Here is a 111,552-nt window from a genome sequence, read left to right on the forward strand (position 1 = left end):
CAGATCGCCACATAGGGGATGGTGAAGGCCATGATGCGAATGACGTAGCGCCTATGCGCCGGGGTGGTCGATTTTCCGAAACTCATCATATCCCGCTCTCCTCTTGTAAGGCGAACCTGACATCGCCTCCATGTAATGTCAACCTGACTTTTTGTCATTATCGCCTTACATGCCCCGTCCGGTTTCGAAAGCCCCGCAGTTGCGCTAGGATCGGCCCATGCCCGCCGCCCCGCGCATCGCCCCCTCGGCCCTGTTCGCCCCTGACGACTGGCGGCCGTTCCAGACCCGGTCGGCCTGGGTCGGGCCGCTGCTGGTCGCCCATTGCTGGGGGGTCATCGCCCTGGCGGTCGGGGCGGGGGTCCTGATCCCCTGGCTGATCCCGATCTGCGTCATGATCATCGGCACGCGCCAGCTGGGCCTGGCCATATTGATGCATGAGGCGGCCCACGGCGGCCTGTCCAAGGATCTGCGTCTGAACGACCTTCTGGGCCAATGGCTGTGCGCCGTCCCGATCGGGGCGGACCTTGGCGCCTATCGCCCCTATCATCTGAACCACCACCGCTTCGCCCAGCAGCCGGAAGACCCCGACCTGATGCTGTCGGCGCCCTTTCCCGTCTCCCCCGCCTCGCTCCGCCGCAAGATGATCCGCGACCTGACCGGACAGACCTTCTTCAAACAGAGGATCGTCCTGCCCCTCGCCCTGGCGGCCCGATCAAAGAGCGCAAAGGGCGAAGCGGCCGCCGATCCCGCGCATGAGTATGACGCGGTGGTGACCGGCCGATCGGTCCTGCCCTTCCTGGTCTTCAATACGATCCTGCTGGCCGGCTTCATCGCCGCAGGCGTCTGGTGGGCCTTCTTCGCCCTGTGGCTGCTGCCGATGGCGACCTGGTTTCCGCTGGTGACGCGGCTCCGGAACATCGCCGAACACGCCTGCGTCGAAGGATCCGACGCCGACCCCTTCCGCGCGGCCCGCACCACTCGCGCCGCCTGGTGGGAGCGCGCCTTCATCGCCCCCTATTGGGTCAACTTCCACGCGGAGCATCATCTGTTCATGCACGTCCCCTGCTGGAAGCTGCCGGCGCTTCACCGGGCCGTTCGCGCCCGGCCCCAGGCGGCGGGCATGGAGGTGGCGCCGGGCTATGTCGAGGTTCTGAAGACGGCGACCCGCCGCCCGTGACCGTCATCGCCGATCCCGCCGCCTTCATCCGGACCAACACCCGGCTGCAGCCCGTCCCCCATGCGCCCGAGATCACCCTGTGGCTGGCGGACGAAGTCACCCCCATCTGGAGGCTGACGGAGGAAGAGCTGGGCGAACTGGGCCTGCCCCCGCCCTTCTGGGCCTTCGCCTGGGCGGGCGGTCAGGCGCTGGCCCGCTATCTGCTGGATCACCCGCAGGAGGTGGCCGGCAAGCAGGTGCTGGACTTCGCCGCCGGTTCGGGTCTGGTCGGTGTTGCCGCCATGCGGGCAGGCGCCGCCTGCGCCCTCTGCGCCGACATCGACCCCTTCTGCGAAGCGGCGGTCGCCGCCAACGCCCAGGCGAACGGCGTGGCCCTGGACTTCGTCGGCCACGACCTCTTGAACACCCCGCCGCCGCCCGTCGACGTCATCTGCGCGGGCGACATCTGCTATGAAAAGCCGATGACCGAGGCCGTCCTGGCCTGGCTGGGTCAGGCGCGGGCGGCGGGGACGCGGGTTCTGATCGGCGATCCGGGCCGGACCTATTTTCCGCGTTCGGGCCTGGACTTCCTGGCCGAATACCGCGTGCCCACGACCCGCGAGCTGGAGGATCAGGAGATCAAGCGCGCCGCGGTCTGGGCCCTGCCCTGAAGGGCGGCGGGAGCGATCGCCGCTCCCGCCGATCCGGTCAGTGGGCGACCGGCTGAACCCCTTGGATCTTCTCGGCCTGTTCGCGATGCCGGCCCTCGGCGAATTCCTCGATCATCTTGGCGTTGAAGGCGGGGATGTCGTCGGGATTGCGGCTGGTCACCAGACCCTGATCCACCACCACCGGCTCGTCCACCACATGGGCGCCGGCGTTTCTCAGATCGGTGCGGATGCTGTCGAAGGCCGTCATCGTTCGCCCCTCGACCACCCCCGCCTCGATCAGCAGCCAGGGCGCATGGCAGATGGCCGCCACCGGCTTTCCGGCGTCGAAGAAGGCCCGGACGAACTTGACCGCATCCTCATTCGCCCGCAGCTGGTCGGGATTGGCCACGCCGCCCGGCAGCATCAGGGCCGAATAGGCCGAGGCGTCCACCCCCGCCACCGCCTTGTCCGCCGTCACCTTGTCGCCCGGCGTCAGATGGTTGAAGCCCTGGAAGTCGCCGGCCTTCAGCGACACGATCTCGACCGCCGCCCCGGCCTCTTTCAGCGCCTCCATCGGCTCGGTCAGTTCGACCAGTTCGACGCCGTCGGTCGCCAGAATGGCGACGGTCTTGCCAGAGAGGGTCTTGCCAGAGAGGGTCTGGGCCATGGGATAACTCCTGATTTGAGGTGGGTTCGCCCTGTTCAACCCCGTGGGTCGACTGGGGTTGCGGCCGCGCTTGGCGAGACGCGATCACACCCCATCTGTCGGTCATGAGACGCGCCCTGCCCCTCCTTCTGCTCGCCGCCGCCCTCGGCCCCAGCGCGGTCCAGGCCCAGGTCGCGCCCTATCCCTATCCTCAGCCCGGCTTCCCCTATCCGGGCGGCGCCCCCGCCGCGATCGCCGATCAGCACCGCTATGAGAACGAGCGGATCCGTCTTCAGGCCCAGGCCAACGCCGCCCTGGCCCGCCGTCTGGACGCCGAGGCGGCCCAGCGACGCCTGACGCTGGAAGCGGCGCGCCAAGCGACGGCGGCGCCGGCCCCATCCGTCCACGATCTCCGCCCGGTCGCCCCGCCGGCGTCCCCATCGACGTCCCCGCCCCCCACGGCTTCGGAACCCCGACGCAGCCTCAGCGAAATCGACGCCTGGCTGGACCGCCCGCGCTGACGCATCCCTTCCCTTCCGTTCGCGTTCTGGCCTAGCTTCAGGCGGAACGGGCGGAGGGAACTCATGCGGTGGCAGGGCGGCAGGACGGGCGGCGGCGGGATCGAGGACCGTCGGGGCCTCGGAGGCGGCGCGCTCGCCGGGGGCGGTCTCGGCGTCGGCGTGCTCGCCGTCATCGGCTATCTGGTCTTCGGCATAGATCCTTCGACCACGACCCAGCTGGCCAGCCGGTTCGGCGGGGTCGGCGCGGAACAACAGGGGCAGGCCGGCACGCCTGAAGATCAGGCCGGACGCTTCGTCGATGTGGTCGGAGGCAATATCAACGACGTCTGGGCGCAGAAGCTTAACGGGTATGAACGCCCGCGCGTCGTCATCTACGAACAGGGCACTTCGACCGGCTGCGGCTACGGCCAGTCGGCCATGGGCCCCTTCTATTGTCCGACCGACCGCACCGTCTATCTGGACCTGGGCTTCTGGCAGGAGATGGAGACCCAGCTGGGCGCCTCGGGCGCCGACTTCGCCCGCGCCTATGTCATCGCCCATGAGTTCGGCCACCACGTCCAGACCCTGACCGGAACCTCCGACCAGGTGCGTCAGGCCCAGCAGCGCGCTAGGGGCGAGGCCGAGGCCAACCGCTATTCGGTGGCGCTGGAGCTTCAGGCCGATTGCTATGCCGGGGTCTGGGCCCGAAACGCCGCCGCCGTGTCGAACGGCGAGGTGGCGCTGGAGCCCGGCGACATCGAAGAGGGGATGAAGACGGCCCAGGCCATCGGCGACGATACGCTGCAACGCCGGGCGGGCGGGCGCGTCTCGCCCGAAAGCTTCACCCACGGCTCCTCGGCCCAGCGGGTCGAATGGCTGCAACGCGGCTATCAGTCCGGCGACCCCGCCGCCTGCGACACCTTCAGCGGCGCCTGAGCCGCCAGCCTTCAGACTTCAGTACGGACCTCCCATGCATCCTCGCGCCGGCCAGACCGCTCTCGCCGAAGACCTGATCGACCTGGACGCCCTGCTGGGCGCCTATGAGAGCGTCGTTCCCGACATGGGCGATCCGGGCCAGAGGGTGGTCTTCGGCACCTCGGGCCATCGCGGCTCCAGCCTGGACGGCGCCTTCAACCAGACCCACATCCTGGCGATCGCCCAGTCGATCGCCGACTATCGCGCCGCCCAGGGGATCGACGGCCCCCTGTTCATCGGCCGCGACACCCACGCCCTGTCCGAGCCCGCCTTCCGCACCACGATCCAGGTTCTGGTCGCCAACGGGGTGGAGGTGCTGATCGATTCCGGCGACGGCTTCACCCCGACCCCGGCCGTCTCCCACGCCATACTGACCCATAATCGGACCGGGCGGCGTCAGGCTGACGGCGTCCTGATCACCCCGTCGCACAATCCGCCGCGCGACGGCGGTCTGAAGTACAATCCCCCCTCGGGCGGCCCGGCCGGGAGCGAGGCGACCGCCGCCATCGCCGCCCGCGCCAATCAGCTGATCGAAGACGGCCTGTCCGGGGTCAAACGCCTGCCCTTCGACCAGGCCTTGGCGGCCGCCGGCCGGTTCGACTTCATGACCGCCTATGTCGACGACCTCGACAGTGTCCTGGATCTGGACGCGATCCGCGATGCGGGGGTGCGCATCGGCGCCGATCCCCTGGGCGGGGCGGCGGTCGCCTATTGGGGCCGGATCGCCGAACGCTGGGACCTGGACCTGACCGTGGTCAATGCGGCCGTCGATCCGCGCTGGGCCTTCATGCCGCTGGACGCCGACGGCAAGATTCGCATGGACTGCTCCTCCCCCTCGGCCATGGCGGGTCTGATCGGCATGATGCAGGGCGGCTCGGCCTATGACGTCGCCTTCGGCAATGACGCCGACGCCGACCGGCACGGGATCGTCACGCCCGACGGGGGCCTGATGAACCCCAACCACTTCCTGACCGCCGCCATCGCCTATCTGTTCGCCCATCGGCCCGGCTGGGGTCCGCAGGTGGCGGTGGGCAAGACCCTGGTCTCCTCCTCCATGATCGACCGGGTCGTGGCGGGCCTGGGTCGCCGCCTGCTGGAAACGCCCGTCGGCTTCAAACATTTCGTGCCCGGCCTGCTGGACGGGACCGTCGGCTTCGGCGGAGAGGAATCGGCCGGCGCCTCCTTCCTGCGCCGCGACGGAACGGTCTGGTCCACCGACAAGGACGGCCTCATTCTCTGCCTGCTGGCGGCCGAGATTCAGGCGCGCACCGGCGCCGGCGCCGACCGCCTCTACGCCGATCTGACCGACCGCTACGGCGCCCCCGCCTACGCCCGGATCGACGCTCCCGCCGACAGGGCGCAAAAGGCGCGGCTGGCAGCTCTCAGCCCCTCGGACGTGACCGCGACCACCCTGGCCGGTCAGCCCATCTCCGACATCCTGACCCAGGCCCCCGGCAACGGCGAGCCGATCGGGGGTCTGAAGGTCGTGACCGCCGACGCCTGGTTCGCCGCCCGTCCGTCCGGCACCGAGGACGTCTACAAGATCTACGCCGAATCCTTCCTCGGCCCCGACCATCTGGCCCAGGTCCAGACCGAGGCCAAGGCGGTGGTGGCGGCGGCGCTCTCCTGATCGGCGTCACCGCCCGACGGTGATCTCCATCGGCCGCGAGACGAACAGGCCCGGCCCGCCCAGGTCCAGCACCAGCCGGCGATCCTCAAAGGCCGCCATGCCGACCAGGGCGTCGGGGAAGCCCGGCACGGCCACATTGTCGTAAACCGCCACCTCGGCCCGGCGATACAGGGCGTCGCCGATGGTCAGGGTGCGCACGACCACCGTCTCGGCCCCCACCACCCCGCCCAGGACGATGCTCTGGCCGGCCGTGCGCGGTCGCCCGTCCAGCAGGCCGGCCGCCTGGGCCGTTTCGCGCGTCACCGCCAGCACGGCCGAGGCGCCGGTGTCCACCACCGCCCGGACCGTCGCCCCCTCGACCGTGATGGTCGTCTCCAGCGCCCGTCCGGCGCGCCGCACCGCGATCGGCGCCAGATCCCGGCCCGGCGTCCAGCCGTCTCTGGCCAGAAACCGCATCCGCCGGCGGTCGGTGTCCAGCTCCAGCACCACCTGGCTCAGCACGTCCTGGCCGATGATCAGGGGCGCGCCCAGACCCTGTTCGCCGGCCAGCGGCCCCAGGTTCAGTATGGCGGTTCTCAGCCCGTCCAGCCTGAGGCCGCCGATCCGGACGTCCAGGGTCGCGGCCCGCCCCATCTGGGCCCCGCCCCCGACCCCATAGGCGACCATCGGCAGGGGAAGGCCCTCGCCCAGCCCCAGCCGATCCACCAGGGCGCGATCAATCACCGAATACTGGGCGCCGGAATCGACCAGGGCCCGGACCGGCGTCCCGTTCAGCAGAACCTCCACCGTCGGCGTCGCCGCGCGCGGCTGAGCATAGCCCAGCCAGCCCGAAGACCCGTCCGGTCCAAACCCCGCCTGGGGCTGTCGCCACAGCACATGGTCCCTCAGCCACCAAGCCCCGGCCACGCCGCCGGCGACCAGGCCCAGCCGGATCAGGAGATCGCGTCTTCTCATGTCTGATCACATGGACCGTCCGGCGCTTGGACGCCAGCGGGGACGATGGTCGCAGGGCCGTCCGCCACTGCGGTTTCGCGCGAGCGGCCCTCGAAAATCAGCACGAAATTGTCGCAAACGAGCTCGCACGCCGCCCGCCCGACAATTTCCTCCCGCGCATCGCCAGAAACCGGGTGACGCCGCCGCCCCGTCTGGCTAGGACCAGACCACTATGAGCACCTCCAGCGCCCGTTACGTCTCCACCCGCGGCCAGGCCCCCCAGACCGATTTCGCCGACGCCCTGCTGCGCGGCATCGCCCCCGACGGCGGCCTCTATATGCCGACCGCCTGGCCGAGGTTGTCGCCCTCGGCCTGGGACGCGAGCGCCGACTACAAGTCCATCGCCCTGCAAGCCGTCGCCCCCTTCATCGGCGACGCCCTGCCGGCGGGCGCGCTCGACCGCGCCCTGGACCGGCTGACGGCCGGCTTCGCCCATCCCGCCGTCACCCCCCTGGTGGAGCTTGAGCCCGGCCTGTTCGTGCTGGAGCTGTTCCACGGCCCCACCGCCGCCTTCAAGGACCTGGCGATGCAGCTGGTCGCCGCCCTGACGGACGAGGCCCTGGCGGCGTCCGGCGAGCGTCTGACCATTCTCACCGCCACCTCCGGCGACACCGGCGCCGCCGCCGTGCGCGCCTTCGCCGGCGCCCAATCCGTCGATCTGGTGGTGCTGCACCCGCTGGACCGCGTCTCGCCGGTTCAGCGCAAACAGATGACCACGGTCCAGGCCGACAATGTGCTGAACCTGGCCGTGCGCGGCGACTTCGACGACTGCCAGCGTCTGGTGAAGGGCCTGCTCGCCGAAGACGCCTTACGCGAACGCGGCCGCCTGTCCTCGGTCAACTCCATCAACTGGGCCCGGCTGGCGGGCCAGATCCCCTATTATGTGTCGGCTGTGGCCCAGCTGGGCGGCCCGGCCACCTTCGTCGTTCCCACCGGCAATTTCGGCGACGCCTTCGCCGGCATCGCCGCCGCCCATATGGGCCTGCCGTCCAACGGCTTCGTCGCGGCGGTGAACCAGAACGACGCCCTGGCCCGCGCCGTCAACGACGGCCTCTATTCGCGCCGTCCCGCGATCGAGAGCGGCAGCGTCTCCATGGACGTCCAGGCCCCGTCCAACTTCGAACGCCTGGTCTATGAGGCGACCGGCCGCGACGGCGACCGCACCCGCGCCGTGTTCGAAACCTTCGCCCGCGACGGCGCCGTCGCCTTCGATCCGGATCTGCTGACCGCCCTGCGCGCCGCCGTCTCGGCCGTCTCCATCGACGAGACCGAGACCCGGGCCGAGATCGCCCACGCCCATGAGACCTGGGGCCGCGTCGTCTGCCCCCACACCGCCGTGGCCCTGGCCGCCGCCCGCCGGATCGACCGTTCGACCGGCCCCGTCGTCGCCCTGTCCACCGCCCATCCGTCCAAGTTCGGCGCCTTCGTCTCCGACGTCCTGGGCTTCGAACCCGAACCGGCTCCCGTCATCGCCGCCCTGGGCGATCAGGCCGAACGGATGACGATCGTGGACGCCGACCTGAAGGCCGTCCTGGCGGAAATCAAAGCTTAGGACGAGGACGAAATCGCCTGGCTCAACCGGCCCAGGCCGTAGTTCAGCCCGCACTTCACATCGTATTGGCGCGCCACCGACAGGATCGGCCGCCAGTCCCAGGTCTTGAACTCGCCGTCGTCGGCCCGCTTCATCAGGGCCTTGGACGCCTCTTCGCGTCCCTGCCACACGGCGGCGTAGATCAGGCCGAACTCGCGCCCGCCCAGGACCGTATCCTCCAGCGTCCGGCGCGACGACTGGGCCAGGGTCGATCCGGCCGAGAACCAGTTGGCGCTGGCGTTGGGCGAGGCCACGCCCCCGATGGCCGCCAGAGCCAATCCGGCGATGTCCAGGCTGCTGCGGGTCGCATTCCGGTCGATCGAGACGGCGGTCAGATAGCGGTCGCATCGCAGATCGGATTCGGCGACCAGGGCGTAGACCAGCTGCCTGCCCCGGGTCTCGGCGTTCCATTTCGCCCACTGCTCGTCCATCCGAGTCTCGGCGGCCTTGCTCGCCTCGGCCGTCACCACGTCCACGCCCAGCACATGGCCTGAACCGCCGACGCCCAGTTCGCCCTGGGGCTTCATCTTCAGCGTGGTGCAGCCCCCGGCCGCAAGGCAGGCGGCGATTACGGCGCCCCTCATGGTCATACGCATAGGCGGCCTCCCCTTTGCAGGGGAGACTGCGTCAACAATCAGACGTTGTCAAACCGTCGGTATGCGAACTAGCGGCGACGGCCGCCCGTCAGCATGCCCATCAGCAGCAGGCCGACGCCGGCCACCGACAGGGTGGTCACCAGCGGCCGCTTGCGCGCCTCGGCGGCGACGGTGCGGGCCTTGTCGCGATAGTCGGCCGGCGCCTTTTCGACCAGCCGATCGACCGCGTCCATCGCCTTGCCGAAGGTCTCCAGCGACCGGCCCTTGGCGTCCTCGAACGCGCCTTCGACCTGCAGCTTCTGGTCGCCGACCAGCTTGCCGAAACCCTTCTTGGTCTTGCCGGTCGCCTGATACGCGGCGCCCTCGATCCGTTCGTCAGTCATGGTGAAATCTCATCCTCGGGGAGCGCGGCCGTGGCCGCATCTCCACCAAAACCCCAGCCCGGCCTTCAGTTCCAGCGACAAGGCGGCGCAGGCGGCGGATTTTTCCAATCCCACAGCCGCTTCCCGCCAGCCGGAACCGCGCGCGCCCTCTAGACCCGCCGCGTTCGGCCGTGTCGCCCCGCGACCGGCCTCCAAACGCAAAGAGGAGAGCCCTCGTGTACGCTCTGAAAGACAAGGTCGCCGTCGTCACCGGCGCCAGCTCCGGCATCGGCCAGGCGGCCGCCCGACTGTTCGCCCGCCTGGGCGCCAAGGTGGTGGTTTCCGCCCGCCGAGAAGCCGAACTCGCCGCCCTGGTCGCGGCCATACAGGCCGAAGGGGGCGAGGCCTGCGCAGTCCCAGGCGACGTCTGTGACGAGGCCACGGCCGCGGCCCTGACGGCGGCGGCGGAGCAGCGGTTCGGCGGCCTGGACATCGCCTTCAACAACGCCGGCGCCATCCCCGAAACCGCCCCGACGCCGGACCTGTCGGTCGCCGGCTGGAAACAGACCCTGGACATCAACCTGACCGGCGCCTTCCTGTGCGCCAAACATCAGATCCCCGCCATGCAGAGGCGCGGCGGCGGCTCGATCGTCTTCACCTCCACCTTCGTCGGCCATACCGTCGGCTTTCCGGGCATGGCGGCCTACGCCTCGGCCAAGGCGGGTCTGATCGGCCTGACCCAGGTCATCGCGGCCGAGTTCGGCGCCCAGAACATCCGCGCCAACGCCCTGCTGTGCGGCGGGGTGGACACGCCGATGGGCCGGGCCGTCGCCGACACCCCCGAAACCCTGGCCTTCGTCTCGGGCCTGCACGCCCTCAAACGCATCGCCCAGCCCGAGGAAATCGCCCAGGCCGCCGCCTTCCTGGCCTCCGACGCCGCCGGCTTCATGACCGGCACGGCGACACGGGTGGACGGCGGCGTCTCCATCTGCCGGACCTGATCTCGGGGCGATGTCTCCTCCCCCTCTGGGGGAGGTGGCGCGGCGCCTCTTCGGCGCCGTGACGGAGGGGTTCTGGACCTAGGGTCCAGTGCGACCGGGCCGGATGCGATCAGCCGCCCCCGGGGCCATCAATGATCACCCAGGTCGCCCCATCCATTGCAACCATGACGTCCTGCCGCACCCACTGACCAGCGGCGTCCCGCTGGCGATAGCGGCATCCGAACTCGGTCGGCTCCTCAGGAATGTCGTGGCAACGCAGCCGGTCGATCTCGGACGACGAAATCGCAAGCACGCCCGCCAGATCCGCGCGGCTTGGACCGATTGGTGAGGCGCACCCGCCGATTAGCAGCAGGATGGCCGACAGGATCTTGAGCAGCTTCGTCATAAGGTCAAGTTGCCAGGCTTTGGGCGGCTAACAACCTCGCACGCACTTGGGCCCCGCCAAAGCCCTCGCCATCCCAATCCCGCAAACAAAACCGCGCCTTTTCAAATCCCTGGCGCCCGAAAACATCCCTCAACCTAACACTCCTCAAACCGTGCCATACTCCCTGCCCGGTCTTTGAAAACTGACGCCACGCCTCCAACCGCCAAAGTCGCTCCCGTCGATTTCGGACAGATCGGACAGATCGGACACATCGGACACTGTTTTTCCCTGTCCGACGTATCGTCCCCTCAGACGGTCTCCACCGCCCGCCAGTGATCCATCCGCCGCAGGAAGACCGCCGGGTCCTTGGGCGTCACCAGTTTGGACGGGTCGTGGAAGATGCGGTCGTGTAGGCGGGTGACGGTGAACCTCAGGGCCGCCGCCTCGCCCAGTCGGGGCAGGGTCGCGCGTTCGGCCTCGTTCAGCGGCCGCACCGCCTCATAGCCGCGCTGGAAGGCCGCCAAAGCGTGCGGCATGGGCCGCCCCTCGGCGTCGAAGCCCCAGGCCGACAGGGCGATGGCCAGGTCATAGACCAGCGGTCCGGTGCAGCCGAAATAGAAGTCGATCACGGCCGAAACGGTCCCGTTCTCGAACAGGATGTTGTCGGGGAAATAGTCGGCATGGATCGCCCCGGTCGGCAGATCGTCCGCAAACGGATTATCCAGCCGCACCAGCGCCGCCTCGACCTGATCCAGCAGGCTGCGGTCCTCGCCCGAGGCGCCCGCCGCGCACCGGTCCGCCAGCCGCCGCCACATGGCCGGCCCGACCGGATTCTCGCGCCGCCCGGCGAAGCTCTGGGCCGTCTGGTGCAGCCGCGCCAGCACCGCCCCCGCCGCCGCCTGATCGGCCTCGGACGGATGGCGCAGCCAGGCGCCGGTCTTCCATTCGATCACCGCCGCCGCCCGGCCGTTCAGCCGTCCCAGCCATCCGCCCGAACGGTCCTCGATCGGCGTCGGGCAGGGAAAGCCCCGCCCCGCCAGATGGGCCGTCAGCCCCAGGCAGAAGGGCAGAGACGCCTCGTCCGTCCGCGCCTCGAACAGGGTCAGGACGAACCGTCTGCGGCTCGCCCCGTCCTGGGTCTCCAGCCGGTAGTTGGTGTTCTCCACCCCCTCGGCGATGGCGGCCAGTTCGACCACCTCGCCCAGGTCGTAGCCGGCCAGGAACGCCCTGGCCTCGTCCAGCGCAACGGGGGTGAAGACGGCCATGGCCTAGTTCAGGCCCGCGTCGGCGCGGCGCGCGCGCACGATCTCGGCCAGATCGGCCATGATGCTCTCGGTCGTGGCCCAGCGGCCGGCGCCCCGGCCCCGGCAGCGCCACACCCGCCCGTCGGCGCCGTAAACCTTCAGGGCGTTGCCCTCGCCGCGCAGGCTGGAGAACAAGGGGTCGCCGTGCCCGGCCGTCAGCTTGACCGACGGCGTGATGACCCCGTCCTTCAGATGGGCGGCGCCGATCTGGCGCACCCCGCCCTCGGCCGACGTCGCCTCGGTCAGGCAGTCGCGCGGGACCTCGCCGTCGGGCGAGCGGCCGAAGGCCTCGTGGCACAGCAGCCGCACCTTGGCGGCGGCGTCCAGCCCCTCCAGGTCCGCCGACGGATCCTCTTCCGCAAAGCCCGCCGCCCGGGCGTCGGCCAGGGCCTCGGCGAAGGCCGCCCCGTCGCCCAGCCGCTCCAGCATGAAGTTGACCGTGCCGTTCAGCACCGCCTCGAACCCGACCACCTCGCCGGCGGCGCGGGCCGCCCGCACCGTCTCGATCATCGGCGAGCCCCCGCCGACCGAGGCCGACCAGAAGATCCGTCGCCCCTTGGCCTTGGCCAGATCCTGAAGCCCGCCGGGATCGCGGCTGACCGCCTGTTTGTTGGCGCTGGCCACGTCGCAGCCGGCCTCCAGGGCGGCGCGGATCACCGCATGGCCCGCCTCGCCTTCCGACAGGGCCTCCAGCACGATGTCCGGCTTCTTGGCCCAGAGGACCGCCGGGTCGGCGGTGAACAGGGACTGCGGGCAGGCCACGTCGCGGACCTTCTTCGGGTTGCGCACCAGCACCCCCACCACGTCATAGCGCGGATCGTTCAGCAACCGCGCCAGGACCCCGCCGCCCACCACGCCGCAGCCGGCGACCGCCACCTTCAGCGGCGGCAGGGCCGGCGCCGGTCCGGGGGGCGCCGACCGCTTGCCGATCACCGTGCCGTCGGCCCGGTCCAGGGCCGCGACCTCGATCTCCACGCCCCGGCTCTCGCCCAGGTCGATCGCGTCGTGCTGCACCAGGGCGCCGCCCAGCTTGCGCGCCACGTCCCAGGACGCCCGGCGATAGCGCAGGGCCGGGGCCGTCCGGTCGTTCGGATCATGGTCGTACAGGCCGTCGACGTCCTTCACCAGCCGCACCCTCTTCAGGCCCAGTTCGGCAGCCAGGAAGACCGCCGTCAGGTCCGACCCGCCCCGGCCCAGGAGGGCGATCCGCCCGTCCGGCCGCACCGCGCCGAAGCCGGGAACCACCACCACCTCGTGCCGGTCCAGCGCCTGTTTCAGATGGTCGGGCCGCAGGCCGCAGGGGCGCGAATGCTCCGGTTCGCCCTCGGCGACGATGCCCAGCTCTCGCACCGACAGGGCGCAGGCGTCCAGGCCGATCCGGTCGCAGGCGATGGCGACCAGGGCCGCCGACTTCTCCTCGCCCAGGGCCACATAGCCGGGCAGCAGTTCGTTGGAATGGGCGAGGCCCAGGGCCCGCGCCTCGCCCAGCATCTGGTCGGTCGCCCCGCCGAAGGCCGAGACCACCGCCACCACCTTCCGTCCCGCCCGCACATGGCCGTAGACGGCCGAGGCCACCAGCGGCGCCTCCGCCGGGGTTCGCAGGATTGACGACCCGAACTTCAGCACCACCACCTCGGCGGCGGGCTGTTTACTCGGTTCGAGGTTCTCGGATTTCTCTACGACGGCGAGGGAGGCTGACATTGGGTTTCTCGGGCGATGTTCGGAAGGGGTGGGGTGAAATGAAAAACCCCGCCTGGCGGACCGGGCGGGGTTCGGGTTCTGCGGTTGCCGGTGTTCGGCGCGCTAAACTCGTCCCGCCCGTGAGGGCATGGTGGTGGTGGTACCGGTGGTGCCGCCAATAATCGAGCCGCCAATGGCCATGCCGAAGGCCGTCGCGGCGAGGCCGGCGACGGTCGAAACTTCGGCGATGAGCAGGTGCTGGCGCACAGGTCTGATCCGGTTGAAATCTGAGCCTAGGGTGATCGGACCCCACCCTCGCTGTCAAGCCGCATTGGATGATTTTTTCGCAACGACGACTTTCGGGGTCGTTTCAGACCAGCCAAGGCCGCGCGAACTATCAACTTGGGTTGAATTTTTCGCTTGACCGGCTCCGCCTGTTTGATCAACGTAAGATCACTCATCAAGACCGGCTGAGGGATTAGGCCCTTTGACGCCGGGGCAACCATCGGGTTCCGCCCGAAACGGTGCCAACTCCTGCGGGGTCCTTCGGGGTCGCGAGAGATGAGTGGAGCATCGACGAGGCGACGCTCCACGATCTGTCACCGCATCGAGCCTTGCTGAGCGAGAACGATGCGGACGACGATAGATGACCCTGGCTGAAACATCCCTGCTCGAAGAACCCGACTGTCGGCCCCAGCCGACGGCCAAGCCTGTGCGCGAACGCGGCGGCGCCCGCGACGTGATCGTTCCCCTTCCCGCCGACTTCCGCCTCGCTTCCGGCGAAAAACTGAAACAGCCCAACGTCATCGGCCGCCTGCACGGCCGCGCCGGGGCGCCCGTCGTCGTGGTGGCCGGCGGCATTTCGGCCGGCCGGTTCGTCCACCGCACCGAGACCAACGGCCTGGGCTGGTGGTCCGGCGCCGTCTCCGTGCGCGGCCCCATCGACCTGTCGCGGCTTCAGGTCCTGGCCGTCGACTTCGCGCCCGGCCAGGAGTTCCAAGATGCGCCCGTCACCATCACCACCCACGACCAGGCCCGCCTGCTGGCCCTGGTTCTGAACCATCTGCGGATCGAACGGGTCGCCGCCTTCGTCGGCTGTTCCTACGGGGGCATGGTCGCCCTGGCCTTCGCCGAACTCTATCCCGACTGGGCCGAACAGCTGATCGTCGTCTCGGCCGCCCACCGCGCCCATCCCCAGGCCACGGCCTGGCGCGGCATCCAGCGCCGCATTCTTCAGTTCGCCGTCGACGCCGGCCGACCGGAAGAAGGCGTCGCCCTGGCCCGCGAACTGGCCATGACCACCTATCGCACGGCGGAAGAGTTCAACGACCGCTTCGACACCACCGCCCCGGCCGCCGTCGGCGGCGCCTATCCCATCTGCGACTATCTGACGGCGCGGGGCCAGGCCTACCGCACCCACACCACCCCGACCCGCTGGCTGTCGATGTCGGATTCGCTGGATCGCCACAGCGTGACGCCCGAGGCCATAACCACCCCCGTCACCCTGATCGGCTTCACCTCCGACCGGCTGGTGCCGATCGACGACATGCGCGAACTGGCCGCGCGCCTGCCGACCCTGTGGCGCTTCGTCGAGGCGCCCTCCCTCTACGGCCACGACGCCTTTTTGAAGGAGGACGCCTTCGTCGGCGAAGTCCTCCGCGCCGCTTTCAAGGACATCAAAGCATGACTGCCCGTATCGCCAATCCGCACACCATCGCCGCCCGCACGGGCGTGGATTCGGACACGGCCCACGGCGCGGTCATGCCGCCGCTCTATCTGTCGTCCAACTATTCCTTCGCCGGCTTCGACCAGAAGCGGAAGTACGACTACAGCCGATCGGGCAATCCGACCCGCGACGTCCTGGCCGAGACCCTGGCCGAGCTGGAGGGCGGCGCCGGCTGCGTCATCACCGCCACCGGCATGGCCGCAGTCGATCTGCCCCTGGCCCTGCTGGAGCCCGGCGACCTGCTGATCGCCCCGCACGACTGTTACGGCGGCACCTGCCGCCTGCTGAACGCCCGCGCCCGCAAAGGCCATTTCGAGCTGCTGCTGGTCGATCAGGGCGATCCGGAAGCCCTCGAAGCCGCCCTGGCGCTGAAGCCCAAGCTGGTGCTGGTCGAGACCCCGTCAAACCCGCTGCTTCGTCTGGTCGATGTCGCCGACATCTGCACCCGCGCCCATGCGGCGGGCGCCAAGGTCGTCTGCGACAACACCTTCCTGTCGCCGGCCCTTCAGAACCCGATCAAGCTGGGCGCCGACTTCGTGGTCCATTCCACGACCAAGTTCATCAACGGCCATTCCGACGTGGTCGGCGGCGCGGTCGTGTCGGCCGACGCCGAGGATCACCAGACCCTGGCCTGGTGGGCCAACTGCACCGGCGTGACCGGCTCGCCCTTCGACGCCTATCTGACCCTGCGCGGCGTGCGCACCCTGTTCGCCCGGATCGAGCGGCAGCAGGCCACGGCCGGCGCGATCGCCCAAAGGCTGGCCGGCCACCCGGCGGTCAAGGCCGTCCACTATCCGGGCCTGAAGTCCCACCCGAACCACGCCCTGGTCACGGCCCAGCAAGCGGGGCCGGGCGCCATGCTCAGCTTCGAACTGGCGGGCGGGGCCGAGGCGGTGCGGACCCTGGTCGAAAGCCTGGACGTCTTCACCCTGGCCGAATCCCTGGGCGGGGTTGAAAGCCTGATCGCCCATCCCGCCACCATGACCCACGCCGCCATGACGCCGGAACAGCGCGCCACCGCCGGCATCGGCGACGGCTTGGTGCGGCTGTCGGTCGGGCTGGAACATGTCGAGGATCTGATCGCCGACCTGTTCCCGGCGCTGGACGCCCTCTCGCCGGCCGAAGCGGCCGAGGCGGCGTGATTTTTCGCTTGCAGAAGGGACCAATCCGGGGCAAATGCGCCGCCCCGGCCGCGGTCCCTTCGTCTATCGGTTAGGACGTCAGGTTTTCAACCTGAAAAGAGGGGTTCGATTCCCCTAGGGACTGCCACCGGCGCCGTTCATCGGCGGCATGACGAGGCGTATTGAGAAAGCGCTCCGCCTCCAGATTAAGATTTCAGTAAGCATTTTGTTCGGATCGAGACACCAAGTCATTCGAATCACGGACTTTTTTCGGGCGCAGTCAGGAACTATCCACAGGCGTTGTGGTTAATTCCCCGTTAGCGCGGCGCAGAAGCGCCTGTCCTTCTGAACCGAGATCCTGATGTATATCGCCATCGCCCGTCCGGCGGTGGAGCCCCAAGGCCCCGACGCCGTCGCCGTCCCCGGCTCTCCCGCCATCGTCGAACTGTCGCCCCGCGCCCTGCATGCGCGCCTTCTTGAGAACGCCGCCCTCAGGCGGATGCGCGGCCTGGAGCGCCGCCGCGAGCATCGGCTGGAAGACGCCGACTACTGGCTGCATGCCGCGCCGATGGCCGTGCGAAAGGCCAGCGCCCTGCGCGAGGACAAGAGTTTCGCCCCCCTGCCCTGATCAGTTGACGGGTCGCCTGGCCGGATCAGCGGAGCTCCGGCGTCCGACGTCTCAGCGAGGCCGCCAGCTTGTCCAGCTTTTGGCGGGCGGACTTGGGACGGACGCGTTTGCGGTGCTCGAAACCGCCACCCCACCGCTGATGCATCGCCGCGTCCAGATGGGGATGGCGGTCATGCTGGTGCACGACGGCGCTGGCCGTGCCGTCCGGGTTGACGACCCGGCCGCCTTGCACCGACAGAAGGTCGCCCGGCGTCAGGCCCAAGGTCGCCACACGGCCATAGTTGGGCTGGACCGTCGCCGCCGCCAGACCCTGATGGATCGCCATGTTGAAGGCCGCCTGATCCGCGCCGAAGGCCCCGCCGATCTCGGAACGCGGAATGGCGGCCAGCGACAGGATCAGCCGCGACAGGCGCGACACCTCGACCCGCGGCCCCACGAGGGTGCCCACGCACAGGCAGGAACGATCCGCCAGGGCCGTCGCGGTCGCCTCGCCGAACAGGGCGCGCAGATATTTCATGTTGAAGGCATGAGCGCCCAGGGGGGCGCCAGCCTCGATGAAGACTTCCAGCCCGTGCGGATGGGGCGCGAACGGCGGGGCCTGGAAGACGACGTCACGCACGTCGCAGGCCAGGGCGGCGCCCGGCCGATCGCCCAGCAGGCCGGCGAAGGCGACGAACCTCTGCATCACCGGATGGGGCGCCCAGCCGCGCCAGGTCGGCGCGTCCACGGCGGTCACGTCATTCTGGGCCAGGAACTCGCGCAACTCGGCGTCCGTATCCACCACCAGGGCGACAGGACCGTCGAACACCGCCCGCAAGGACCGCACGAAGGGCGCGACATCGGCCGCATCATAGCCGGTGGCGTAGCCGACCACCACATCGCCGTCAGGCAAGGGGGTCATCCCGCGCTCCGCCTCCAGCGCCTGCGCCAGCCAGTCCAGATAGTCCGACCGGGCCGCTGCCTGGTTCATCGGCTCAGCGCGCGGCCATCAGATCGGCGAACCGGTCGAACAGATACAGGCTGTCCGTGGGTCCGGGCGAGGCCTCGGGGTGGTGTTGAACGCTGAAGATCGGCTTGTCCTTGACGGCGATGCCGCAGTTGGTGCCGTCGAACAGGCTGACGTGGGTTTCGGTGACGGCGTCGGGCAGGCTGTCGCGATCGACCGTGAAGCCGTGGTTCATCGAGACGATCTCGACCTTGCCGGTGGTCAGATCCTTGACCGGATGGTTGGCGCCGTGGTGGCCCTGCTCCATCTTCACCGTCTTGGCGCCCAGGGCCAGGGCCAGCATCTGGTGCCCCAGGCAGATGCCCATCAGGGGCTTTCCACTGGCGACCAGCTTCTGGATCTCCGGCACCGCGTATTCGCCGGTCGCGGCCGGATCGCCCGGACCGTTCGAAAGGACGACGCCGTCGGGATTGCGGGCCAGGATCTCTTCCGCCGTCGTCGTGGCCGGGACCACGGTGATCTTGGCGCCGGTCGAGGCCAGGGCGCGCAGGATGTTGCGCTTCACCCCATAGTCGATGACCACCACCTCCTTGCGGCCCTGGGTCTTGGGATGACCTTCCGGCCATTCCCACAGCCCCTCGTCCCATTCGAAGGCCTGCAGGGTGGAGGCGGGCTTGGCCAGATCCAGCCCCACCAGACCGGTCCATTCGCGCGCCTGGGCGACCAGGGCGTCGAGATCGAAGTTTCCGTTCGGATCATGGGCGATGACGGCGTGGGGCGCGCCCTTGTCGCGGATGATCTTGGTCAGGGCGCGGGTGTCCACCCCGGCCAGCCCTACGACGCCGCGACGCTTCATCCAGGCGTCGAAACTGGCGTCCGAGCGATAGTTGGCCGGATCGGTCGGAACGTCGCGGAAGATGGCGCCCCGCGCCGAGGTGTCGGACCCGCCGCCCATCTGTTCGACGTCTTCGAAATTGGTCCCCACATTGCCGACGTGCGGGAAGGTGAAGGCCAGGATCTGGCTCATGTAGGACGGGTCGGTCAGGATTTCCTGATAGCCGGTCATGGCGGTGTTGAAGACCACCTCGCCCAGGGCCGATCCGACCGCCCCGACTCCGATTCCCTGAAGGATCGTGCCGTCTGCAAGCGCGAGAACGCCTGTGGCGCCCGGAAGAATCTTGGTCGTCATGGGCGCGCTCCTAAACACGAATCCAGCCCGAAAGGAGGCCGAAGACAAACGGCGGGCTCGTTAAGCCCTGCCGTCCGCTCCGTCAACGTCCGCAGGATCAGGCCGGGTCGATCAGACGAAACTGAGCCGCCGAGCCGCCCTGGGCGTGCGGGGCCAGCCATAGGTCGAACAGGCCCGGCTCGATCCGGTAGGCGCCGTCCTCGCCGATGAAGCCCAGCTGACGCGGGTTCAGGGTGAAACGCACCGTCTGGCTCTGACCGGGACGCAGGCTGACCCGTTTGAAATCCTTCAGCAGACGGCCCGGCTGGGTCAGGCTGGCGACCCGGTCGTGGATATAGAGCTGCACCAGTTCCTCGGCCGCGTGGGCGCCCCGGTTGGTCACGGTGACGGCGACGTCCAGCGTCCCGTTCCACGGCAGTTGATCGCTCGCCATCTCAACCGGCCCATAGACCACCTCGCCATAGGTCAGGCCGAAACCGAACGGATAGAGGGCTGTATTGGTCGTCTCGCGATAGCGGGCCTTGTATTCCTCGACCGGCAGGTCCGGGTTGGCCGGACGTCCCGTGTTCTTGTGGTCGTAGGAATAGGGCTGCTGGCCCGACTTGTGCGGGAAGCTGATCGGCAGGCGGGCCGAGGGGCCATGCTCGCCGAAGATCACGTCGGCGACGGCGTGGCCCATCTGCTCGCCCAGGAACCAGGTCACGACGACGGCTTGGGCGTTCTTGACATTGCCCTCCAGCGCCAGGGCCCGGCCGTTGCGCAGCAGGATGACCATGGGCTTGTTCAGAGCGGCCATGGCGTCCACCAGAGCCATCTGCGGCGCCGGCACGACGATCTCAGTGCGGGACTGTGCCTCGCCCGACATCTTCTGGCTTTCGCCGATGGCCAGCACGATGACATCAGCGTTGGCGGCCGCACGGACAGCCTCGTCGATGCCGCCGTCCAGCGCGCTCTCGACGCCGGAGCCGCGCGCGACGGTCAGGGCTTGCGGATCGCTCATGGCGGCGCGGAAGCCGGCCTCCAGCGAGACGCGACGCTCAGGCGCGCCCCAGATGGTCCACGGCCCCCAGACATTGTCCACGTCGTCGGCGAACGGGCCGATCAGGGCGATCTTCTGGCTCTTGTTCAGCGGCAGAAGGCCGTTGTCGTTCTTCAGCAGGACCACGGACTTGCGGCCCGCTTCGCGCGACAGGGCGATATGATCGCGCGAGCCGACCACGGCCTTCTCACGCGCCACGTCCGTGCCGCGATAGGGATCGTCGAACAGGCCCAGCGCCGCCTTGGTGTGCAGCAGACGGCGCACCGCCTCGTCCAGTCGGGCCATCGACACCTCGCCCGAGGCGACCAGGCTGGGCAGATGCTCCAGATAGAGGCCCGAGACCATCGACACATCTACGCCGGCGTTGAAGGCCAGGCGGGCGGCGTCGCGGCCGTCCTCGGCGAAGCCGTGGGCGATCAGCTCCTGTTCGGAGGTGTAGTCGGAGACGACGAAGCCCTCGAAACCCCATTCGCCGCGCAAAATGTCGGTCAGCAGTTTGCGGCTGCCGGAGGCCGGCACCCCGTTCAGATCGTTGAAGGCGCTCATGATCGACAGGCAACCCGCGTCCACCGCCGCCTTGAACGGCGGCAGGAAGACCCCGCGCAGGGTCTGTTCGCTCATGTCGGTGGTGTTGTACTCGACCCCGCCGACGGCGGCCGAATAGGCGGCCATGTGTTTGGCGGTGGCCAAGACGGCGTCGCGGTCGTCCAGCCCCTTTTCGCCCTGGAAGCCGCGCACCCGGGCGGCGGCCAGCAGATTATTCAGCAGAACGTCCTCGCCCGCGCCCTCGACGTTGCGGCCCCAGCGCTGGTCGCGGGCCACGTCCACCATGGGGGCGTAGGTCTGGTGCACGGCCGAGGCCGCCGTCTCCACCGCCGCCGCTCGGGCGGTGCGATAGGCCAGTTGGGTGTCGAAAGCCGCCGCCTCGGCCAGGGGCACGGGGAAGATGGTGGACAGGCCGTGGATCACGTCCGCCGCGAACAGCAGTGGGATCTTCAGCCGGCTCTCTTCCATCGCGACCTGCTGAATGCGGCGGCCGGCCTCGGCGCCGATGCCGTTGAACAGGCTGCCGACCTTGCCCTCGCGGATCATGGCGGTGACGCGCGCCGGGTCGCCCGTGCCGTCCAGCGGGTTCACCGCCGTCGGCATCCAGCGGAACGGATCGGCGAGCAGATTGAGCTGGCCCGCCTTCTCCTCAACCGTCATGGCCGAAATCAGATCCTCGATCCGCTGGCGGTGACGCTGAACGGCGCGGGCGGTTTCGGCGGAAGCAGGCATGGAATACACTCCGGCGCCCATCAGGGCGAGAAGCCCGAGGCCAGACAAGAAGTTTCGACGGGAAGCCGAAGGCTTTTCAGGTCGCGTCTTAATGGGGCGCTCCTTCGGGGCAGATGGATCGGCGAACTGGTGGCCTAACCTCTGGCGACCGCCCCCGTCCAGACCCGCGCCGCATGTAAATGATGTAACAGGCGCCCGAAGTCCTTCAACTCGAGAGCAGCCTAAAGGCCAAGCTCAGCCCAGGGCGATGTCCAGGAACATCATGCCGACCAGACCGATCATCAGCCCGATCATGGAGCCGTCGCCGGTCGATCGCTCACGCGTCTCGGGAATGATCTCTGCGGTGACGACATAGATCATGGCTCCGGCCGCCAGACCCAGGCCCCAGGGCAGGGCGCCGGGCAAGGCGCCGACCACGCTCGCGCCGATCAGCCCGCCGACCGGCTCGACCAGACCCGAGGCCAGGGCGGCCGCAAAGGCGGCGATGCGGCCGTATCCCAAAGAGGCCATGGCGGCCGAGACGGCCAGGCCCTCGGGCATGTTCTGAATGCCGATGCCGAACGTCGTCGCCAGCCCCTGGTGCAGGTCGCCGCCGCCGAAGCTGACGCCCACGGCCGCGCCCTCGGGGAAGTTGTGCAGGGTTATGGCGATGATGAACAGCCAGATGCGGCGCGCCAGATGTTGCGACTGGGCCGGTCCGATCGCCAGCATGTCCACGGGCGCGAACCGGTTCAACAGGCCGACCACGGTCGCGCCGATCAGCACCGCCGCCGCCATTGTCGCCGCCGCCCAGCCGCGCGACGTCCCGCCCGTTTGCAACACCTCCACCCCCGGCATGATCAGCGAGAAGAAGGAGGCCGCCAGCATGACGCCGGCGGCGAAGCCCAGGAGCACGCTCTGGGTCTGCTGACCGGGCCTTTTGACCACCAGCATCGGCGCAGCGCCGACCGCCGTCATCAGACCCGCCGCCAGACTGCCCAGGGCGCCCGCGGCGATAGGGGACAGGGATTCCATCATCGCCCTGCTGTGACGCCGCACACGACAAGAGACAAGCGGCGATGGGGCGTTTAGAGAAACCTTCATGTCCCAGGCCGCCTCCCCCGCGCCGCGCCCGGACGCCGCCTCCGCCCTGGGGGCCGCCCGCCGGGTCGTGGTCAAGATCGGATCATCCCTGTTGATCGACGCCGAGACGCGGCGGCCGACGCGCGACTGGCTGGCCGCCATGGCCCAGGATCTGGCGCGACTGAAGGCTGAGGGCCGCGAGGTGATCGTCGTCTCGTCCGGTTCGATCGCACTGGGGCGCGGCCGCCTGCCGAACCTGGGCGCGCGGCTGGAGGACAAGCAGGCGGCGGCATCGGTGGGCCAGTCCCTGCTGATGGCCGCCTGGTCCGAAGCCCTGGCGCCCCATGGTCTGGTCGCCGGGCAGGTCCTCTTGACCCGCGACGACACCGAGCGGCGCCGGCGCTGGCTGAACGGCCGCGCCACGGTCGAGGCCCTGCTGGCCCACGGGGTCGTGCCCATCGTCAATGAGAACGACACCGTCGCCACCGAAGAGATCCGCTATGGCGACAACGACCGGCTGGCGGCGCGCACGGCTCAGCTGGCGCGGGCCGATCTGCTGGTGCTGCTGTCGGACGTCGACGGCCTCTACACAGCCGACCCGCGTCGCGACCCGGCCGCCGTCCACCTGCCTCTGATCGAGAGCCTCGGCCCCGACGTCCTGGCCATGGGCGGCGGCGCCAACGCCCAGGCCGGGGTCGGCACCGGCGGCATGGCGACCAAGCTGGCCGCCGCACAGATCGCCCGCTCAGCCGGCTGCGCCACCGTTATCGCCTCGGGCCAGACCCTGTCGCCTCTGAGCGCGGTTCGCACCGGGGCGCGCGCCACCCTGATCACGGCGCCCGACACCCCGATGGCCGCCTATAAGCAGTGGATCGCCGGCAGCCTGTCGCCCGCCGGAACCCTGACGCTGGACCCCGGCGCCGTGGCCGCGCTGAAGGCCGGCAAAAGCCTGCTGCCCGCCGGGGTCACGGCCGTCTCGGGCGACTTCGAAAAGGGCGACTGCGTGCGCCTGATCGACGCCGAAAACCGGCCTGTCGGGGTGGGCTTAGCCGCCTACGCCGCCGAAGAGGCCGCCCGCATCCGGGGCCGCCGCAGCGATGAGATCGAGTCCGTTCTGGGCTATCGCGGCGCCTCGGTCCTGATCCACCGCGACGACCTGGTGCTGGACGACCGATGACCGAGACTCTGACGCTGAACGAACAGATGCTGGAGCGGGGCCGATGCGCCCGCGCCGCTGCGGCGGGTCTGCGCGACGCCCCGGCCGGCGCCCGCACCCGCGCGCTAGACAGCCTGGCCCGACGATTGACCGCCGCCGAGGCGGACATTCTGGCCGCCAACGCCCGAGACGTGGCCGCAGCCCGTGCGAACGGCATGGCCGAGGCCCAAATCGACCGATTGCTGCTGACCCCCGCCCGCGTCGCCGGCATGGCCCAGGCGGTCAAGACCATCGCCGCCGTGCCCGATCCCCTGGGCGTCGAGACCGAGCGCTGGACCCCCGCCAACGGTCTGGACATCGCGCGGGTCCGCACCCCGATCGGGGTGCTGGGCGTGATCTATGAGAGCCGGCCCAACGTCACCGCCGACGCCGCCGCCCTGTGCATCCGCTCGGGCAACGCCGCCATCCTGCGCTGTGGATCGGATTGCCTCCAGTCCTCCCTCGCCATCGCCGGCCTGATCGCGGAATCCCTGGCGGAGGCCGGCCTGCCGGCGGATGCGGTGCAACTGGTCGATACGCCCGACCGCGAAGCCGTCGGCCTGATGCTGGGCGGGCTGGACGGGGCGATCGACGTCATCATTCCGCGCGGCGGCAAGAGCCTGGTCGCCCGCGTCCAGGCGGAGGCCAAGACCGCCGTGCTCAGCCATCTGGAGGGGCTGAACCACACCTATCTGCACGAAGCCGCAGACCTGGACATGGCGCGGGCCGTCGTGCTGAACGCCAAGATGCGGCGCGTCTCCATTTGCGGCGCAACCGAGACCCTGCTGGTCGATCGCGCGGCGGCCGAGCGCCTGCTGCCGCCGGTGGCGACGGACCTGATCGCGGCAGGCTGCGAACTGCGCGGCGACGCCGAGGCGCGGACCCTGGTCCCGGAAATGGCGCCCGCCGAAGAGGCGGACTGGACCACAGAGTATCTCGCGCCGATCCTTTCGGTGCGGGTGGTGGAGGACCTGGACGCGGCGACGGCGCACATCGCCCGCTACGGCTCAGGCCACACCGAGGCGATCGTCACTACCGACGCCGAGGCGGCCGAACGGTTCGCCGCCCGTGTGGACAGCGCCATCGTCCTGATCAACGCCTCGACCCAGTTCGCGGACGGCGGCGAGTTCGGCTTCGGCGGCGAGATCGGCATCTCCACCGCCCGCCTGCACGCCCGTGGTCCGGTGGGGGCGGAACAGCTGACCACCTACAAATACGTCGTGCGCGGACGGGGCCAGACCCGACCCTGAGCGCAGACGGGTTGCGAACAGTAAGGAAATTCCTTACCGTCTCGCCATGATCAAAAGCCGCCTCACATCCAAGGCCCAGACCACCATCCCGCAGGCCGTCCGCACGGCGTTGAATCTGCAGGACGGCGACGAGATCCAGTATGATCTGGACGGCGACCGAGCCATTCTGCGCAAGGCGTGGCGCGCGCCTGCGGACGATCCGTTCAGCGCCTTCGACGAATGGGACACCGAGGCGGACCGCAAGGCCTATGCCGGACTTTGAGCGCGGAGACGTCGTCCGCGTCCCTTTCCCCTACACCGATCGGAACACACGCCAGCACCGCCCTGCTATGGTCGTGTCCAACGGTCCGCTTGGCGAGTCGGACCGGCTGTTATGGGTAGTGATGATCACCAGCGCCGAGAACCGCAGATGGGCGGAGGATGTGCCGCTGGACGAGGACTATGCCGCTGCCGGTCTGCCGGCGCCCTCGCTAATTCGTCCGGTCAAGATCGCCACCATAGATGCAGCCGTGGCTAAGAAGCTGGGGCGGATCGATCCGGACCGGCTGGCGCGAGCGATGCAGTCGGTGCGCGCCAAGCTCTGAACGCCGACGCGATGAACCTCTCCCCTCCGATCCGGAAGGGAGAGGGTCGTCCTGTCTCAGGTCGGCAGAGCATAGGCGATCACATAGTCGCCGCGGGGCGTCTCCATGAAGTGGTGGCCGCCCGCCATGATGACGAGATACTGGCGGCCGTTCTGCTCATAGATCATCGGATTGGCCTGGCCGCCGGCCGGCAGGACGTCGGACCAGACGGTCTCGCCGGTTTCGATGTCGATGGCGCGGATCAGGTCGTCGGTCGCCGCGGCGATGAAGATCAGGCCGCCGGCCGTCACCACCGAACCGCCGTTGTTCGGCGTGCCGATCTCCAGCGGCAGGTGCGAGGGGATGCCCCACGGCCCGTTCTTGCGCGCCGTGCCGAACGGCCGGTCCCACAGGGTCTTGCCGGACCGCATGTCGATGGCGGTGATGCCGCCGTACGGAGGCTCCTTGCACAGCAGGCCCGTCCACTTCACGCGCCAGCCGGCGTTGACGTCGATGGCGTAGGGGACGCCGATCTGCGGATCGCCGGCGCCTTCCCCCTTGGACAGGCTGCCGCCGCGCACGCTCGCCTCCTGCTGCTGGGCGATGTAGCGAGGGTCGTCGCGCGGGAACCAGCCCCGCTCATTGGCCTCTTCGCGCGGCACCAGCCGGTTGTAGTTGGGCATGTCGTTGTAGTTGGCGATGATCACGCCGCGCACAGGATCGACCGCCACGCCGCCCCAGTCGGAGCCGCCGTTATAGCCGGGATAGTTGATGTAGTGGTTGGTCGAGGGCGGGGTGTAGTAGCCTTGGTAGTCCGCCTTCCTGAAGTTGATGCGGCAGAACATCTGGTCGATGGGCGACATGCCCCACATGTCCCGCTCCTCCAGATTGGGCTTGCGCAGGGTGGCGAACAGCGAAAAGGGCTGGGTGGGCGACCGCTGGCCCTGTTCGGTTCCGCCCGTGGTCGGGACCGGACGTTCCTCGACCCCATGCAGCAACTGGCCGGTGGCGCGGTTGAACACATACATGTCGCCCTGTTTGGTGGGCAGCAGCAGGGCCGGAACCACGCCGCCCCCCGTCGGGAAGTCGATTAAGGTCGCCTGAGAGCCCAGGTCGAAGTCCCAGACGTCCTTATGCACCGTCTGGAAATGCCAGCGGGGCTTGCCGGTCGTCACGTCCAGCGCGACCAGGGCGGTGGAGTATTCATTCTCGGCCGGTCGCCGCGAGCTGGACCAGTAGTCGGCGGACGAATTACCCATGGGCAGATAGACTAGGCCCAGCGCCTCGTCCCCCGTGGCCGTGGTCCACATATTGGGCGTGCCCGGCGTATAGGTCTCTCCTTCCGGCGGCAGGCCGTTGCGGTCGGGGCGCATCATGTCCCAGGCGAAACGCAGTTCACCCGTCTCCACATCGAAGCCCTGGATCACGCCCGAGGCGTTCCACCGTTTCTGGCCGTCCAGCACCTGATGCCCCGTGACGATCACCCCGCGCACGATGACGGGGGGCGAGGTGATGGACACCATGCCCGGATAGGGGTCGCCCATGCCGCGCTTGATGTCGACGGCGCCGTTCTGGCCAAAGGCGGGACAGGGGCGGCCGGTGCGCGCATCCACCGCGATGATGCGGCCATCCAGAGTGCCCTCGATGATCTTGGTCGCGCACGGCTCGGCCGCGTCGGCCCCGGCCCGCGCGTGATAGGTCACGCCCCGGCAGGCGGCCGTATAGGGGATGTTCTCGTCGGCGACCTGAGGATCATAGGCCCATTTCCGTCGCCCCGTCGCCGCGTCCAGGGCGAACAGTTTGTTGCGGGCCGAGCAGAGATAGACGGTGTCGCCGATCTTCAGAGGCGTGGTCTCCGCGCCCCACCGTTCTTCCGGCAGGTCGCCGGTGCGGAAGGTCCAGGCCCGTTCCAGTCGACCGACATTGTCCTTGTTGATCTGCGTCAGAGGCGAATAGCGCTGGGCGCTGTCCGTGCCGCCCCAGGCGGGCCAATCGGCGCCGGTCTTCAGCAGGGCCGGGTCGTTGTAGGCGCCGCGCGCGCCCGGCGCCGGGCTGGCGATCTGAGCGCGGTTGGCCTGGGCCACGGCGAAGCCGAACACCACCGTCAGGACCGCCAGTCCCAGGGCGCCGCCGCCCGCCAGCCGTTTGCCGCCCCGCCCCATCAGCACGGGCAGGCTAGCCAGAACCAGGAACATCAGAACCAGCGGGCCGATCAGACGCGGGACCAGGGCCCATCCGTCCAGCCCCTTTTCCCAAAGCGCCCAGACCAGGGTGAACAGGAAGGCGCCGCCGTAGATCCAGGCGCCCCGCACGTCGCGCAAGACCAGCAGCACGCCCGAGGCGATCAGCAGCAGGCCGACGATCAGATAATACCAGGAGCCGCCCAGGGCCGCGAGCTGCGCCCCGCCGAAGGCGAGGATCGCTCCGATCAGGGCGATCAGGAGGCCGAGGAGCAGCGTCAGCCATCCTCCCAGCCCCGTCGGCGTGGTCCATCTCGGCATGGAGCCCCCGTTTTCGATTGCGGTTGAGACGAGCTCAACGAACGGACGCCGCCCAGGTTCCGAATTTGGCGCCTACAGACCCTAAAGCCGTTCCAAGTGGAGCGGCGGGCGCACACATTTATCGCCACATTGCGCGCATATCTGATCATTTGTTGCGATTTGTTCGAGCAATAGCCCGTAGCGGCAATAATATTTGCCTCACACCGCCGCTTTGCTGCATATGCGAGGGATGCATAAGACCCTGAAGCAAGGCGGGACTTTCGTGGTCGAACCCCGCCGCCTGTCCAAGGCCTCCGCCGAACTGCGCACACGCGGTTTCGGTGAGATCACGATTCCGCCCTCGACCGAGACGGCGGAGAAACAGGCGTCGCGCTGCACCGACTGCGGCGTGCCGTTCTGCCAAAACGCCTGCCCGCTTCAGAACAACATCCCCGACTGGCTGCGCCTGTCGGCCGAGAACGAGGCGCGCGAAGCCTGGCGCGTGGCGTCTCTGACCTCGACCATGCCCGAAATCTGCGGCCGCATCTGCCCGCAGGACCGGTTGTGCGAAGGCGGCTGCACCCTGAACCAGTCCGGCTGGGACGCCGTGACCATCGGCTCGGTCGAGGCCTGGCTGGGGGATCAGGCCTTCGCCAACGGCTGGGTCGAACCGATCCGGCCTGCGGCCGAGCGCGGCGAGAGCGTCGGCATCGTCGGGGCGGGACCGGCAGGTCTGGCCGCCGCCGACCGGCTGCGCAGCGAAGGCTATCAGGTCACCGTCTATGACCGTCATGACCGGGCCGGCGGCCTGCTGATGTACGGCATTCCCGGCTTCAAGCTGGAGAAACACGTGGTCCAGCGGCGCGTGGACCGTCTGATCGACGGCGGCGTTCAGTTCGTCCTGGGCTGCGAGGTCGGCAAGGACGTGACCCTGACCGAGTTGCGCGACCGCCATGACGTGGTCCTCCTGGCCATGGGCGTCTACCAGCCCCGCGTCCTGTCCGCGCCGGGGCGGGGCCCGGACTCCACCGTGGCGGCCCTCTCCTATCTGACGCACCAGAACCGGCGCGACCTGGGCGACGCCGAACAGGACGGCTGGCACGAGGCGCGCGGCAAGCGGGTGGTCGTGATCGGCGGCGGCGACACGGCGATGGACTGCGTCCGCACCGCCGTCCGCCAGGGCGCGGCCAGCGTGACCTGCCTGTATCGCCGAGACCGCGAGAACATGCCCGGCTCGGCCCGCGAGGTGGTCAACGCCGAGGAGGAAGGCGTCGTCTTCGAATGGCTGGGCGCGCCCAAGGCCCTGCTGTCCCAGGGCGATCGCGTCACGGGCGTCCGCGCCGCGCGGATGCAACTGACCGAGGCGGCCCCCGGCGAGCGGCGCGACATCGTGCCCGTGCCCGGCGCCGACTTCGATATTCCGGCCGACATCGTCATCGAGGCCCTGGGCTTTTCGCCCGAGCCCTTCGCCGCGCATGAGCCGAACCTGACACTCCGCGACGACGGCACCATCAAGGTCGGCGCCGTCAGCTTCGCCACCAGCCTGCCCGGCGTCTTCGCCGCCGGCGACGCGGTGCGCGGGGCCTCGCTGGTCGTCTGGGCTGTGCGGGAAGGCCAGGACGCCGCCGCCGAGATCGATCGTTACCTGAAGACCCGCACCGAGGAGGTCGCGGCATGACCGATTGGCTGAACAAGTACGAACAGACCCGCGACCGGCTGGAAGCCGAAAACGCCTATGACCGCAGCGCCGAGCGCGACGCCTGCGGCGTGGGCCTGGTCTGCTCCATCGACGGCACGCCGCGCCGCGACGTGGTCGAATATGCGATCCGCAGCCTGAAGGCCGTGGCCCACCGCGGCGCCGTCGATCCCGACGGCCTGTCCGGCGACGGCGCCGGCGTCATGTGCGAACTGCCGCAGGGCTTCTTCGCCGACCAGGTGGCCTCGATCGGTCAGTCCGTGCGGCCCGGTCCGATCTGCGTGGGCCAGGTCTTCCTGCCGCGCACGGACCTGGGGGCCCAGGACCGCGCCCGCGCCATCGTCGAGACCGAGGCCCTGCGCGCCGGCTTCTGGATCTACGGCTGGCGTCAGACGCCCATCGACCTGTCGGTCGTCGGGACCAAGGCCGGAGCCACCCGGCCCGAGATCGAACAGATCATGCTGGCCCCGCCGCTGGACGACGCCGGCCAGCCGCTGGACGGCGAGGCGCTGGAGCGTGAACTGTACCTGTGCCGCCGCCGCATCGAAAAGACGGTCAAGACCGAGAACCTGGCCGGCGTCTATATCTGCACCCTGTCCGCGCGCTCCATCGCCTATAAGGGCATGGTGCGGGCCGAACTGCTGGGCGACCTGTATCCCGATCTGGAAGACCCGCGCTTCGTTTCGGCCTACGCCGTCTTCCACCAGCGCTATTCGACCAACACCTTCCCGGAATGGAAGCTGGCCCAGCCCTTCCGCATGCTGGCCCACAACGGCGAGATCAACACGCTGAAGGGCAATCTGAACTGGATGAAGTCGCACGAGATCCGCATGGCCGCCCAAGCCTTCGGGGATCGCGACCGCGAGGTGAAGCCGGTGGTCCAGCCGGGCGGGTCCGACTCGGCCGCCCTGGACAATGTGATGGAGGTGCTGGTCCACGCCGGTCGCCCCGCACCGATGGCCAAGGCCCTGCTGATCCCCGAGGCCTGGGCCAAGGACGACGTCGTCATGCCGCCCGAACACCGGGCCTTCTACGCCTATTGCAACGCCGTGATGGAGCCGTGGGACGGTCCGGCCGCCATCTGCGCCGCCGACGGTCGCTGGATCGTGGCGGGCAAGGACCGGAACGGCCTGCGCCCGCTGCGCGCCGTCGAGACGGTCGATGGTCTGCTGATGGCCGGGTCGGAAGCGGGTCTGGTGCCCATTCCCGAAAGCCGGGTGAAGCGGCGCCTGCACATCGGCCCCGGCAAGCTGATCGCCGTCGATATGAAGCATGGCCGGGTCTATGACGAGCATGAGGCCGTCGACGCCCTGGCCGCCGCCCACCCCTATACGGAGTGGCTGGACAATATGGTCGATCTGGAGCCGATCATCGGCCCCGGACCGGAACCGCGTTCGGCCTCCGGCGAGGACCTGACCCGCCGCCAGATCGCCGCCGGCTACAGCCGCGAAGATCTGGATCTGCTGCTGGACGCCCTGGTGCGCGACGGCAAGGAGGCGGTCGGCTCCATGGGCGACGACGCCCCGCCGGCGGTTCTGTCGGCCCTGCCGCGCCCGCTGAGCCACTATTTCCGCCAGAACTTCAGCCAGGTGACAAATCCGCCCATCGACCCCCTGCGCGAAGCCGGGGCGATGAGCCTGAAGACCCGGTTCAAGAACCTGGGCAACATCCTGGCTCAGGAAGAGGCGCAGACCGACGTCTTTGTTCTGGACAGCCCCGTCCTGACCAACGGCATGTACGAGCGGATGGTCGCGACTGTCGGCGCGGGTTCGACCGTGGTCATCGACTGCAGCTATGACGTCCCGGCCGACGACGCGCGGCCCGGCGCGGGCCTGCGCGCGGCCCTAGACCGGATTATGGACGAGGCCGAGGCCGCCGCCCGCGACGGCGCCGCCCTGATCGTGCTGACCGACCAGCAAAGCTCGGCGACGCGACTGGCGGCCCCGATGATCTTGGCCACCGCCGGGGTTCACGGGCGGCTGACCGCGGCGGGTCTGCGGACCTATTGCTCGATCGTGGTCCGCACCGCCGAGACCCTGGACCCGCATGGGTTCGCCGTTCTGGTCGGGGTCGGGGCCACCACCGTCAACGCCTGGCTGGCCCAGGACCTGTTCCAGGAGCGTCTGGACCGGGGTCTGTACCCCGGCCTGACCCTGCGCGACGCCTGTCTGAACTACAAGAAGGGCATCGAGGCGGGCCTCTTGAAGACCCTGGCGCGCAAGGGGATCAGCGTCATCTCCGCCTATCGCGGCGGATGCGAGTTCGAGGTGTTGGGCCTGTCGCGGGCCCTGACGGCCGAGTTCTTCCCCGGCGCCCCGTCGCGCATCTCCGGCATCGGTCTGGCGGGTCTGGAGCAGGCGGCGCTGAAGCGGCACAAGGTCGCCTGGGGCGAGGCCCAGCCCTCCCCCGCCATCGGCGGCTTCTTCAAGATCCGTGCGGGCGGCGAGGCTCACGCCCACGAGGCCAAGACGATCCATCTGCTGCAGGACGCCTGCAACCGGGGCGACTATCGCCGGTTCAAGCAGTTCTCGGAAGCCGTCAGAAACCAGCCGGACCTGTCGCTGCGCGACCTGCTGGACTTCCGCGAAGGGACGCCGATTCCCATCGATCAGGTGGAGAGCGTGTCGGACATCCGCCGCCGCTTCCTGACCCAGGCCATGTCCCTGGGCGCCCTGGGGCCTGAGGCGCACGAGACGCTGAACATCGCCATGAACCGCATCGGCGCCCGCTCGGTGTCTGGCGAGGGCGGCGAGGATCCGGAACGCTATCATCCGCGCCCCAACGGCGACGACGCCAACTCGGCGGTGAAACAGGTGGCCTCGGGCCGGTTCGGCGTCACGGCCGAATATCTGAACCAGTGCCGCGAGATCGAGATCAAGGTGGCCCAGGGCGCCAAGCCCGGCGAGGGCGGCCAACTGCCCGGCTTCAAGGTGACAGAGTTCATCGCCCGGATGCGCCACGCCGTGCCCGGCACGACCCTGATCAGCCCGCCGCCGCACCACGACATCTATTCGATCGAGGATCTGGCCCAGCTGATCTATGATCTGAAGGCCATCAACCCAGACGCCAAGGTGACGGTGAAGCTGGTGTCCGCCTCGGGCATCGGGGCCATTGCGTCCGGGGTGGCCAAGGCCAATGCCGACGCCATTCTGATCGCCGGCCACAACGGCGGCACCGGCGCCTCGCCCCAGACGTCGATCAAACACGCCGGCCTGCCGTGGGAGATCGGCCTGGCCGAGGCCCATCAGGTGCTGACGCTGAACAATCTGCGCGGCTCGGTGACCCTGCGCACCGACGGCGGGGTTCGCACCGGCCGCGACGTCGTCATCGCCGCCATGCTGGGCGCCGAGGAATACGGGGTGGGCACCGCCGCCCTGATCGCCATGGGCTGTCTGATGGTGCGTCAGTGCCATTCGAACACCTGCCCCGTCGGCGTCTGCTCCCAGGACGAGCGGCTGCGCGAGAAGTTCACCGGCACGCCGGACAAGGTGGTCAACCTGTTCACCTTCATCGCCGAGGAGACACGCGAGATTCTGGCCTCGATCGGCGCCCGGACGATGGACGAAATCATCGGCCGCACCGACCTGTTGCGTCAGGTCCGGCGCGGCGGGGCGCACCTGGACGACCTCGATCTGAACCCCCTGCTGGTTCAGGTCGACGAGGGCGCCGCCGGCAAATGGGCCGACAAGGGCCGCAAGCCCATCGCCGACAGTCTGGACGCCCGGGTGCTGAAGGATGCGGTGCGGTTCCTGGATCGGGGCCAGACGCTGGAACTGTCCTATCCGCTGAACAACACCCAGCGCACGGTCGGCGCCGCCGTCTCTTCCGCCATCGTGCGGCGTTTCGGTTCCCAGGGTCCGGCCGGACGGCTGAAGCTGCGTCTGGAAGGCATCGCCGGCCAGAGCTTCGGCGCCTTCGCCGCCAAGGGGCTGGAACTGCATCTGACGGGCGAGGCCAACGACTATGTCGGCAAGGGGCTGTCGGGAGCCGAGATTTCGATCCGCACGCCCGAATGGCGCGAGGATCAGCTGATCTGCGGCAACACGACCCTGTACGGGGCGACCTCCGGCCGGCTGTTCGTCGCCGGCGCGGCGGGCGAGCGGTTCGCGGTGCGCAACTCGGGCGCGGAAGCCGTGGTCGAGGGCCTGGGCGCCCACGGCTGCGAATATATGACCGGCGGCCGGGTGGTCGTGCTGGGCTCGGTCGGCTGGAACCTGGCGGCGGGCATGAGCGGCGGCGAGCTGTTCGTGCTGGACCAGCCGGGCCACGCCGAGCGCGCCCTGAACGGCGATCTGGCCGGCGTGACCGACATCGACGCGGCCGCAGCCGAACGACTGCGCGAACTGGTCGAGGCGCACCTGGCCGCGACGGCCTCGCCCTTGGCGCGGCGCCTGTTGAGCGACTGGGACAACACGCTTGACCGTTTCGTTCGCATCGTACCGCTCACGGACATTGTCAGGGCGGAGGAACGGCTTAAGACTTCGGCCTGAAGCCTGGTTGCGCCGTTCCTTCCTCTCCTCCCCGAGACGCCTGAAATGACCCGAACCGCCGCCCTTTCCGCCTTCACCGCCGTCGGGGCGGCGTCGCTCGCCTCACCGGCCCTGGCGGCGCCCGCCCTGCTGGCCCACCAGGCGCCGCTGGTCATCGACAATGCGGCGACGGCCTGGATTCTGACCTCCACCGCCCTGGTGCTGCTGATGACCCTGCCGGGCCTGGCCCTGTTCTACGGCGGCATGGTCAGGAAGAAGAACATCATCAGCGTCATCGCCCAGTCGGCGGCGGCCTTCGCCCTCGTCTCGGTGCTGTGGTTCCTGGTCGGCTACAGCCTGTCGTTCGGCAAGGGGCCCGACGCGGTCAACGGTCTGATCGGCGGGGTCCAGGCGGCCTTCCTGAACGGGGTGACGATGCAGACGGCGCACAGCCTGCTGCCGGGCCTGCCCGAACTGTTGTTCGTCAGTTTCCAGATGACCTTCGCCATCATAACCCCGGCCCTGATCGCCGGCGCCTTCGCCGAACGAATGAAGTTTTCGGCCAGCCTGCTGTTCTTCGCCCTGTGGCACCTGATCGTCTATGCGCCGATCTGCCATCAGGTCTGGGGCGGCGGCTATCTGGGCGGACTGGGGGTGCTGGATTTCGCGGGCGGTGCGGTGGTTCACGTCAATGCGGGCGTCGCCGGCCTGGTCTGCGCCCTGGTGCTGGGGCCGCGCCACGGCTTCGGCCGCGACAACATGGCCCCCGCCAATCTGGTCTATAGCGCCATCGGCACGGGCCTGCTGCTGGTCGGCTGGATCGGCTTCAACGCCGGGTCGGCCGGGGCGGCCGACGCCCTGGCGGCCACCGCGGCCTTCAACACCATCCTGGCCGCCGCAGCCGCCGCCCTGGGCTGGATGGCGATCGAATGGTTCGACCGCAAACGCCCGACCCTGCTGGGCCTGCTGTCCGGCATCGTGGGCGGTCTGGTCGCCATCACCCCCGCCGCCGGCTTTGTCGATCCCAAGGGCGCCTTCTTCATCGGCCTGATCGCCGGCCCGGCCTGCTACGCCGGAGCGGTCTGGCTGAAGCACGCCCTGAAATACGACGACAGTCTGGACGCCTTCGGCGTGCACGGGATCGGCGGCATCGTCGGCGCCCTTTTGACCGGCGTCTTCGCCACCACCAGCGTCAACGCCCTGTCCGAGGGCGCGACCGTGTGGAAACAGGCCGTGGGCCTGGGCGGCGCCGTCGTCTGGAGCGCGGCCGGCACCTTCGTGGTCCTGATGATCTGCAAGTTCACCACCGGCCTGCGCGTCGCCAGGGACGAAGAGGTCGAGGGACTGGACTATACCCAGCATGGCGAAGCCATCCACTGAGGTCATGGACAGGGGCGGTTGATCCTGTCCCCGTTCACCCCCATCTTCATCTGTGACCGAAGGTCTTGCCGTTTGCGGGAGACCGTCGGTCGGTCGCTTTTTCGAGGACCCAGATGACGACGACCCGCACCGTTCTGTTCGACAGCCCCTTTCTGCTGGGCTTTGACCATACGCGCGCCCTGATCGACCGCGCCGCCAAGGCCGCCGCCGAGAGCTATCCGCCCTATAATGTCGAGCAGATCGCCGACACGGGGGTTCGGATCAGCCTGGCTGTCGCCGGCTTTTCGCCGGACGAGCTGGCCATCACGCTTGAGGGGCGTCAGCTGATCATCGCCGGCAAGCGCGACGAGGCCGGCAAGGGCGAACAGGCCTTCCTGCATCGCGGCATCGCCTCTCGCGGCTTCGTCAGGAGCTTCGTCCTCGCCGACGGGCTGGAGGTTCAGGGCGCGCGGCTGGAACACGGTCTGCTACACGTCGATCTGATCCGGCCCGAGGCGGAACGCCAGGTGCGGCGCATTCCCATCACCGCGAGCTGAAAAGCGCGGCCGTTCGAACCGCCCGGCGATCCGGGCGTTGTGAAATCAAAGGAGGCGGTCCTATGACGCCGATTATGACCAAGGAAGATTTTGCGGGCCTGGGCGCCCCTGACCTCGTCTATGTGCGCGAGGTGAAGGCGTCCGACCTGCTGGAAGAGGCGGTCGAGATGAAGGACGTCGCCTTCGACCCGAACCAGTCGCTCTACGCCGTCCACAGCGCCGACGGCGAACGCCTGGCAGTGATGCTGGACCGCGACACCGCCTTTGCGGCCGCCGTCGCACACGAGCTGGAGCCCGTCTCGGTTCACTGAGCGGAAAGGGAAGAGGCCGCCGCCTGCTGTCAGGCGGCGGTCGCGGGAGCGTCGTCCTTGACGAACAGGGCGCGGATCGCGTCGGCGGTGTGCGCCTGACGCAACTGTTCCCTCAGCTCGGCTGAACGCAGGGCGCGAGACGCCGCGGCCAGCGCGCGCAGATGCTCGGCCCCATCCTTGGGCGGAGCGAACAGGGCGAACAGAAGATCCACCGGGCGATCGTCGACGGCGTCATAGGCGACCGGCGAATCCAGGCGCACGAAGACGGCCGAAACCCGATCGATCTCCTTCAGCCGGGCGTGCGGCACGGCGACGCCCGACCCAAGGCCGGTGGAGCCCAGGGCTTCGCGCTCCAGCAGGGCTTCGAACACGCGGGTCTGATCCACGCCCATGGCCTGGGCGGCCGCCTCAGCGACCGCGTGCAGCGCTTGCCGCTTGGAAGAAGCGCCGCCGCGCAGCACTACGCCGTTGGGCGCCAGGAGGTCTGCGATATGCATTGTAGCCGACTCCAGACAGGCGAATGGCTGTCGCGGGCGCCCCTTTAGAGGCTCCCGCGACAAAGTCAAACGCGGCTGTTCACCTAGTGGCCGTTGGTCTTGCCGGTACGTTCGGGGTCGATCCAGCCGACATTGCCGTCAGGACGGCGATAGACGACCGACAGACCGCCGTGGGCGGCGTTGCGGAACAGGACGACCGGATAGCCCGTCATGTCCAGCTCGAGCACGGCCCGCCCCACGGTGATGGTGCGGATCTCATGCTCGGTTTCGGCGATGACCATGCCGACCGGGGGCGGACCGTCGCTGTCGCCGGCGTCGCCGAAGACGTCGTCCTCCACGCTGTCGGGATCCCGCAGCACGATGCTACGGGCGACTTCGCGCGCGGCGTCTTCGGTCTTTTCAGGCGACAGACCCTTGGGTCCGATATGGTGGTCCTTGAGCCGGCGCTTATAGCGGCGGACGCGCTTTTCGAGACGGTCCAGCGCCTCGGTGAAGGCGGAGTGGGCGTCGCCGCCCATACCCGTCGTCACCAGAGTCTGGCCCGACGCGAGGCGGACCCAACAGTCCACCTTGAAGCCGTGGCCGTCCTTGGACACCACGACCTCGGCGTCGTCACCGCCGCGGGCGAAGTATTTTCCGACCCCTTCTTCGAGTTCCTGGGAGATGCGCGAGCCTAACGCTTCGCCGACATCCACTTGCTTGCCGCTGACTTGGACTTGCATGCGGATAGAACGCTCCCGCTCGCTTTTGGTGTCAATCGGGATCACCGATTTGTGGTCACGCTTGTCAGGCGCCCCTAACCATTCTGCGACGTTCGACGGACGACGGAATTCTCAAGGCTTCCCGATACTTGGCGACTGTTCGGCGGGCGATGTCGATGCCGGTTTCCTTAAGGATTTCGACGATTCTGTCGTCGGACAAAATGTCCCCCCCCAGGCTCTCGCCGTCGATCATGGTTTTTATCTTATGACGGACGGCTTCGGCCGAATGGCTGGCGGCGCCGTCGGTCGATTGGATGGCGGCGGTGAAGAAGAATTTCAGTTCGAACACCCCGCGCGGGGTCGAGACATATTTGTTCGAGGTGACGCGGCTGACCGTCGATTCATGCATGCCGATGGCGTCGGCCACCGTCTTCAGATTCAACGGACGCAGGAACTCGACCCCGAAGGCCAGGAAGGCGTCCTGCTGACGCACGATTTCAGAGGCCACCTTCAGGATGGTCTTGGCCCTCTGGTCCAGCGACTTGACCAGCCAGCTGGCCTGGGCCGCGCATTCGGCGACGAAGGTCTTTTCCGTTTCCGACCGCGCGCCGGCCTGGACCAGTCCATGGTAGCGTTTGTCGATCAGCAGGCGCGGCAGGGTGTCGGCGTTCAGTTCGACCCGCCAGCCGCCGGCGGGATCAGGCCGCACATGGACGTCAGGAACCACCGTCTGGGCGGGTTCGCCGCCGAAGCCGGCGCCGGGCCGCGGGGTCAGCCCCTTCAGCTCGGCGATCATCTCGTTCAGATCCTCGGCATCGACGCCGCAGACCTTCTTCAGCCCCGCCATATCCCGACGCGCCAAAAGGTCCAGATTGTCCAGCAGGGCCGCCATGGCCGGATCGAAGCGATTGCGCTCGATCAGCTGCAGCTTCAGGCATTCGGGCACGGAACGGGCCATGACGCCGGTCGGTTCGAACCCGTGGCAGACGGCCAGGACCGCCTCGATCCGCGCCAGATCCACCCCCAACCGATCGGCGAACTCCGCCAGTTCGCCGCGCAGATAGCCCCCTTCGTCCGTCGCATCGATCAGGGTCAGGGCGATGCCGTGGTCGGCCGGCGACAGGCCCGCCGAAGAGGCCTGGGCCTGGAGATGCTCCCACAGGGTGGGTTCATGGGCGTCGGGGCGCTCGCCGTCGCCTTCGAACACGACGCCGCCCTTGCCGGCGCTGGACCAGTCCGACAGGCCGGGCTGAGCCTCGTCGACCAGTCGGTCGCTGGTGCGTTCCCCAGGCGCCGCGTCGCCATAGACGTCGTCGGAACCGGCGTCCATCGCGGCGACCGAATCCTGGCCCACCCCTTCGCCGAAAGACATTTCCTGATCGGCGACGGGATCGGCCGCCTTTTCGGGCGCGTCGGCCTCTGCGCCCTCGGGCTCGTCGCGTTGCAGCAGCGGATTGCGCTCCAGCTCGGCCTCGACGAACTCCTCCAGCTCGAGATTGGACAGTTGCAGCAGCTTGATCGCCTGCTGCAGCTGGGGCGTGATGACGAGCCCCTGCCCCTGTCTGATCTCTAGACGCTGCCCGATCACGTGCGGTTTTCCTGCGGGCGCGAAACTGGCCCGGAACTTGCTGTCGAGAGTGCCGCCCATTGGTTAACGCCCGACAAACGGGGGATGCGGGCGCGTCCTGACTTGCAAGTCTGAGCCTTGGCGACCGGCGGGCAGAGCGCCGCCGCCCTTCGATCAGATGTAGTTTTCGCCCAGATAGACCCGCCGCACCTCGGGGTCGTTGACCGCCTCGTCCGCCGTGCCTTCGAACAGGACCGCGCCGCCCGAGATGATCGAAACCCGATCAGTGATGTCCAGGGTCTCGCGCACATTGTGGTCGGTGATCAGGACGCCGATCCCCTGCCCCGCCAGATAGCGGATCACCGAACGGATGTCGGCGATGGCCAGGGGGTCGATGCCGGCGAAGGGCTCGTCCAGCAGGATGAAGGAGGGGCGTCCCGCAAGCGCCCGGGCGATCTCGACCCGACGCCGCTCGCCGCCCGACAGGGCGGTGGCCGGGGCGTGACGCAGATGGTCGATGTGCAGTTCCGCCAGCAGCCGCTCCGTCTCCGCCTCGACCCGGTCGCGCGGATAGTTCAATTCGGCCACGGCCTTGATGTTCTGCTCCACCGTCATGCCGCGGAAGATGGAGGCTTCCTGGGCCAGATAGCCCAGGCCCATGCGGCTGCGCTGATACATGGGCTGGCCGGTGATGTCCTCGCCGTCCAGCCAGATCGAGCCGGAATCGGGCGGGATCAGGCCGGTGATCATGTAGAAACAGGTGGTCTTGCCGGCGCCGTTGGGGCCGAGCAGGCCCGCGACCTCGCCGCGCTGGACGGTCAGGGAAACGTCGCGCACCACCTGCCGGGCGCCGAAGGCGCGGGCGATGTTGCGCACCCGCAGGCCCTTTTCCGCGCGCGCGGCCTCAGGCGCCCGCTCGGGCGCCGGCCGATCATCCCGATTCAGGGCAGAGAGTTCTTTACGCGCCAATGGTCGAGATCCGTGCGGCCTTCCCGGACGGGCGCCTAGTTGGTTCCGTTGGGATAGAAGACGCCCTGGACCCGATTGCCGGCGGCGCCGCGCGGCGCGCCTTCCATTCGAGCGGTCTGCGTATTGACGTTATAGACCAGACGCGATCCGGTCAGCACGTTCTGTCCCTGGGTCAGGATGACATTTCCCGTCACCACAATCTCGCCGGAGCTCAGATTATAGACCGCCCGATCGCCGCGCATGGTCTGGTCCGGCGTGACGAAATAGACCGATCCGGCCGCCTCGGCCCGCTCCAGATCGCCGCCCGATCCAGAGACCAGGGTCAGTTGGTCGGCGCGAAACCGATTGGCGCCCTGCACGGCCTCAGCCCGCCCCCGCAGAATGACCCGGTTCGGCGCATATTCGACCCCGTCCGCCCCATAGGCGACCGGCTGGTTCGAGCCCCGCGTCTGGGCGTCGCCCACGGCAGGCAGGGCCAGGAGGGCCATCGCCCCCGCCGCCGCGACCGCGGCCCGTGTTCCAAAGATCTTCATCATGGTCATTCGCCTGAACCCGAGGGGGTCAGAACCCCTCGCACCTTGTTGTCGCCGGAGCCTTTGAACACCACGCGCTCGCCCTGATCATAGATCGCATAGGACGAAGCGTTGATGGTTCCAATAGGGCCCGCGCCCTGAACGCCTTTTGAACCGGTGATGATTCCGGTCGAGGTGTCGACCACCGCCTCGGGCGTGGTCAGCACAAAGCCCGTGCCCCCGTCCGAAATCCGCACATTGGGGCCGATGGTCACGGTCTTGGCCTGTTCGTCATAGGTCCCGCCGTCGGCGGTCATCTCCGTGACCTTGCGTCCGCCCAGGTTCAGCTTCAGCGCCGGGCCGATCAGGCGGAAACGGCCGGTCGCCGCATCGCGCACGGCGCCCTGGGCGCCGACGGTGAAGGCCCGACCCTGGGCGTCCTGGCCGTGGAACAGCGGCTTGTCCAGACGGATCTCCTGGCCCTGATTGGCCTTGCGCTCCACCCCCGACATGACGGTGCGGAAGACCGTCCAGGTCAGGACGCCCCCCGCCAGCACCAGGATGATGATCGGCAGGACGCGGCGATACAGTTTGACCCGGCGGGAATGGGCGCGCCAACGCGCCCCGGCGAGGGCGACCCGCTGTTCGTCCGCCTCGATGCGGGTCTGTTCGCCGGGTTCGGTCAAGACGGCCTCAGCTGTGGGCGAAGATGTCGACCTCGTCCCATCCGGCGAGATCGAGCGCCGAACGGCTCGGCAGGAAGTCGAAGCAGCGGGCGGCCAGTTCGGCCCGCCCCTCGCGCGCCAGCATCTGATCCAGGCGCGCCTTGGCCGCATGCAGATAAAGAACGTCGGAGGCGGCGTAGTCCAGCTGGGCCGGGCTCAGCTCGGCCGCGCCCCAGTCGGACGACTGCTGCGCCTTGGACAGGTCCACTCCGACCAGTTCGCGCACAACGTCCTTCAGACCGTGGCGGTCCGTATAGGTCCGGGCCAGTTTGGAGGCGATCTTGGTGCAATAGACCGGCCGGGTCTCCACCCCCAGATGCAGCTGGAACATGCCGATATCGAAGCGACCGAAGTGGAAGATCTTGGTCACGGCCGGGTCGGTCAGCAGCCGCTTCAGGTTCGGACAGTCGTAGGCGGGACGGTTCAGCCGCACCACATGGGCGTTTCCGTCGCCGGACGACAGCTGGACGACGCACAGGGGGTCGCGACGGAAACGCAGGCCCATGGTCTCGGAATCGATGGCGACTTCCGTCCCCAGGTCCAGGTCGTCGGGCAGGTCGCCCTCGTGCAGAAAAACAGTCATGGGCAGGTTCTTACACGGCGAAGGCGCGCGGCGAAACGGCCTCGCGACAGGCATGATGAGGGGCCGGAAACGACGACGGCGCCGTGTCCGAAAACACGGCGCCGTCTGAAAGATGGTGCCCAGAAGAGGACTCGAACCTCCACGGCCGTTAAGCCACTGGCACCTGAAGCCAGCGCGTCTACCAATTCCGCCATCTGGGCCCCGTCGGCAGCGCCTTGCGGCGTTTCCATCGGGAAGGCGCGGACCTCTAAGGGAGGGTCCGGGCGGGGTCAACAGGGATTTTTCATCGGCGGGCGGTTTTATTTTCCAAGCGTCGCCGCAGGGCGGCGTCCAGCCTGCGTTAAGCCTGTTCGCTTACCCCGCCTTGAGGCGAGCCGGCCTAGCATCCGCCCATGGCCCAGCCGACCCTGACCCAGACGACGCCCGATCGGCGCGCGGCCGTGCGGCGTCCCTACCGCCGTCAGCGACGGCCGGAGGAGCGGGTGCGCCTCTTGGGCGAGGCGGTCGATCTGGTCCGGCCCGAAGAGGTGCTGCACCATGTTCAGGCGGCGGTGGCAGAGGGCCGCAAGACCCTGATCGCCAACCACAATCTGCACAGCCTGCATCTGATCCAGACCCAGGCGGAGATGCGGGCCTTCTATGACCGCGCCGACCTGATCCAGGTCGATTCGACGCCTCTGATCTGGTTCCTGCGCGCCCTCGGCCTGCCCGGTCGCGGCTTTCACCGATCCACCTATCTGGACTGGCGGGACCATTTCTGGAGCGTCGCCGACCGCCGGGGCTGGCGCGTCATGTCGATCGGCGGGGCGCCCGCCGTCGGCCCGGAGGCGGCCCGGCGCCTGGCCGAACGCTACCCCGGCGCAGAGATTCGCACCCGCCACGGCTTCTTCGACGCCCGCCCCGGATCTGCGGACAACGCCGACCTCCTGGCGGACATCCGCGCCTTCTCGCCCCACATCCTGTTCGTCGGCATGGGCATGCCTCGTCAGGAGTCGTGGATCGCGACCGTGTTCGACGATCTGCCCGCCTGCGTCGTCTTTTCGGTCGGGGCGGCCTTCGACTATGAGGCCGGGGTTCAGAAGTCGGCGCCGCGCTGGATGGGCCGGGTCGGGCTGGAATGGGTCTATCGCCTGCTGCACGATCCCCGGCGCCTGTTTCACCGCTATTGCGTCGAACCGTGGAGCCTGGCGCCTCTGGCCTTGCGTGAACTTGGCGCCGCCTTCGCCCTAAGGCGACGACGCCAAGCGGATTGATCTAAATCCTACTTGGCAGATAGATATTTATCGGCATGATCGACTTCCGCCTCCGCCCGTCGTGTCAGGGTGAAGGGTCGCCCCACGGGCATTACGGGAGCATCGATGTCGCAAGACCATGGACCCAGGGTGGCGATCATCGGCGCCGGCTTCAGCGGCCTGCTGACCGCGATACAGCTTTTGAGGCGGTCGCCCATCGTGCGGGTGACGCTGATCGAGCGGCGCGACGCCTTCGGTCCCGGCGTCGCCTATGACACCGGCAATCCCGGCCATCTGCTGAACGTCCGCCTGGACAATATGAGCGCCTTTCCCGACCGACCCGACCATCTGGCGAACTGGCTGGCGGAACAGCCGTCCTGGCGCGCCCAGGACGGCTTCATCACACGCGGCGTGTACGGCGACTATCTGCGGCATCTGCTGGCGGAAACGCTCGAAGGCAATGCGGACGAGGCGGGGCGAATGACCCTCGTCCACGGCGAGGCCCAGGCGATCGACCGCCGCGACGGCGGTTGGCGGATCATGGTTGGTGCGGAAGTCATCGCGGCCGATGCGGTGATCCTGGCCCTGGGCAATCTGGAGCCCGCCTCCCCGCCCGGCGTCGATGCGACGGTCCGCGCCTCGGCCGTCTATGTCGAAAACCCGTGGCGTATCGACACGGCTGCGGTCGGAACTGCGCGCAACATCCTTCTGATCGGCTCCGGCCTGACCATGGTGGATGCGGTCCTGACGCTTCGGCGACCGGGACGGCGCTTCACCGCCCTGTCCAGGCACGGCCTCCTGCCCCGCGGCCACGCCACGGTTCCACCGGCGCCCTTCGACGGCGCCTTTTCGGGCGGTCCGTCCGAAGTCCTGTCCCAAGTGCGGCGCGCCGTCCTGACCCACGATTGGCGGGCTGTGTTCGATCGCCTAAGGCACGGCGCCCGCGACCTGTGGCGCGCCTGGACGCCGCAGCAGAAGCGCCGCTTCCTGCGTCATCTTCGCCCCTTGTGGGATGTTCACCGCCACCGGACGGCGCCGGGCGTGACGCGAGAAATCGCCGCCATGCTGGCTGCGGGGGATCTGACGGTGCTGGCGGGCAAGCTGACCGGAGTGGTGCTGGACGACGGTTCGGTCGAGGCCGCCTGGCGGCCGCGCCACCGTCGCCGGCCGATCCGGGACAGGTTTGACCTGGTGATCAACTGCACCGGCCCGCTGGGCGTCATTCAGCACAGCGCCGAGCCGGTGATCCGCAATCTGCTGGCCCAGGGCTACGGTCGGCCCGATCCGATCGGCCTGGGGCTGGAGGTCGATCAGGGCGGGCAGCTGATCGGGGGCGAGGGCGCCCCAACCCCTGACCTTTACGCCATCGGCCCTTTGACCCGCGGCGCCTTTTGGGAAATGACGGCCGTGCCCGATCTGCGAGGGCAGGCGCGGGACTTGGCGGCGGTGGTGGCCGACCGACTGACGAACCGCAGCGGCTCGGTCAGATCGGCATGGCCATGATTTCCTTATAGGCCGAGATGACTTGATCCCGGACGGACATCACCGTCTCCAGCGACGCCTCGGCCGAACTCAGCGCCGTGACCACGTCGATCAGATTGCCCTGGCCCTGGATCGACTTGGTCATCTGGGTCTCGGCCGCCCGCGTCTGGTCGGCCAGGCCGGTCATGGCGGTCTTGACCAGGTCGGCGAAGCCGTTGTCGCCGGCGGCGGGCGGCTGGGCGGCGACGGGCATGGCCCCGCCCTGGACGGCGGCATAGGCCTTGGCGGCCATCATCGGGTTCATGGCCTAGTCCCTCAGCGTTTGATGATGTCGAGGGTGCGGCTGTCCATCGACCGCGCCGTCTCGATGACGTTCAGATTGGCCTCATAGGCGCGCTGGGCCTCGCGCATGTCCATGGCCTCGACCAGGGTGTCGACATTGGGCCGCATCACATAGCCCTGGGCGTTGGCCGCCGGGTGGGAGGGGTCGTAGTCCATCTTGAAATCGCTGTCGTCGGGCCGGACCTCGGCCAAGGCGACGCCGGTCGCGCCGTCCACCTCTCGCGCCTGAAAGACGGGGATCTGCCGACGATAGGGCTCGCCGCCCGGCGTGCGGGCCGTGGACTGGGCGTTGGCGATGTTCTCGGCGATCACGCGCATGCGCGACTGCTGGGCCTTCAGGGCCGAGGCCGCCACGGCCATGGCGCTGTTCGAGGGTGGGACGGGATCAGGCATGGGTCAGGCCTCCGGTTCAGGCCGCGCCGGGCTTGCGCGCGGCCATGCGGATCATCGACATGGATTTCTGGTAAAAGCCGATGGCGGCGTCATAGGCCATGCGGCTCTCGGCCATCTTCAGCATCTGCTCTTCGACCACCACCGAGTTGCCGTCCAGGGTCGTCTCAGAATCCGGGGACTTTGACGAATCGAAACGGGGCGGCGCCACGGCGGGCGCCATATGGGCCCGGTTGGTCCGCACCATCGGCAGTCCCCCGCCCGAGCGCAGGGCCGCGGCGAAGTCGCTGGGCTGTTTCAGGTCGCGGCCGACGAAGCCGGGGGTGTCGGCGTTGGCCACGTTTTCGGCGATGACCTTCTGGCGGGCGTCCAGCCAGCCCAGCCGGCCCTTGATCTGTCCCAGCAGCGGAATGTCGGCGACGCCCATGGCGGTCTCCCGTACGGCGCAAAAATGCGCGATGGGCAGAAAATGCCGCCTGCATGGTTAATAGGGCGTTATCTCAACGGCTCGTTAACCAGGCTGATTAAGACTTGGGGTCACAGCGCCGACTGCGCCGGGGCCCAAAGCGTATGAACTTCCTCGATCTCGCCCGCGCCGTCTTCGGCCTGGCCTTCACCCTGGGCCTGATCGGCCTGGCGGCCTACGCCGCGCGCCGCTACGCCCCCCAGCTGCTGGCCCGGCTGAACGCCGAACGCGGCGAACGGCGGATGCAGGTGGTCGAGACCCTGGTGCTGGACCCCGCCCGCCGTCTGGTCCTGGTTCGGATCGACGACGAGGAACGGCTGATCCTGCTGGGCGAAGGCCGCGAACTGATCGAGCCGCGCCAGCCGGGGATTTTCAAGTGAAGGACGCAAAACCGTTTTCCCCCCGCCGGAGCGGGGAGAAGGTCTTCACGGTTCCCGCCGCCTCCGAACTGAAGCGCGCGGCCCTCTTGTCGCTGATCACCACCCTGGTCTGCCTGGCCTGGCCGATCGCGGCCCTGGCCCAGGAAGCCGCTCAGTCCGGCTCGGCCATCAACATCGACCTGGGCACCGGGGCAGGCCTGACCCAGCGGGTGGTCCAACTGGTCGGACTGATGACCGTGCTGTCCCTGGCGCCTTCCATCGTCATCATGACCACCAGCTTCGTGCGGATCGTCGTGGTCCTGTCCCTGCTGCGCACCGCCCTCGGCATGCAGCAGTCGCCGCCGAACGCCGTCCTGGTGTCCCTGGCCCTGTTCCTGAGCGCCATCGTCATGGCCCCGACCTGGCAGGACGCCTATGATTCGGGCATCCGCCCGCTGCTGGATCAGCAGATGGAACTGCCCCAGGCCTTCGACGCGGCGTCCGAACCTGTGAAAACTTTCATGCTGGCCCAGGTGGACCGTTCGGACCTGGCGCTCTTCACCCGACTGAGCCGCGTCGAGCCCCCGACCAACCTCCAGGAACTGCCCCTTCGGGTCGTCACCCCGGCCTTCATGATCAGTGAGCTGAAGAAGGCTTTCGAAATCGGATTTCTTCTTTTCGTTCCGTTCCTTGTCATCGACCTGGTGGTGGCCAGCGTGCTGATGTCCATGGGTATGATGATGCTTCCGCCAGTGGTGGTTTCCTTACCCTTCAAACTGATCTTCTTCGTCCTGGTGGACGGCTGGAGACTGGTCGCGGGGAGCCTGGTGGAGAGCTTCCAGCGGGCGTCCGGAACCGGATAATCCCCGCCCTATAAGGCTTTGCGCCGTTTCCCCGCTTGCAAAGCCAAGCGAAATCCGTGTTGATCCCCCGGTCCTCGCCCTGAATCGGGCGACTAACACTGGAAATGTCTCTTATGACCACTCAAGCCGAACTGATCGCCGCCGTCGCCAAGGACGCCGGTGTCTCGCAGGCCGACGCCGGCAAGGTGCTGACCGCCATCGTCGAAAACATCCACGCCAGCCTGAAGGCCGGCGGCGACGTGCGCATCTCGAACCTGGGCGTCTTCGACACCGCCGACCGCGCCGAGCGTGAAGGCCGCAACCCGGCCACGGGCGCGACCATCAAGATCGCCGCCTCCAAGGCCGTGCGCTTCCGCGTCTCCAAGCCGCTGAAGGACGCCGTCAACGGCTAAGACCTTCGGGTCCAGACTGCGGATCTGATCTGCGGATCAACGGGCGGGGGGCGCTGGGCGTCCCCCGCCCGCTTCTTTTCTGAAGTCCTGTTTTGCGGCGTTGACCCAGCCGACGAAGGTGTCGGCATTGGCCGACAGGCCGGCGAAATCGGCCGCGCCCGCCACCCCCGACAGGTCGTCGTCCAAGGCCACGCGAATCGCATTGGCCGAACGCGCCCGGGCGATGAAGGGCGAATAGTGACCCCGAAGTCGATCCAGGGCCGCGCGGTTTCCACTCAGCGAATAGCCGACCCCGGCCCGGATCAGCCAGCTCTCCTCGGCGGGCGTCAAAGGTGCGTCCGTCTGTTTGTGGCGATCGCCCAGACGCGCCTCATACAGGGGGGCGGCGTCCGCCCACTTCTGCTGTTTCCAGAAGACGTCGCCGCGCACTTCGCGCGCGGGCGCCGACTGATCCCGATCCAGAACCTCAAGCGCGTGATCGTAACGCCCCAGGTCCATCAGGGCCCGCGCTTCCAGGGCGCGGCGTTCGCTGTTGACGGCGGTCGGCAAGAGGGTGGTGCGCGACCCCCAGATCGCCTGAAGCGCCTTCTCCGGCTGACGGTCCATCAGATAGACGGTGGCCAGATCGGTGGCGACCTGCGCCTTGGCCACGCCTTCCAGCCGCTCGTCCACCTGGTGTTTCAGCAGTTCGGCCGCCTGGTCCAGCAGATCGACGTCGATCAGGCGGCGCGACAGGCGGCGCACCATTTCATCGCCGTCTGCTCCGATCGGCGTCAGTTCGCGGAAGTCATAAAATAGGGCCAGGGCCTGAACGGGTTGCAGGCCGTCGGCGGCGCCCTCCAGGAACAGGGCGCGGAAAGCCTTGGACTGGTCCGCCTGAATCTCGGCGGCGCCCGGCACGTTCGCCATCCGCTTGCCGGCGCTGCGCAGGGCGTCCAGCGCCTCACGATAGCGGCCCTGCTGCAGATAGAGGTCCGCCAGTTTGCGGATCACCGCCAGTTCGGTCGCATCGCCGCGCCAGCGCCACTTCAGCAGCTCCAGCTGCTGGGCCGCCTGGTCGGGCGTCAGGGCGCCCTTGTCCAGCTCCAGGCTGATGGCGCCCAGTTTGGCGGGGGTGGCGATGCCGTCCAGCGGGGCGCGCGCCACCGCCTTGTAGACCGCCAGCGCCCGCGCCTTGTCGCCCGTCAGATCAAACAGACGCGCTTGAACGACCCGCGCCGCCAGCTGGTCGGCCGCCGAGGCGTTCTGGCTGAACACATAGTCCAGCAGCTGGCGCGCGGCGGGCAGATCGCCCGTTTCGATCGCCGCCAGCGCGTGGGCGGCGCCGAAGCGGGCGCGCCATTCCTTGGGGAAGTCGTCGATGACCGAGGCCCCGGCGGCGAAGGCGCGGCGCGCCCCCTCCCAGTCGCCCTGTTCGGCGGCGATATAGCCCTGCCACACCTTGGCGGACGGGTCGTTGGACAGGGCGGCGCCGGCGAAGTCGACCTGGGCCTCCTCCAACCGGCCGACGCCGACGCGGGCCGCGCCGCGCAGGCCCCGCACCTCCGGCTCGCCCTGCATATTGGGGGCCTGGGCGATCAGGGCGTTCAGCACGCCGATCGCCTCATAGTTCAGGCCCGAACCGACCAGAAACCGCGACAGGGCCAGGCGAGCGCCGATCGGGGCGCGGGGATTGTCCGTCGCGGCCAGACTCTCCTGGGCCGCGGCGTCCTGAAGTCGGCGATAGCGTTCGGAAAAGCCCTCGGTCGCCGCCCATTCCTCAAGGATCAGGCTGGGATGGGGCGCCCGTTTCGGCGCGTCGGCCTCACGCTCGTCCGCCTCCAGGGTCGCCGACGGCGGCGAAAGGGTCAGGCCGTTCGGGCGGCTAAGGGTGACCAGATCGCCAGCAGCCTCGATCTTCAGATCGTCGGTCGGCGTCTCCACCGCCAGGCCTTGAGCCGTGGGGATCAGGCTGAGGTCGATCGTGCTGCGCGAGCCCGAAAATCCCTTGCCGGGCGCAAGGGCGGTGACGGCGGCGAACCGGTCGCCGACCAGGGGGTCGGTCAGCCAGACCGTCTTGGTGGCTCCTGCCATCCGGGCCACCAGGGCGTCGGAACCGTCGTCCGCGCGGTCCACCTCCACGCCCGAGGCGCCGGTCGGCGGCCCGCCGATGGTCACGGTCCAGGTCCCGCCCTGCCCGTCGGCTGCGACCGCCAGCCCCTCCGGCGCCGCGATGCGGACGGCGGTGTAGTCGCCGCCGGCGGCCCAGCGCGCGTCCTTGGCGGGCCCCAACGCCTTGGCGCCGGCCATATCCATCTTGGCGGCGGCGTCGAAGACGATCCAGACCGCCTCGCCCCGGCGGAAGACGGCGGCGCCGACCGGCGCGCCCCACTGGAAGGTCAGAACCGTCTTCTCGTCGCTGGAGACGGCGCGAACCGGCACGACGGCGTTGATCTTGGCCCCGGTCTCTTGCGCCGGCGTCTCCGGCGCCTTGCCCGGCGCATAGAGGTTCAGCCAGACGGCGCCGTCGGCCACGCCGGACCGGGCGTCGGCGCCCTCGGCCAGGGTGATGACCAGGTCGGTCGCCCCGCCGCGCGCCATTCGGGTCTCGACCGCCTTGACCCCCTGCGGCGGATCGACGCGCAAACGCGAAATGTCAGGGGCGGCCGAGACGCCCAGGCGGACGATGACCTTGTCGGCCTCACGCCGCACCTGGCTGCGCACGCCGATGACGCCGGCGAATTCGACGCGGGTGAACTCGCTGGATTGGCCGATGCTGATCGACAGGGGATCGCTGGAGCGGCCGGCCTCCTGGGCCAGGGGCGCAAGCGGCGCAAAGGCGACCGCCCCGGCCGCGGCGGCGGCCACGGTCGTCTTCAGCAGGCGCTTGCTGTGCGGGGTCCCGGACATATCGGCCCAGCCATGCCGCAAAAGCTCTTTAATCGCGGTTAACCGACGTTCACCCGCGATTCCACGAATGGGACGGTTCGCCCACGCGACAGGCCGGGCGATCTGGCGCATCATGGGGCCATGACCGATTATCCCCGCCTCAGCACCCTGAAGACCGGCCTGGGCTGCAAATGCCCGCGCTGCGGCCAGGGTCCCCTGTTCAAAGGGTATCTGACCCTGCGCGAAGCCTGTCCGAACTGTGGGCTCAGCTACGGCTTTGCGGACCCTGCGGACGGCCCGGCCTTCTTCGTCATGTCGGCGGTCGGCCTGGTCGGCATGATCCTGTTGATGGTCATCGACTTCACGATGAAGCCGCCCATCTGGGTCCACGCAGTCGTCACCCTGCCGATCCTGATCGCGCTTTGCCTGGGCTGTCTGAGGCCGTTCAAAGCCTGGCTGGTGGCGGAGCAGTATGTGCACAAGGCCGCCCCGCCGGAATTCTCCAGCAACGGCAAGCACGGGGATTAGGGGCGGGGTGCTCGCCCCCTGCCCCTCAGTCGATGCAGAGGGTCGCGCCCGCCTTGCCGTCCTGGACCGGCGTGTTGCAGCCGAAGCGGTCGCTTGTCGCCTGACAGACGCCGGTTGCGGCGGTTCCGGGCGCGATCCCGCTGTTGCCCTCGATCCGGCAGTCGCCCTGGCACTGGTCGCCGTCGGTGCAACGCTTGCCGGCGTCGGCGTAGTTGATCACGCACTGCCAGGATTGCAGCCGGCCGACCTGTTTCATCGTCCCGCCGCGCGCGGCGCAGGCCGAGGCGTCGGCGCTCTGCATCGGGGCGTCCGAGCCCGCCGTGGTCTGCGGGGTGCAGGCGGCCGCCAGAAGGGCGGCGGCGGCGAGAAGAGGGATACGGATCATTCGACCTGTCCTTTGGCGAAGCCCGACCAGACGTCGTCGTAGTCGAGCTGCATCTGCGGCGATTCCGACGCCCATTTCGTGACCCGGATCGGCGCCCGGGTCTCGAACATGAAGGCCAGGGTGTCAGTGATCTTGTGCGGCTGAAGGTCCGCATTGATCGCGCCTTCGTAGCTGGCCTGATCCGGGCCGTGGCCGCTCATCCGGTTGTGCAGGCTGGCGCCGCCCGGCGCAAATCCGCCCGCCTTGGCGTCATAGGCGCCGGTCACCAGGCCCATGAACTCGCTCATGACGTTGCGGTGGAACCAGGGCGGGCGGAAGGTGTGCTCGGCGACCATCCAGCGCGGCGGGAAGATGACGAAGTCGATATTGGCCGTGCCCGGCGTCTCGGACGGACTGGTCAGGACGGTGAAGATCGACGGATCGGGGTGGTCGTAGCTGACCGTGTTGATGGTGTTGAACCGCGCCGTGTCATAGCGGCAGGGCGCCAGATTGCCGTGCCAGGCTGCGACGTCCAGCGGGCTGTGGTCGAAGGTCGTGGCCCACAGGCGGCCGCCGTATTTCTGGACGCACTGGGTCGGGCGATCCACGTCCTCATAGGCCGCGACCGGGGTTTCGAAGTCGCGCGGATTGGCCAGGCCGTTTGCGCCGATCGGCCCCAGGTCCGGCAGACGGAAGGGACTGCCGTAGTTTTCGCAGACATAGCCCCGAACGGGCCCGTCGATCTCGACACGGAAGCGGACGCCGCGTGGGATCAGGACCACGTGGCCGGGTTGGGCCTCGATCACACCCATCTCGGTGACGAACCGGTGCGAGCCCTGCTGGGGCACGATCAGCAGTTCGCCGTCGGCGTCGTAGAAGACGCGGTCGGTCATCGACCGGTTGGCGACATAGAGGTGAACGCCCGCCCCGGCTCCGGCGTCGGGATCGCCCGCGCCGCCGTAGGTGACCAGACCCTCGACCCAGTCGGTCGCGGTCTCGGGGATGGGCAGCGGGTCCCAGCGCATGCGGTTGGGATTGGGCGGGGTCTCGTCGAACGGGCCGGAGCGGACGCGCCCCTGATCGAAGGCCACATAGGGGCCGTGCTGGGCCGAGGGGCGCAGACGGTACAGCCAGCTGCGCCGGTTCTCGGCGCGCGGGGCGGTGAAGGCCGTGCCGGACAGCTGTTCAGCGTACAGGCCCATCGGCGTCTTCTGCGGCGAATTCTGGCCCTGCGGCAGGGCGCCGGGCGCGGCCTCGGTCGCGAAATGATTGCCGAAGCCGGTCAGATAGGCGGGCGCGTTGGATCGCGTCGTCATGTGCATGTCTCCCTTGGCGGGAGGTTTAGAAGGTTCAACGGCGGCCGTCATCCACTCGTCTGCGCCGGGACCGCACCGGCCGGATCAGAGCGTCCGCGCGATCAAGAGCTTCATGATCTCATTGGTGCCACCGTAGATCCGCTGGACCCGGGCGTCCTTGTACAGCTGGGCGATCGGATATTCGTTCATATAGCCGTAGCCGCCGTGCAGCTGCAGCATCTCGTCGATGGTCTCGCCCTGGATGTCGGTGACCCAGTATTTGGCCATGGAGGCCGTGGCGGCATCCAGCTGGCCCTTCAGGTGCAGGCCGATGCAGTGGTCGACGAAGACCTTGGCGACGGTCAGCTTGGTCTTGACCTCGGCCAGTTTGAACTGGGTGTTCTGGAAGTCGATGACGCGCTTTCCAAACGCCTTGCGCTCCTTGACGTAGGCTAGGGTCGCTTCGAGCCCGCGCTCGGCGGCGGCGACGCCCTGGACGGCGATGTTCAGACGCTCCTGCGGCAGCTGCTGCATCAGCTGGACGAAGCCCTGACCCTCGACACCGCCTATGATGTTGTCGCTGGGGACCTTCACGTCGTTGAAGAACAGTTCGGAGGTGTCGTTCCCCTCCATGCCGATCTTGTGCAGGTTCCGGCCGCGTTCGAAGCCTTCCGCCCCGTCGGTCTCGACCACGATCAGGGACGTGCCCTTGGCGCCCTCGGCCGGGTCGGTCTTGGCCACCACGATGATGAAGTTGGCCAGCTGGCCGTTGGTGATGAAGGTCTTGGAGCCGTTGACGACATAGCCGTTGCCGCTCTTGATCGCCGTGGTCTTGACCCCTTGCAGGTCCGAGCCCGCGCCCGGTTCGGTCATGGCGATGGCGCCGACCAGTTCGCCGGAGGCCAGACGCGGCAGCCAGCGCTTCTTCTGCTCCTCGGTGCCGTAGTGCCAGATGTAGGGGGCGACGATGGCGTTGTGCAGGCTGATGCCGAAATGGTCCGCGCCCTTCCAGCCCAGCTGACGCATCAGCACCACCTCATGCCGATAGTCGCCGCCCATGCCGCCGTCTTCTTCCGGCATGGACAGGCCCAGAAGGCCGTCGGCGCCGGCCTGGCTCCACAGGGCGCGCGGCACGCTGGAGTCGGCGATCCACTGCTGCACCTTCTCCGGCGGCGCGTGCTCGTCGATCCATTTGCCGACGCTGTCGGAGAAGAGGGTGATCTCTTCTTCACGCATGAAATCAGGGTCTGGGCTGCCCAGCACGTTCATCGGTTTTGTCCCTGTGGTGCGAGGGCTTCGCGCCCTTCTGGTTGGAAAGAAAGACGGGCCGGCGAAGTCAGCCGGCCCGTTCCATCGTCAGTCTAGTGTCAGAACGCCTCGACCGGCATGGCCATCAGCACGTCCGCGCCGGTCTTCATCTTCTTCAGATGGGCTTCGGCGTCGGGCAGGATGCGCTCGACGAAGTAGCGGCCGGTCTGCAGCTTGGCGGCGTAATAGGGGTCGGTCGAGCCGGCCTCGATCTGGGCCTGGGCGACCTTGGCCATCTGCGCCCACATATAGGCGAGCGCCGTCAGGCCAAAGACGTTCAGATAGTCGGTCGAGGCGGCGCCGGCGTTGTCCGGATTGGCCATGCCGTTCTGCATCAACCACATGGTGCCTTCCTGCAGCTTGGCCTTGGCGTCGGCCAGACCGTCGACGAAGGGCTTGATCGCCTCATTGCCGCTGTTCTCGGCCACGAAGGCGTCGATCTCGCCGAACCAGGTCATGATCGCGCGGCCGCCGTTGGCCGGTAGCTTGCGGCCGACCAGGTCCAGCGCCTGGATGCCGTTGGCGCCCTCATAGATCATGGTGATCCGCGCATCCCGCAGGTACTGCGAGGCCGGGAAGTGTTCGGTGTAGCCCGAACCGCCGTGCACCTGCATCGCCAGGGACGCCACGTGGAAGCCCTTGTCGGTCAGATAGGCTTTAAGCACGGGCGTCAGCAGGCCCATATAGTCCTTGGCCTTGGTCGCCACGGCCTCGTCTTCCGACTTCTCCAGATCGGCGTGAAGCGCGGTCCACAGGATGAAGGCCTGGCCGCCTTCGACGAAGGCGCGGGCCTCCAGCAGCATGCGGCGCACGTCGGGATGGACGATGATCGGGTCGGCGGGGCCTTCCGGGTTCTTCGGTCCGGTCAGGCTGCGGCCCTGCAGGCGGTCCTTGGCGAACTCGACGGCGGCCTGATAGGCGGCGGTACCGATGGCCAGGCCCTGCAGACCCGTACCCAGGCGAGCCTCGTTCATGACCACGAACATATTGTTCATGCCCCGGCCTTCCTCGCCGATCAGCCAGCCCTTGGCGCCGTCGTACTGCATGACGCAGGTGGCGTTGCCGTGGATGCCCATCTTGTGTTCCAGACCGGCGCATTCGAGCTTGTTGCGCTCGCCCAGCGAACCGTCCTCATTGACCAGATATTTGGGCACGACGAACAGCGACAGACCCTTGATGCCGGGCTGGGCGCCTTCGATCCGCGCCAGGACGGTGTGGATGATGTTGTCGGAGAAGTCGTGCTCGCCCGCCGAGATCCAGATTTTCTGGCCGGTGATGGAGAAGCTGCCGTCGTCGTTACGCACGGCCTTGGTGCGGACCATGCCCAGGTCGGTGCCGCACTGGGGCTCGGTCAGGTTCATCGTGCCGGACCATTCGCCGGACACCATCTTGGGCAGGTATTTGGCCTTGATCTCGTCCGAGGCGCTGGCGTGGATGCCGGCATAGGCCGAGGCGGTCAGGCCCGGATACATGGAGAAGGCCGCCGAGGCGCCGGCGGTCATCTGACCGAAGGCCGAGGCGACGATCGAGGGCATGCCTTGGCCGCCGTAGGCCGGATCGGCGGCCAACGCCATCCAGCCGGCTTCCGACATGGCCTTATAGGCTTCCTTCCAGCCCTTGGGACCGGTCACGACGCCGCCCTCGGACCAGTGGCAGCCTTCCTTGTCGCCGGGGTTGTTGATCGGGGCGATGACCTCGTCGGCGAATTTGGCGCCTTCCTCCAGGATCTGGTTGACCAGGTCCGACGAGACGTCCTGGAAGCCAGGTTGGTTCGTGTACCGGTCGATCTCCAGCACCTCGTTGAGGATGAAGGTGAAATCGCGGACGGGCGACTTGTAGGCCATGGATCAGGCTCTCGCTTTGAAGGGGTGGTGGTGGTCTTGGTTGAGACGCGCGCGCAGCAGCTTCTCGTAATCTTCGGCGCCGGGCAGCAGGTCGGGACGGTGCTCGCTCAGCTTGGACTCCATCCAGGCGCAGGCGTCCTCCGCCGTCTGAATGGCGCCTTCGATGTCTTCCAACTGCTGTTTCAAGGCCGCGATCTGGGCGCGGTGACGCCGCAGGGCCACGGCCATCTGGTGGACGTTGTGATCCTTGCGGTCGTACAGATCCAGCATCTCCTGGATCTCCTGCAGGGTGAAGCCGATGCGGCGTCCCCGCAGGATCAGCTTCAGACGTGCGCGGTCGCGGGCGTCATAAACGCGGGTCTGACCCTTGCGCGCAGGGGTCAGCAGACCCTTGTCCTCATAGAAACGCAGCGCCCGCGCCGTGGCGTCGAACTCGCGGCACAGCTGGCGAATGGAATAGGTGCGATGGTCGTCGGCGGTGGCCATGAAGGCACCATAACTTGACGTGCGCGTAAAGGAAAGAGTTTACGTGCGCGTAAGGGTAAGCTTTTCGTCGCCACCCCTCCCTCGCGGCGCGCCAGGCAAAGAAAAGCCCGGAGCCTGGGGAAGGCTCCGGGCGCGACACACCGGGGCGGAGGGGGAGAGGCCCCGGCGATCGATCCTGTTTCAGGCGCGCCGCCGTCCCAAGAGGACGGGAACGGTGAGCGCCAGGAGAATGAGGTTCACCACCGCCAGGCCGATGTCGCGGCTCAGGGCGTGGACCATCAGCATGGTCGCCTCCATCACGATCAGTCCGGCCGAGGCGCTCAGCAACAGAGGGCGACCCACGCGCCAGGAGATCAGCGGCGCCAGAACGCTCAGGCCCAGCGCCATCTCCACCAAGCCCAGTCCACGCACCATGTTTTCCGGCGCGACCGCAGGCCAGCCCATCAGGGCGATCAGATTGGTCATCGGCTCGGTCAGCTTGGCGTAACCGGCGGCGATGAAGAACATCGCGATCCAGCCCTGGAAGGTCCACAGTGTTACGTTCTTGTAGACGGAGCGGGTGCGCGACTGGGCGACGGGCAGAGTGGTGGAGGTCATCGGGGAGCGCCTGATTGGTAACAGTTGCGAGATCGGATCGAGCAACTCCGTTCGCAAGGGGTATGTAGCGCAGCCGATGCATTTTGTCATCGCCGGATGACATCAGTTGATGACATCGGCTGATGACTTATTGTTTCTGTGACATCCACGCTACAGGCGACCCGTCGCCCTTCCCTGAGGATCACCCCTCTTCCGACTGAGGTCCCGGCGTCTGGACGATCAGATCGCCCGGCTGGCAGTCCAGCTCTCTACAAAGGGCGTCCAGGGTGGAGAAGCGCACGGCGCGGGCCTTGCCGGTCTTCAGGATCGACAGATTGGCCATCGTCACCCCGACGCGGTCGGACAGTTCGGTCAAGGACATGCGGCGCTCCAGCAGCAGCCGGTCCAGTTGGATCATGATCATGGCGCGCCTCAGACCGTCGCCAGCTGTTCGTCGCGCATGGCCGAGCCCTGGCGAAACACCTCGGCCAGGATGAAGACGACCAGAATGCCCAGCCACGATCCTAGGCTGAAGTCATAGTCGGAAACCGACTCCCCCATGACGTGCGGCGCCACAAGAGCCAGCATCAAGGCGGTGAGCTGGATACCCATCAGGCCCAGCCCCACGCCCTGCAGCCGCTTGACGTTGGCGAACTCGAAGGCGTCGCCCTGATTGACCGAAAGCAGGATGCGGCGCAGTCGGTTGATGATCCACCAAGTGAAGCCGCAGGCCAGGAAGGCGCCGAGCAGGGTCAACCGCTCCGGCCAGTGCAGGTCGCGCGCGTCGCTGCTGTCGAGGTCCCTCATTCCGTCGACGAACCCCGCAGCAAAATCGGGCGATATGATGCTGGCGGCCAAGCAGATCGCCATGATCCCGGTGGCCAGCATGACGAAGACGTTGGCGAACCCCAGGCACCAGCGCAGGGCGCTTGAGATAGAGTATTTTCCGATCAGTCTCATGTCGAACAGCCCTTCCTTCGGCGCGCCCTCCGCAGCGCCTTAGTGACTATCGATATGGTTTCATCGATAAACAGGCAAGAAAATTATCGATAAACGAGATGACGATTTTGTAAGGTTCTGCATCAAGCGGTGAAGGCCCAGGCGAGGCGCGCCGCCTCCAGCCGGGCCAGCTTGGCCCGGAAGGGCGCCCAGTCGTCGGCGGCGTCGATGGCGGCCCAGATCGCCTCGACCTCGTCGATCAGCATTTCTTCGGGCTCGCGCGCGGCGAACATCGGATGCTCCAGCCGTTCGATCCGGTCGGGCTCGTGCTCCATCAGGGCGAAGCGGAAGGCGTCGAAGGCCTCGCCCTGATAGAGTTTCGCGCGCGGTCCCGACAAGGCGCGCCCGGCCGAGGCGAAGCCGCCGAACCAGTCGAAGAACAGCGGCTCCCAGCGAAGCCCCTCCCCGCCTTCGCGCAGCAGGGCCAGGGCCGTGTCGACCAGCCGTTGGTCCGCCGCCTCCCCCAGGCTCAGCACGCCGAACCGCATGAGAAAGGCCGCACGCAATTCGCGGATATAGGCTGGGCCGAAGCCGTTCAAGGCGTCGGTCAGGGGCTCGACCTCGGCGACCAGCTTCAGGCATCCGGCCAACTGGGTCAGGTTCCAGAACACCGCCTCCGGCTGGCGGGCGAAGGCGTAAAGGCCGGTCTGGTCGAAATAGGCGGCGGTGAAGCCCGGCTGATAGGACGGCAGGAAGCGCCAGGGGCCATAGTCGAAACTCTCGCCCGTGACGTTCAGATTGTCGGTGTTGAGCACCCCGTGGACGAAACCCGCCGCGATCCAGCGCGCGGTCAGTCTGGCCGAGGCCTCGACGACGGCGCGCAGCAGGCCGGGCGCGTCCCCCGCCGCGACCTGTGGGTGATACAGGCTGCGGACGTGCTCGATCAGCGCTTCGATCTGATCGACCCGCCCCAGATAGGCCGCCCGCTGGAAGGTGCCGAACCGGATATGGGAATGGGACAGGCGCGCCAGGACGGCCGAACGGGTCGGCGACGGCTCGTCGCCCCGCTCCAGCGCCTCGCCGGTCTCGATCAAGGAGAAGGCGCGGCTGGTCGGAACCCCCAGGGCCTCCAGCATCGCGGCCGCCAGAACTTCGCGCACCCCGCCTTTCAAGGTCAACCGACCGTCGCCGCCGCGCGACCAGGGCGTCTGGCCCGATCCCTTGGTCCCCAGATCCAGCAGCCGAGGCCGCGCGCCGCGCCGCGCGGCCGTCGCCTGCGGCGTCTCCCACATCTGGGCCGCCAGAAAGCCGCGCCCGTCGCCCAGGTCGGGGTTGTAGTGACGGAACTGATGGCCGTGATAGCGCATCGCCAACGGCCCCGGCTGGCCCGGCAGGGGTTCGAACCGGCCGAAGGCGGCGATCCATTCGGCCTCGCTCAGCCCGTCCAGCCCCACCTCGGCGGCGGCGCGCTGATTGCGGAAACGCAAATCGGCCTTGGGAAAGCGCGCGGCCTCCACAGCGTCGGCGAAGTCCGGCCCCAGATCGAAGAAGACGGGAGCGGGGCGGTAGTCGGCGTGGACGGGCATGGCGGTCAGTTGCGCCCGCCTGGACGCTTTCGCAAGGCGCGGACTCGTCGCTGATCGGCTGAAGACTGACCTAGCGTCAAAATTTTCTGTCTCTTCCGTGTCACAGAAGGGCCGAACTAGGGCGAAAAATGGTCGCGGGTATCAGCGCTCGCTTGTCGTTCGGCGGGAAGCAGGCTTAGCCTCACCTTACTGAACGCGCCTCCACGCAGAGGCGCGTCGATTGGGAAATAGGAAACGCTTCGGTCGCCCCGCGACCGAGCTTCAGAGCCGGGAGGACGCTTCGTTGCGCCACACTAACCGCTACCTCAGAACCACCGTGTCCGCCGCCGTGGTCGGCGCCGCCGCCTTCGGCTTCGCCGGCATGGCCGCCGCCCAAGAGGCGCCGGCGACCGTGGATGACATCATCGTCACCGCCCAGAAGCGCGAACAGAGCCTGCAGGACGTGCCGATCGTGGTCACCACCCTGTCGCAGGAGGTGCTGGACGGCGCGGGCGTGCAGGACATCAAGGATCTGCAGATCCTGACCCCCGGCATGACCGTCACCTCGACCCAGTCGGAAGCCTCGACCACCGTCCGTATCCGCGGCGCCGGCACCGTGGGCGACAACCCGGGCCTGGAAAGCTCGGTCGGCGTGGTCATCGACGGCGTCTATCGTTCGCGCAACTCGGTCGGCTTCGGCGACCTGGGCGAACTGAGCCGGATCGAGGTTCTGAAGGGGCCGCAAGGCACCCTGTTCGGCAAGAACACCTCGGCCGGCGTCATCAACATCATCACAGAGCGCCCGTCGTTCGACCCGTCGATCTCGGCCGAACTGACCGCCGGCAACTACGGCGCCGTCGGCGGCTCCGTCTCGGTGACCGGCGGCCTGACCGATCAGATCGCCGGCCGCCTGTTCGTCGCCCATCGCGAGCGCGACGGCTTCTATGACGTCAATCTGGGCGACGGCCCCCGCACCCTGACGGAAGACAACACCCAGGATTATTGGACCGGCCGCGGCCAGTTGCTGATCCTGCCCAGCGACGAGGTGTCGATCCGCCTGATCGCCGACTACACCAAGCGCGACGAATACTGCTGCGCCGCCGTTCAGACCCGCGTCGGCCCGACCCAGGCCTTCATCGCCGCCCTGACGGCGCCGAACGGCCCCGGCCAGCGTCCGCCGGTCGCCGGCTACGGCACGGTGCCCTTCAGCCGCACCGCCTATTCGAACCGCGAGACCCCGCAAGAGATTGAGGACATGGGTCTGTCGGCGGAGGCCACCATCGACCTGCCCAGCCTGAACGCCACCCTGACGTCCCAGACCTCGTGGCGCGACTGGTCGTTCCAGCAGGGCATGGACCTGGACTACACCGGCGCCGACATCCTGTACCGCGCCAATGACGGCTCCAACGGCTATGGGGTCGGCAACCTGACCCAGGAACTGCGCCTGGCCGGGACGACGGACAAGTTCGACTGGCTGGTCGGCCTGTTCGCCACCAAGGAAGAGGTCTATCGCGACGACAGCTATGTCTACGGCGCCGACTACAACGCCTTCGCCTCCCTGCTGCTGACGGCCTCCCTGCCGGCGACGGTGGGCGGCCCGAGCCCCAGCCGCCTGGGCTGTTTCACCAATCCCCAGGGCTTCCTGGTCGGCACCGCCGGTCCGGCCGCCGGACAGCCGCTCTGCGTGATCGGCGCCGTGCCACCCAGCGCCGCCGCCCCGACCTTCGGCACGGGCAAGGCCTATGAGGACCACTATTCCCAGAAGTCCGAATCGGTCGCCGTATTCACCAACAACACCTATCGGGTGACGGAGGCGTTCGAGATCAACCTGGGTCTGCGCTACACCTATGACAGCAAGCGTCTGCTGGGCCTGCAGGACAATCTGGGGACCAACGGCGCGGCCTGCGGCGGCGCCCTGGCGAACCAGAACCCGGCCAATCGCGCGGTCTCGCCCATCCCCGGCACGGCCAATGTCGCCACCCCAGCGGCGGCGCTGGGCCTTCTGTGCCTGCCCTGGTCCAACCCGCAGTACGACAACCGCCGCATCCAGGAGAAGTTCAGCGACACCGACCTGAGCGGTACCCTGAAGGCCTCCTACCGCCTGAATCCCTCGGTCATGGGCTATGTCTCCTACGCCCGCGGCTACAAGGGCGCCGGCTATAATATGGACCGGGTGCAGACGGGGGTGACGCCGGACGCCTCGCTCTTCTTCGACGCCGAAACGGTCGACAGCTATGAGGCCGGTCTGAAGACGACCCTGTTCAACCGCACCATGCTGTTGAACATCACCTACTTCGACCAAAAGTTCGAAAACTTCCAGCTGAACACCTTCCTGGGCACCGCCTTCGTGGTGGAATCGATCCCTGAACTGACCTCGCGCGGCGTCGACGCCGACATGGTCTGGTTCACCCCGATCGAGGGCCTGTCCTTCCAGGGCGGCGTCACCTACACCGACGCCAAGTACGGGGACTTCACGGCGGCGGACCTGTCGAACCCGGCGCGTTTCGCCCAGCTCTCGCTGCTGCCGGGCGCCCGCGCCTCCTTCGCCCCGGAATGGTCGCTGACCGGCGCCCTGGCCTTCGATCGCTCGCTGGGCGGCGGCCTGCGCGGCGGCTTCAACCTGTCGGCCAAATACTCGACCGAGTACAACACCGGTTCGGACCTGCTGCCGTACAAGAACCAGGAGGCCTTCACCGTCGTGAACGGCCGCATCTCGATCGGTTCGGAAGACGAGCGCTGGACCGTGGATGTCTGGGGTCAGAACCTGCTGCAGGAAGAATACACCCAGGTGGCTTTCGCCGCCCCGCTGCAGGGCACGGCCTTCACCAACACCACCACGCCCCAGCCGGACGGCACCTACTACAACATCGCCACCGACACCGCGACCTACAACGCCTATCTGGGCGCCCCGCGCACCTGGGGCGTGACGCTGAAGGTCAAATACTGATCGTCTGAACCGCCGCGGCCCCAAGGGCTGACAGGGCGGAACGACGAAGGGCCGACCGGGAAACCGGCCGGCCCTTTTTCTTTGCAGGGGGACGGGATGGCGGCGGAGGCGGCCGCCGCCCTTCGACCGGAAGGCGCTTACTCCCCTTCCGTCGTCCTCGGCTTGACCCCATCATCCTCGGGCTTGACCCGAGGATCGAGGGGGCCGCCGCTTGTGCGAGACCCCCGACGCAGCGCCCGATCCGGGCCCGATCCTCGGGTCAAGCCCGAGGATGACGGGGGGGCGGCCGAGGCTATGCCTGCCGCCCCGCGAGCGGGGAAGGTCGGGTTTAGGAGCCGGCGGCAATTTCGCAGTCCGACCCATTGCGGACCTTAGCGCGGCTCCCTCTGCAACCGGCGCGCCAACTCAAACGCTTCATTTAGTAAGCGATGTAGCTCGTTGTTTTCGTGGTCCAGCAAAACGTCGTCGCGATGCAGGACGACGTCGTTAAGCGACCCCATGCCACCAAACAGGCCGAGGAAACGGTCAAGGCCGTAGAAGTCAGACTGCTCAACTATGTCCGCACATCGGGCCACTTGCTCTGCCCAATGAGCCGAATTTCCATCACGGAGGTGTCGTTCAACTGCCCGCATCAAAGCGGCAAGCTGCGCAACGTCATGATGCAGCTTGTTGGGCTTTCGCCTAAACCACCCGAACATGAGCCCCCCTCGATCCAGACCAGAGAGGCTACCGGAAGCAGGGTCCGCTTCCCACCCATAGCGGACGTTCGCCGATTCCGCATCCGGTTAGCCGCCTCCCGCCACGCCAGCCCTTCACCATCGCCAGAAGAAGATCCGGCCGGAGAATCTCTCCGGCCGGGCCTCATCGTCTCACGAGGAACGCGGATCAGCCGATCCGATCCTCCACAGCCGGCTCCTCATGCCCGTGCTGCCCGTGGGTCAGACGGCTCAACCGGCTTTCCATGCGACGCTTCAGGCCGTCGATCAGGCTGAAGACCACCGGCACGAACATCAGCGACAGGGCGGTGGAGGTGATCAGCCCGCCGATCACGGCGATGGCCATGGGCGAGCGGAAGGCGGTGCCCTCGCCGAAGGCGGCGGCGATCGGCAGCATGCCAAGGCCCATGGCCATCGTCGTCATGATGATGGGCCGCGCCCGTTTGTGGGCGGCGTCCATCAGGGCGTCGTGGCGGTTCATCCCCTTCTCCATCGCCATGATGGCGTAATCGACCAGCAGGATGGAGTTCTTGGCCGCGATCCCGGTCAGCATGATGATGCCGATCAGGGCCGGCATCGACAGCGACTTGCCCGTCACCAGCAGCAGGAAGAAGGCGCCGCCGAACGACACCGGTAGCGCCGCCAGGATGGTGATCGGGTGGAAGAAGCTTTTGAACAGCAGGACCAGTACGACATACATCAGCAGGATGCCTGTGATGATGGCGAAGGCGAAGCCCGCGCCCAGCTCCTGGAAGCTTTCGGCGTCGCCCGACGGCTGTTGGCTGACGCCCTGGGGCAGGCTCTTGATCGAAGGCAGGGCGTTCACCGCCTCGGTCGCCTGGCTGAGCGTCAGGCCGCTCAGCTCGGCGGTGATGTTGGCGACGCGCAGTCGGTCCAGACGGTTGATCTGGTTCGGCCCGGCGCCGAAGGTGATGTCGGCCACCGCCGACAGGGGCACGGTGGCGCCCGAGGCGGTGGGCACGCGCAGAGTCTCCAGCACCCCCAGGTCCGAGCGGGCGTCCTCCTTCAGCATGACGCGGATCGGCACCTGACGGTCGCCCAGGTTGAACTTGGCCAGCAGCTGATCGGCGTCGCCCAGGGTGGCGACGCGCGCCACCTGGCTGATGTCCTGGGTGGACACCCCTTGCAGGGCGGCGACGTCCGCGCGCGGCGTGACCAGGATTTCGGGCCGCACGAGCGAGGCGGAGGAGACGACGTTCGACAGGCCGGAGATGTTGCGCATCTCCCGCTCTACCTTGGCGGCCGCCGGCTCGAGGACGTCGGGATCGTCGCCGACCAGGGCGATGGTCAGCAGGCTGGAGCCCCCGCCCCCGCCCGAAGAGCCGAACTGGACGCGGGCGCCCGGCACCTGACGCAGGGTTGGCCCCATGTCGCGCTCAAACGCCTGTTGGCTCAGCTTGCGGTCCCAGCGTCCGACCAGATTGACGGTCAGATTGGCGCTGCGCACCTCGCCCGATGATCCGCCGCCGCCGGGCCCGAAGCTGGTGGTGGCCGAGCCGATCGAGGAATAGACCGACTCGACCTCCGGCCGCTTCATCAGTTCGCGATTGATCCGCTGCACGGCCGCATCCGTCTCGGACAGGGTCGTGCCGGGCGGGAACTGAACCGTCACGGTGGAGCGCGAAATATCCTCGACCGGAATGAACTCGCCCGGCAAGCGGCTGGCCATGAAGATGGACAGGAAGAAGAACAGCACGCCCATTCCCAGCACCCAGACGCGGTGATCGAACACCCGGTCCGCCACCTTGCGGCGGAACCAGCCGGCCTGCGGATGATGCTCGGCCCGGCGTTTGCGCCAGTCGTCGCCGAGCGCCCAGTTCAGGGCCTTCAGATAGGGGGCCATCCAGAAGGGATCGCCGTGCTCCTTGCCCTGGTCGCGCTTCAGCAGATAGGCCCCCATCAAGGGCGTCAGGGTCCGCGCGACCAGCAGGGAGAAGAGCACGCTGACGCAGGTGGCGATGGCGAAGCTCTTGAAGAACTGACCCACGATGCCCGGCATGAAGCCGGTCGGGGCGAACACCGCCACCAGGGTCGCCGTGGTCGCCATGACCGCCAGGCCGATCTCGTCCGCCGCCTCGATCGCCGCCGGATAGGGCGGCTTGCCGTCGCGGATGTGTCGGACGATGTTCTCGATCTCCACGATGGCGTCATCGACCAGGATGCCGATCGTCAGGGACAGGGCCAGCAGGGTCACCACGTTCAGCGACTGGTTGGTCAGGTCCATGACCCAGAAGGTCGGGATCAGCGACAGCGGCATGGCGACCGCCGCAATCAGGGTCGCCCGCCAGTCCCGCAGGAAGATGAAGACCACGGCGATGGCCAGAAGCGCGCCCAGCACCAGGGTCTCGACCGAGGCGTGGAAGTTGTTGACGACGTCTTCGGTGGTGTTGGCGACCTCTTCGAAAGTCACATCCGCACGTTCGGCGTCCAGCTTGGCCAGTTCGGCCTTGACCCGGTCATAGACGTCCACCTCGGAGGAGCCGATGGCGCGCAAGACGCCGAAGCCGACCACCTCCTGGCCGTTGAACCGGGCGCGGCCGCGCGGTTCGGACCATTCGTCAGTGACTTCGCCCAGGTCGCCCAGGCGCACGCTGCGCTCGCCGATGGGGATCAGGGTCTCGCGCAGCTGTTCGACCGATTGGGCCGAGCCCACGGTGCGGATGGCCTGTTCCTCGCCCGCGATCTCGCCGCGGCCGCCGGGCAGGTTGATGTTGGAGGCGCGCAGCTGGTTCGACACCTGGGCCGCCGTGACGCCCGAGGCGGCGAGGCGCGCAGGGTCCAGCTTGATGCGGATCTCCCGGCTGACGCCGCCGTCGCGGCTGATCTGGCTGACGCCGCGCACCGACAACAGGCGTTTGGCCACCGTATTGTCGACGAACCAGCTCAGCTCCTCCGGGCTCATGCCCGGCGCCCGCACCACGAAGTTGGCGAAGGGGATGGCGGTGAACTCGATCCGCTGGACGATCGGCTCCTGAACGTCCGCCGGCAGGTTCTGGCGAATGCCGCTGACGGCGTTGCGCACGTCATTGGTCACCTTCTCCAGGTCCACCCCCAGCTGGAACTCGATCGAGGTGGTCGACACCCCCTCATTGACCACCGAGGTGATGTGTTTGACCGAACCCAGCCCCGCCACGGCGTCCTCGACCAGGCGAGTGACCTGGGTCTCCATCTCCGTTGGGGCCGCGCCGGACTGGACGACGGTGACGGCCACGACCGGCAGGTCGACGTCGGGGAAGTTGTTGGTGCGGAGCTTGAAATAGCTCATCGTCCCCGCGATCGTCAGGACGACGAACAAGAGGACGATCGGAATGGGATTCCGGATCGACCAGGACGAGATGTTCTGAAAACCCATCGGTCCGGTTCCTTAGCGCGCGGCTTGGCCGGCAGGGGCCGGAGCGGCGGCGGCCGGAGCCGCAGTCGCGGGAGCCACCGTCACATGGTCGCCCTCGCCCAGGAAGCCGGCGCCTTGGACCACCACGCGCTGGCCGGCCTGAAGGCCCTGAACGGCCACCTGATCGCCTGTGCGCGCGCCCGTGGTCACGGGAGCGAACCGCACAGCCTCGCCCTGGCCGATCACATAGACGCCCGGCTTGCCTTCGCGATAGACGATCGCCGCCCCTGGCACGACCAGGGCCGGCTGGTCGCCGACGGCGATCTCGGCGCGGGCGAACATGCCCGGACGCAGTTGCGCCGCCGGGGCCAGAGAGATGCGGGCCAGACCCAGGCGGGTGGCGGGATCGACTTGCGGCGTGACGATCCGCACCGTTCCGGTCGTGGGCGCCGCCTCACTGGATGTCACGGTCGCCGACTGACCGGCGCGAACCAGGGCCAGCTCGGTCTCGGGCACCTGGGCGTCCAGCTCCAGCCGACCGTCGCGCACCATGCGGAACAGCTCGGTCCCGGCCGCGATGATCTGGCCCTTGGTCACGCTGCGGCTGGTGATCAGACCGGCGACGGGCGCGCGGATCGTGGATTGGCTGAGGCGGGTCTGGGTTTCCGACAGGGCGGCGCGGGCGGCCGCCAGATTGGCGTTGGAGCTGCGCTGATTGGCCAGGGCCGTGTCCAGGGACGCCTGGCTGAGGAAGCCCCGCTCCTTCAGCCGCTGGGCGCGCGTCAGGGCCGCATCGTCGCGGGCGACGTTGGCCTCGGCCTGCTGCACCTGGGCCTGCTGCTGACGCAGCTGGGCGCGCAGCAGGACGTCGTTCATCTGCACCAGGGGCTGGCCCTGACGGACGTAGGAGCCTTCGTCCACATAGACGGCGACGGCCGTCAGGCCGCCGGTCTCGGCCGCCACCGGCACCTCCTCCCAGGCCGAAACCGAGCCCGAGGCGCTGACGGTGCGGCTGAGGTTGATCGAAGCCACCGTGGCGGCCGTGACGGTCTGGCGCGCGCCGGCGGTCGTGTCGGCCTTCTTCTCCTCGCCTCCCCCGCCGCAACTCGCCAAGAGGGCCGACAGGGCGACGGCGCAGAGGGCGGCAGCGGTTCGGGTCGTCATGGACACGGGGGAGTTCCTCGGTTTCAGGCGAAGCGGATCGCCGGCTCGCGCCGGTCGGGAAGGTGCTTGGCTAATACCCCGTCCGCGCCTCCGCCTCAAACCCGGACGAGCAACATTGCAGAGGTGTAATCTACGACGGGGCGTTCCCGCCGGACCTGGGCGGCTGGTCCAAAAGGAATACGCATGTTAGGGGCGCGCGGATGACGACTCCTCCGATCTCGAACATCCGGAATTTCAGCGTGGTCGCGCACATCGACCACGGCAAGTCCACCCTGTCCGACCGCCTGATCCAGCACACCGGCGGGCTGACCGCGCGCGAGATGTCGGAACAGGTTCTCGACAATATGGAGATCGAGAAGGAGCGGGGCATCACCATCAAGGCCCAGACCGTGCGCCTGACCTACAAGGCCAGGGACGGCGAGGAGTATATCCTGAACCTGATGGACACGCCCGGCCACGTGGACTTCGCCTATGAGGTCTCGCGCAGCCTCGCCGCTTGCGAGGGCTCGCTGCTGGTGGTGGATGCGTCGCAGGGGGTTGAGGCCCAGACCCTGGCGAACGTCTATCAGGCCATCGACAACAATCACGAGATCGTCCCGGTCCTGAACAAGATCGACCTGCCCGCCGCCGAGCCGGAACGGGTCAAGGCCCAGATCGAGGACGTCATCGGCCTGGACGCCTCCGACGCAGTGGAATGTTCGGCCAAGTCGGGCCTGGGCATCGAGGAGGTGCTGGAGGCCATCGTCAACCGCCTGCCGGCGCCCAAGGGCGACCCCGACGCCCCGCTGAAGGCCATGCTGGTCGACGCCTGGTACGACCCCTATCTGGGCGTCGTCGTCCTGGTCCGCGTCTTCGACGGCGTCTTGAAGACCGGCATGCGGGTCAAGATGATGCGCAACGGCTCGACCCACCTGATCGACCGGGTCGGCGTCTTCCTGCCCAAGAACACCCCGGTGGACCAGCTGGGCCCCGGCGAGGTCGGCTTCATCACCGCCCAGATCAAGGAAGTGGCCCACGCCGCCGTCGGCGACACCATCACCGACGAGAAACGCCCCACGGCCGAACCGCTGAAGGGGTTCAAGGAGGTCCAGTCGGTGGTCTTCTGCGGCCTGTTCCCCGTGGACGCCGCCGACTTCGAGGACCTGCGCGCCGCCATCGGCAAGCTGCGGCTGAACGACGCCTCCTTCACCTATGAGATGGAATCCAGCGCCGCCCTGGGCTTCGGCTTCCGCTGCGGCTTCCTGGGTCTGCTGCACTTGGAGATCATCCAGGAGCGGCTGAGCCGCGAGTTCAACCTCGACCTGATCGCCACCGCCCCCTCGGTCGTCTACAAGATCGGCCTGCGCGACGGCTCCGAGATGGACCTGCACAATCCGGCCGACCTGCCCGACGTGATGCAGATCGACACCATAGCCGAACCCTGGATCAAGGCCACCATCCTGACCCCCGACGAATACCTGGGCGGGGTGATCAAACTGTGCCAGGACCGCCGCGGCCAGCAGGTGGAGCTGTCCTATGTCGGCAGCCGCGCCATGGTGGTTTACGAACTGCCGCTGAACGAGGTGGTGTTCGACTTCTACGACCGGCTGAAGTCCATCTCCAAGGGCTACGCCTCGTTCGACTATGAGATCACCGAATACAAGGTCGGCGACCTGGTGAAGATGTCCATCCTGGTCAACGCCGAGCCGGTGGACGCCCTGTCCATGCTGGTCCACCGCCAGCGGGCCGAGACGCGCGGCCGGGGCATGGTCGAGAAGATGAAGGAGCTGATCCCGCCCCATCTGTTCCAGATCCCGATCCAGGCGGCCATCGGCGGCAAGATCATCGCCCGCGAGACCGTGCGCGCCCTGCGCAAGGACGTGACCTCCAAATGCTACGGCGGCGACGCCACCCGCAAGAAGAAGCTGCTGGAGAAGCAGAAGGCCGGCAAGAAGCGCATGCGCCAGTTCGGCAAGGTCGAAATCCCCCAGGAAGCCTTCATCGCCGCCCTGAAGATGGACGAGGATTGATCGCCCCTCAAAACCCCTGGCTCCTCGCAAACCGTTCGGTGTGGAACTGGGCGTCGCCCAGGAGTTCGTTGAGGACGCGGACGCGCTTCATATAGAGGCCGACGTCGAAGGCGTCGGTCATGCCGACGCCGCCGTGCATCTGGACCGCTTCCTGGACCGCCAGTTCGGCGGCGCGGCCGGCCTTGGCCTTGGCGATGGAGGCCGCAAGGTCGGCGTCTTCGCGGCCGGCGTCGATGGCCTGGAGCGCGGCCAGGGTCGCGGCGCGGGCCAGGGCCAGTTCGGTGTAGAGGTGGGCGGCGCGGTGTTGCAGGGACTGGAACTCGCCGATCAGACGGCCGAACTGTTTGCGGGTGCGCAGATACTCCAACGTGATCTTGAAGGCTTGGTCCCCGGCGCCGGTCAGGGTCGCGGCGGCGCAGGCGCGGCCGAGCGCCAGGGCGGGGTTCAGCAGGGCCTCGCCCCCGCCCACGGCGCCGATCACGGCGTCGGCGTCGATTTCGACGTCGGTCAGGGTGACGCGCGCGGCGTTGTGGGCGTCGACCATGACGGTGCGTTCGACCGCGATCCCGTCCGCCTTGGGATCGACCAGGAAGAGGGTGATCCCCTCCTGCGCCCGCGCCGCCACGATCAGGGCGTCGGCGATATGGCCGTCCAGCACCAGGGCCTTGGCGCCGTTCAGGCGAAAACCGTTGCCGGACCGTTCGGCGCGCGCGGCGATGCGGCTGGGGGCGTGTTTGGCCCCCTCGTCGATCGCCAGGGACAGGACGGCCTCGCCGGCCGCGATCCGGGGCAGCCAGGCCTGCTGGGCCTCAGACCCGCCGTCGCTCAGCACCTTTGCCGAGAGGACGGCCGAGCCCATGAAGGGGGACGGGGTCAGGGTGCGGCCCAGACTCTCGGCGATCACCCCCGCCTCGACGGCGCCCAGGCCGAGGCCGCCGTGCGCCTCGGGGATAAGGACGCCGGCGAAGCCCATCTCGCCGAAGCCGCGCCACAGGTCGCGCGACAGGCCGTCCGGGTCGCGCTCGTCACGCAGTTTGCGCAGATGGTCGAGCGGGGCATGTTCGGCCAAGAAGCCGTCGGCGGCGTCCTGGAGCATCGTCTGTTCTTCGGTCAGGATCAGGGGCATTGGGGTCCCTCGTCTTTCTTCATCCTCGGGCTTGACCCGGTTCGTCATCCTCGGGCTTGACCCGAGGATCGGCTGTAGGGCGCGCCGTGCGCCCGGTTCATCGCACCAGCGGCGGTGCCCCCGGTCCTCGGGTCAAGCCCGAGGATGACGAAGGCGCATGGGCTCAGGCGCCCGGCAGTTGCAGCAGGTGTTTGGCGATGATGTTCAGCTGAATCTCGCTGGTCCCGCCCTCGATGGAATTGGCCTTGGTGCGCAGCCAGTCGCGGGCGGCGGCGCCGCCGTGCGAGCCTTCGCCCTCCCATTCCAGGGCGTCGATCCCGCCGGCCGCCATCCGCAGTTCGTGGCGGCGCTTGTTCAGTTCCGAGCCGTAGTATTTCAGCATGGAGGCGATGGCCGGATGGGCCTGTTTGGCCTTCATCTGATCGCCGGCCCGCTCCATCGCCAGGCGGAAGGCGGCGGCGTCGATCTCCAGCTCGGCGATCCGGGCGCGCAGCATGGGGTCGTCCAGCCGGCCTTCGGCGTCGGCGCCGATCGTCTCCAGAGCAGTCTGGGCCAGGGGCCGGCCGGCGCCGACCTCGCCCATGGCGCCGATCATGGTCCGCTCATGGGCCAGAAGATATTTGGCCACGTCCCAGCCGCGGTTCAGCGTGCCGACCAGGTTTTCCTTCTCCACCCGCACATCGTCGAAGAAGGTTTCGCAGAAGGGGGACTTGCCGCTGATCAGGGTGATGGGCCGGGTGGTGACGCCCGGCGTCTTCATGTCGAACAGGACGAAGGAGATGCCCAGATGTTTGGGCGCCTCCGGATCGGTGCGGACCAGGCAGAAGATCCAGTCGGCCTTGTCGGCGTAGGAGGTCCAGATCTTCTGGCCGTTGACGATCCAGTGGTCGCCGCGATCCTCCGCCTTGGTCTGGATCGAGGCCAGGTCGGAGCCGGCGCCGGGCTCGGAATAGCCCTGGCACCAGCGGATTTCGCCGCGCACGATCTCGGGCAGGAACCGCTTCTTCTGTTCCTCGGTCCCGAAGGCCAGAAGCGCCGGGCCCAGCATCCAGACGCCGAAACTGGCCAGGGCCGGCTGGGCCTTGATGCGCCGCAGCTCCGACGCCAGCACCTTGGCCTCTTCGCGGCTTAAGCCCCCGCCGCCGTATTCGCGGGGCCATTCCGGCGCCGTCCAGCCGCGCGCGCCCATCCGCTCCAGCCACAATTTATGCCCCGGCGTGGCGAAGACGGCGTCGCGCCCGCCCCAGATCGTATCCGCCTCGGAGGCCATGGGACCGCGCACCTCGGGCGGGCAATTCTCTTCCAGCCAGGCGCGCGTTTCGGTGCGGAAGGCGTCCAGATCGGTCATGTCGCGTGTTCCCCGCGTTTCCTCTTTGGAGGGGAGGTTAGCAGATGGGTTTCGATTGGCTACGGTCATTTGCGCCCAGGCAACAGCTTGGCCGCCCGCGCGTTGGTGGTCCTGAAACTAAGGGGGCGGCCCAGGGGGCGACCATGACCTATCTGACCCGCGCGGTGTTCGGCGGCGCCAGCCTGCTGCTGCTTTTGGCCGCCACCGCCCTGATCGGCTTCGGCGTCAAGGACGCGCTGGAGACCATTCGCGCGCCCGGCCAGTCGGGGGCCGAGGCGGTGCTGGACGTGCTGGGCTATGTCATCGTCGCCATCGCCGTCTTCGACGTGGCCAAATACATCTTCGAGGACGAGGTGCGGCGCGGCAATGAGCGGCGCAGCGCCGCCGAGGCCCGGCGCAGCCTGACGAAATTCCTGTCCACCATCGTCATCGCCCTGTTTCTGGAGGCCCTGGTGGTGGTGTTCAAGACCGCGCGCGAGGACGTCAGCCAGCTGATCTATCCGACCGCCCTGCTGATCGCGGCCGTCCTGGTGCTGGTGGGCCTGGGCGCCTTCCAGCGGTTCTCGGCCTCGGTCGAGGAAAAGGTCGGCGAGGACGACGAGGCGGAGGAGCGCAGGGACGCCGTCAAGCGAAAGACCGGCGCCGGAAAATCCTAGCCCCCCTTCGGCAGGAAGGGCGAGAAGGTGATGACGGTGAAGGTGTCGCGGACATGCGGTCGGGTCTGGACCTGTTTGGTCACGAAGGTCCCGATGTCGGCGTCGCGCGGCAGGTTGAACTTGGCCAGCAGATCGTGCTGGCCCGAGGTCGAATAGACCTCCGACACGTTCTCCACATGGTCCACGATGTCGGCGGCCACCTCATTGGCGTAGCCCAGCTCGGTTTTGATGAAGACGAAGATGGCGGTCATCATGGCGGGGGCTCTCCTATTGCTGGTCCGCCTCCTAAACGGTTTTGGACGCGGCGTCGAAGACGGCCAGTGAAACAATATGTTCCGCCACAGCGCCCCGAACCGGACCGCGCGGCTTTCGTTTTCTGCGGCGGCTGGGATAAGCAGGGCGCGAAGGCCGGGCGACCGGTTGAGGAAACACAGGCGTTCCGGCGCGGGTCGGACAGGCGGAGATTTGAGACATGGCCCATGATCGCGTCAGCGTGCTGAAGGCGCTTCAGACCCAGGGCGTCTGCCCGGTCTTCTATCATCCCGATCCCGAGGTCAGCCTGAACGTCATCCGCGCCTGTGCGCGCGGCGGGGCGCCGGTGGTGGAGTTCACCAATCGCGGCGACTTCGCCTGCGACCTGTTCGGCGAGATTAATCGCGAACTGATCAAGACCGATCCTTGGGTGGTTCTGGGCATCGGCTCGGTCGTCGACAGCGGCACGGCGGCCCTCTATCTGAACCGGGGCGCGCGTTTCGTGGTCAGCCCCTGCCTGGTCCCCGACGTGGCCAAGGTCTGCAACCGGCGCATGGTGGCCTACTTCCCCGGCTGCGGCTCGGTGACCGACATCGGCGAGGCGCATGAACTGGGCTGCGACATCGTCAAACTGTTCCCTGGTTCGTCGGTCGGCGGGCCGGACTTCGTCAAGGCGGTCAAGGGGCCGATGCCCTGGGTCAAGATCATGCCGACCGGCGGGGTCGATCCCGACGAAGCCTCAATCGCCAAATGGTTCGGCGCCGGAATCGTGGCGGCGGGCATGGGATCCAAACTGGTGACGGACGCGGCGGTGAAGGCCGGCGATTGGGCCGCCATCGAGAGCTCGGTGCGCGAGGCGGTTCAGGCTGTCGCCGCCTTCCGCGCCTCCAAGGCCTGAGGTCAGCGAGGGACGTCGCCGGCTTCGGGCGGCGGCGGCCCCTCGCCGGCCGGGCGATCGGCCCGGCCCGCGCCTGGTCCCTTCCGCGCCAGTATGTCGGCCATGATGCGGCGGTCCTCGACGTCCAGGGCGCCCAGAATGGCGATGGCGCCGCCTTCCAGGCGGGCGCGGCCGCGCATTTCGGCGGCGCGGGAGTCATTCAGCAGGGCCTGGACCCGCTCGGGATTCATCTGCGGTTGGCGCGCGGCCTCGACCGCCTGACGGCGGGCCTCGCGCGCGGCCTCGAAATCGGGACGGGCCGACAGGGCGACGGCGCGCATGCGGGCGCGCACCTCGCGTCGGGTTTCGGGGCTCAGCTCCGCCACCAGGGCGCGAAAGCCGCCGGCGCGACCGGGCTGGCGCTGTTCGGCGACGTGCTGGTCCACCTTGGCCCGGCTGACGGCGAAGGCGACCCCGCCGGCCAGGGCGAACAGGTTCAGGGCCACAGAGACCGCCAGGGCGATTTTCAGCCCGCGTCCGCTCATCGAAGAACCTCCGTATCGTCCACCCCGGTCAGGCTGGATTGATAAAGCACCGCATCAGCCCGCTCGTTGGCGGTCAGTTCGCTGGTCAGGCCGACCCCCGCCACAACCCCGGCGCAGGCCGCCGCCGCCCAGCCGGCGCCCAGATAGAAGGCGAGCCGGTCCAGATGGAAACGACGGCTTCTGGCCTTGGGCGCGGCGGCGAGAACCCGCGCGGTCAGGACGGCCGAGGGCGCCGGCGCCGGCGCGGCGTCCAGCAGGGCGTCCAGCGCCGCCGCCTCGTCGAGCACCGCCTTCAGCGACGGATCAGCCGCGATCAGGCTTTCGGCGAAGGCGCGTTCGGACGCCGGCCATCGACGCAGGTCGGCGCCGTAAGCCTCCGCCAGGGCGTGCAACCGTTGCGCCTTCATCTCGCCTCTCCTCTCAGCGCCGCAGCCGGGGCGCGGGGCGCCAGGTCCGACAAGGACTGACGCAATGCGCGGCGACCGCGCGACAACAGACTTTCCAGCGCCTCGACGCTGATCTCCATCAGGGCGGCCGCCTCGATATTGGACAGTTCCTGATAATGACACAGGACCACCGCCTCGCGCTGCCGATCCGGCAGGCGGCTCAACGCCTGTCCGACCCGCAAGCCCGTTTCGGCCGCCATCAGACCCCGATCCGGGGCCGGTCCCTCGTCGGGACGGTCGGGGGGCGTGTGCGTCGGAATCTCGCGACGACGCCGCAGCCGATCGTAACAGAGGTTCAGCGCCACCCGGTGCAGCCAGGTGTCGAACCGCGCCTGGCCCGGCGTCCACCGGGGCGCCTGTTTCCACGCCTTAAACATCGTTTCCTGAGCCACGTCCTCGGCCTCGACCGCATCGCCCAGCATCCGCTGCGCCAAGGCCAGGATGCGCGGCAGTTTGCGCGCGACGAGCGCCTGGGCCGCCGCCGGATCGCCCTGACCCACGCGGCGCACCAGATCCTCGTCGGGGTCGATGATCGCGACCAAGCCTGCCTCTTTCGATCCGGACGAAAGGGACCGATTCGCGCGCGACGGCCGACCCCGACACTGTTCTTACGCCGAACCGGCCGGCGGGGAAGCCGGTTGTTGCGCGGAGCGGGCCTGACGCCGTTCGGCGCGGTGGGCCTGGGCGGCCGCACGGCGTTCCTCGGGGGTGACGACGCCGTCGTGATCGGCGTCCATCGTGTCGAACCGTTCGCCCAGTTTGGCGGCGACGTCCGAAATCGTCACCGGACCGGCCTGGCGATGGGCGCCGTCCTTGCCGCGACGAGGTCCGTCGCCGCGACCCGCCCGTTCGCGACGACCGCCGGCCTCGCCACGCGCCGCGCGGGCGGCCTCGAACTCTGCGCGGCTGATCGCCCCGTCGCCGTTCGCATCCAGCTTGGCGAAGCGCGAATCCGCGTGCCGGGCGCGCCGGGCCTGAACGGCGGCCTCGCGCTCGGCGACGCTGACCACGCCGTCACGATCGGCGTCCAAGGCGGTCAGACGTGCGATGTGCTGATCCACGAATTCGGCCCGCGTCACCGGACCGGCGCGACGGGCTTCACCGCGTCGATGATGGGGGCGTTCGGCTTGGGGTCCCGAATGCGCCGCCGTCGGCGCAGCGGCCGGGGGCGGCGTCTGGGCCGTGGCGGCGCCGGCCAGGCCCGCCAAGGCGATGACGCCGAGGCCGGTCAGCAAGGTTGTTCTCATCTCGATCTTCTCCTGGGCCGTGGCAAGCACGGCCTTTTCGTCGCCCCGTCAGGAGGTTGAACGCGGGTCCGGCGATTCTCCGTCGCGACCGGCCGGAACCGCCTGCTCGAAGGCCCGACGCGCCTGGGCGCGCAGGTCCGTCAGCCGGGTCTTCAGGCTCTCGAAGTCGAGCGCCCCCGCCGCCTCGGCCAGCCGCTGCTGAAAGACCGCCGGTTCGGCCTCGGGATCGACCCGGCCTTCGAAGGCGGCGGCCAGGAGCTGGGCCAGTCGCTGCTGGATGCGCCAGGCCTCGGCCAGGATCGGGTCCTGCCCGAGGGCCTGAAGCGTCGACAGGGTCAAGGGCTCGCCCGCCGCCGCAGCCTGAAGCTGGCGGTACTGGGCGGCGAACTCGGCGTCCACCTGGCCGCCGGGCGACAGTTTCAGATCCCAGAAGCCGTGCGGACGGCGTTCCCGGTCCATCAGGGCGCGCATCCGGCGCACATCCGCCGCCACATCGACGCCCGGCCGGGGCCGCCGCAGCGCCGCCTCGATCCCCGCCGACACCCGCTCGGCGAAGGCCGGGTCGCTGGCCCAGACCACGCGCGCGCGGGTCAGGACCATGAACTCCCAGGTCTCGGCCTCGGCGGCGTAATAGTCGTCGAAGGCGGACAGCCGCACCGAGACCGGGCCCTTGGACCCGGTGGGCCGCAACCGCATGTCCACCTCATACAGGCCGCCCTCGGCCGTATGGGCCGACAGGGCGGCGATGAGCCGCTGGGTGAAACGGGCGTAGAAGACGTCGGCGGTCCAGCCCTTGACCTCGGACACGGCCTCGGGCGGGGCGTCATAGAGGGTCATCAGGTCCAGGTCCGACCCGGCCGTCATCTCGCGCGACCCGGCCTTGCCCAGGGCCACCACGGCGACCGCGCCGGGAAAGGCGCCGCCCAACCGTTCCGCCTCGACCAGGGCGGCAGGGGCCAGGATGCGCATGGCGGCGTCGGCCAGATCGGCATAGGCCCGGCCGGCGGCCTCGGGCCCCGCGCGCCCGGTCATGGCGTGCAGGCCGATGCGGAACATCTGTTCGCGGTGCAGACGCCGCACGGCGTTCATCGCCCCTTCGAAATCCTCCGCCTCGCCGGCCTCGCGCAGCATCTGTTCGCCCAGGCCGGTATCGTCGGACAGGTCGGCCAGAAAGCGGGCGTCCAGAATCCCGTCCAGGGCCGCCGGCTGACGGCCCAGGGTGCGGGCCAGGCGCGGCGCGAAGGCCATGACCCCCAGCACCATTTCGAACAATTTGGGCTGGTTCAGGAACAGGGCCTGAACCTGAACTCCGGCGGCCAGGCCCGAAAAGAAGACGGCGAACCGGCGAAAGGCCTCGTCCGGCGCGCCCGTGCGCGCCAGGGCCTCCAGCAGGCGCGGCGCCAGGCGGGTGAACAGTTCGCGGCCCCGCTCGGTCCGGGTCGCGGGAATGCGGCCGTGGTGCCAGGACCGGATGGTGTCGGCGACCGAGGCCGCCTCGGAAAAGCCCATGCGGCCCAGGGTCAGAAGGGTCTCGGGATCGTTCTCCACCCCGGTGAAGACCAGGCTGCCGTAGCTGGAGTCCAGATCTTCACCGCCTTCGAACAGTTCGCCGTAGCGGGCGTTGACCCGCGCCAGCAGCGCTTCGACATGGGCGTCGAAGGCGGCCAGATCGGCCCAGCCGGCCAGGGCGGCGACGGCGGCGCGCGCCTGGGCGCTCTCGGGCAGTCGGTGGGTCTGTTCGTCGTCCAGCATCTGGACCCGGTGTTCCAGCCCGCGCAGTTCGACATAGGCCGCCGACATCTCCTCGGCGACCGCGGTTGGAATGTGATCGGCGCCGGCCAAGGCGGTCAGGGCGTCGAGGGTGCGCGGCGCCCTCAGGTCCGGGTCGCGTCCCGCCAGTATCAGCTGCTGGGTCTGGGCGTAGAATTCGATCTCGCGAATGCCGCCCCGGCCCAGTTTCAGATTGGCGCCGGCGGCCTGAAGCCCCTCGCCCGTCTTGTGGACATGGATTTGCTTCTTGATCGACTGGATGTCCAGAACGGCGGCGTAGTCCAGGCTGCGACGCCAGACGAAGGGCCGCAGGGCCTTGACGAAACGGGCGGCCGCGCGGGGATCGCCCAGCACGGGCCGGGCCTTGATGAAGGCCGCCCGTTCCCAGTTCTGGCCGACGCTCTCGTAATAGGCCAGGGCCATGGGGGCGGCGACGACCGGCGGGGTCGAGGACGGATCGGGCCGCAGCCGCAGATCGACGCGGAAGACATAGCCGTCGGCCGTGCGTTCGCTCAGCAGGCCGGCGATCCCCTTGCCGACGCGATTGGCGAAGTCCTGCATCTCCTCGCCCTCGCGCAGGGCCAGGCCCATCAGGCGCGGCTCGAAAAAGAGGGAGATGTCGATGTCGGACGAATAGTTCAGCTCGTGCGCGCCATGTTTGCCCATCGCCAGGCCGAACAGGCCGGGGATGGGGCCGCGCGGATCGTCGGGCGGCGAGACCAGCCGCCCCCGCGCCCGCTGCTCGGCGGCGACGGCGCGCAGGGCGGCGCGGCAGGCGGCGTCGGCGAAGCCGGACAGGGCGCCGGTCACCTGATCCAGGTCCCAGACTCCCCCCAGATCGGCCAGCGCCGTCAGCAGGTGCAGATCGGCCTTCAGCACCCGCAGGGGCGCGCGCACATCGTCCGGTTCGGCGTCCAGGGCGTCGGTCTCGGCCAGGATGCGGATCAGGCCCGAGGTCGGGTTGGTCTCCAGCAGGCGGCGCAGATGGGCGGGGCGACGCCGCATCAGGCCGGCGAGATAGGGCGAGGCCCCCGCCACGGACGCCAGGGCCGGCCAGGCCGCGTCCAGAGTGTCGCGCCAGCCGTCGGATGCGGCGGCCTCGAACAGGGTTTCGTGCAGGCGTTCGGCGGCGGCGGGGTCGGCGACGGGACCGGCGGGGACGAGGCTATGCGCCAACGGAACTGAGGTTTTGGTTTCGGGCATCAAATCATCCGCTCATCCCGGCGAAAGCCGGGACCCAGTGCTTTCGCTCGGCAATGCGTTGGACCACGATCCAAGACACACTCACAAGCCTGAACGCCCAAAGAACTGGGTCCCGGCTTTCGCCGGGATGAGCGGAAATTAGGGGAGATCAGGTCGAGGCCGAGGCCGGCGGCAGAACCAGGGCCACGCGCAGGCCCGGCCCGTAACCCTCATAGGTGCCGGGGCCTTCGTCCAGCACCACCCGGCCGCCGTGCGCCTCGGCCACAGCCGTGACCAGAGATAGGCCCAGACCCGAGCCCGGCTCGGTGCGGCTGTTGTCCAGCCGCACGAAACGTTGGACCACCCGTTCGCGGTCCTCCTCCGGCACGCCGGGGCCGGTGTCGGTGACCGAATATTCGATCTCGCCGGACGACCGCCGCCGCGCCCGCAGCTTCACCGCCCCGCCGGAGGGCGTGTATTTGATGGCGTTGTCGATCAGATTGGCCAGGGCCTGTGCCAGGAAGGGTTGGTTGCCCTCGATCATCAGGCCGGTTTCGATCTCGGCCGAGAAGTCGATGTCCTTGTCCTCGGCCGCCGGTTCGTACAGTTCGGCCATGTCGGCGGCCAGGGCGGCCGCGTCCATCCGCTGGGGGTCCGGCGCCCCGCCCGATTGCAGCCGGGCGATGGCGAGCACGGTGTTGAAGGTCTTCAGCAGATGGTCCGCCTCGTCCAGGGCCACGCCCAGGGCGTCGACCCCGTCGATCCGGCCCGCCTCGGCGTCGATCAAGGCCACCTCCAGCTTGGCCCGCATCCGCGTCAGGGGCGAGCGCAGGTCGTGGGCGATGGCGTCGCCGGCATGGCGGATGGAGGCCATGGACGCCTCCAGCCGATCCAGCATCAGGTTCAGCCCCTGGCTGAGTTCGTCCAGTTCGTCGCCGGAATGGCGGATGGGGGCGCGGACCTTCAGATCCCCCTCCTGCACGGCTGAGACGACGCGGTTCAGCCCGGCCATGGCGCTTTCGACCCGGCGGCTGATGTAGAGGCCGCCCGCCAGGCCCAGCAGGATCACCAGGCCCATGGCGCCCCACAGGGCCTGGGTCAGGCGGGCCAGATAGTCCTCGACGTCGCCGATGTCGGCCCCGACGAACAGATGTTCGCCGCCCGCCAAACGGGTGTCGATGCCGATCGACTGGCGCCGCCGCACCCGGCCGTCTGCGTCGGTGTCGGTCAGGCGGAAGGGCTCCCAGTCGCCGGTGTCGATCCCCTCGGGCACGTCGGAGATATTGGCGGTGATGATCTTTCCGTCCGCCCCCTTCAGCACATACAGATAGGGGCCGGCGCGGATGGCGCGCTCGACCAGGGCCTGGTTCAGGGCGTCGAGGCCGCGGGTGCGATAGACGGCGGTCAGGGCCGCCCGCTCGGCCTCCACCTCCGCCTGGGCGCGACCTTGCGCCTCCGAGGCCGAGGCGAAATAGACATAGGCCAGGATCGCCCCCGCCGCCGCCACGAACAGGGCCAGGAACAGCAGCGTCAGCCGAAAGGGCGTGCGGCGAAGGAGGGAGGGAAGGCGCATGGGGCTTGTTAGTGGCGAGTGACGCGTGGCGAGTGGCGAGCAAGCGCAGGGACAGACAGAGGCTTCCGCGGGGCCTGACCATAAGTCGCCGCTCGGTCGCCAGCCTCAATCATTCTCGCCACTCGCCACTAACCACTCGCCACTCCGAACGTCACGCCTCCAACCGATACCCCGCGCCGCGAACCGTCTGAAGCATGGCCTTGTCGAAACCCTTGTCGATCTTGGAGCGGAGGCGGCTGATGTGGACGTCGATGACGTTGGTCTGGGGGTCGAAATGGTATTCCCACACCTTCTCCAGCAGCATGGTGCGCGTCACCGACTGGCCGGCGTGGCGCATCAGGAACTCCAGCAGCTGGAACTCGCGCGGTTGGAGGTCGATCTCTGTGGTTCCGCGATGAACCGTGCGGGCGATCAGATTCATCTCCAGATCGCCGACCTTCAGCACGGTCTGGACCCCGCCGGTCTCGCGGCGCCGCGCCAGGGCCTCGACCCGCGCGATCAGCTCGGCGAAGGCGTAGGGCTTGACCAGATAGTCGTCGGCGCCGGCCTTCAGGCCGGTGACCCGGTCCTCGACTTCGCCCAGGGCCGACAGGAAGAGGACCGGAGTCTGGTCCCCGCCCTTCCTGACCGTCTCGACCATGCCGACGCCGTCGAGACGCGGCATCATCCGGTCGACCACATAGACGTCATAGCCGCCCTTTTGCGACTCCAGCAGGCCGAAGGCGCCGTCCACGGCATGGGTCACCTCATGGCCGGCCTCGGTCAGGCCGCGCACCATGGCCGTCGCCGCCTCGGCGTCGTCCTCGACCACCAGAATCCGCATCGAAACCCCTCCCGGAATCAAAATCGCCGCCGATGGTAGCGCATCGGCGGCGATTCAGTGAGTTAAGGCTTGGTCAGATTACCGATCAGTTCTTGGACAGTTCGATCTTCGGGCGGGAAGCTCGACGCAGCCATCTCCTCGGTCAACAAAAATTGACGAAGCGGAATACAGTTTCAAGTTGACGACTGAACGACTAAAACGCGAACCAACTGAGCGCCACTTGGCATTCGACCTGGGAGATCAAACGTGAAGAGAACACTGATTGCTTTGAGCTTGTTGTCGTCAGCCATAGGTTCGTCCGCCCTCGCATCACCGACAGCGCCGTCTCACCAACCCACCTCCGTGCGGACGGTTATGGTCTGCATAACCAATCACTACCCAGATGGGGCGCCATTTTTAGACTGCCAGATCGTATATTTATACGACGACGAGATCATTCAAGCGTGATTTCTAAAAGTGAACAGCCCGCCATCAGAAATGATGGCGGGCTGTTTCGTGCTCTATTTTTTGAAAGTCAGCACATAGGGTACGTTGCCCTGACCCCGAACCCAGATCAGGAGATAAGCTCCGGATCGGCCAGACGCTTTCACCGAAGCTACGGCGTTTCGGAAGTCGTCCACGGTTCTTACGGGCGTATTCTGAACCTGCTGGACCACGACCCCTTGCCCAAGGCGGGCATCGACACCGGTTTCAACACCCATAATCGCCAAACCTTCGACGGAGGCCGGCGCGCCCAGACGTTGGCGCAGGGCTGGAGTGAGAGGAGTCAAGTTTAGACCTTCGACTGTGGCCGAAGCTCCCGAAGGATCGTTCGGAGCGGCTCCGCCTTGGCCGAGGCCGTTTTCGCTGTTCAGTTCCGTCTCAGAAGGGCGGGTACCGGATCGTGCCGTGATCGTTTGTCGGCGACCGTCACGCAGCACCTCCATCCGAAGCGTGTCTCCCGGCTTAGCCGCGCCAACTAAGCGCGTCAGCTTCGTCGATGAATCAATCACCTCGCCATTCAGCGAGACGACAAGATCGCTGAACCTGAGGCCAGCCTTGTCGGCCGGACCTTCAGGGGTGACCTCAGCAACGAGGGCGCCCTTCTGGTCGGCTTTCAGCCCCAAAGCACCCAACTCCTCGGTGGTTGGCGTACTGATTTTCACGCCGAGATAGCCTCTCTCAATCACCTCCCCACGCATCAAGCGCGACGTGATCTGCTTAGCGATTTCCGCCGGAATCGCGAAGCCTATGCCGACTGACGAGCCAGTTGGAGACAGAATGACGGAGTTGACACCAATAACGCGACCGTAGACATCAAAGGTCGGCCCGCCCGAGTTCCCGCGATTGATGGCGGCGTCGATCTGCAGAAAATCGGTGTATGCTGAAGAGGCATCCGGCAAGCTGCGGGCTTTCGCAGAGACAATCCCCGCCGTCGCCGTGCCGCCCAGCCCGAAGGGGTTGCCCACAGCGATCACCCAGTCGCCCACGCGGGGTTCGGCCGTTTCTTCAAAGCTGACGTATTTGAAGTTGTCGCCATCGACCTTGATCACGGCCAGATCGGTGGCCTCATCGCGCCCCACCAGACGCGCGGGCAGTTCGCGGCCGTCCGACATCTTGACCTTGATCTCGGTGGCGTCGGCGACGACGTGGTTGTTGGTGACGATGAAACCGTCCTGCGAGATGAAGAAGCCCGAACCGGCGCCCTGGGTGGTGCGGGGTTCGGCGTCTTCGCCGTCGCTGCGGCCCTGGGGCGGGACGAACTGGAACGGCAGGCCGGGGATTTGGAAGGCGCCGCCCTGGGGCTGATCCACCTTGACCGTCACGTCGATCTGGACGACGGCCGGGGCGACCTGGTCGAAGATGTCAGCAAAGCTGTTGGGCGCGCCGGGCGGAGGCGAGAAGCGGTCGCCGTTGGCGGGGACGGGGGTGATCCGGTTGACGGCCTGGGGGTCGGCGTGGGCGCCGGGCCAGGTGACGATCCCGCCCGCCGTCGCTCCCGCCGCCAGGGTCAGGCCGGCCAAGGCCCCGAGAATGAACTCTTTGCGCTTCAGCATCTTGTTCTTGCGATCCTCTGTCGGGGCCGCGCCCCGTCTCGCTCTTGATATAGGCCGAACGGGCATTACGCCAATTTCAGCGTTCGATGGTTGATCCCGACAAGCGCCCGTCGTGAGGCGAGCTTGCGTCAGGATCGCGGCGAAGCTTCTCATTTGCGAGAATGTCTTGCAGTCGATGTTCCTCCTGAGGCGAAAGGGGCGCGACCTCCATCGGGCGGCGACGCGCGCGCAGGATCAGCGTGCCCCCGGCCAGCAGGATGAGGGCGAAGGGGCCGAACCACAAAAGCCAGGTTCCGGCCCGCACCGGCGGGGTGAACAGGACATAGTCGCCGAACCGGCGCACCAGGTCCTGACGCACGGCCTGATCCGTGGCGCCGGCGGCGATCTGTTCGCGAATCAGGCGGCGCATGTCGCCGGCGACGCCCGCCGGACTGTCGGCGATGGCCTCGTGCTGGCAGACGACGCAACGGACATCCTTGAACAGGGCCTGGGCGCGGGCTTCCTGAGCCGGGTCGCTCAAGGGACGGTCGGGGGCGGCGGCGGGCTCGGCCGCCGTCAGCATCAGGGCCAGGAGCGGCGCAGCCAGCAGGATCGAGAGCCGCCTCACGCCGGCCTCCGCCGTCGCGCGCCGACGCCCAGCCGCAGCCGGCGATCCAGCAGGGACAACAGGCCGCCGAAGGCCATGATCATCGGCCCCAGGAAGATCAGCCGCGCCCAGGGATTCCAGTACAGGCGGACGACCCAGGCGGGAGCCTCAGTCGTTCCGGCCCGCTCGCCCATCACCACATAGACGTCGTCCAGACCCCGGAAATCCAGCCCCACCTCGGTCGTGGTCTGGCCGCCCGCGGGAAAGAAGCGGCGTTCGGCCGTGACGGTCTTCGCCCGACCCCGGTCGTTTGACGGTCGCACGGTCAGACGCCCCTGTTCGGCCAGATAGTTGGGGCCTTCGACCACCCGGACCTGATCCAGCGTGACGGTCCAGGGCCCGGCGGAGACGGTTTGGCCCAAGGTCAGGGCGCGGGCCGCCTCGGCCTTGAAGCCGGTCTCGACCACCGCCCCCAGGATGAAGACCCCCAGACCCAGATGGGCCAGGCTCATGCCCCAGGCGCCGAGCGGCAGACCCTTGAGGCGACGCAGGGTCTCGGCGGGCGAGGCGCGGAACAGCCGCGCCCGTTCGGCGACCTCGGCCAGGGCGCCCAGGATCAGCCAGGCGCCCAGGCCGATCCCGGCGGCGGCCAACGCCTTCTTCGGCGACCACAGGGCGTAGGCCGCAAGAGCGCAGACCAGCGACAGGCCCGCCGCGACCGCCAGCCTCTGCGTCGCCCCCGCCAGGTCGCCCCGCTTCCACGCCAGCAGAGGCCCCGCAGGCAGGATGATGAAGGCGACCGTCATCAGGGGAACGAAGGTGGCGGCGAAATAGGGCGGGCCGACCGAGATGGTCGCGCCGGAGGCCGCCTCCAGGATCAGGGGATAGAGGGTGCCCAAAAGCACGGTCGCCGCCGCCGCCGTCAGGAACAGATTGTTCAGCACCAGGGCGCCCTCGCGGCTGACCGGAGCGAACAGGCCGCCGCCCTTCAGCTGGGGCGCGCGCCAGGCGAATAGGGCGAAGGCGGCGCCGGCCGTGAGGCCCAGGATGGCCAGCAGCATCATCCCGCGCTGGGGATCAACGGCGAAGGCGTGGACGCTGGTCAGGACGCCCGATCGCACCAGGAAGGCGCCCAGCATGGAGAAGCTGAAGGCCAGGAGGGCCAGAAAGACGGTCCAGCCCGCCAGGGCCCCGCGCCGCTCGGTGACCACCGCGCTGTGCAACAGGGCCGCGCCCGCCAGCCAGGGCATGAAGCTGGCGTTCTCGACCGGGTCCCAGAACCACCAGCCGCCCCAGCCCAGCTCATAATAGGCCCAGAAGGAGCCCAGGGTGATGCCGACGGTCAGAAAGGCCCAGCTGGCCAAGGCCCAGGGGCGCACCCACCGGCCCCAGGCGGGCCAGAAGGCGGTCTGAGCCCGGCCCTCGATCAGGGCCGCGACCGCCAGGGAGAAACAGACCGAAAACCCGACATAGCCCGCGTAGAGCAGCGGCGGATGGACGGCCAGGGCCGGGTCCTGAAGCAAGGGGTTCAGCGAGGCGCCCTGGAAGGGGGCGGGGTCCAGGCGGACAAAGGGGCTGGAGGCAAAGACGGCGAAGCCCAGGAACAGCGAGCCCAGAGCGCCTTGGGTCGCCACGGCCGAGGCCTTCAGCCCGAACGGCAGGCCGCGCGCGCGGGCCAGGACGGCGCCGAAGACCGTCAGGACCAGGCACCACAGCAAGAGCGATCCCTCGTGACTGCCCCAGGCGCCGGCGACCTTGTACAGCATCGGCTTGTCGGTGTGGCTGTTGGCCGCGACGTTGGAGACCGAGAAGTCCGAAATGACGAAGGCGTAGATCAGGGCCGCAAAGGCCAGGGCCGTCGCCGCTGCGGCGCCGATCGCCGCCCCTTCAGCCGCCCCAGCCAGCACGGGGCTGCGCCGGGCCCGCCCCGCCGCCGACAGCACGGTCTGAAGCACCGACAGGGCCAGGGCCAGGGCAAGGGCGAAGGCCCCGAACTCGACGATCATAGGCTTTCAGCCTGCGGCCTGCTTGAGCGCGTGGTCTCGGTCGAGGTTTCCGGCCGCCACTCGCCCTTGGCCTTGATCCGGTCGGCGACCTCGCGCGGCATATAGTTCTCGTCGTGCTTGGCCAGGACTTGGCTGGCGTGGAAGACGCGGTCGGCGCCGAACGCCCCTTGCGCCACGATCCCCTGCCCCTCGCGGAACAGGTCGGGCAGGTCGCCGTGATACTGGACCTGGGTCGCGGCGATATTGTCGGTGACGGTGAAAACGACGACGCCGTCGCCAGACTTCCGCACGCTGCCCGTCTCGACCAGGCCGCCCAGCCGGATGTTGCGGCCTTCCGGCGCCTTGTCGACCGTGGCCTCGGACGGGGAGTAGAAGAAGGTCACGCTGTCCTGCATGGCCCACAGCGATAGGCCGACCGCCAGGGCCAGGATCGGCGCCACGGCGGCGACGACCCACAGGCGACGGCGCGCCTTCGGCGATTTCGGCAGCCAGCTCATGACTTAGCGGTCCCGCTCCCCCACGGATTTTTCTTTCCGTCTACAGAGGCCGGCGCCCCGCGCCAACGGCTCATTCCGCCCTCGGCAGGCGGCGTTCCAGATCCTTGCGACGCGGATCGGCCGGATCGAGGGCGGCGATCAGCGGCGTCCACATGGCCCGTGTCGTGGCCGCATCACCTCGACGCAGGGCCGCCTCGCCCAGGAAGAAGCGGGCGCCCAGCTGATCGGGATCGTGTTTCACCGCCTGGCGGAAGGCGGCCTCGGCGTCGGCGCCGATCTGGTCGTCATTGGCCCGCACCAGGCTTTCGCCCAGCCGCGCCCAGGCCTGGGCGTTCTCGGGCTCCCGCTCGATCAGCCGACGAAAGGCCGAGGCGGCGCCCAAGGGGTCGTCGGCGGCGAAACGGGCCGCGCCCAGCATGGCCAGGGCCTGGGGGTCGTTCGGTCGATCCTGGGCCGCGCGCGCCGCCACGGCCGCCAGTTGGGCCGGCTCCAGCGTCTCCAGCCGCGTGGCCCAATCATCGACCCGCCGCTGATAGGCCTGATCCGGCAGGCCCGGCGATCCCGTCAGAACATAGAGGCCAAGGGCGGCGGCCGTTGCGGCGGCGATCCCGCCCAGAACCCACAGCCGGTCGCGACGATCGGTCTTGGGCGCCGGCGTCGTCCCTGCCTGCCCGGCCAGCAGACGCCGGGCCGCCTCGGCGCGCGCGGCCGTGTGGGCGGCCTCGTCCAGCAGCCCGCGCGCTTTCAGCCGGTCCAGTTCGTCCAGTTCGCGCGCCCCGATCTCGGCCTGTGTCGCCGGAGTCGGGTCAGCGCCGGAACGCGCGCCGGTCAGCACCAGAAGGGCCGCGCCCGCCGCCGCGAGGCCGGTCATTATCCAGAAAGCGATCATCCCCGCCGTCTATCGCATCAGGCGGCGGCGGGCGAGGCCCCTTGGGTCGCCAGAAGCGCCTCGGCGGCGGCGGCGCGACGTCGCACCGCCCGCGCGGCCTCCAGCGCGTCGATCAGGGTCAGGAACCGCGCCGCGACGCCGATCAGACGCAAGGGGCCCTCCGGCTGGGCGACCTGGCCGTCCGCCAGATGATCCAGGGCCTCATTGGCCCAGGTGGACAGATAGTCGGTCAGCTCGGTCTTCAAGGCCATCCGATCCGCCTCGCAGCCGAAGACGGCGGCGGCGCCTCTCAGCCCCCCGACAGCGTTCAGCAGGGCGGCGGCGGCCTCGACCGCATCGCCCGTCGCGGGCGCGTCCAGCCAGGGCGACAGCCGCGTCATCCGGCCGCTCAGCGTCTGCCGCTTCATCGGCAGGGCCGCATGGACGGCGGCCGAGGCGGACTTCATCAGGCCCGACATCTGACCCGCCACCTGAATCCGCGCCATCCGGGCGGCTCGGCCCCAGGGCGAGGCCGGCCGCAGTTGCAGACACAGGTCGATCTCGCCCAGCACCCCCGCGCACCAGGCGACCTCCTGAACCACCTCGGCCATGGCGGCCTCGTCCGGGCTGGGCCGGGCGGCGGCGATCCGTGCGACGCGCGTCGTGACCGAGGCCAGCAGACGTTCGACGAAGACGCCCATGTCCGAATGGCTCAGCATCGTCTCCTTATCGGCAAGGCGATTGGTGCGGGTCACGACACGCAGCATCCGTTCGGGTTCGGCGACATGGGCGAACAGGATGTCGACCATCCGGCGCCCGCCTTCGGGCGAGACGGCCAGACAGTCCTGGATCAACAGGCGCAGTCCCGCCGCCTGTTCGTCGTCGGGGCGGTCGAGCCACGCAGGCAGGCGCGGCGTGGCGGTTCGCGCCAGGGGCGCCAGGTCGAAACAGCCGGCCAGCTCCGCCGGGCTCGGCGCGGGGACGGCGGCGGGCGACAGGTTGGGGATCGGCGCGGGCGGTGACGGGTCAGGCCAGACGTCGCCGGGCCGGTCCCGCAGCACGGCCGCCGCCCGGGCGCACAGACGATCGGCGACCAGGGTCCAGTCGCCGTGCGACGGAGCCGCCCCGTCCAGCAGGCTGAGGAAGGGCTCTTCGCCGGTCTTGGCCTCGCGCCACACACGCGCCAGGACCGACCGGGGAAAGGTCAGGGCCGCCACCTGGTCGGCGCGGGGGCGAAACAGGGGCGCCAGGGGCGCGAACGCCCGGTCCCGACGGGCGCGATCGCGGATTTCCGCCTGAACCAGGATCGCCAGCTCGGCCGCCTTGTCGCCCGGCAGTCCGCCGACAGCCGCCTCCAGCTGCGCCAGACCGTCATCGGGGCAGGCCTGGACGACCGCCTCCAGGGCGGCGCGATGGGCGGCGGACAGGGCAGGCAAGACGGTTCCCTGGGCAAGATTTGAGGCCCGACCCTGCACCAATGTGGTTAACAACGGCTTGGCGCCCCTTGAGCCGGTCGCGCGGCGCGCCATATTCCCGCCACGACCACGCCAGGCGCCATTCGCCGCAGGAACGGGAGCGCCCATGCCGGTTATCGAGATCCAAGGTCTGACCAAGACCTATCCGTCGGGTCTTCAGGCCCTGAAGCGGGTCGATCTGACCATAGACAGGGGCGAGATCTTCGCCCTGTTGGGGCCGAACGGGGCCGGCAAGACCACCCTGATCTCCATCATCTGCGGCATCGTCAACGCCTCCACCGGGACTGTGGTCGCCGACGGTCACGACATCCGCAAGGATTTCCGCGCCGCTCGGATGAAGATCGGCCTGGTGCCGCAGGAGCTGACCACCGACGCCTTCGAGACGGTGCTGGCCACCGTCACCTTCAGCCGGGGCCTGTTCGGCAGGCCGGGGAACCCCGCCCTGGTCGAACAGATCCTGAAGGACCTGTCGCTGTGGGACAAGCGCGACGCCAAGATCATGACCCTGTCGGGCGGGATGAAGCGGCGGGTGATGATCGCCAAGGCCCTGAGCCACGAGCCGGACATCCTGTTCCTGGACGAACCGACCGCCGGGGTGGACGTGGAACTGCGTCGCGACATGTGGGCCATGGTGCGCAAACTGCGCGAACGCGGCGTCACCATCATCCTGACCACCCACTATATCGAAGAGGCCGAGGAGATGGCCGACCGGGTGGGGGTGATCCTGAAGGGCGAGCTGATCCTGGTCGAGGAGAAGACCGCCCTGATGAAGAAGCTGGGCAAGAAGACCCTGACCCTGAACCTGGTCGAGCCCCTGACCACCCTGCCCGCCGACCTGGCGGACTGGGACCTGAGGCTGAGCCCAGACGGGGGCGAGCTGGAATACAGTTTCGACGCCAACGCCGAAGATACCGGCGTGCCCGCCCTGATCCGCCGGCTGGACCGGCTGGAGATCGGCTTCAAGGATCTGAACACCCGCCAGAGCTCGCTGGAAGACATCTTCGTCAGCCTGGTCCATCGCGACGGAGAGGCCGCCTGATGACCTTCAACGGATACGGCGTTTGGGCCATCTATCGGTTCGAAATGGCCCGGGCGCTTCGCACCCTGTGGCAGAGCGTGGTCACCCCGGTGATCACCACCGCCCTCTATTTCGTCGTCTTCGGCGGCGCCATCGGCGGTCGGATGCAGGCGGTGGACGGGGTGGCCTACGGCGCCTTCATCGTGCCGGGCCTGATCATGCTGAGCCTGTTCACCCAGTCGATCTTCAACGCCTCCTTCGGCATCTACTTCCCGAAATTCACCGGCACCATCTATGAGATCCTGTCCGCGCCGGTGTCGTCGCTGGAGGTGGTGATCGCCTATGTCGGGGCGGCGGCGACCAAGTCGGCGGTGCTGGGGCTGATCATCCTGGCGACGGCGGCCCTTTTCGTGCCGCTTCAGGTGCTGCACCCGGTGATGATGCTGGCCATGCTGGTGCTGATTTCGGTGACCTTCAGCCTGTTCGGCTTCATCATCGGCATCTGGGCCGGCAGTTTCGAACAGCTGAACTTCATTCCCATGCTGATCGTCACGCCCCTGACCTTCCTGGGCGGCTCCTTCTATTCGATCGACATGCTGCCGGAGGGCTGGCGCACGGTCGCCCTGTTCAATCCGGTAGTCTATCTGATCTCGGGCTTCCGCTGGACCTTCTACGGCCAGGGTGACGTGGCGATCGGGATCAGCGTGGCCGCCACCCTGGGCTTCTTCGCCCTGTGCCTGGGGGTGGTCATGTGGATGTTCAAGACCGGCTATCGGCTGAAGGCCTAGACTTCCAAGTCCAGGCGTCACGAAACCGGCCAGATCGCCAGCGATTAGAGCAACATGTCCGACGATAAGAAGACCGTTTCCGATCCAGCGCCCCAGCCGTCCCCTGGCGAACCCTTCGTCCGCAAGGCGGTCACCTGGGGTCGGATGCCCGTGACGACCTTTCACGTCGGCCCGGTGCCCGTCGCGCCCAATCCGCTGGACCGGATTCCGGATCGGCCGCCGCTGAAGACGCCGTTGACCACTGCGCCCGAGGGGCGAGCGCAAGGTCGGCAAGGTCAGGCGTCCGGCCTGCTTCAGGGCGGCCTGCAGCCGCAGCGCCCCGCGCCCGCGCCGCGTCCGAGAGCCGGCGCGAGCATTCTGGCCGGTTCGTTGATCCCTCAGGCCCGTCCCGCCCCGGCTGCGCCCCCGACGCCCGCCCCGACGCCCGCCCCAGCGGATTCGACGCTTCGCCCGCTGCCCGCCGCGCCCCAGCCTCTTGCGGAGCCTGCGCCGTCCGCTCTGGAACGGCCGCCTGCCCAGGCGACGCGGCCCGAGACGGACGCCGCCGCCCCCCCTGTCGGCGCTCCTGTCGACGCCGCCCAGATTCCCGAGATCACGCCGACCACTCCCGTTGCACGTCGAGCAGAGAAGGCGCCGTCGCGTCTGCCGCTCTATGTCGGGGCTGGACTGGTCGTCGCCGCCTTGCTGGGCGGCGGACTGTGGTTCGCCCTGCGTCCCGCCCCCGCCCCTGCTCCCGCCGCCCCGCCGACAGTCCCGGCCGCCGCAGCGCCCATCCAGGCTGAAACCGCTCCGGCGCCCTCGGCGGCGGTGGTCGAGGCGGAAGCGCCCGCTGCCGAACCGGCGCCTGAGCCCGCTTCCACATCAGCGCCCGCGCCGGCCGAGACCACGCGGACACCCCCCGCGCCGGCCGCTCGCCCGACGACGCCTCCAGCCGCGACCGCGTCCCGCCCGACCCAGAGCCAGACCCAGACGCCCGCGACGACTCCGGCGCCCAGCCAAACGGCGCCGGCCGTCCAACCCCCGGCGGTAGTCATCGTGCCGCAGACGCCGCCCCCGACCGCCGCGCGCCCCACCCAGACCGATCCCGACGCCCCGATCGTCACCCGGCCCCAGCCGCTCGACTGAGATTTCGATCTCGTCTCCTCTCCAGTTCGCGGCGAGGAGACGACGGCGGCTCACGCCGTGCGGATGATCCCGCCGCTCGCCGCCACCGGCCAGGGCGTCAGCCGCCCGCCGGCGCAGGGGCCGCCCTTGCATTCGCCGGTCAGGGGCTCGAACACCGCCCCGTGCCAGCCGCACAGGATCAGGCCGCCGTCGGGCGTCAGATAGCGGTCCAGCTCGACCGCGATGGGAAAGCCTGCGTGGGGGCAGCGGTCGACCCAGCCCGCGACGACCCCATCCTTTCGCACCACGAAGCCGTGGAAGAAGGCCTCGCCGATCTGAAGCACGAAGCCGCGCGCGCCGGGATCGGCGATGTCGCCCTCGGCGCACAGGGCGACGCCGGGCGGCGTCTTCCAGACCCGTTTGCGCTCGGTTTCGCCTTCAGACACGTTCGGCCTTCAGCGGGCGTGACAACAGGCCGTCGATCAGGCCATCGACGGTGATCTCGCCCGCCAGCAGGGCCGCGATGCCCTCGGCGATGGGGGTCTCCACGCCCAGACGGGCGGCCAGGGCGCGCACGGCCGGCGCGCTCTCATAACCCTCGGCCACCGACCGCTTGCCGGCCAGGGCCTGTTCCACCGTCTGGCCCTGCCCCAGGGCCAGACCCAGGCTCATATTGCGCGACTGAGGGCTGGAGCAGGTCAGGACCAGATCGCCCAGGCCGCACAGGCCCGCCACCGTCTCGGCCTGTCCGCCCATGGCGACGGCGAGCCGGGTCATTTCCGCAAAGCCGCGCGTGATCAGGGCGGCGTGGGCGCTGCGCCCCAGCTGACGCCCCTCGGAGACGCCGCAGGCGATGGCCAGGACGTTCTTCAGCGCCCCGCCCGCCTCGGCCCCGATCAGGTCGGTGGCCAGATAGGGCCGAAAGCCCGGCGCCGACAGGGTGCTCAGCAGGGCCTGACCCAGGGCCGGATCGGCGCAAGCCAGGGTGACGGCGGTCGGCAGGCCGCGCGCCACCTCGCCCGCGAAACTGGGGCCGGACAGGACGGCGGCCGGGGCGTCCGGCAGGGTCTCGGCCAGAACCTCCGTCATCAGCTTCATCGTGCCCCGCTCGACTCCCTTGGAGCAGAGCACCACCGGCACGCCGGCGCGGTGATAGGGCGCAAAGGCGGTCAGGGTCGCGCGCATATGCTGGGCCGGCGGCACGGCCAGGATCAGGTCGCAGTCGCCCAAGTCGGCCAGATCAGCGGTGAATTTGAGCCCCTCAGCCAAGGGCACGCCCGGCAGATACAGGTCGTTGGCGCGCGTCGTTCTCAAGGTCTCGACCAGCTGGGGCTCACGCGCCTGAAGCGTCGTATCCAGTCCGGCGCGGACGCAGACCTGGGCCAGGGCGGTGCCCCAGGCGCCGGCGCCGATGACCCCTGCGGTGCGGAATTCCATGCGCCCTCCCGAGGCGTTCTCGTTCGTCATGCCTTTGCGCCCTTGCGGCCGGGCTTGTGCGAAGGATCGGCCAGGGCGCGCGCTTCGTCCAGCGGCCATCGCGGCCGGGCGACCACGTCGATGTCGCTGGTCAGCCCGAGCGCCAGCCGTTCGGCCCCCGCCAGGGCGATCATGGCCGCATTGTCGGTGCAATAGGCCATCGGCGGCGCCAGGAAGTCGAAACCGTGTTTCGCCGCCGTCGCCTGCAAGGTCGCGCGAATGGTCTTGTTGGCGGCCACGCCGCCAGCGACGACAAAGAGGCGATGATCGTGGGTCTCGGCATAGGCGGCCAGAGCCCGTTCGGACCGGTCGGCCAGCTGCCGGGCGATGGCGGTCTGGACCGCGTCGGCCAGATCGGCCTTGTCCTGGTCGGTTTCGCAGGTCTGGGCGATGCGGAAGGCGGCCGTCTTCAGACCCGAGAAGGAGAAGTCGCAGTCCTTGCGTCCCAAGAGGGCGCGCGGCAGGTCGATCTTCGATCCGTCGCCCTGCTGCGCCAGCCGCTCCAGCGCCGGCCCGCCCGGATAGCCCAGACCCAGGGCCTTGGCGATCTTGTCGAAGGCCTCGCCCGCCGCATCGTCTATGGTGGCGCCGATCCGGCTCATGTCGCCGACGCCCCGCACCTCCAGAATCTGGCAATGACCGCCTGAGACCAATAGCAGCAGGAAGGGATAGGCGACCTCCTGCCCCAGACGGGCCGAGACCGCGTGGCCTTCGAGATGGTTGACCGCCACCAGGGGCAGGCCGCGCGCCAGGGCCGCCGCCTTGCCGAAGCTGAGACCGACCATGACGCCGCCGACCAGACCCGGTCCGGCCGTCGCGGCGATCCCGTCCAGACCGTCGTAGCCCAGGCCGGACTCGGCCATGGCGCGGCGCGTGACCTCGGCGATCATCTCCACATGGCTGCGGGCGGCGATTTCGGGGACGACGCCGCCATAGGCCGCGTGGTCGTCGATCTGGCTGTGAACGACCGAGGACAGCACCTCGGCCCGGCCGCCCCGTTCGGACGGGTGCAGGCGCACCACCGAGGCGGCGGTTTCGTCGCAGCTGGTCTCCAGACCCAGCACCGTCAGGGCTTCACCAGGACGAGGGGGGACATCCCGTCCAGTTGCCGCTGCGGCGCCGCTGCTATAGTCGGCGGAACTCTCCATCGGATCGAGGTAGCGATCCGGCGTCCGGTAAGCAACGCTCATGACCCTTCCCCTCCGCATCGGCACCCGGCGCTCCAAACTGGCCCTGGCCCAGTCGGGCATGATGCAGCGGGCCATCGGCCGGGCCCTGGGCATAGCCGAGGCCGAGATCGAAACGGCCGTGCCTCTGGTCGAGATCGTCACCACCGGCGACCGCGTCCAGGACCGCCGCCTGATGGAGCTGGGCGGCAAGGCCCTGTTCACCAAGGAGATCGAGGAAGCCCTGCTGGACGGCCGGATCGACATCGCCATCCATTCGATGAAGGACGTCCCGGCCGAACAGCCCGAGGGCCTGTGCATCGCCGCCATTCCGAAACGCGAGGACGCCCGCGACGCCTTCGTCAGCCGTGACTTCGAACGTTTCGACGCCCTGCCCATCGGCGCCCGTCTGGGCACCGCCAGCCTGCGCCGACAGGCCCAGGCCCTGGCCCTGCGCCCCGACCTGAAGGTCGAGATGCTGAGGGGCAATATCGACACCCGGCTGCGCCGCGCCGCCGAGGGCGATTTCGACGCCATTCTGCTGGCGGTTTCCGGCATGACCCGGCTGGGGGTGACCGAGCACATCCGCGAAAAGCTGTCGCCGGACGCCTTTCTGCCCGCGCCGGGCCAGGGCGCCCTGGCGATCCAGACCCGCGCCGAGGATATCGAAGCCCCGTGGGTCGCCGCGCTGAACCACGCCCCGACCGCCGTCGCCGTCGCGGCCGAGCGCGGGGCGATGACGGCGCTGGAGGGGTCGTGCCGGACGGCGGTGGGCGCCTACGCCTTGATCGACGGCGACACCCTGCGGCTGACCACGGAAATGCTCAGCCCCGACGGCTCGGCCCGCTGGCGCCGCGTCGGCGAACTGTTCCAGCCGACCGAGGCCGACGCTCGCGCCCTGGGCGAAAAGCTGGGGGCCGAGGTCCACGCCTTCGCCGGCGACCAGGAGGTCGATCCGGCGAGCCTGGACGGATGACCGCCGCCTTCAGCCCGGCCTCGGCCAAGCCTCGCGTCTGGATCACCCGGGCCGAGCCGGGGGCATCGCGCACCGCCGCCCGCCTGCGCGACATGGGGTGCGAGCCCCTGATCCAGCCGCTGCTGGCGGTGGAGCCCCTGACCCCGCCCCTGCCCGATCTGGACCGCTTCGCCGCCCTGGCCTTCACCAGCGCCAACGGGGTCGCCGCCTTCGCCGCCCTGACGCCGCGCCGCGACCGACCGGTCTTCGCCGTCGGCGAGGCCACGGCCGGGGCTGCGCGCGAGGCCGGATTTGTCGCCGTGCGCTCCGCCGACGGCGACCTGACCGATCTCGCCCGATTGATCGCCGCCGAATTAAGCCAGGCCGTCCTGCTGGCGCCCCTGGCGGAAACCCCGGCGGGGGATTTAGCCGCCGCGCTCCACGCCGCACAGGCCCGCGACGTGGCGGTCCAGGCCCTGGCCGTCTATCGAACGGCCTGGGTAATTCAGGTCGATCCGCCCCCTTTCGACGCGGTCCTGATCCATTCCCCGCGCGCCGCGCAGGCCCTGGCGTCCTGGGCGGCCGCCTCGCCGACCCGCCTGGCCCAGGCGGTCTGCGCCTGCATCTCCGCCGCCGCAGCCGCGCCCCTGACCCCGCTCGGCTTGACACCGGCGGTGTCAGAACAGCCGAACGAAACGACATTGTTGAAGACCTTGAAAGCGGCGCTTGGCAAGCGCGACGCGCCCGTATAAAGAGCGCGTCTCGCACGGGCCGTTTCCGCCCGCGCGACCGGGCCGCTTTAGCTCAGCCGGTAGAGCACCTCATTCGTAATGAGGGGGTCAGGTGTTCGAGTCACCTAAGCGGCACCACTTTTCCCCAGTTGCCCCTGAGACGATCGTGCCTCGGCGAAAGCCGCGCTGAATTAGGGATGTTAGGCAGAATTTTATTAGGCCGCGGCCGTTATGGGGGGCGCCTTCAGGGACGCGGCCGTCCCACCTTGACGCGGGCCGCAGGAAGGCGCGTGATTTCGGCCTGTTGTTCAACGATGGACATTGAGTCGCGCGGCGATCGGCGGAGCCGCTTTCATCCCTGAGTAGCCTTAGACTCCCATTCTGAGTACGTACCATCCCTCTAATGCAGAGCTTTGGCTTGACGGCATGGAGGATTTCGGGCCTGACGGCCTCTAATATCGTTCCGAAGGTTGTTATGAGCGACGCAGTAGACCCCGTTGACATCGCGATCGGCGCCCGCATCCGCGCCCGCCGCGAAGAACTCCGCATCACCCAGGCCCAGCTGGCGGCCGGCGCAGGCGTGACCTTCCAGCAGATCCAGAAGTACGAGCGCGGCGTGAACCGTGTCTCGGCTGCGCGTCTGCTGCAGATCGCCGCCGTGCTGAAATCGACCGGCGCGGCCCTGCTGGGCGAACTGGACACCGCCGAGGGCGACGATCTGGTTCTGGCTCAGCCGGGCGTATCGGAACTGCTGTCGGCCTTCCGCGCCATCGGCGACGGCGACAAGCGCGACGCCCTCCTGGTGGTGGCCAAGGGCCTGCGCGGCTGAGATCAGAGCGGCGGCTGCAGCAGTCGGTTGACCGCCGCCCCCTGCCCCGCGCCGACGGCGAAATCCGCCAGCCAGATCTGGACGGCCTCCAAGGCGCGGGCGTCCAGACTGTCCGAACGGCCGGAGTCGGCGATGTTCTGACGGACGATCTCCAAAAGACAGGCCGCCTCGGTCGCGCTGGACGGCGCGTGTTTCAAGAGGCGGGCCTCGGCCTCCACCATCGGCCCCAGGTCCAGTTCGGCCAGCAGATTGTCGTCGCTGGCGGCGACGCCAGCCGCTCCAAGGGTGTCGGCGATGCGGGCGGTCTCGAACCACGATCGAAAGAGCGGCATGAAGGCCGGGGCGGTCGAAGCGGTCACTGATACAGTTCCTTCTTTAAAGCGAAAGCGCGCGGCGTTCTTGACTAGGACGGGTTCGCGCATAGGGGGCCGCATTGGCCTCCCACACGCCGAAGATCGCCAGAAGCAGCAGTTCGAACCAGACCACCATCCGGGCCGAAACCATCGACCACATCAGGGGTTGGGACGCGCCGAGCGCGGCGAAATGGGTCGATAGAGCGATCAGTTGTGCCCCGGCCGCCAACATCAGCCACCACCGTTGATAGACGAGCGCCAACCCCGTCAGCAGGCCGAACATGCCCAGGGAGAGGCCCGCCACCGCCCAACGGAAGCTGCCGATCGTGAGGTGATCCAGGATCGGAGAGCCGAACTGGAGGGCCAGGAGGCCCGCCAGAACCAGCCGCTCCGGCGTCCGACCCTTCCAGGCCAGCAGCGCCATGGCGCCGTAGGTCAGGGCTTCCAGCAGGATCGAGAGGGGCGAGCCCACCGGCGGGACCGATCAGGCCGCGACGGAAAGAACGGGGGCGACGGGATTACCGGTCTTGTCTTCGCGCGTGCCGTCCAGGTTCCAGCCGATCTGATGGTCCTCGGCGACCTTGGCCAGTCCGTCATGCGCCGAAATGACCGCGCCGCGCACCTGGGTCAGTTGGCTGAGGCCCTGAACCATGTCGGCGAGGACCGCCTGGCCCACTTCCGCGGCCAGATGCGCCTCAGCACGGCTTTCCAGGGCCGTCTGGACCAGTCTGCAGACCTCGATCATCGCCCTGTCCACGGCGTGTTCGGTCGTTCGGATTTGTCGCGCCACCCTGACGCCGACCTGAATATTTCTCATGGCTCGCCCTCCTGCTCAAAGCCGCTGCGTCAGCGCACCGCTTCGGGGGCGATCCGGTCGAACAGGGATGGAAGCACCATGCCCGCCGTCACAATCCCGATGGCGAGCAGAAGAGCGATGGCGGAACCCGCGACGATGATCCCCAGCCGCGCGACGACCCCACGGGGCGGAGCGGGAAGGAACCAACCGGCATCCCCGGCGGCTTCCGCATCGCCGGACTGTTCGGCCGACGCCGGGCCAACTGAGCCGTCTTCCGTCGCTTCGGGAATGAGTATCGAATGCCCTGAGTAGCCGTTACTCAGCCGGCGCGCGGCCAGCTTGCGGTCCGAAACCCCCAGCTTGCCGTAGGCCCGGTGCAGGTGGTTGCCGACCGTGCGAGGCGAAATCCCCAGACGCGCGGCGATTTCCTTATCCTCCAGTCCCTGGCCCGCCAGGCGGACGCATTCCCTCTCTCTCGGCGACAGGTTTTCGGACATCACGCGCTCCCCCGTCTGTCATAACGGATTTCCGCGCCTCGACCAGACCGGGGTCTCGGATATAGCTGGGCAAGAGTCAGGACATCACTTGAACATATAAGCATATGTTTATATGTCTTCACGCCTGACACTGACAGGAGCCTCTCTTGGCCGCTCGTTCCTCCTTCCTCTTCACCTCGGAAAGCGTGTCCGAAGGACACCCGGACAAGGTCGCCGACCGCATCTCGGACACCGTCGTCGACGCCTTCCTGTCCAAGGACCCCGAGGCCCGCGTCGCCTGCGAAACCCTGGTGACGACCCAGCGGATCGTGCTGGCCGGCGAGGTCCGCGCCACCCAGCCGGGCAACACCAAGGAACAGAACGAAGCCTTCACCCAGTCGATCATCGACAGCCTGGAGCCCCTGGTTCGCGCTGCGGTCAAGGACATCGGCTATGAGCAGGACGGCTTCCACTGGGCGACGGCGGACTACGCCTGCCATCTGCACGCCCAGTCGGCCGACATCGCCGTGGGCGTCGATTCGACCAATGAGAAGGATGAGGGCGCAGGCGACCAGGGCATCATGTTCGGCTACGCCTCGAACGAGACGCCGGAGCTGATGCCGGCGACCCTGCAGTACAGCCACAACATCCTCAAGCGCCTGGCCGAGGTGCGCCACGCCGGCGGCTCGCAGCTGGAACCTGACGCCAAGAGCCAGGTCACGATCGAATACGAAAACGGCAAGCCCAAGCGCGCCGCCTCCATCGTCCTGTCGACCCAGCACGCCAAGGGTCTGAGCGCCGCCCAGGTGGCCGAGATCGTCAAACCCTATATCCTCGAGGTGCTGCCGGAAGGCTTCACTGACGATAAGACCGTCTGGCACATCAATCCGACCGGCATTTTCGAGATCGGCGGGCCGGACGGCGACGCCGGACTGACGGGACGCAAGATCATCGTCGACACCTACGGCGGCGCAGCGCCCCACGGCGGCGGCGCCTTCTCGGGCAAGGACCCGACCAAGGTGGACCGCTCGGCCGCCTACGCCTGCCGCTATCTGGCGAAGAACGTCGTGGCGGCGGGTCTGGCCGATCGCTGCACCATCCAGATCTCCTACGCCATTGGGGTCGCGGAGCCCCAGTCGATCCACGTCGATCTACACGGCACGGGCAAGGTGTCCGAGGCCGTGCTGGAAGACAAGCTGCTGGGCCTGATCGGCGGCGCCACGCCGCGCGCCATCCGCCAGCACCTGGGGCTGAACAAGCCGATCTACGCCCGCACGGCCGCCTATGGCCACTTCGGCCGCGCGCCGGACGCCGACGGCGGCTTCAGCTGGGAAAGGACCGATCTGGTCGATCAGTTGAAGGCCCTGGCCTGAGACCTCAGCCGGCCTGATCCTCCAGGGTCAGGCCGCGCACCCCCGCCAGATTGGCGCCCGTCAGATCGATCTGGCGGGTCTGGGCGCCGTGCATGACGGCGCGGCCCAGATCGGCGCTCGTCAGCACCGCCCGGCGCAGATCCGCGCCGGACAGGTCGGCGCCCCGCAGATTGGCGCCGGTCAGGTCCGCCGCCAGCAGCCGGTCGGCCCCGATCAGCAGCGGCCCCAGTTGCGCCCCGCGCAGGTCCGCCCCGCTCATCTTGGCGTTCTTCAGCCGCGCGCCGCGCAGATCGGCGCGGTAGAGTCGCGCCGAGCGCAGGTCGGCGTTCTCCAGATGGGCGCCCTGAAGCTGCACCCCCTCCATGTCCAGGCCGTAGAAGACCGCCCCCTTGGCCGACAGGGCGGTCAGGTTCAGGCCGGTGATCGACTTCAGCGGGCGCAGATCGACACCGTCGAAAACCGAAGGCTGCCCCTCCGTCCCGCCCGTCTCGCACCAGCGGGCGTGTTCGCGCAGCATTTCCGCCGCCGGCATGCGATCGACCGAGGCGCCGGCGGACCGGTCGTCGGTCAGGGTTCCTTCCATATTGGCGCCGTCGGCGCGCCACATCGTCATCTTGCAGCCCACCAGGATGGCGTCGCGCATGTCCGCCCCCGACAGGTCGGCGCCCGACAGGTCGGCCCCGGCCAGGTCCGCGCCGCGGAAATCGGCCTGTTTCAGATTGGCGCGGACCATTTTGCAGTCCTTCATCACCGCGCCCGAGAAGTCGGCCTTGATGGCGATGACGCCCGACATGCGCGAACGCTGCAGATTGGCCCCGGCTAAACAGGCGCCCATCATTTCGCTTTCCTGGCGCTGACGCGGTTCAATGACCTTGAACCCCAGTTTGGCGTCGGCGGCGGCGATGGTGCCTTCGCGCAGATCGGCCTCGAACAGGTCCGCGCCCGACAGGTCCGCCCCGCGCAGACAGGCGCCGCGCAGATCGGCCCGACGCAGGCTGGCGTCCGCCAGGACGACGTCCTGCATGTCCGCGCCGAAGAAGTTGGCGTTGTCCAGCCTGGCGCCGGTCAGGTCGCAGTTTTCCAGACAGGCGGCGGCGAAATCCGCATCGGCCAGATTGCGGCCCCTCAGGCTGAGGCCCGAGATGTCCATCCAGGCGAAGACGGCGCGGGCGCCGCCGGGGCGGGCCTGGAACAGGCGGTCGTGCCGGGCGCAGATCACGTCCAGTTCCGCCTGGGTCAGGCGCTTGCGCACGATGGGTTCAGCCGCCTGCATTCGATCAGCCTAGGCCCGGCTGATTTAAGAAAGCCTTTAGCGACAGTTGCTTGTCACTCGGTCAGCAGGCCCTGATCACGCAGGGCGTCGGCCAGCTCTCCCGACGAGGTCCATAGGCGCGTATAGCCCGCCTCCCCCAGCCGCTTCAGCTCGGTGACCAGGTCGGCCTTGGGCGAGGCGACGAAACGGCCGTCGAAACCGGCGCCGTCCTTGCTGACCCGCACCAGGGGCCGGCCGGTTTCCAACCGGTGCAGAAACCCCTCGCACAGGGCCGCGCCCTCCTCGCACATAAGGCCTGTTTCGACCGTCAGCCCCTCGGCGCGCAGGCGTTCGGTGCCCCGGCCGGCCGCAAAGGGCGACGGGTCCAGACAGGCGATGACGACGCGCGCCACCCTGGCCTCGGTCAGGAAGTGGGCGCACGATTTGCGGCCGGAAGAACGCGCGCCGCAGGGCTCCAGGGTGACATAGACCGTCGCGCCCTCGACGTCGGGTCCGGCGGCGGGGACCGCCTGCTCCTCGGCGTGAGGGCGGCCGCCGGGAGCGGTCGCGGCCTGGGCGATGACCCGCCCGTCCTTGACGATGACGCAGCCGACCGCCGGATTGGGCCAGGTCTCGCCCATGCGGCCCGTCGCCAGGTCTATGGCCTGGGCCATGAAGCCGCGGTCGGCGTCGCTCCAGCTCATGGCAGGGTCGGCAGGGTTTCGGCGCGATCGGCGTCCAGATAGCGGGCGGCGGTCGGCTTCAACTCGGCGTCCAGCTCGATCTCCAGCGGATTGCCGGTGGGGATTTCGACCCCGACGATCTGATCGTCCGGCACGGCGAACAGCAGTTTGACGATGGCGCGCAGGGAGTTGCCGTGGGCGGCGATCAGCACGTCCTCGCCCGCCCTCAGACGCGGCGCGATCTCGGCGTCCCAATAGGGCTCCACCCGGTCCAGGGTGGTCTTCAGGCTCTCGGTGTCCGGGATGGCCTTGCCGGCGTAGCGGGGATCGGCGTTGAAATCGAACTCGCCGCCCGGCGCCAGAGGCGGGGGCGGGACGTCATAGCTGCGCCGCCAGATCTTGACCTGATCCTCGCCGTGCTTCTGGGCCGTCTCGGCCTTGTTCAGCCCGGTCAGGCCGCCGTAGTGACGCTCGTTCAGCCGCCAGTCCTCGATCACCGGCACGTCGGTCAGGCCGGCCGATTGCAGGGCCAGGGCGCCGGTGCGCTTGGCGCGTTTCAGCACCGAGGTGAACATGACGGCGGGCTTGAACCCGGCCTGGGCGATCAGCTCGCCGCCGCGGCGCGCCTGGGCCTCGCCTTCCGCCGTCAGATCGACGTCCACCCAGCCCGTAAAGCGGTTCTCGAGGTTCCACTGGCTCTGGCCATGGCGGAGTAGGATCAGGCGCGGCATTCGACGGTCCTTTGCAAACAGTCTGTCCGGGTAAGCCGCCGTCATGAGCCGGTCAAGGTTTTGACGCAGGTGCGAAACCGACCGCCTTGTCCGCCGATCGTCGGATGGATAGGGTTCGCCCATGTCCGATCGTCTGTTCTTCCCCTTGGCCGGCGCCGTCGTCGTGATCCTGACGGCCCTGGCCCTGGTCTGGCCTTAAGCCCGCCGTCAGAACAGGATCTTGCGCAGATTGATGCGGAAGACCCGACCCTGGGGGTCCAGATAGTCGCGCTGATAGTTGACCGGGGTCGAGCCGTCGCTGCTGGTCACCGAGACGCGGTCGTCGAACAGGTTCTGAACCCCAACGCCGACGCGGGCCCCCTTCAGGAAGGGGAAACGCTCCACCAGTCCCGTGCGTTGGGTCAGGTCGGCGAAGGCGAACAGATTGACCGTCGTGCGGTCCGAAAAGTCCAGGTCGGTCGCGCCGGGGCCGTCGCCGTTCACCGTGGTGCCCGAGCGCCAGTTGGCGTTGACGAAGGCGCCGTAGCCGTTCTTGAACACGCCGGTCTGAAGCTGGACCTCATGGCGCGACTGGCCGCCCGAGCCGGAGATGGAGTCGCCGCCCAGCAGGTCCAGGGGCGCCAGGCCGTCGCGGATCACGACCTCGTCCTGGACCCGCCAGGTGTGGGTCAGCGACAGGTTGAACATGCCCTGGCCCGGCTGCATGCCCGGCCCGCGCGAGCCGCGCAGACGGCCGCCCCCCGGACCGCCGGGCCCGCCGGGTCCGCCGCCCATCCGGATCGCGCCTCCGCCTGGGCCGCCCCCAGGCCCCCGCTGGCCTGCAAGCGCGGGATTGGCCTTGCCGAAGGGCCGCGAGAAGTTGAAGCCCCACTGGACGTCCTGCTGATCCCGCTTGGCGAAGTTCAGCGGCCGGGCGTCGATCGAGACCAGATCGCCGTCGGCGTTACGGACGAACCGCTCCGGCAGGGCCGCCTCCAGGTCCGGGGTGACGGCGGGGAAGCCGGCGATCTCATTGTCGATCTCGGTGCGGGTATAGGCCAGGTTCAGCCGCAGATCGGTCGATGACAGGGGCTGCCAGTTCACGCCCAGCTTCAGGATGCGCCGATCCTCGGCCTTCAGATTGGGATCGCCGCCGCTGATCTGGGTGATTTCGACGGTCTGGTTGGTCGCATAGTCGAAGACCGGGGTGTTGGGCGTGGCGATCGTGGGATCGTTCAGCTGCTGCACCGTGGGGGCCTTGCCCTCGTCCGAATAGTTGGCCGACAGGGACAGCCGCTCGACCGGCGACCAGTTCAGGCCGCCGCCGATGCTGGAGACCCCGCCGAAGTCCGACAGCTCCTGATAGGCCAGGTTCATATTGGCCGACAGATCGCCGATGCCCGCCAGGACGCCGCGATCCACGCTGGCGATCGGCAGGTCGAAGTTCGCCTGGACGCTGCCCAGGTCGCGCGACTGGGAGCGGTCCGTGGCCACGCCTGACCGGACGCTTTCGGAGTCCAGCGCCTGATGCTCTCCGCCGAACTTGAAGGTGGTGGTGATCCCGCCGGCCGGAAGCTCCCAGGCCGTGCCGTTCAGCACCACCTCGCCCTCCAGCGATTGGGAGATCGACTGGGCGGTGTCGCGGCGCACCGGCCCGACCGCGCCGGTGAGATCGCCATAGGGGTTCACCGTCGTGTCGCCGGCGGCGATCCGGGCCAGGAGGTCGTCGTCCTCGACCCCTCGGCCGGTGACGGTGTCGGTCCGGGTGCGGCTGTATTCACCGGTCGCGGTCCAGCGCCAGTCGCCCAGATAGCCGTCGAACACGGTGCCCAGTTCGGCGCTGCGCGTATTGGTCTGGCGGGTCAGGGCCTGGGGCAGGTCCAGATAGCGATAAAGGGTCGTCGCATCGCCCCCCGGCGACCAGGGATTGCCGTCCGGCAGGGTCAGGCTGACGCCCGGCAGGCCCAGATAGCTGCGGCTGGCGCTGTCCGTCAGACTGCCGCTCAGGGTCATGCCGACCTTGTCGTTCAGATCGTGCTTGTAGGTTCCCGCCACCGAGGCCTCGGCCGAACGCGGCAGCAGGGTGCGATAGGCGTTCAGGTCCCTGTCGGCGACGGAGTCTTGCGGCGTCGTCCCCGACCGGTCGATGTCGCGCTCGTCCTCGTACAGAGGGTTGCTGGTCGAACCGTTGATGTCCATCGACCAGCGATCGGCGCCGGCGATCTTCAGCAGATTGTTTTCGCTGGCCGTGGTGGTGCGTCCGCCCTGCTCGGGCCGACTGACGTTGACCGAGGCGGTCAGGGAGCGGAAATCGGCCTTCAGCACGATGTTCACGACCCGCTGGTTGGCGCTGTAGCCATAGGAGAGGGCCGTCTCCTCGGGCAGGACCTCGAACCGCTCTATGGCCTCAGGCGGAATGCCGCGGATTTCGCGAAAGCCCGAGATGCGCCGGCCATTGACCAGAAAGACGGGCGAACCGCCCCGCGCGCTGCGGGTCTGGGCCTCCAGCAGGGTGACCAGTTCGCCGATGTTGGTGGCGCCGAAGGCCTGAATCTGGGTCGCGTCATAGGAGACGATCGGCTCCTGCCCGCCCAGGGCCACGCCGCGCTTGGTCGCCGTCACCTCGACGTCGGGCAGGACCACCGCTGGGGCCTCCGGCTGGGTCTGCTGAATATCGGCGACGCCGGGGGTCAGGGCGAGCAGCAGGAGCGCGGCAGGGGTCATGAAACATCGGTCCGTGACGAGGAGGTCGGCGCTCTTGGGACGCGAAAATCATGGCCGGAAAGCGGCGAATATCATGACGCTTTTGAAAGCGTGTCAAAGACTCAACACCCTTGATTTTCCAGCGACGGATAAGGGTCTCAGCCGCGTTGAAGGGTGTTTGGGCGACGTCGCCGCCGCCCGCTGAGGTTAGAACTCTTCCCAACCGTCGGATGCAGCGTCGGCTGAAATCGCGCCGCCGTTGGCGACCTTGAGCGTCTTCTGCGGGGCCGTGCGGGGCCGGACGGTCGCGACGGGCGCTGAGGCGGGTTTGGCCCCCCGCGTCTTGCCCGCCGCCGACACCTGGAAGAAGGCGACCTGGGCCGACAGTTCGGCGGTCTCCTGGCGCAGGGCGGCGCTGGCGGCCGTGGCCTGTTCGACCATGGCGGCGTTTTGCTGAGTGACCTGATCCATCTGATTCACGGCCACATTGATTTCTTGCAGGCCCGTCGCCTGCTCCTTGGCCGAGGCGGCGATCTCGACCACCAGGGCGCTGATGTCGTTGACCTGGGCGGCGATGGCCTGGAGGGCCGAGCCGGCCTCGCTGACCAGGCGCACGCCGTTCTCGACCTCGGCGCCGGAGCTGTTGATCAGGGTCTTGATCTCCTTGGCGGCCTCGGCCGAACGCTGAGCCAGGGCCCGGACTTCCGAGGCGACGACCGCAAAGCCGCGACCGCTCTCGCCCGCCCGCGCCGCCTCAACCCCGGCGTTCAGAGCCAGAAGATTGGTCTGGAAGGCGATCTCGTCGATGACGCCGACGATCTGGCTGATCTGACGCGAGCCGTCTTCGATCTTCTGCATGGCTTCGACGGCGTTCATCACGACGGCGCCTGAGGCTTCCGCGCTCTGGCGGGCGCCGCTCGTGACGACGGCGGCCTGGCTGGCGCCGTCGGCCGTCTTGCGGACCGTGACGGTGATCTCGTCCAGGGCGGCGGCGGTCTCCTCCAGGCTGGCGGCCTGTTGTTCGGTGCGACGCGACAAGTCGTCAGAGGCCTGGCTGATTTCACCTGCGCCGCTGTCGATGCCGTGGACCGAGCCCAGAACGCCGGTGACCGTCTCTTCCAGACGGGCGATCGAGCGGTTGAAGTCCGTCTTCAGAACCTCGCTGCGCGGCGGGAAGGGCGCATTGATGCGGTAAACGAGGTCGCCTTCAGCAAGAGCGTGCAACCCCTTGCCCAGGTTTTCGATGACGACGGCGTTTTCCGCCGCTTCCTGGGCGGCGGCGGCCTCGCGGCGGCGGCGCTCGGCCTCGGAGTCATTGCGCAGAGTGTCGGCTTCCTGTTCCAGCGTCTTGGCGCGCAGGCCGTTATCGCGAAACACCTGCATGGCCTGGGCCATGGCGCCGACCTCGTCCTTGCGGTCCGTGTCGGGAATGGCGACGTCCAGCTTGCCTTGGGCCATGATCGACATGGCGCCCGTCATGCGCCGCACCGGCGCGACCATCAGGATTGACAACTGGACGCCCAGGAAGACGGCGGCGACGATCAGGATCAGGCCGCCGACGGCCAGGGCGATGAAGGAGGCGGTGATGGCGGACGACTGCTGGGCGTCGCGCAGATTCATCCGCTCGATCTCCATGTCACGCAGATCGCTGATGGCTTTGGTGATGTGGGTCACCCGGACGCGATCGCCGGAATCCACCAGGACCCGCCGCGCCGCATCGATGCGCGCGGGATCAAGCGCAGCCTCGGTCAGGGGCGTGCCGAACTCGGTCCGCCAGGCGGCGGCGTCGGCGCGAGCCTTCTGCACCAGGGCGGCTTCTTCGGGCGTCAGATCGGCGGCGGCCAGGGCGGCGCTCGACTCTTCGAACTGCTCCCACCCCTTTCGATAAACCCCCAGATAGTCTTCGTTGCCCGTCAGCAGCACGCCCCGCATCTGCGAGTTGAGGCGGATGACGCCCTTTTCCGCGACATGGGTATGTTCGATGATCGCCTTGCTTTCGGCGTTCAGCCGCGCAGCAGTCCGCATCTCCGACAGCTGAAAGAAGACCGCACCGATCATGGCGGCGGCGACCGTCAGCAGAAGGGCGAAGGCGATCGCCAGTTTCCGCTGCATCGGAATATTCTTCAGGTTCATCGGACTGTCCCGGAGAGCTGGTGGGGCGGGGAAAGCCCGGAGCGGCGGACCGCTCCGGGCTATGTTGTCTAGCTCAGCAAACCTTAAAAAGCCGTCTGGACGCGGACCGTGGCGGTATTGCCGCTGTCGTCGCCCAGGAAGGTTCCGGTGCGGTTGTCGACCGACCAGGCGCTCCAGTGGGCCGAGACGCGCGTATTGTTGGTCGGGTACCAGTTGACGCCCAACAGCCAGCTGTCGCCCTCGCCGCCCGTGGCGATGTCGCTGTAGTCGGCCTGATCGTACCGCCCCACGATTTCGACCGCGCCGTAGCCGTCGGCGCCGAGCGGATTCAGCACCTTGGGACGCGCCCAGGTGCCCGTCTTGGCCGACAGCGGCGGCTTTTCGCCGGTCAGGAAGAAGCCGGCCGAGACGCTGTAGGCGTCCTGATCATAGTCGCGCGCCGCCGTTTCCAGCACCCGCCGACCGCCCTCGGCCATCAGCCAGCCCGAACCCTGGACCCCGCCCAGTTCGAGACCCAGGCCCTTGCTGCCCTTGGGATCAGCGTAGACGCCGCCTTGGAGTCGCAGATTGTCGTTGCCGCGCGACGAGACGACCAGGCTGCGCGACGCCACCGAGGCGTTCGGCGTCAGATCTTCGACGAAGCCCCAGCCGCCGAGGTGCAGATGGCCGGCGTCCGTCTTGAACGGCGCCCAGTGGGTGCGGGCCATGACAGTGACCGAGTCATTGGTCGCGCCGCTGCTGATCGCATCGCCCGTCACGGACAGGGAGGCGTGCCAGACGCTGCCGGTCAGCTTGGACGAGACGCCGACCCCGTAGGCGCCCCGTTCCGGGCCGATGGTGGAGACCATCAGGCTGCGCTCGAGGAAGGGGGTCATGTCCTCGGCCGTGCCGCCCTCGACGCCGCGGTCGTTCAGCCGCTGGCCCATGGAAATTTCGAGGTCACGGCCGCCCCATTTGGTGCTGTAGGCCATGAAGGCGTTGGCGACGCTGACGGCGTTGTCGGCGATGTCGCCTTCGATCCAATAGCTGAAGCCGCCGGGGATCTTGCCCTGGGCGCCTAGGCGCAGCCCGCGCAGTTCGGTGGTGGTCAGATTGCGGCTGTCGTAGTCCGAGCCGAAGGTGTTGGACAGGTCGGCGGTGACGCGGATGCGCGGTTTGAAGGTGAAGGCGCCGTCGGGGCTGCGCATCTCGGGCAGGCCGGTCGACCAGTCGGTGGTGGTGGCCGGCGCCGGCGCGGCGGCGGCCTGAATCGCAGGACGCGCGGCGGCCGGGGCCGGGGTCCCGGCGGCTGCGGGCGCCGCAGGAGCCTGCTGGGCGGCGGCCTGGGCTTCCAACTGCTCGAGGCGGGCTGAAAGCGCCTGGACCTGAGCACGCAGGGCGGAGATTTCGTCCGTCGAGGGCGACTGGGCGAAGGCGGAGGTGGCGAGCGCAGCGAGGCCGACGCCCGCCACGAGGGTGCGGAGACGTGTCATGAGAACCCCTGTAAACTTAGTGTGTTAAGGAAGGGCTGAACCCCGATACGCAGAACTGCGTAAAATCTTGGCGGCTTGTTCAGCGGGTGCTGGGCGCCGTCGTTGCGGGGGGCGGAAAACCCGCAGCGACGGCGCTCAAGGCCCTCAGTCGGCGGTGACCAGATCCTTGTCGCCAGGGCCGGCGGCAGGATCGGGCCGGGCGGCGATCGGCTGGGCCGGGCCGTTCAAGGCCGCGGCCAGCGCATTCCGGTCCAGTTCGCCCTCCCACCGGGCGACGACGATGGTGGCCACCGCATTGCCGATGAAGTTGGTCAGGGCGCGGCATTCGCTCATGAAGCGGTCGATGCCCAGGATCAGGGCCATGCCCGCCACCGGCACCGTCGGAACCACCGACAGGGTCGCCGCCAAGGTGATGAAGCCGGCGCCGGTGATGCCGGCCGCACCCTTGGACGACAGCATGGCGACCGCCAGAAGCAATATCTGCTGTTCCAGCGACAGTTGGATGTTCAGAGCCTGGGCGATGAACAGGGCCGCCATCGTCATATAGATGTTGGTGCCGTCCAGATTGAACGAATAGCCGGTCGGCACGACCAGGCCGACGACCGACTTGGAGGCGCCGGCTCGCTCCATCTTGTTCAGCAGCGACGGCAGGGCGGCTTCCGACGAGGAGGTGCCCAGGACCAGCAGCAGTTCTTCCTTCAGATAGCGGATCAGCTTCAGAATGTTGAAGCCGTTCGCCCAGGCGACCAGGCCCAGGACGCCGACCACGAAGATGACGGCGGTGATGTAGAAGGTGGCGACCAGCGCCGCCAGATTGGCGATCGAGCCGATGCCATACTTGCCGATGGTGAAGGCGAAGGCCCCGAAGGCGCCGATCGGCGCGGCCTTCATCAGGATGGCCACCAGTTTGAAGAAGGCGTGGCTGACCGATTCCAGGAAGTTCAGAACCGGCTTGCCGACATCGCCCACCATGGCCAGGGCCAGGCCGAACAGGACCGAGACGAACAGGACCTGCAGGATGTTGCCCTCGGAAAAGGCGCTGGCGAAGGTGTCGGGGATGATCCCCATCAGGAAGCCGGTGACGGTCGTCTCATGCGCCTGTTCCGAATATTTGGCGACGGCCCCGGCGTCCAGGCTGGCGGGATCGATGTTCAGGCCGTGGCCCGGCTGGACGACGTTGGCGATGATCAGGCCGACGATCAGGGCCAGGGTCGAGAAGGTCAGGAAGTAGGCGAAGGCCTTGGCCGCCACGCGCCCCACCCGGCCGATGTCGCTCATGCCCGCAATGCCCGTGACGATCGTCAGGAAGATGACCGGGGCGATGATCATCTTCACCAGTTTGATGAAGGCGTCGCCCAGCGGCTTAAGGCTCTCCCCGAAGCTGGGCCAGAAATGGCCGATAAGGGCCCCCGCGACGATGGCGGTCAGAACCTGAAAATAGAGATGCCGATAGAAGGGCCGAGGCGCGGTCGGCTGGGCGGCGGAAGGGAGCGCGATCACGGATGTCTCCTGTGGTGGCGGGACGGGCCCGCGGTTTCCTCGAGGGCCCTCGCTGCTGTCGTCGAGGCGCCGAGACGACTGTCCCGCACGCCGGAACCAGGTCCAAACGCGATCGACGTTTGATATAGAGATCTGTAAAAACACGTTATTTTCGGAAAGCGCCTCTCGCAGGGCCATTTGCCGTGCGACGTATCGCACGCCGGACTCGCGCTATTGTGCGAAATATCGCACAATAGCGAATGAGCCTCTCTGCGGTCCGAGAATTTATCGAAAGATCGTCGAGTTTCATTTGGCGGCCATGGACCCTGCTCAGCCTGGGCTGGCTGACGGCGGGCCTTGTCTTCGCGGGCCTGGCGGGGGAGGCGGCGCGGCGCGACGCGACCCAGGAGTTGGCGCGCCAGGCGACGACAGGCGCCGCCCTCCATGCGGCCGTTCTACGCAGCGAGCTGGAGAAACAGCGCGCCATCCCCGTCGTCCTGGCCGAAGACCCGGATGTGGCGGCCTTGCTCGCGCGGCCCGCCGACCAGGCGGCCAAGGCGGTCGATCGCAAGCTGGAGCGACTGGCGGGTCAGACCCGCGCCGCCGTCATCTATGTTTTGGACGCGCAGGGGCTGACGCTGGCGTCCAGCAACTGGCGCGCCCCCACGAGTTTCGTCGGCGTCCGTTATGATTTTCGGCCCTATTTCATCAACGCCATGCGCGACGGTCAGGGCGAGTTCTACGCCCTGGGCACACGCAGCGGCCGCCCCGGCCTTTATCTGTCGCGCCGGCTGGACGCCGCCGACGGCCGCCCCCTGGGCGTGGTGGTGCTGAAGGTGGAGTTCGACGCCCTGGAGGCGCAATGGCGGAGCTCGGGCGAGCCGGCCTGGGTCGCCGACCCTGGCGGCGTGGTCCTGGTCGCCAGCGTGCCGGAATGGCGCTTTCGCGCCACCGGTCCGATGGACGAAGCACGGCGAAGGCTCAGCCTGACCGATCTGACCCTGCGTCCCGGCGCCCTGGCCCCCCTGCCCTTCCAGACGCCCTCCGGCGATCGGCCCCGGCTGGTGCGCGCCGCCGTCGGCGAGGCGCGGCCCCAGACCTGGATGCATGCCCAGACGGACACGGCCACGCCGGGGTGGACCCTGCATCTTCTGACGCCCGAGCGTGGCGCCGTCGGAACCGCCGTGGCGACCGCGCGCGGCCTGGCGGTTCTTACCGTCAGCCTGCTGGCCCTCATCGTGGGGGTGCTGCTGCGCCGTCGCCGGCTGGCTGTCCTTCGCGCCCGCGCCGAAGAGGAGGGCCGGCTGGAGCTGGAACGTCGCATCCGCGAACGGACCCACGAACTGCACGAAGCCAATCAGGCGCTCAACCGCCAGATCGAAGA

General features: G+C 68.4%; 104 protein-coding genes, 3 tRNA genes and 1 riboswitch (2 of these 108 only partly in view). Of the genes, 39 read left to right on the top strand and 68 right to left on the bottom strand.

The window, feature by feature from the left end; translation table 11 throughout:
- Positions 1–89, bottom strand: partial view of a hypothetical protein gene (locus ACZ5M6_RS15820; RefSeq protein ID WP_183215064.1) — the 5' portion only. Its footprint begins 319 nt before the window's first position; the window shows 89 of its 408 coding nt (coding positions 1–89); its start codon is at positions 87–89; its stop codon lies off the left edge, out of view.
- A 128-nt stretch (positions 90–217) separates the two neighbouring features.
- On the opposite strand from ACZ5M6_RS15820, the gene ACZ5M6_RS15825 reads away from it, so the two are divergent.
- A complete protein-coding gene (locus tag ACZ5M6_RS15825) occupies positions 218–1,177 on the top strand; it encodes a fatty acid desaturase family protein (protein ID WP_152950937.1) in 960 nt (319 codons plus the stop codon).
- Positions 1,174–1,827 (top strand): class I SAM-dependent methyltransferase, encoded by a 654-nt coding sequence (locus tag ACZ5M6_RS15830; RefSeq protein ID WP_287398030.1) that lies wholly within the window; start codon positions 1,174–1,176, stop codon positions 1,825–1,827. Before ACZ5M6_RS15825 ends, ACZ5M6_RS15830 begins: the two co-directional genes overlap by 4 nt.
- A 37-nt stretch (positions 1,828–1,864) precedes the next feature.
- Here ACZ5M6_RS15830 and ACZ5M6_RS15835 read toward each other — a convergent pair whose 3' ends face one another.
- Complete coding sequence (locus ACZ5M6_RS15835) at positions 1,865–2,473, bottom strand: type 1 glutamine amidotransferase domain-containing protein (RefSeq protein WP_464159095.1); 609 nt, start codon at positions 2,471–2,473, stop codon at positions 1,865–1,867.
- A gap of 104 nt (positions 2,474–2,577) precedes the next feature.
- Between ACZ5M6_RS15835 and ACZ5M6_RS15840 the strand changes: the two genes are divergently transcribed.
- From ACZ5M6_RS15840 to pgm, 3 genes are all read left to right on the top strand, one after another.
- Complete coding sequence (locus ACZ5M6_RS15840; protein WP_054766613.1) at positions 2,578–2,973, top strand: hypothetical protein; 396 nt, start codon at positions 2,578–2,580, stop codon at positions 2,971–2,973.
- A 63-nt stretch (positions 2,974–3,036) separates the two neighbouring features.
- On the top strand, positions 3,037–3,888 hold the full coding sequence (ypfJ, locus tag ACZ5M6_RS15845; RefSeq protein ID WP_054766614.1) for a KPN_02809 family neutral zinc metallopeptidase: 852 nt from the start codon (positions 3,037–3,039) through the stop codon (positions 3,886–3,888).
- Positions 3,889–3,922: 34 nt separating this feature from the next.
- The gene (gene pgm / locus ACZ5M6_RS15850; protein WP_464159096.1) at positions 3,923–5,557 is read left to right on the top strand and encodes a phosphoglucomutase (alpha-D-glucose-1,6-bisphosphate-dependent); all 1,635 of its coding nucleotides are present in this window, start codon (positions 3,923–3,925) and stop codon (positions 5,555–5,557) included.
- 6 nt (positions 5,558–5,563) lie between these two features.
- On the opposite strand, the gene ACZ5M6_RS15855 is transcribed toward pgm, so the two are convergent.
- Positions 5,564–6,511: an aspartyl protease family protein gene (locus ACZ5M6_RS15855; protein WP_464159097.1), complete on the bottom strand. Its 948-nt coding sequence runs from the start codon at positions 6,509–6,511 to the stop codon at positions 5,564–5,566.
- 211 nt (positions 6,512–6,722) lie between these two features.
- Between ACZ5M6_RS15855 and thrC the strand changes: the two genes are divergently transcribed.
- Entirely contained in the window at positions 6,723–8,102 is a 1,380-nt protein-coding gene (thrC, locus tag ACZ5M6_RS15860) for a threonine synthase (RefSeq protein ID WP_464159098.1), read from the top strand.
- Here the strand turns inward: thrC and ACZ5M6_RS15865 are convergent.
- Both ACZ5M6_RS15865 and ACZ5M6_RS15870 read right to left on the bottom strand, forming a co-directional pair.
- Positions 8,099–8,737, bottom strand: a complete 639-nt coding sequence (locus tag ACZ5M6_RS15865) for a hypothetical protein (protein ID WP_464159099.1) — start codon at positions 8,735–8,737, stop codon at positions 8,099–8,101. The genes thrC and ACZ5M6_RS15865 overlap by 4 nt on opposite strands.
- Positions 8,738–8,805: 68 nt before the next feature.
- Positions 8,806–9,120, bottom strand: coding sequence for a CsbD family protein (locus ACZ5M6_RS15870; protein WP_054766619.1), 315 nt, complete (start codon positions 9,118–9,120; stop codon positions 8,806–8,808).
- Positions 9,121–9,335: 215 nt separating this feature from the next.
- Here ACZ5M6_RS15870 and ACZ5M6_RS15875 point away from each other — a divergent pair, with 215 nt between their 5' ends.
- The gene (locus ACZ5M6_RS15875; protein WP_464159100.1) at positions 9,336–10,100 is read left to right on the top strand and encodes an SDR family oxidoreductase; all 765 of its coding nucleotides are present in this window, start codon (positions 9,336–9,338) and stop codon (positions 10,098–10,100) included.
- A gap of 109 nt (positions 10,101–10,209) precedes the next feature.
- Here ACZ5M6_RS15875 and ACZ5M6_RS15880 read toward each other — a convergent pair whose 3' ends face one another.
- From ACZ5M6_RS15880 to ACZ5M6_RS15895, 4 genes are all read right to left on the bottom strand, one after another.
- Positions 10,210–10,485: a hypothetical protein gene (locus tag ACZ5M6_RS15880; protein WP_054766622.1), complete on the bottom strand. Its 276-nt coding sequence runs from the start codon at positions 10,483–10,485 to the stop codon at positions 10,210–10,212.
- A 287-nt stretch (positions 10,486–10,772) separates the two neighbouring features.
- The gene (gene thrB / locus ACZ5M6_RS15885; RefSeq protein ID WP_464159101.1) at positions 10,773–11,729 is read right to left on the bottom strand and encodes a homoserine kinase; all 957 of its coding nucleotides are present in this window, start codon (positions 11,727–11,729) and stop codon (positions 10,773–10,775) included.
- Positions 11,730–11,732: 3 nt separating this feature from the next.
- Positions 11,733–13,469 (bottom strand): amino acid kinase family protein, encoded by a 1,737-nt coding sequence (locus tag ACZ5M6_RS15890; protein ID WP_183215078.1) that lies wholly within the window; start codon positions 13,467–13,469, stop codon positions 11,733–11,735.
- 102 nt (positions 13,470–13,571) lie between these two features.
- Entirely contained in the window at positions 13,572–13,715 is a 144-nt protein-coding gene (locus tag ACZ5M6_RS15895; RefSeq protein WP_194166980.1) for a hypothetical protein, read from the bottom strand.
- Positions 13,716–13,902: 187 nt separating this feature from the next.
- Positions 13,903–14,016, top strand: a riboswitch (SAM riboswitch).
- 78 nt (positions 14,017–14,094) lie between these two features.
- Between ACZ5M6_RS15895 and metX the strand changes: the two genes are divergently transcribed.
- The 4 genes from metX (at position 14,095) to ACZ5M6_RS15915 (ending at position 16,923) form a co-directional block, all read left to right on the top strand.
- Positions 14,095–15,135, top strand: coding sequence for a homoserine O-succinyltransferase MetX (metX, locus tag ACZ5M6_RS15900; protein ID WP_464159102.1), 1,041 nt, complete (start codon positions 14,095–14,097; stop codon positions 15,133–15,135).
- Entirely contained in the window at positions 15,132–16,316 is a 1,185-nt protein-coding gene (metB, locus tag ACZ5M6_RS15905; RefSeq protein ID WP_464159103.1) for a cystathionine gamma-synthase, read from the top strand. The genes metX and metB overlap by 4 nt, the downstream gene beginning before the upstream one ends.
- A gap of 52 nt (positions 16,317–16,368) precedes the next feature.
- Positions 16,369–16,443: transfer RNA gene (locus ACZ5M6_RS15910), tRNA-Glu, on the top strand.
- Between the two features lie 213 nt (positions 16,444–16,656).
- Entirely contained in the window at positions 16,657–16,923 is a 267-nt protein-coding gene (locus ACZ5M6_RS15915) for a hypothetical protein (RefSeq protein ID WP_152950948.1), read from the top strand.
- Positions 16,924–16,948: 25 nt separating this feature from the next.
- Here ACZ5M6_RS15915 and ACZ5M6_RS15920 read toward each other — a convergent pair whose 3' ends face one another.
- From ACZ5M6_RS15920 to ACZ5M6_RS15935, 4 genes are all read right to left on the bottom strand, one after another.
- Positions 16,949–17,893, bottom strand: coding sequence for a hypothetical protein (locus tag ACZ5M6_RS15920; RefSeq protein WP_464159104.1), 945 nt, complete (start codon positions 17,891–17,893; stop codon positions 16,949–16,951).
- A 4-nt stretch (positions 17,894–17,897) separates the two neighbouring features.
- Positions 17,898–19,058 (bottom strand): glutamine-hydrolyzing carbamoyl-phosphate synthase small subunit, encoded by a 1,161-nt coding sequence (gene carA / locus ACZ5M6_RS15925; protein ID WP_464159105.1) that lies wholly within the window; start codon positions 19,056–19,058, stop codon positions 17,898–17,900.
- Between the two features lie 97 nt (positions 19,059–19,155).
- Positions 19,156–21,375 (bottom strand): glycoside hydrolase family 3 N-terminal domain-containing protein, encoded by a 2,220-nt coding sequence (locus ACZ5M6_RS15930; RefSeq protein WP_464159106.1) that lies wholly within the window; start codon positions 21,373–21,375, stop codon positions 19,156–19,158.
- Positions 21,376–21,609: 234 nt separating this feature from the next.
- On the bottom strand, positions 21,610–22,392 hold the full coding sequence (locus ACZ5M6_RS15935; RefSeq protein ID WP_464159107.1) for a ZIP family metal transporter: 783 nt from the start codon (positions 22,390–22,392) through the stop codon (positions 21,610–21,612).
- A gap of 64 nt (positions 22,393–22,456) precedes the next feature.
- Here ACZ5M6_RS15935 and proB point away from each other — a divergent pair, with 64 nt between their 5' ends.
- Genes proB through ACZ5M6_RS15955 form a run of 4 tightly spaced genes read left to right on the top strand, consistent with a single transcriptional unit; the run spans position 22,457 to position 25,466 of the window.
- Positions 22,457–23,614, top strand: a complete 1,158-nt coding sequence (proB, locus tag ACZ5M6_RS15940; protein WP_464159108.1) for a glutamate 5-kinase — start codon at positions 22,457–22,459, stop codon at positions 23,612–23,614.
- Positions 23,611–24,882 carry a glutamate-5-semialdehyde dehydrogenase gene (locus tag ACZ5M6_RS15945; protein WP_054766632.1) on the top strand — a complete coding sequence of 424 codons (1,272 nt, stop codon included), beginning with the start codon at positions 23,611–23,613 and terminating at the stop codon, positions 24,880–24,882. The genes proB and ACZ5M6_RS15945 overlap by 4 nt, the downstream gene beginning before the upstream one ends.
- A 46-nt stretch (positions 24,883–24,928) precedes the next feature.
- The gene (locus ACZ5M6_RS15950; protein WP_152950955.1) at positions 24,929–25,144 is read left to right on the top strand and encodes an AbrB/MazE/SpoVT family DNA-binding domain-containing protein; all 216 of its coding nucleotides are present in this window, start codon (positions 24,929–24,931) and stop codon (positions 25,142–25,144) included.
- Positions 25,131–25,466: a type II toxin-antitoxin system PemK/MazF family toxin gene (locus ACZ5M6_RS15955; RefSeq protein WP_054766634.1), complete on the top strand. Its 336-nt coding sequence runs from the start codon at positions 25,131–25,133 to the stop codon at positions 25,464–25,466. Before ACZ5M6_RS15950 ends, ACZ5M6_RS15955 begins: the two co-directional genes overlap by 14 nt.
- Before the next feature lie 56 nt (positions 25,467–25,522).
- On the opposite strand, the gene ACZ5M6_RS15960 is transcribed toward ACZ5M6_RS15955, so the two are convergent.
- On the bottom strand, positions 25,523–27,946 hold the full coding sequence (locus ACZ5M6_RS15960) for a membrane-bound PQQ-dependent dehydrogenase, glucose/quinate/shikimate family (protein ID WP_464159109.1): 2,424 nt from the start codon (positions 27,944–27,946) through the stop codon (positions 25,523–25,525).
- Positions 27,947–28,175: 229 nt separating this feature from the next.
- Between ACZ5M6_RS15960 and ACZ5M6_RS15965 the strand changes: the two genes are divergently transcribed.
- The 5 genes from ACZ5M6_RS15965 (at position 28,176) to ACZ5M6_RS15985 (ending at position 36,317) form a co-directional block, all read left to right on the top strand.
- Positions 28,176–29,603, top strand: a complete 1,428-nt coding sequence (locus ACZ5M6_RS15965; protein ID WP_464159110.1) for an NAD(P)-dependent oxidoreductase — start codon at positions 28,176–28,178, stop codon at positions 29,601–29,603.
- Positions 29,600–34,111 carry a glutamate synthase large subunit gene (gene gltB / locus ACZ5M6_RS15970; protein WP_464159111.1) on the top strand — a complete coding sequence of 1,504 codons (4,512 nt, stop codon included), beginning with the start codon at positions 29,600–29,602 and terminating at the stop codon, positions 34,109–34,111. The genes ACZ5M6_RS15965 and gltB overlap by 4 nt, the downstream gene beginning before the upstream one ends.
- Before the next feature lie 45 nt (positions 34,112–34,156).
- Positions 34,157–35,470, top strand: a complete 1,314-nt coding sequence (locus ACZ5M6_RS15975) for an ammonium transporter (protein ID WP_464159112.1) — start codon at positions 34,157–34,159, stop codon at positions 35,468–35,470.
- A 113-nt stretch (positions 35,471–35,583) separates the two neighbouring features.
- Entirely contained in the window at positions 35,584–36,006 is a 423-nt protein-coding gene (locus tag ACZ5M6_RS15980) for an Hsp20 family protein (protein WP_182714238.1), read from the top strand.
- A 62-nt stretch (positions 36,007–36,068) separates the two neighbouring features.
- A complete protein-coding gene (locus ACZ5M6_RS15985) occupies positions 36,069–36,317 on the top strand; it encodes a DUF1150 family protein (RefSeq protein WP_054766640.1) in 249 nt (82 codons plus the stop codon).
- Positions 36,318–36,346: 29 nt separating this feature from the next.
- Here ACZ5M6_RS15985 and ptsN read toward each other — a convergent pair whose 3' ends face one another.
- From ptsN to ACZ5M6_RS16025, 8 genes are all read right to left on the bottom strand, one after another.
- Positions 36,347–36,814: a PTS IIA-like nitrogen regulatory protein PtsN gene (gene ptsN / locus ACZ5M6_RS15990; protein WP_201463120.1), complete on the bottom strand. Its 468-nt coding sequence runs from the start codon at positions 36,812–36,814 to the stop codon at positions 36,347–36,349.
- Between the two features lie 83 nt (positions 36,815–36,897).
- Positions 36,898–37,536, bottom strand: coding sequence for a ribosome hibernation-promoting factor, HPF/YfiA family (gene hpf / locus ACZ5M6_RS15995; protein ID WP_054766642.1), 639 nt, complete (start codon positions 37,534–37,536; stop codon positions 36,898–36,900).
- A gap of 64 nt (positions 37,537–37,600) precedes the next feature.
- Positions 37,601–39,103: an RNA polymerase factor sigma-54 gene (gene rpoN, locus ACZ5M6_RS16000; RefSeq protein ID WP_464159113.1), complete on the bottom strand. Its 1,503-nt coding sequence runs from the start codon at positions 39,101–39,103 to the stop codon at positions 37,601–37,603.
- A 153-nt stretch (positions 39,104–39,256) separates the two neighbouring features.
- Entirely contained in the window at positions 39,257–40,051 is a 795-nt protein-coding gene (lptB, locus tag ACZ5M6_RS16005; protein WP_464159114.1) for an LPS export ABC transporter ATP-binding protein, read from the bottom strand.
- Positions 40,052–40,086: 35 nt separating this feature from the next.
- Positions 40,087–40,587, bottom strand: a complete 501-nt coding sequence (locus ACZ5M6_RS16010; RefSeq protein WP_233455833.1) for an LptA/OstA family protein — start codon at positions 40,585–40,587, stop codon at positions 40,087–40,089.
- 2 nt (positions 40,588–40,589) lie between these two features.
- A complete protein-coding gene (gene lptC, locus ACZ5M6_RS16015) occupies positions 40,590–41,249 on the bottom strand; it encodes an LPS export ABC transporter periplasmic protein LptC (RefSeq protein WP_333897540.1) in 660 nt (219 codons plus the stop codon).
- Between the two features lie 7 nt (positions 41,250–41,256).
- Positions 41,257–41,871, bottom strand: a complete 615-nt coding sequence (locus ACZ5M6_RS16020; RefSeq protein WP_191554498.1) for a ribonuclease D — start codon at positions 41,869–41,871, stop codon at positions 41,257–41,259.
- Between the two features lie 113 nt (positions 41,872–41,984).
- Positions 41,985–42,071 (bottom strand) — tRNA-Leu (locus ACZ5M6_RS16025).
- Between the two features lie 192 nt (positions 42,072–42,263).
- Here ACZ5M6_RS16025 and ACZ5M6_RS16030 point away from each other — a divergent pair.
- Together ACZ5M6_RS16030 and ACZ5M6_RS16035 are read left to right on the top strand one after the other, a co-directional pair.
- Positions 42,264–43,124, top strand: a complete 861-nt coding sequence (locus tag ACZ5M6_RS16030; protein ID WP_464159115.1) for a WecB/TagA/CpsF family glycosyltransferase — start codon at positions 42,264–42,266, stop codon at positions 43,122–43,124.
- A 105-nt stretch (positions 43,125–43,229) separates the two neighbouring features.
- Positions 43,230–44,606, top strand: a complete 1,377-nt coding sequence (locus ACZ5M6_RS16035) for an FAD/NAD(P)-binding protein (protein ID WP_464159116.1) — start codon at positions 43,230–43,232, stop codon at positions 44,604–44,606.
- Here the strand turns inward: ACZ5M6_RS16035 and ACZ5M6_RS16040 are convergent.
- Genes ACZ5M6_RS16040 through flgB form a run of 3 tightly spaced genes read right to left on the bottom strand, consistent with a single transcriptional unit; the run spans position 44,587 to position 45,744 of the window.
- Positions 44,587–44,889 carry a flagellar hook-basal body complex protein FliE gene (locus ACZ5M6_RS16040; RefSeq protein WP_054766650.1) on the bottom strand — a complete coding sequence of 101 codons (303 nt, stop codon included), beginning with the start codon at positions 44,887–44,889 and terminating at the stop codon, positions 44,587–44,589. The genes ACZ5M6_RS16035 and ACZ5M6_RS16040 overlap by 20 nt on opposite strands.
- 11 nt (positions 44,890–44,900) lie before the next feature.
- Positions 44,901–45,287, bottom strand: coding sequence for a flagellar basal body rod protein FlgC (gene flgC / locus ACZ5M6_RS16045; protein ID WP_054766651.1), 387 nt, complete (start codon positions 45,285–45,287; stop codon positions 44,901–44,903).
- Positions 45,288–45,336: 49 nt separating this feature from the next.
- Positions 45,337–45,744: a flagellar basal body rod protein FlgB gene (flgB, locus tag ACZ5M6_RS16050; RefSeq protein ID WP_054766652.1), complete on the bottom strand. Its 408-nt coding sequence runs from the start codon at positions 45,742–45,744 to the stop codon at positions 45,337–45,339.
- Positions 45,745–45,887: 143 nt separating this feature from the next.
- On the opposite strand from flgB, the gene ACZ5M6_RS16055 reads away from it, so the two are divergent.
- From ACZ5M6_RS16055 to ACZ5M6_RS16065, 3 genes are all read left to right on the top strand, one after another.
- Entirely contained in the window at positions 45,888–46,163 is a 276-nt protein-coding gene (locus ACZ5M6_RS16055; RefSeq protein ID WP_152950966.1) for a flagellar biosynthetic protein FliO, read from the top strand.
- Positions 46,164–46,231: 68 nt separating this feature from the next.
- Entirely contained in the window at positions 46,232–47,005 is a 774-nt protein-coding gene (fliP, locus tag ACZ5M6_RS16060) for a flagellar type III secretion system pore protein FliP (RefSeq protein WP_201464001.1), read from the top strand.
- A 113-nt stretch (positions 47,006–47,118) separates the two neighbouring features.
- Entirely contained in the window at positions 47,119–47,397 is a 279-nt protein-coding gene (locus tag ACZ5M6_RS16065) for an HU family DNA-binding protein (protein ID WP_054766654.1), read from the top strand.
- 36 nt (positions 47,398–47,433) lie between these two features.
- Here ACZ5M6_RS16065 and ACZ5M6_RS16070 read toward each other — a convergent pair whose 3' ends face one another.
- The gene (locus tag ACZ5M6_RS16070) at positions 47,434–50,286 is read right to left on the bottom strand and encodes a tetratricopeptide repeat protein (protein ID WP_464159117.1); all 2,853 of its coding nucleotides are present in this window, start codon (positions 50,284–50,286) and stop codon (positions 47,434–47,436) included.
- Positions 50,287–50,406: 120 nt separating this feature from the next.
- Between ACZ5M6_RS16070 and ACZ5M6_RS16075 the strand changes: the two genes are divergently transcribed.
- A complete protein-coding gene (locus ACZ5M6_RS16075) occupies positions 50,407–50,793 on the top strand; it encodes a DUF983 domain-containing protein (protein ID WP_054766656.1) in 387 nt (128 codons plus the stop codon).
- Between the two features lie 25 nt (positions 50,794–50,818).
- Here the strand turns inward: ACZ5M6_RS16075 and ACZ5M6_RS16080 are convergent, their stop codons facing one another.
- From ACZ5M6_RS16080 to ACZ5M6_RS16120, 9 genes are all read right to left on the bottom strand, one after another.
- Positions 50,819–51,178, bottom strand: a complete 360-nt coding sequence (locus tag ACZ5M6_RS16080; RefSeq protein WP_054766657.1) for a hypothetical protein — start codon at positions 51,176–51,178, stop codon at positions 50,819–50,821.
- A complete protein-coding gene (gene hmgA / locus ACZ5M6_RS16085; protein ID WP_197273326.1) occupies positions 51,175–52,473 on the bottom strand; it encodes a homogentisate 1,2-dioxygenase in 1,299 nt (432 codons plus the stop codon). Before hmgA ends, ACZ5M6_RS16080 begins: the two co-directional genes overlap by 4 nt.
- Positions 52,474–52,557: 84 nt before the next feature.
- Entirely contained in the window at positions 52,558–53,721 is a 1,164-nt protein-coding gene (locus tag ACZ5M6_RS16090; RefSeq protein WP_464159118.1) for an acyl-CoA dehydrogenase family protein, read from the bottom strand.
- Between the two features lie 98 nt (positions 53,722–53,819).
- Positions 53,820–55,604: an acyl-CoA dehydrogenase C-terminal domain-containing protein gene (locus ACZ5M6_RS16095; RefSeq protein WP_464159119.1), complete on the bottom strand. Its 1,785-nt coding sequence runs from the start codon at positions 55,602–55,604 to the stop codon at positions 53,820–53,822.
- A 3-nt stretch (positions 55,605–55,607) separates the two neighbouring features.
- On the bottom strand, positions 55,608–56,090 hold the full coding sequence (locus tag ACZ5M6_RS16100; protein WP_054766660.1) for a MerR family transcriptional regulator: 483 nt from the start codon (positions 56,088–56,090) through the stop codon (positions 55,608–55,610).
- 180 nt (positions 56,091–56,270) lie between these two features.
- Positions 56,271–56,687 (bottom strand): DoxX family protein, encoded by a 417-nt coding sequence (locus ACZ5M6_RS16105; protein ID WP_054766661.1) that lies wholly within the window; start codon positions 56,685–56,687, stop codon positions 56,271–56,273.
- A 181-nt stretch (positions 56,688–56,868) separates the two neighbouring features.
- A complete protein-coding gene (locus ACZ5M6_RS16110; protein WP_152950972.1) occupies positions 56,869–57,090 on the bottom strand; it encodes a helix-turn-helix domain-containing protein in 222 nt (73 codons plus the stop codon).
- Between the two features lie 8 nt (positions 57,091–57,098).
- Positions 57,099–57,626 carry a DUF2975 domain-containing protein gene (locus tag ACZ5M6_RS16115; protein ID WP_183215101.1) on the bottom strand — a complete coding sequence of 176 codons (528 nt, stop codon included), beginning with the start codon at positions 57,624–57,626 and terminating at the stop codon, positions 57,099–57,101.
- Between the two features lie 122 nt (positions 57,627–57,748).
- Positions 57,749–59,191 carry a protein adenylyltransferase SelO family protein gene (locus ACZ5M6_RS16120; RefSeq protein ID WP_464159120.1) on the bottom strand — a complete coding sequence of 481 codons (1,443 nt, stop codon included), beginning with the start codon at positions 59,189–59,191 and terminating at the stop codon, positions 57,749–57,751.
- 283 nt (positions 59,192–59,474) lie between these two features.
- Here ACZ5M6_RS16120 and ACZ5M6_RS16125 point away from each other — a divergent pair, with 283 nt between their 5' ends.
- Positions 59,475–62,117, top strand: a complete 2,643-nt coding sequence (locus ACZ5M6_RS16125) for a TonB-dependent receptor (protein ID WP_464159121.1) — start codon at positions 59,475–59,477, stop codon at positions 62,115–62,117.
- Positions 62,118–62,488: 371 nt separating this feature from the next.
- Here the strand turns inward: ACZ5M6_RS16125 and ACZ5M6_RS16130 are convergent, their stop codons facing one another.
- From ACZ5M6_RS16130 to ACZ5M6_RS16140, 3 genes are all read right to left on the bottom strand, one after another.
- Positions 62,489–62,815, bottom strand: coding sequence for a DUF6966 domain-containing protein (locus tag ACZ5M6_RS16130; protein WP_464159122.1), 327 nt, complete (start codon positions 62,813–62,815; stop codon positions 62,489–62,491).
- A gap of 187 nt (positions 62,816–63,002) precedes the next feature.
- On the bottom strand, positions 63,003–66,206 hold the full coding sequence (locus tag ACZ5M6_RS16135) for an efflux RND transporter permease subunit (protein ID WP_464159123.1): 3,204 nt from the start codon (positions 66,204–66,206) through the stop codon (positions 63,003–63,005).
- A 12-nt stretch (positions 66,207–66,218) separates the two neighbouring features.
- On the bottom strand, positions 66,219–67,349 hold the full coding sequence (locus ACZ5M6_RS16140) for an efflux RND transporter periplasmic adaptor subunit (protein WP_464160131.1): 1,131 nt from the start codon (positions 67,347–67,349) through the stop codon (positions 66,219–66,221).
- 200 nt (positions 67,350–67,549) lie between these two features.
- Between ACZ5M6_RS16140 and lepA the strand changes: the two genes are divergently transcribed.
- Positions 67,550–69,358 (top strand): translation elongation factor 4, encoded by a 1,809-nt coding sequence (gene lepA, locus ACZ5M6_RS16145; RefSeq protein WP_464159124.1) that lies wholly within the window; start codon positions 67,550–67,552, stop codon positions 69,356–69,358.
- A gap of 7 nt (positions 69,359–69,365) precedes the next feature.
- Here lepA and ACZ5M6_RS16150 read toward each other — a convergent pair whose 3' ends face one another.
- Together ACZ5M6_RS16150 and ACZ5M6_RS16155 are read right to left on the bottom strand one after the other, a co-directional pair.
- Complete coding sequence (locus tag ACZ5M6_RS16150; protein WP_464159125.1) at positions 69,366–70,484, bottom strand: acyl-CoA dehydrogenase family protein; 1,119 nt, start codon at positions 70,482–70,484, stop codon at positions 69,366–69,368.
- Between the two features lie 163 nt (positions 70,485–70,647).
- The gene (locus ACZ5M6_RS16155) at positions 70,648–71,832 is read right to left on the bottom strand and encodes an acyl-CoA dehydrogenase family protein (protein WP_464159126.1); all 1,185 of its coding nucleotides are present in this window, start codon (positions 71,830–71,832) and stop codon (positions 70,648–70,650) included.
- Positions 71,833–71,975: 143 nt separating this feature from the next.
- Between ACZ5M6_RS16155 and ACZ5M6_RS16160 the strand changes: the two genes are divergently transcribed.
- A complete protein-coding gene (locus ACZ5M6_RS16160; RefSeq protein WP_152950977.1) occupies positions 71,976–72,488 on the top strand; it encodes a GNAT family acetyltransferase in 513 nt (170 codons plus the stop codon).
- Here the strand turns inward: ACZ5M6_RS16160 and ACZ5M6_RS16165 are convergent.
- Complete coding sequence (locus tag ACZ5M6_RS16165; protein WP_152950978.1) at positions 72,485–72,742, bottom strand: Lrp/AsnC ligand binding domain-containing protein; 258 nt, start codon at positions 72,740–72,742, stop codon at positions 72,485–72,487. The genes ACZ5M6_RS16160 and ACZ5M6_RS16165 overlap by 4 nt on opposite strands.
- 218 nt (positions 72,743–72,960) lie before the next feature.
- On the opposite strand from ACZ5M6_RS16165, the gene ACZ5M6_RS16170 reads away from it, so the two are divergent.
- Positions 72,961–73,638, top strand: a complete 678-nt coding sequence (locus ACZ5M6_RS16170) for a bifunctional 4-hydroxy-2-oxoglutarate aldolase/2-dehydro-3-deoxy-phosphogluconate aldolase (protein ID WP_054766673.1) — start codon at positions 72,961–72,963, stop codon at positions 73,636–73,638.
- 2 nt (positions 73,639–73,640) lie between these two features.
- On the opposite strand, the gene ACZ5M6_RS16175 is transcribed toward ACZ5M6_RS16170, so the two are convergent.
- The 13 genes from ACZ5M6_RS16175 to ACZ5M6_RS16235 all read right to left on the bottom strand — a co-directional run bounded on the left by ACZ5M6_RS16175 (position 73,641) and on the right by ACZ5M6_RS16235 (position 88,632).
- Entirely contained in the window at positions 73,641–74,162 is a 522-nt protein-coding gene (locus ACZ5M6_RS16175) for a periplasmic heavy metal sensor (RefSeq protein WP_152950979.1), read from the bottom strand.
- Positions 74,159–74,569, bottom strand: a complete 411-nt coding sequence (locus tag ACZ5M6_RS16180; RefSeq protein WP_054766675.1) for a hypothetical protein — start codon at positions 74,567–74,569, stop codon at positions 74,159–74,161. Before ACZ5M6_RS16180 ends, ACZ5M6_RS16175 begins: the two co-directional genes overlap by 4 nt.
- Positions 74,566–75,150, bottom strand: a complete 585-nt coding sequence (locus ACZ5M6_RS16185) for an RNA polymerase sigma factor (protein ID WP_054766676.1) — start codon at positions 75,148–75,150, stop codon at positions 74,566–74,568. Before ACZ5M6_RS16185 ends, ACZ5M6_RS16180 begins: the two co-directional genes overlap by 4 nt.
- Positions 75,151–75,216: 66 nt before the next feature.
- Positions 75,217–75,855 carry an EF-hand domain-containing protein gene (locus ACZ5M6_RS16190; protein ID WP_182714961.1) on the bottom strand — a complete coding sequence of 213 codons (639 nt, stop codon included), beginning with the start codon at positions 75,853–75,855 and terminating at the stop codon, positions 75,217–75,219.
- 48 nt (positions 75,856–75,903) lie between these two features.
- Positions 75,904–78,828 (bottom strand): bifunctional [glutamine synthetase] adenylyltransferase/[glutamine synthetase]-adenylyl-L-tyrosine phosphorylase, encoded by a 2,925-nt coding sequence (locus ACZ5M6_RS16195; RefSeq protein ID WP_464159127.1) that lies wholly within the window; start codon positions 78,826–78,828, stop codon positions 75,904–75,906.
- A 148-nt stretch (positions 78,829–78,976) separates the two neighbouring features.
- Positions 78,977–80,380, bottom strand: coding sequence for a sensor histidine kinase (locus tag ACZ5M6_RS16200; protein ID WP_464159128.1), 1,404 nt, complete (start codon positions 80,378–80,380; stop codon positions 78,977–78,979).
- A gap of 151 nt (positions 80,381–80,531) precedes the next feature.
- Positions 80,532–81,203 carry a response regulator transcription factor gene (locus ACZ5M6_RS16205; protein WP_054766679.1) on the bottom strand — a complete coding sequence of 224 codons (672 nt, stop codon included), beginning with the start codon at positions 81,201–81,203 and terminating at the stop codon, positions 80,532–80,534.
- A 500-nt stretch (positions 81,204–81,703) separates the two neighbouring features.
- A complete protein-coding gene (locus ACZ5M6_RS16210) occupies positions 81,704–83,239 on the bottom strand; it encodes a trypsin-like peptidase domain-containing protein (RefSeq protein ID WP_054766680.1) in 1,536 nt (511 codons plus the stop codon).
- 76 nt (positions 83,240–83,315) lie between these two features.
- The gene (locus ACZ5M6_RS16215; RefSeq protein ID WP_464159129.1) at positions 83,316–83,846 is read right to left on the bottom strand and encodes a cytochrome c-type biogenesis protein; all 531 of its coding nucleotides are present in this window, start codon (positions 83,844–83,846) and stop codon (positions 83,316–83,318) included.
- Positions 83,843–85,831 carry a heme lyase CcmF/NrfE family subunit gene (locus tag ACZ5M6_RS16220; RefSeq protein WP_464159130.1) on the bottom strand — a complete coding sequence of 663 codons (1,989 nt, stop codon included), beginning with the start codon at positions 85,829–85,831 and terminating at the stop codon, positions 83,843–83,845. The genes ACZ5M6_RS16215 and ACZ5M6_RS16220 overlap by 4 nt, the downstream gene beginning before the upstream one ends.
- A complete protein-coding gene (gene ccmE, locus ACZ5M6_RS16225; protein ID WP_464159131.1) occupies positions 85,828–86,328 on the bottom strand; it encodes a cytochrome c maturation protein CcmE in 501 nt (166 codons plus the stop codon). Before ccmE ends, ACZ5M6_RS16220 begins: the two co-directional genes overlap by 4 nt.
- 70 nt (positions 86,329–86,398) lie before the next feature.
- On the bottom strand, positions 86,399–87,217 hold the full coding sequence (ccmI, locus tag ACZ5M6_RS16230) for a c-type cytochrome biogenesis protein CcmI (protein ID WP_464159132.1): 819 nt from the start codon (positions 87,215–87,217) through the stop codon (positions 86,399–86,401).
- A 17-nt stretch (positions 87,218–87,234) separates the two neighbouring features.
- Positions 87,235–88,632, bottom strand: coding sequence for a hypothetical protein (locus ACZ5M6_RS16235; protein ID WP_464159133.1), 1,398 nt, complete (start codon positions 88,630–88,632; stop codon positions 87,235–87,237).
- 145 nt (positions 88,633–88,777) lie between these two features.
- Here ACZ5M6_RS16235 and ACZ5M6_RS16240 point away from each other — a divergent pair, with 145 nt between their 5' ends.
- From ACZ5M6_RS16240 to ACZ5M6_RS16250, 3 genes are read left to right on the top strand one after another with little or no spacing between them, the layout of a single operon-like run.
- On the top strand, positions 88,778–89,710 hold the full coding sequence (locus tag ACZ5M6_RS16240) for an ABC transporter ATP-binding protein (RefSeq protein WP_183215116.1): 933 nt from the start codon (positions 88,778–88,780) through the stop codon (positions 89,708–89,710).
- On the top strand, positions 89,710–90,477 hold the full coding sequence (locus tag ACZ5M6_RS16245) for an ABC transporter permease (RefSeq protein ID WP_464159134.1): 768 nt from the start codon (positions 89,710–89,712) through the stop codon (positions 90,475–90,477). Before ACZ5M6_RS16240 ends, ACZ5M6_RS16245 begins: the two co-directional genes overlap by 1 nt.
- A gap of 54 nt (positions 90,478–90,531) precedes the next feature.
- The gene (locus ACZ5M6_RS16250; RefSeq protein ID WP_464159135.1) at positions 90,532–91,602 is read left to right on the top strand and encodes a hypothetical protein; all 1,071 of its coding nucleotides are present in this window, start codon (positions 90,532–90,534) and stop codon (positions 91,600–91,602) included.
- A 50-nt stretch (positions 91,603–91,652) separates the two neighbouring features.
- On the opposite strand, the gene ACZ5M6_RS16255 is transcribed toward ACZ5M6_RS16250, so the two are convergent.
- From ACZ5M6_RS16255 to tsaD, 3 genes are read right to left on the bottom strand one after another with little or no spacing between them, the layout of a single operon-like run.
- Entirely contained in the window at positions 91,653–92,027 is a 375-nt protein-coding gene (locus ACZ5M6_RS16255; protein ID WP_464159136.1) for a Rieske (2Fe-2S) protein, read from the bottom strand.
- Entirely contained in the window at positions 92,020–93,018 is a 999-nt protein-coding gene (locus ACZ5M6_RS16260; protein WP_464160132.1) for an NAD(P)H-dependent glycerol-3-phosphate dehydrogenase, read from the bottom strand. The genes ACZ5M6_RS16255 and ACZ5M6_RS16260 overlap by 8 nt, the downstream gene beginning before the upstream one ends.
- A gap of 26 nt (positions 93,019–93,044) precedes the next feature.
- Positions 93,045–94,247, bottom strand: a complete 1,203-nt coding sequence (tsaD, locus tag ACZ5M6_RS16265) for a tRNA (adenosine(37)-N6)-threonylcarbamoyltransferase complex transferase subunit TsaD (RefSeq protein WP_416358890.1) — start codon at positions 94,245–94,247, stop codon at positions 93,045–93,047.
- Between tsaD and hemC the strand changes: the two genes are divergently transcribed.
- From hemC to ACZ5M6_RS16285, 4 genes are all read left to right on the top strand, one after another.
- Positions 94,246–95,199, top strand: a complete 954-nt coding sequence (gene hemC, locus ACZ5M6_RS16270) for a hydroxymethylbilane synthase (RefSeq protein WP_464159137.1) — start codon at positions 94,246–94,248, stop codon at positions 95,197–95,199. The genes tsaD and hemC overlap by 2 nt on opposite strands.
- Positions 95,196–95,930 carry a uroporphyrinogen-III synthase gene (locus ACZ5M6_RS16275; protein ID WP_464159138.1) on the top strand — a complete coding sequence of 245 codons (735 nt, stop codon included), beginning with the start codon at positions 95,196–95,198 and terminating at the stop codon, positions 95,928–95,930. The genes hemC and ACZ5M6_RS16275 overlap by 4 nt, the downstream gene beginning before the upstream one ends.
- A gap of 41 nt (positions 95,931–95,971) precedes the next feature.
- Positions 95,972–96,047 (top strand) — tRNA-Thr (locus tag ACZ5M6_RS16280).
- Between the two features lie 337 nt (positions 96,048–96,384).
- Positions 96,385–96,738 (top strand): helix-turn-helix domain-containing protein, encoded by a 354-nt coding sequence (locus tag ACZ5M6_RS16285; RefSeq protein ID WP_054766704.1) that lies wholly within the window; start codon positions 96,385–96,387, stop codon positions 96,736–96,738.
- Between the two features lie 2 nt (positions 96,739–96,740).
- On the opposite strand, the gene ACZ5M6_RS16290 is transcribed toward ACZ5M6_RS16285, so the two are convergent.
- From ACZ5M6_RS16290 to ACZ5M6_RS16305, 4 genes are read right to left on the bottom strand one after another with little or no spacing between them, the layout of a single operon-like run.
- Positions 96,741–97,097 carry a hypothetical protein gene (locus tag ACZ5M6_RS16290; protein ID WP_224764398.1) on the bottom strand — a complete coding sequence of 119 codons (357 nt, stop codon included), beginning with the start codon at positions 97,095–97,097 and terminating at the stop codon, positions 96,741–96,743.
- Between the two features lie 16 nt (positions 97,098–97,113).
- Positions 97,114–97,563 (bottom strand): hypothetical protein, encoded by a 450-nt coding sequence (locus ACZ5M6_RS16295; RefSeq protein WP_224764399.1) that lies wholly within the window; start codon positions 97,561–97,563, stop codon positions 97,114–97,116.
- A 12-nt stretch (positions 97,564–97,575) separates the two neighbouring features.
- Positions 97,576–97,908, bottom strand: a complete 333-nt coding sequence (locus ACZ5M6_RS16300; RefSeq protein ID WP_182714179.1) for a hypothetical protein — start codon at positions 97,906–97,908, stop codon at positions 97,576–97,578.
- 29 nt (positions 97,909–97,937) lie between these two features.
- A complete protein-coding gene (locus ACZ5M6_RS16305) occupies positions 97,938–98,384 on the bottom strand; it encodes a helix-turn-helix domain-containing protein (protein WP_182714180.1) in 447 nt (148 codons plus the stop codon).
- 146 nt (positions 98,385–98,530) lie between these two features.
- Between ACZ5M6_RS16305 and metK the strand changes: the two genes are divergently transcribed.
- The gene (gene metK / locus ACZ5M6_RS16310; protein WP_054766707.1) at positions 98,531–99,736 is read left to right on the top strand and encodes a methionine adenosyltransferase; all 1,206 of its coding nucleotides are present in this window, start codon (positions 98,531–98,533) and stop codon (positions 99,734–99,736) included.
- Positions 99,737–99,740: 4 nt separating this feature from the next.
- On the opposite strand, the gene ACZ5M6_RS16315 is transcribed toward metK, so the two are convergent.
- The 7 genes from ACZ5M6_RS16315 to ACZ5M6_RS16345 form a co-directional block, all read right to left on the bottom strand.
- Positions 99,741–101,009: a pentapeptide repeat-containing protein gene (locus tag ACZ5M6_RS16315; RefSeq protein ID WP_054766708.1), complete on the bottom strand. Its 1,269-nt coding sequence runs from the start codon at positions 101,007–101,009 to the stop codon at positions 99,741–99,743.
- 53 nt (positions 101,010–101,062) lie between these two features.
- Positions 101,063–101,692 (bottom strand): bifunctional diaminohydroxyphosphoribosylaminopyrimidine deaminase/5-amino-6-(5-phosphoribosylamino)uracil reductase RibD, encoded by a 630-nt coding sequence (locus ACZ5M6_RS16320; protein ID WP_191554522.1) that lies wholly within the window; start codon positions 101,690–101,692, stop codon positions 101,063–101,065.
- Entirely contained in the window at positions 101,689–102,402 is a 714-nt protein-coding gene (gene gpmA / locus ACZ5M6_RS16325) for a 2,3-diphosphoglycerate-dependent phosphoglycerate mutase (protein WP_464159139.1), read from the bottom strand. The genes ACZ5M6_RS16320 and gpmA overlap by 4 nt, the downstream gene beginning before the upstream one ends.
- Positions 102,403–102,609: 207 nt before the next feature.
- Complete coding sequence (locus tag ACZ5M6_RS16330) at positions 102,610–105,105, bottom strand: TonB-dependent receptor plug domain-containing protein (RefSeq protein ID WP_464159140.1); 2,496 nt, start codon at positions 105,103–105,105, stop codon at positions 102,610–102,612.
- A 186-nt stretch (positions 105,106–105,291) separates the two neighbouring features.
- A complete protein-coding gene (locus ACZ5M6_RS16335; RefSeq protein WP_464159141.1) occupies positions 105,292–107,217 on the bottom strand; it encodes a methyl-accepting chemotaxis protein in 1,926 nt (641 codons plus the stop codon).
- A gap of 83 nt (positions 107,218–107,300) precedes the next feature.
- Positions 107,301–108,689 carry an OprO/OprP family phosphate-selective porin gene (locus ACZ5M6_RS16340; RefSeq protein ID WP_082382747.1) on the bottom strand — a complete coding sequence of 463 codons (1,389 nt, stop codon included), beginning with the start codon at positions 108,687–108,689 and terminating at the stop codon, positions 107,301–107,303.
- A gap of 144 nt (positions 108,690–108,833) precedes the next feature.
- Positions 108,834–110,189: a dicarboxylate/amino acid:cation symporter gene (locus tag ACZ5M6_RS16345; RefSeq protein WP_054766714.1), complete on the bottom strand. Its 1,356-nt coding sequence runs from the start codon at positions 110,187–110,189 to the stop codon at positions 108,834–108,836.
- Positions 110,190–110,428: 239 nt separating this feature from the next.
- Between ACZ5M6_RS16345 and ACZ5M6_RS16350 the strand changes: the two genes are divergently transcribed.
- Positions 110,429–111,552: the 5' portion of a sensor histidine kinase gene (locus ACZ5M6_RS16350; RefSeq protein ID WP_227975995.1), read on the top strand. 718 nt of this gene lie beyond the right edge of the window; only the first 1,124 of its 1,842 coding nucleotides appear in the window; the start codon lies at positions 110,429–110,431; its stop codon lies beyond the right edge, outside the window.

The organism is Brevundimonas sp. Br13, from assembly GCF_055391505.1.

Excerpts from the sequence above, each read along its gene's own strand:
- ACZ5M6_RS15825 (WP_152950937.1), top strand. The coding sequence starts at position 218 with ATGCCCGCCGCCCCGCGCATCGCCCCCTCGGCCCTGTTCGCCCCTGAC.
- ACZ5M6_RS15835 (WP_464159095.1), bottom strand. The coding sequence starts at position 2,473 with ATGGCCCAGACCCTCTCTGGCAAGACCCTCTCTGGCAAGACCGTCGCC.
- ACZ5M6_RS15840 (WP_054766613.1), top strand. The coding sequence starts at position 2,578 with ATGAGACGCGCCCTGCCCCTCCTTCTGCTCGCCGCCGCCCTCGGCCCC.
- ypfJ (WP_054766614.1), top strand. The coding sequence starts at position 3,037 with ATGCGGTGGCAGGGCGGCAGGACGGGCGGCGGCGGGATCGAGGACCGT.
- pgm (WP_464159096.1), top strand. The coding sequence starts at position 3,923 with ATGCATCCTCGCGCCGGCCAGACCGCTCTCGCCGAAGACCTGATCGAC.
- ACZ5M6_RS15855 (WP_464159097.1), bottom strand. The coding sequence starts at position 6,511 with ATGAGAAGACGCGATCTCCTGATCCGGCTGGGCCTGGTCGCCGGCGGC.
- thrC (WP_464159098.1), top strand. The coding sequence starts at position 6,723 with ATGAGCACCTCCAGCGCCCGTTACGTCTCCACCCGCGGCCAGGCCCCC.
- ACZ5M6_RS15865 (WP_464159099.1), bottom strand. The coding sequence starts at position 8,737 with ATGCGTATGACCATGAGGGGCGCCGTAATCGCCGCCTGCCTTGCGGCC.
- ACZ5M6_RS15870 (WP_054766619.1), bottom strand. The coding sequence starts at position 9,120 with ATGACTGACGAACGGATCGAGGGCGCCGCGTATCAGGCGACCGGCAAG.
- ACZ5M6_RS15880 (WP_054766622.1), bottom strand. The coding sequence starts at position 10,485 with ATGACGAAGCTGCTCAAGATCCTGTCGGCCATCCTGCTGCTAATCGGC.
- thrB (WP_464159101.1), bottom strand. The coding sequence starts at position 11,729 with ATGGCCGTCTTCACCCCCGTTGCGCTGGACGAGGCCAGGGCGTTCCTG.
- ACZ5M6_RS15890 (WP_183215078.1), bottom strand. The coding sequence starts at position 13,469 with ATGTCAGCCTCCCTCGCCGTCGTAGAGAAATCCGAGAACCTCGAACCG.
- metX (WP_464159102.1), top strand. The coding sequence starts at position 14,095 with ATGACCCTGGCTGAAACATCCCTGCTCGAAGAACCCGACTGTCGGCCC.
- metB (WP_464159103.1), top strand. The coding sequence starts at position 15,132 with ATGACTGCCCGTATCGCCAATCCGCACACCATCGCCGCCCGCACGGGC.
- ACZ5M6_RS15915 (WP_152950948.1), top strand. The coding sequence starts at position 16,657 with ATGTATATCGCCATCGCCCGTCCGGCGGTGGAGCCCCAAGGCCCCGAC.
- ACZ5M6_RS15920 (WP_464159104.1), bottom strand. The coding sequence starts at position 17,893 with ATGAACCAGGCAGCGGCCCGGTCGGACTATCTGGACTGGCTGGCGCAG.
- carA (WP_464159105.1), bottom strand. The coding sequence starts at position 19,058 with ATGACGACCAAGATTCTTCCGGGCGCCACAGGCGTTCTCGCGCTTGCA.
- ACZ5M6_RS15930 (WP_464159106.1), bottom strand. The coding sequence starts at position 21,375 with ATGCCTGCTTCCGCCGAAACCGCCCGCGCCGTTCAGCGTCACCGCCAG.
- ACZ5M6_RS15935 (WP_464159107.1), bottom strand. The coding sequence starts at position 22,392 with ATGATGGAATCCCTGTCCCCTATCGCCGCGGGCGCCCTGGGCAGTCTG.
- proB (WP_464159108.1), top strand. The coding sequence starts at position 22,457 with ATGTCCCAGGCCGCCTCCCCCGCGCCGCGCCCGGACGCCGCCTCCGCC.
- ACZ5M6_RS15945 (WP_054766632.1), top strand. The coding sequence starts at position 23,611 with ATGACCGAGACTCTGACGCTGAACGAACAGATGCTGGAGCGGGGCCGA.
- ACZ5M6_RS15950 (WP_152950955.1), top strand. The coding sequence starts at position 24,929 with ATGATCAAAAGCCGCCTCACATCCAAGGCCCAGACCACCATCCCGCAG.
- ACZ5M6_RS15955 (WP_054766634.1), top strand. The coding sequence starts at position 25,131 with ATGCCGGACTTTGAGCGCGGAGACGTCGTCCGCGTCCCTTTCCCCTAC.
- ACZ5M6_RS15960 (WP_464159109.1), bottom strand. The coding sequence starts at position 27,946 with ATGCCGAGATGGACCACGCCGACGGGGCTGGGAGGATGGCTGACGCTG.
- ACZ5M6_RS15965 (WP_464159110.1), top strand. The coding sequence starts at position 28,176 with ATGCATAAGACCCTGAAGCAAGGCGGGACTTTCGTGGTCGAACCCCGC.
- gltB (WP_464159111.1), top strand. The coding sequence starts at position 29,600 with ATGACCGATTGGCTGAACAAGTACGAACAGACCCGCGACCGGCTGGAA.
- ACZ5M6_RS15975 (WP_464159112.1), top strand. The coding sequence starts at position 34,157 with ATGACCCGAACCGCCGCCCTTTCCGCCTTCACCGCCGTCGGGGCGGCG.
- ACZ5M6_RS15980 (WP_182714238.1), top strand. The coding sequence starts at position 35,584 with ATGACGACGACCCGCACCGTTCTGTTCGACAGCCCCTTTCTGCTGGGC.
- ACZ5M6_RS15985 (WP_054766640.1), top strand. The coding sequence starts at position 36,069 with ATGACGCCGATTATGACCAAGGAAGATTTTGCGGGCCTGGGCGCCCCT.
- ptsN (WP_201463120.1), bottom strand. The coding sequence starts at position 36,814 with ATGCATATCGCAGACCTCCTGGCGCCCAACGGCGTAGTGCTGCGCGGC.
- hpf (WP_054766642.1), bottom strand. The coding sequence starts at position 37,536 with ATGCAAGTCCAAGTCAGCGGCAAGCAAGTGGATGTCGGCGAAGCGTTA.
- ACZ5M6_RS16010 (WP_233455833.1), bottom strand. The coding sequence starts at position 40,587 with ATGATGAAGATCTTTGGAACACGGGCCGCGGTCGCGGCGGCGGGGGCG.
- ACZ5M6_RS16020 (WP_191554498.1), bottom strand. The coding sequence starts at position 41,871 with ATGACTGTTTTTCTGCACGAGGGCGACCTGCCCGACGACCTGGACCTG.
- ACZ5M6_RS16030 (WP_464159115.1), top strand. The coding sequence starts at position 42,264 with ATGGCCCAGCCGACCCTGACCCAGACGACGCCCGATCGGCGCGCGGCC.
- ACZ5M6_RS16035 (WP_464159116.1), top strand. The coding sequence starts at position 43,230 with ATGTCGCAAGACCATGGACCCAGGGTGGCGATCATCGGCGCCGGCTTC.
- ACZ5M6_RS16040 (WP_054766650.1), bottom strand. The coding sequence starts at position 44,889 with ATGAACCCGATGATGGCCGCCAAGGCCTATGCCGCCGTCCAGGGCGGG.
- flgC (WP_054766651.1), bottom strand. The coding sequence starts at position 45,287 with ATGGCCGTGGCGGCCTCGGCCCTGAAGGCCCAGCAGTCGCGCATGCGC.
- flgB (WP_054766652.1), bottom strand. The coding sequence starts at position 45,744 with ATGGGCGTCGCCGACATTCCGCTGCTGGGACAGATCAAGGGCCGGCTG.
- ACZ5M6_RS16055 (WP_152950966.1), top strand. The coding sequence starts at position 45,888 with ATGAACTTCCTCGATCTCGCCCGCGCCGTCTTCGGCCTGGCCTTCACC.
- ACZ5M6_RS16065 (WP_054766654.1), top strand. The coding sequence starts at position 47,119 with ATGACCACTCAAGCCGAACTGATCGCCGCCGTCGCCAAGGACGCCGGT.
- ACZ5M6_RS16070 (WP_464159117.1), bottom strand. The coding sequence starts at position 50,286 with ATGTCCGGGACCCCGCACAGCAAGCGCCTGCTGAAGACGACCGTGGCC.
- ACZ5M6_RS16075 (WP_054766656.1), top strand. The coding sequence starts at position 50,407 with ATGACCGATTATCCCCGCCTCAGCACCCTGAAGACCGGCCTGGGCTGC.
- ACZ5M6_RS16080 (WP_054766657.1), bottom strand. The coding sequence starts at position 51,178 with ATGATCCGTATCCCTCTTCTCGCCGCCGCCGCCCTTCTGGCGGCCGCC.
- hmgA (WP_197273326.1), bottom strand. The coding sequence starts at position 52,473 with ATGACGACGCGATCCAACGCGCCCGCCTATCTGACCGGCTTCGGCAAT.
- ACZ5M6_RS16090 (WP_464159118.1), bottom strand. The coding sequence starts at position 53,721 with ATGAACGTGCTGGGCAGCCCAGACCCTGATTTCATGCGTGAAGAAGAG.
- ACZ5M6_RS16095 (WP_464159119.1), bottom strand. The coding sequence starts at position 55,604 with ATGGCCTACAAGTCGCCCGTCCGCGATTTCACCTTCATCCTCAACGAG.
- ACZ5M6_RS16100 (WP_054766660.1), bottom strand. The coding sequence starts at position 56,090 with ATGGCCACCGCCGACGACCATCGCACCTATTCCATTCGCCAGCTGTGC.
- ACZ5M6_RS16105 (WP_054766661.1), bottom strand. The coding sequence starts at position 56,687 with ATGACCTCCACCACTCTGCCCGTCGCCCAGTCGCGCACCCGCTCCGTC.
- ACZ5M6_RS16110 (WP_152950972.1), bottom strand. The coding sequence starts at position 57,090 with ATGATCATGATCCAACTGGACCGGCTGCTGCTGGAGCGCCGCATGTCC.
- ACZ5M6_RS16115 (WP_183215101.1), bottom strand. The coding sequence starts at position 57,626 with ATGAGACTGATCGGAAAATACTCTATCTCAAGCGCCCTGCGCTGGTGC.
- ACZ5M6_RS16120 (WP_464159120.1), bottom strand. The coding sequence starts at position 59,191 with ATGCCCGTCCACGCCGACTACCGCCCCGCTCCCGTCTTCTTCGATCTG.
- ACZ5M6_RS16130 (WP_464159122.1), bottom strand. The coding sequence starts at position 62,815 with ATGTTCGGGTGGTTTAGGCGAAAGCCCAACAAGCTGCATCATGACGTT.
- ACZ5M6_RS16135 (WP_464159123.1), bottom strand. The coding sequence starts at position 66,206 with ATGGGTTTTCAGAACATCTCGTCCTGGTCGATCCGGAATCCCATTCCG.
- ACZ5M6_RS16140 (WP_464160131.1), bottom strand. The coding sequence starts at position 67,349 with ATGACGACCCGAACCGCTGCCGCCCTCTGCGCCGTCGCCCTGTCGGCC.
- lepA (WP_464159124.1), top strand. The coding sequence starts at position 67,550 with ATGACGACTCCTCCGATCTCGAACATCCGGAATTTCAGCGTGGTCGCG.
- ACZ5M6_RS16150 (WP_464159125.1), bottom strand. The coding sequence starts at position 70,484 with ATGCCCCTGATCCTGACCGAAGAACAGACGATGCTCCAGGACGCCGCC.
- ACZ5M6_RS16155 (WP_464159126.1), bottom strand. The coding sequence starts at position 71,832 with ATGACCGATCTGGACGCCTTCCGCACCGAAACGCGCGCCTGGCTGGAA.
- ACZ5M6_RS16160 (WP_152950977.1), top strand. The coding sequence starts at position 71,976 with ATGACCTATCTGACCCGCGCGGTGTTCGGCGGCGCCAGCCTGCTGCTG.
- ACZ5M6_RS16165 (WP_152950978.1), bottom strand. The coding sequence starts at position 72,742 with ATGATGACCGCCATCTTCGTCTTCATCAAAACCGAGCTGGGCTACGCC.
- ACZ5M6_RS16170 (WP_054766673.1), top strand. The coding sequence starts at position 72,961 with ATGGCCCATGATCGCGTCAGCGTGCTGAAGGCGCTTCAGACCCAGGGC.
- ACZ5M6_RS16175 (WP_152950979.1), bottom strand. The coding sequence starts at position 74,162 with ATGAGCGGACGCGGGCTGAAAATCGCCCTGGCGGTCTCTGTGGCCCTG.
- ACZ5M6_RS16180 (WP_054766675.1), bottom strand. The coding sequence starts at position 74,569 with ATGAAGGCGCAACGGTTGCACGCCCTGGCGGAGGCTTACGGCGCCGAC.
- ACZ5M6_RS16190 (WP_182714961.1), bottom strand. The coding sequence starts at position 75,855 with ATGAGAACAACCTTGCTGACCGGCCTCGGCGTCATCGCCTTGGCGGGC.
- ACZ5M6_RS16195 (WP_464159127.1), bottom strand. The coding sequence starts at position 78,828 with ATGCCCGAAACCAAAACCTCAGTTCCGTTGGCGCATAGCCTCGTCCCC.
- ACZ5M6_RS16200 (WP_464159128.1), bottom strand. The coding sequence starts at position 80,380 with ATGCGCCTTCCCTCCCTCCTTCGCCGCACGCCCTTTCGGCTGACGCTG.
- ACZ5M6_RS16205 (WP_054766679.1), bottom strand. The coding sequence starts at position 81,203 with ATGCGGATTCTGGTGGTCGAGGACGACGCCGAGGCGGCGACGGCCATG.
- ACZ5M6_RS16210 (WP_054766680.1), bottom strand. The coding sequence starts at position 83,239 with ATGCTGAAGCGCAAAGAGTTCATTCTCGGGGCCTTGGCCGGCCTGACC.
- ACZ5M6_RS16220 (WP_464159130.1), bottom strand. The coding sequence starts at position 85,831 with ATGATCGTCGAGTTCGGGGCCTTCGCCCTTGCCCTGGCCCTGGCCCTG.
- ccmE (WP_464159131.1), bottom strand. The coding sequence starts at position 86,328 with ATGAGCTGGCTGCCGAAATCGCCGAAGGCGCGCCGTCGCCTGTGGGTC.
- ccmI (WP_464159132.1), bottom strand. The coding sequence starts at position 87,217 with ATGATCGCTTTCTGGATAATGACCGGCCTCGCGGCGGCGGGCGCGGCC.
- ACZ5M6_RS16240 (WP_183215116.1), top strand. The coding sequence starts at position 88,778 with ATGCCGGTTATCGAGATCCAAGGTCTGACCAAGACCTATCCGTCGGGT.
- ACZ5M6_RS16245 (WP_464159134.1), top strand. The coding sequence starts at position 89,710 with ATGACCTTCAACGGATACGGCGTTTGGGCCATCTATCGGTTCGAAATG.
- ACZ5M6_RS16250 (WP_464159135.1), top strand. The coding sequence starts at position 90,532 with ATGTCCGACGATAAGAAGACCGTTTCCGATCCAGCGCCCCAGCCGTCC.
- ACZ5M6_RS16260 (WP_464160132.1), bottom strand. The coding sequence starts at position 93,018 with ATGGAATTCCGCACCGCAGGGGTCATCGGCGCCGGCGCCTGGGGCACC.
- hemC (WP_464159137.1), top strand. The coding sequence starts at position 94,246 with ATGACCCTTCCCCTCCGCATCGGCACCCGGCGCTCCAAACTGGCCCTG.
- tsaD (WP_416358890.1), bottom strand. The coding sequence starts at position 94,247 with ATGAGCGTTGCTTACCGGACGCCGGATCGCTACCTCGATCCGATGGAG.
- ACZ5M6_RS16275 (WP_464159138.1), top strand. The coding sequence starts at position 95,196 with ATGACCGCCGCCTTCAGCCCGGCCTCGGCCAAGCCTCGCGTCTGGATC.
- ACZ5M6_RS16285 (WP_054766704.1), top strand. The coding sequence starts at position 96,385 with ATGAGCGACGCAGTAGACCCCGTTGACATCGCGATCGGCGCCCGCATC.
- ACZ5M6_RS16300 (WP_182714179.1), bottom strand. The coding sequence starts at position 97,908 with ATGAGAAATATTCAGGTCGGCGTCAGGGTGGCGCGACAAATCCGAACG.
- ACZ5M6_RS16305 (WP_182714180.1), bottom strand. The coding sequence starts at position 98,384 with ATGTCCGAAAACCTGTCGCCGAGAGAGAGGGAATGCGTCCGCCTGGCG.
- ACZ5M6_RS16315 (WP_054766708.1), bottom strand. The coding sequence starts at position 101,009 with ATGCAGGCGGCTGAACCCATCGTGCGCAAGCGCCTGACCCAGGCGGAA.
- ACZ5M6_RS16320 (WP_191554522.1), bottom strand. The coding sequence starts at position 101,692 with ATGAGCTGGAGCGACGCCGACCGCGGCTTCATGGCCCAGGCCATAGAC.
- gpmA (WP_464159139.1), bottom strand. The coding sequence starts at position 102,402 with ATGCCGCGCCTGATCCTACTCCGCCATGGCCAGAGCCAGTGGAACCTC.
- ACZ5M6_RS16330 (WP_464159140.1), bottom strand. The coding sequence starts at position 105,105 with ATGACCCCTGCCGCGCTCCTGCTGCTCGCCCTGACCCCCGGCGTCGCC.
- ACZ5M6_RS16335 (WP_464159141.1), bottom strand. The coding sequence starts at position 107,217 with ATGAACCTGAAGAATATTCCGATGCAGCGGAAACTGGCGATCGCCTTC.
- ACZ5M6_RS16340 (WP_082382747.1), bottom strand. The coding sequence starts at position 108,689 with ATGACACGTCTCCGCACCCTCGTGGCGGGCGTCGGCCTCGCTGCGCTC.